Origin of the sequence: Nonomuraea turcica, assembly GCF_030718205.1 — a bacterium.
GTDB lineage: Bacteria > Actinomycetota > Actinomycetes > Streptosporangiales > Streptosporangiaceae > Nonomuraea.
This window is the reverse complement of the sequence record NZ_JAUZQF010000008.1, coordinates 113,507-225,353: the sequence shown is the minus strand read 5'-3', so window position 1 is coordinate 225,353 and position 111,847 is coordinate 113,507. Positions and strand designations below refer to the sequence as shown.

The 111,847-nt window shown below is 69.2% G+C and carries 111 protein-coding genes, 1 tRNA gene and 2 riboswitches (1 of these 114 only partly in view); of the genes, 67 read left to right on the top strand and 45 right to left on the bottom strand.

Annotated features, from left to right (window positions below; translation table 11 throughout):
• Positions 1-211: 211 nt before the first annotated feature.
• Both Q9G87_RS22250 and Q9G87_RS22245 read left to right on the top strand, forming a co-directional pair.
• Positions 212-823, top strand: a complete 612-nt coding sequence (locus Q9G87_RS22250) for a TetR/AcrR family transcriptional regulator (RefSeq protein ID WP_305918342.1) — start codon at positions 212-214, stop codon at positions 821-823.
• 117 nt (positions 824-940) lie between these two features.
• A complete protein-coding gene (locus Q9G87_RS22245; protein ID WP_305918341.1) occupies positions 941-1,519 on the top strand; it encodes a YqgE/AlgH family protein in 579 nt (192 codons plus the stop codon).
• Here Q9G87_RS22245 and Q9G87_RS22240 read toward each other — a convergent pair.
• The gene (locus tag Q9G87_RS22240) at positions 1,516-2,136 is read right to left on the bottom strand and encodes a TetR/AcrR family transcriptional regulator (protein WP_305918340.1); all 621 of its coding nucleotides are present in this window, start codon (positions 2,134-2,136) and stop codon (positions 1,516-1,518) included. The genes Q9G87_RS22245 and Q9G87_RS22240 overlap by 4 nt on opposite strands.
• A gap of 202 nt (positions 2,137-2,338) precedes the next feature.
• Between Q9G87_RS22240 and Q9G87_RS22235 the strand changes: the two genes are divergently transcribed.
• The 6 genes from Q9G87_RS22235 (at position 2,339) to Q9G87_RS22210 (ending at position 9,526) form a co-directional block, all read left to right on the top strand.
• The gene (locus Q9G87_RS22235) at positions 2,339-3,889 is read left to right on the top strand and encodes an MFS transporter (RefSeq protein WP_305918339.1); all 1,551 of its coding nucleotides are present in this window, start codon (positions 2,339-2,341) and stop codon (positions 3,887-3,889) included.
• 82 nt (positions 3,890-3,971) lie between these two features.
• Positions 3,972-4,232 carry a DUF3039 domain-containing protein gene (locus Q9G87_RS22230; RefSeq protein WP_305918338.1) on the top strand — a complete coding sequence of 87 codons (261 nt, stop codon included), beginning with the start codon at positions 3,972-3,974 and terminating at the stop codon, positions 4,230-4,232.
• A 78-nt stretch (positions 4,233-4,310) separates the two neighbouring features.
• Positions 4,311-5,189, top strand: a complete 879-nt coding sequence (locus tag Q9G87_RS22225; protein ID WP_305918337.1) for a zinc metalloprotease — start codon at positions 4,311-4,313, stop codon at positions 5,187-5,189.
• 26 nt (positions 5,190-5,215) lie between these two features.
• Complete coding sequence (locus tag Q9G87_RS22220; protein ID WP_305918336.1) at positions 5,216-6,601, top strand: MFS transporter; 1,386 nt, start codon at positions 5,216-5,218, stop codon at positions 6,599-6,601.
• 83 nt (positions 6,602-6,684) lie between these two features.
• The gene (locus Q9G87_RS22215) at positions 6,685-7,656 is read left to right on the top strand and encodes a hypothetical protein (protein WP_305918335.1); all 972 of its coding nucleotides are present in this window, start codon (positions 6,685-6,687) and stop codon (positions 7,654-7,656) included.
• Between the two features lie 115 nt (positions 7,657-7,771).
• Positions 7,772-9,526, top strand: coding sequence for a DEAD/DEAH box helicase (locus Q9G87_RS22210; protein WP_305918334.1), 1,755 nt, complete (start codon positions 7,772-7,774; stop codon positions 9,524-9,526).
• Between the two features lie 62 nt (positions 9,527-9,588).
• Here the strand turns inward: Q9G87_RS22210 and Q9G87_RS22205 are convergent, their stop codons facing one another.
• From Q9G87_RS22205 to Q9G87_RS22195, 3 genes are read right to left on the bottom strand one after another with little or no spacing between them, the layout of a single operon-like run.
• Complete coding sequence (locus Q9G87_RS22205; protein ID WP_305918333.1) at positions 9,589-10,104, bottom strand: GNAT family N-acetyltransferase; 516 nt, start codon at positions 10,102-10,104, stop codon at positions 9,589-9,591.
• A gap of 43 nt (positions 10,105-10,147) precedes the next feature.
• Positions 10,148-11,251: a glycosyltransferase family 2 protein gene (locus Q9G87_RS22200; RefSeq protein ID WP_305918332.1), complete on the bottom strand. Its 1,104-nt coding sequence runs from the start codon at positions 11,249-11,251 to the stop codon at positions 10,148-10,150.
• A 49-nt stretch (positions 11,252-11,300) separates the two neighbouring features.
• Positions 11,301-12,407, bottom strand: a complete 1,107-nt coding sequence (locus Q9G87_RS22195) for a helix-turn-helix domain-containing protein (protein WP_305918331.1) — start codon at positions 12,405-12,407, stop codon at positions 11,301-11,303.
• Between the two features lie 282 nt (positions 12,408-12,689).
• Between Q9G87_RS22195 and Q9G87_RS22190 the strand changes: the two genes are divergently transcribed.
• Together Q9G87_RS22190 and Q9G87_RS22185 are read left to right on the top strand one after the other, a co-directional pair.
• On the top strand, positions 12,690-12,908 hold the full coding sequence (locus tag Q9G87_RS22190; protein ID WP_305918330.1) for a hypothetical protein: 219 nt from the start codon (positions 12,690-12,692) through the stop codon (positions 12,906-12,908).
• Between the two features lie 171 nt (positions 12,909-13,079).
• Entirely contained in the window at positions 13,080-13,457 is a 378-nt protein-coding gene (locus tag Q9G87_RS22185; RefSeq protein WP_305918329.1) for an STAS domain-containing protein, read from the top strand.
• A 4-nt stretch (positions 13,458-13,461) separates the two neighbouring features.
• Here Q9G87_RS22185 and Q9G87_RS22180 read toward each other — a convergent pair whose 3' ends face one another.
• The 5 genes from Q9G87_RS22180 to Q9G87_RS22160 all read right to left on the bottom strand — a co-directional run bounded on the left by Q9G87_RS22180 (position 13,462) and on the right by Q9G87_RS22160 (position 17,486).
• Positions 13,462-14,118, bottom strand: a complete 657-nt coding sequence (locus Q9G87_RS22180) for a class I SAM-dependent DNA methyltransferase (protein ID WP_305918328.1) — start codon at positions 14,116-14,118, stop codon at positions 13,462-13,464.
• Between the two features lie 38 nt (positions 14,119-14,156).
• Positions 14,157-14,978, bottom strand: a complete 822-nt coding sequence (locus Q9G87_RS22175; protein ID WP_305918327.1) for an alpha/beta fold hydrolase — start codon at positions 14,976-14,978, stop codon at positions 14,157-14,159.
• A 21-nt stretch (positions 14,979-14,999) separates the two neighbouring features.
• The gene (locus Q9G87_RS22170) at positions 15,000-15,497 is read right to left on the bottom strand and encodes a hypothetical protein (RefSeq protein WP_305918326.1); all 498 of its coding nucleotides are present in this window, start codon (positions 15,495-15,497) and stop codon (positions 15,000-15,002) included.
• Positions 15,498-15,618: 121 nt separating this feature from the next.
• A complete protein-coding gene (locus Q9G87_RS22165) occupies positions 15,619-16,188 on the bottom strand; it encodes a nicotinamidase (RefSeq protein WP_305918325.1) in 570 nt (189 codons plus the stop codon).
• Between the two features lie 14 nt (positions 16,189-16,202).
• Positions 16,203-17,486, bottom strand: a complete 1,284-nt coding sequence (locus Q9G87_RS22160; RefSeq protein WP_305918324.1) for a nicotinate phosphoribosyltransferase — start codon at positions 17,484-17,486, stop codon at positions 16,203-16,205.
• A gap of 46 nt (positions 17,487-17,532) precedes the next feature.
• On the opposite strand from Q9G87_RS22160, the gene clpS reads away from it, so the two are divergent.
• The 5 genes from clpS to Q9G87_RS22135 all read left to right on the top strand — a co-directional run bounded on the left by clpS (position 17,533) and on the right by Q9G87_RS22135 (position 20,157).
• Positions 17,533-17,826, top strand: coding sequence for an ATP-dependent Clp protease adapter ClpS (gene clpS / locus Q9G87_RS22155; protein ID WP_305918323.1), 294 nt, complete (start codon positions 17,533-17,535; stop codon positions 17,824-17,826).
• Between the two features lie 19 nt (positions 17,827-17,845).
• Positions 17,846-18,370: a DUF2017 domain-containing protein gene (locus Q9G87_RS22150; protein ID WP_305918322.1), complete on the top strand. Its 525-nt coding sequence runs from the start codon at positions 17,846-17,848 to the stop codon at positions 18,368-18,370.
• Between the two features lie 9 nt (positions 18,371-18,379).
• Positions 18,380-18,781 carry a M67 family metallopeptidase gene (locus tag Q9G87_RS22145; RefSeq protein ID WP_305918321.1) on the top strand — a complete coding sequence of 134 codons (402 nt, stop codon included), beginning with the start codon at positions 18,380-18,382 and terminating at the stop codon, positions 18,779-18,781.
• A 154-nt stretch (positions 18,782-18,935) separates the two neighbouring features.
• Entirely contained in the window at positions 18,936-19,208 is a 273-nt protein-coding gene (locus Q9G87_RS22140; RefSeq protein ID WP_138673133.1) for a MoaD/ThiS family protein, read from the top strand.
• Between the two features lies 1 nt (position 19,209).
• The gene (locus Q9G87_RS22135) at positions 19,210-20,157 is read left to right on the top strand and encodes a PLP-dependent cysteine synthase family protein (protein ID WP_305918320.1); all 948 of its coding nucleotides are present in this window, start codon (positions 19,210-19,212) and stop codon (positions 20,155-20,157) included.
• Positions 20,158-20,215: 58 nt separating this feature from the next.
• Here Q9G87_RS22135 and Q9G87_RS22130 read toward each other — a convergent pair whose 3' ends face one another.
• Positions 20,216-22,060 (bottom strand): DUF3352 domain-containing protein, encoded by a 1,845-nt coding sequence (locus tag Q9G87_RS22130; RefSeq protein ID WP_305918527.1) that lies wholly within the window; start codon positions 22,058-22,060, stop codon positions 20,216-20,218.
• 85 nt (positions 22,061-22,145) lie between these two features.
• Positions 22,146-22,472 carry a hypothetical protein gene (locus Q9G87_RS22125; RefSeq protein ID WP_305918319.1) on the bottom strand — a complete coding sequence of 109 codons (327 nt, stop codon included), beginning with the start codon at positions 22,470-22,472 and terminating at the stop codon, positions 22,146-22,148.
• A gap of 109 nt (positions 22,473-22,581) precedes the next feature.
• On the opposite strand from Q9G87_RS22125, the gene Q9G87_RS22120 reads away from it, so the two are divergent.
• The 3 genes from Q9G87_RS22120 to Q9G87_RS22110 all read left to right on the top strand — a co-directional run bounded on the left by Q9G87_RS22120 (position 22,582) and on the right by Q9G87_RS22110 (position 25,040).
• Complete coding sequence (locus tag Q9G87_RS22120) at positions 22,582-23,373, top strand: thioesterase family protein (protein WP_305918318.1); 792 nt, start codon at positions 22,582-22,584, stop codon at positions 23,371-23,373.
• A 93-nt stretch (positions 23,374-23,466) separates the two neighbouring features.
• Positions 23,467-24,291, top strand: a complete 825-nt coding sequence (gene murI / locus Q9G87_RS22115; RefSeq protein ID WP_305918317.1) for a glutamate racemase — start codon at positions 23,467-23,469, stop codon at positions 24,289-24,291.
• Positions 24,288-25,040, top strand: a complete 753-nt coding sequence (locus tag Q9G87_RS22110) for an MBL fold metallo-hydrolase (protein ID WP_305918316.1) — start codon at positions 24,288-24,290, stop codon at positions 25,038-25,040. Before murI ends, Q9G87_RS22110 begins: the two co-directional genes overlap by 4 nt.
• Here the strand turns inward: Q9G87_RS22110 and Q9G87_RS22105 are convergent.
• Complete coding sequence (locus tag Q9G87_RS22105; RefSeq protein WP_305918315.1) at positions 25,025-26,263, bottom strand: MFS transporter; 1,239 nt, start codon at positions 26,261-26,263, stop codon at positions 25,025-25,027. The two genes, Q9G87_RS22110 and Q9G87_RS22105, sit on opposite strands and share 16 nt — an antisense overlap.
• A 68-nt stretch (positions 26,264-26,331) precedes the next feature.
• Between Q9G87_RS22105 and rph the strand changes: the two genes are divergently transcribed.
• The 3 genes from rph to Q9G87_RS22090 are packed head-to-tail and all read left to right on the top strand — an operon-like array spanning position 26,332 to position 29,263.
• Positions 26,332-27,051 carry a ribonuclease PH gene (rph, locus tag Q9G87_RS22100; RefSeq protein WP_305918526.1) on the top strand — a complete coding sequence of 240 codons (720 nt, stop codon included), beginning with the start codon at positions 26,332-26,334 and terminating at the stop codon, positions 27,049-27,051.
• Positions 27,048-27,641 (top strand): RdgB/HAM1 family non-canonical purine NTP pyrophosphatase, encoded by a 594-nt coding sequence (gene rdgB / locus Q9G87_RS22095; protein ID WP_305918314.1) that lies wholly within the window; start codon positions 27,048-27,050, stop codon positions 27,639-27,641. Before rph ends, rdgB begins: the two co-directional genes overlap by 4 nt.
• A 35-nt stretch (positions 27,642-27,676) precedes the next feature.
• Positions 27,677-29,263, top strand: coding sequence for a molybdopterin-dependent oxidoreductase (locus Q9G87_RS22090; RefSeq protein ID WP_371825806.1), 1,587 nt, complete (start codon positions 27,677-27,679; stop codon positions 29,261-29,263).
• Positions 29,264-29,276: 13 nt separating this feature from the next.
• Here the strand turns inward: Q9G87_RS22090 and Q9G87_RS22085 are convergent, their stop codons facing one another.
• Together Q9G87_RS22085 and Q9G87_RS22080 are read right to left on the bottom strand one after the other, a co-directional pair.
• Positions 29,277-29,771, bottom strand: a complete 495-nt coding sequence (locus tag Q9G87_RS22085; RefSeq protein ID WP_305918313.1) for a hypothetical protein — start codon at positions 29,769-29,771, stop codon at positions 29,277-29,279.
• Positions 29,771-30,370 (bottom strand): DUF6286 domain-containing protein, encoded by a 600-nt coding sequence (locus Q9G87_RS22080; protein ID WP_305918312.1) that lies wholly within the window; start codon positions 30,368-30,370, stop codon positions 29,771-29,773. The genes Q9G87_RS22085 and Q9G87_RS22080 overlap by 1 nt, the downstream gene beginning before the upstream one ends.
• A gap of 136 nt (positions 30,371-30,506) precedes the next feature.
• Here Q9G87_RS22080 and Q9G87_RS22075 point away from each other — a divergent pair, with 136 nt between their 5' ends.
• A complete protein-coding gene (locus Q9G87_RS22075; RefSeq protein WP_305918311.1) occupies positions 30,507-31,700 on the top strand; it encodes an amino acid deaminase/aldolase in 1,194 nt (397 codons plus the stop codon).
• 91 nt (positions 31,701-31,791) lie between these two features.
• Here the strand turns inward: Q9G87_RS22075 and Q9G87_RS22070 are convergent, their stop codons facing one another.
• Entirely contained in the window at positions 31,792-32,124 is a 333-nt protein-coding gene (locus Q9G87_RS22070; protein ID WP_305918310.1) for a DUF3618 domain-containing protein, read from the bottom strand.
• 158 nt (positions 32,125-32,282) lie between these two features.
• Between Q9G87_RS22070 and bcp the strand changes: the two genes are divergently transcribed.
• Together bcp and Q9G87_RS22060 are read left to right on the top strand one after the other, a co-directional pair.
• The gene (bcp, locus tag Q9G87_RS22065) at positions 32,283-32,771 is read left to right on the top strand and encodes a thioredoxin-dependent thiol peroxidase (RefSeq protein WP_305918309.1); all 489 of its coding nucleotides are present in this window, start codon (positions 32,283-32,285) and stop codon (positions 32,769-32,771) included.
• Between the two features lie 117 nt (positions 32,772-32,888).
• Positions 32,889-32,971: transfer RNA gene (locus tag Q9G87_RS22060), tRNA-Leu, on the top strand.
• Between the two features lie 3 nt (positions 32,972-32,974).
• On the opposite strand, the gene Q9G87_RS22055 is transcribed toward Q9G87_RS22060, so the two are convergent.
• Both Q9G87_RS22055 and Q9G87_RS22050 read right to left on the bottom strand, forming a co-directional pair.
• Entirely contained in the window at positions 32,975-33,973 is a 999-nt protein-coding gene (locus Q9G87_RS22055) for an HNH endonuclease signature motif containing protein (RefSeq protein ID WP_305918308.1), read from the bottom strand.
• A gap of 90 nt (positions 33,974-34,063) precedes the next feature.
• On the bottom strand, positions 34,064-34,594 hold the full coding sequence (locus tag Q9G87_RS22050; protein ID WP_305918307.1) for a hypothetical protein: 531 nt from the start codon (positions 34,592-34,594) through the stop codon (positions 34,064-34,066).
• 166 nt (positions 34,595-34,760) lie between these two features.
• On the opposite strand from Q9G87_RS22050, the gene Q9G87_RS22045 reads away from it, so the two are divergent.
• The 4 genes from Q9G87_RS22045 to Q9G87_RS22030 all read left to right on the top strand — a co-directional run bounded on the left by Q9G87_RS22045 (position 34,761) and on the right by Q9G87_RS22030 (position 39,936).
• Positions 34,761-35,930, top strand: coding sequence for a sensor histidine kinase (locus tag Q9G87_RS22045; RefSeq protein WP_305918306.1), 1,170 nt, complete (start codon positions 34,761-34,763; stop codon positions 35,928-35,930).
• Positions 35,931-35,944: 14 nt separating this feature from the next.
• Complete coding sequence (locus Q9G87_RS22040) at positions 35,945-36,595, top strand: response regulator transcription factor (RefSeq protein WP_305918305.1); 651 nt, start codon at positions 35,945-35,947, stop codon at positions 36,593-36,595.
• 109 nt (positions 36,596-36,704) lie between these two features.
• The gene (locus Q9G87_RS22035; protein WP_305918304.1) at positions 36,705-37,445 is read left to right on the top strand and encodes an ABC transporter ATP-binding protein; all 741 of its coding nucleotides are present in this window, start codon (positions 36,705-36,707) and stop codon (positions 37,443-37,445) included.
• 1 nt (position 37,446) lies between these two features.
• The gene (locus Q9G87_RS22030; RefSeq protein WP_305918303.1) at positions 37,447-39,936 is read left to right on the top strand and encodes an ABC transporter permease; all 2,490 of its coding nucleotides are present in this window, start codon (positions 37,447-37,449) and stop codon (positions 39,934-39,936) included.
• Between the two features lie 157 nt (positions 39,937-40,093).
• On the opposite strand, the gene Q9G87_RS22025 is transcribed toward Q9G87_RS22030, so the two are convergent.
• Complete coding sequence (locus Q9G87_RS22025) at positions 40,094-40,363, bottom strand: hypothetical protein (protein ID WP_305918302.1); 270 nt, start codon at positions 40,361-40,363, stop codon at positions 40,094-40,096.
• Entirely contained in the window at positions 40,360-41,577 is a 1,218-nt protein-coding gene (locus tag Q9G87_RS22020) for a toxin glutamine deamidase domain-containing protein (protein WP_305918301.1), read from the bottom strand. The genes Q9G87_RS22025 and Q9G87_RS22020 overlap by 4 nt, the downstream gene beginning before the upstream one ends.
• Before the next feature lie 358 nt (positions 41,578-41,935).
• Here Q9G87_RS22020 and Q9G87_RS22015 point away from each other — a divergent pair, with 358 nt between their 5' ends.
• Together Q9G87_RS22015 and Q9G87_RS22010 are read left to right on the top strand one after the other, a co-directional pair.
• Entirely contained in the window at positions 41,936-42,352 is a 417-nt protein-coding gene (locus Q9G87_RS22015; RefSeq protein ID WP_305918300.1) for a hypothetical protein, read from the top strand.
• Between the two features lie 517 nt (positions 42,353-42,869).
• The gene (locus tag Q9G87_RS22010; RefSeq protein ID WP_305918299.1) at positions 42,870-43,229 is read left to right on the top strand and encodes a hypothetical protein; all 360 of its coding nucleotides are present in this window, start codon (positions 42,870-42,872) and stop codon (positions 43,227-43,229) included.
• A gap of 36 nt (positions 43,230-43,265) precedes the next feature.
• On the opposite strand, the gene Q9G87_RS22005 is transcribed toward Q9G87_RS22010, so the two are convergent.
• Genes Q9G87_RS22005 through gcvT form a run of 3 tightly spaced genes read right to left on the bottom strand, consistent with a single transcriptional unit; the run spans position 43,266 to position 46,171 of the window.
• A complete protein-coding gene (locus Q9G87_RS22005; RefSeq protein WP_305918298.1) occupies positions 43,266-44,642 on the bottom strand; it encodes an L-serine ammonia-lyase in 1,377 nt (458 codons plus the stop codon).
• Between the two features lie 57 nt (positions 44,643-44,699).
• Positions 44,700-45,089 (bottom strand): glycine cleavage system protein GcvH, encoded by a 390-nt coding sequence (gene gcvH, locus Q9G87_RS22000; RefSeq protein ID WP_305918297.1) that lies wholly within the window; start codon positions 45,087-45,089, stop codon positions 44,700-44,702.
• On the bottom strand, positions 45,086-46,171 hold the full coding sequence (gcvT, locus tag Q9G87_RS21995) for a glycine cleavage system aminomethyltransferase GcvT (protein WP_305918296.1): 1,086 nt from the start codon (positions 46,169-46,171) through the stop codon (positions 45,086-45,088). The genes gcvH and gcvT overlap by 4 nt, the downstream gene beginning before the upstream one ends.
• 34 nt (positions 46,172-46,205) lie before the next feature.
• A riboswitch (glycine riboswitch) is annotated at positions 46,206-46,301 on the bottom strand.
• Positions 46,302-46,399: riboswitch (glycine riboswitch) on the bottom strand.
• A 93-nt stretch (positions 46,400-46,492) separates the two neighbouring features.
• Here gcvT and Q9G87_RS21990 point away from each other — a divergent pair.
• Positions 46,493-47,326, top strand: coding sequence for a hypothetical protein (locus Q9G87_RS21990; RefSeq protein WP_305918295.1), 834 nt, complete (start codon positions 46,493-46,495; stop codon positions 47,324-47,326).
• Here Q9G87_RS21990 and Q9G87_RS21985 read toward each other — a convergent pair.
• The 4 genes from Q9G87_RS21985 to Q9G87_RS21970 are packed head-to-tail and all read right to left on the bottom strand — an operon-like array spanning position 47,323 to position 51,499.
• Positions 47,323-48,015 (bottom strand): gamma-glutamyl-gamma-aminobutyrate hydrolase family protein, encoded by a 693-nt coding sequence (locus Q9G87_RS21985; protein WP_371825805.1) that lies wholly within the window; start codon positions 48,013-48,015, stop codon positions 47,323-47,325. The genes Q9G87_RS21990 and Q9G87_RS21985 overlap by 4 nt on opposite strands.
• Positions 48,016-48,024: 9 nt before the next feature.
• On the bottom strand, positions 48,025-48,789 hold the full coding sequence (locus tag Q9G87_RS21980) for a 3-oxoacyl-ACP reductase (protein WP_305918294.1): 765 nt from the start codon (positions 48,787-48,789) through the stop codon (positions 48,025-48,027).
• A 5-nt stretch (positions 48,790-48,794) separates the two neighbouring features.
• Positions 48,795-50,135, bottom strand: coding sequence for an aldehyde dehydrogenase family protein (locus tag Q9G87_RS21975; RefSeq protein ID WP_305918293.1), 1,341 nt, complete (start codon positions 50,133-50,135; stop codon positions 48,795-48,797).
• Between the two features lie 2 nt (positions 50,136-50,137).
• Complete coding sequence (locus Q9G87_RS21970; RefSeq protein WP_305918292.1) at positions 50,138-51,499, bottom strand: glutamine synthetase family protein; 1,362 nt, start codon at positions 51,497-51,499, stop codon at positions 50,138-50,140.
• Between the two features lie 123 nt (positions 51,500-51,622).
• Here Q9G87_RS21970 and Q9G87_RS21965 point away from each other — a divergent pair, with 123 nt between their 5' ends.
• From Q9G87_RS21965 to Q9G87_RS21950, 4 genes are read left to right on the top strand one after another with little or no spacing between them, the layout of a single operon-like run.
• Complete coding sequence (locus Q9G87_RS21965; protein WP_305918291.1) at positions 51,623-52,327, top strand: FadR/GntR family transcriptional regulator; 705 nt, start codon at positions 51,623-51,625, stop codon at positions 52,325-52,327.
• Positions 52,328-52,367: 40 nt separating this feature from the next.
• Positions 52,368-53,123 (top strand): hypothetical protein, encoded by a 756-nt coding sequence (locus tag Q9G87_RS21960; RefSeq protein WP_305918290.1) that lies wholly within the window; start codon positions 52,368-52,370, stop codon positions 53,121-53,123.
• 4 nt (positions 53,124-53,127) lie between these two features.
• Positions 53,128-53,451 carry a hypothetical protein gene (locus Q9G87_RS21955; protein WP_305918289.1) on the top strand — a complete coding sequence of 108 codons (324 nt, stop codon included), beginning with the start codon at positions 53,128-53,130 and terminating at the stop codon, positions 53,449-53,451.
• Positions 53,452-53,486: 35 nt separating this feature from the next.
• The gene (locus Q9G87_RS21950; protein WP_305918288.1) at positions 53,487-54,137 is read left to right on the top strand and encodes a nucleotidyl transferase AbiEii/AbiGii toxin family protein; all 651 of its coding nucleotides are present in this window, start codon (positions 53,487-53,489) and stop codon (positions 54,135-54,137) included.
• Here the strand turns inward: Q9G87_RS21950 and Q9G87_RS21945 are convergent.
• From Q9G87_RS21945 to Q9G87_RS21925, 5 genes are all read right to left on the bottom strand, one after another.
• The gene (locus Q9G87_RS21945) at positions 54,110-54,907 is read right to left on the bottom strand and encodes an SGNH/GDSL hydrolase family protein (protein ID WP_305918287.1); all 798 of its coding nucleotides are present in this window, start codon (positions 54,905-54,907) and stop codon (positions 54,110-54,112) included. The genes Q9G87_RS21950 and Q9G87_RS21945 overlap by 28 nt on opposite strands.
• A complete protein-coding gene (locus tag Q9G87_RS21940; protein WP_305918286.1) occupies positions 54,904-55,479 on the bottom strand; it encodes a PadR family transcriptional regulator in 576 nt (191 codons plus the stop codon). The genes Q9G87_RS21945 and Q9G87_RS21940 overlap by 4 nt, the downstream gene beginning before the upstream one ends.
• Before the next feature lie 61 nt (positions 55,480-55,540).
• Entirely contained in the window at positions 55,541-57,214 is a 1,674-nt protein-coding gene (locus tag Q9G87_RS21935) for a HoxN/HupN/NixA family nickel/cobalt transporter (RefSeq protein ID WP_305918285.1), read from the bottom strand.
• Entirely contained in the window at positions 57,211-58,413 is a 1,203-nt protein-coding gene (locus Q9G87_RS21930; RefSeq protein WP_305918284.1) for a tetratricopeptide repeat protein, read from the bottom strand. The genes Q9G87_RS21935 and Q9G87_RS21930 overlap by 4 nt, the downstream gene beginning before the upstream one ends.
• A gap of 153 nt (positions 58,414-58,566) precedes the next feature.
• The gene (locus tag Q9G87_RS21925; protein ID WP_305918283.1) at positions 58,567-59,943 is read right to left on the bottom strand and encodes a DUF4331 domain-containing protein; all 1,377 of its coding nucleotides are present in this window, start codon (positions 59,941-59,943) and stop codon (positions 58,567-58,569) included.
• A gap of 219 nt (positions 59,944-60,162) precedes the next feature.
• On the opposite strand from Q9G87_RS21925, the gene Q9G87_RS21920 reads away from it, so the two are divergent.
• The 3 genes from Q9G87_RS21920 (at position 60,163) to Q9G87_RS21910 (ending at position 64,572) form a co-directional block, all read left to right on the top strand.
• On the top strand, positions 60,163-61,872 hold the full coding sequence (locus tag Q9G87_RS21920) for an ABC transporter ATP-binding protein (protein WP_305918282.1): 1,710 nt from the start codon (positions 60,163-60,165) through the stop codon (positions 61,870-61,872).
• Positions 61,873-61,925: 53 nt separating this feature from the next.
• On the top strand, positions 61,926-63,575 hold the full coding sequence (hutU, locus tag Q9G87_RS21915) for a urocanate hydratase (RefSeq protein WP_305918281.1): 1,650 nt from the start codon (positions 61,926-61,928) through the stop codon (positions 63,573-63,575).
• 160 nt (positions 63,576-63,735) lie between these two features.
• Positions 63,736-64,572, top strand: coding sequence for a MurR/RpiR family transcriptional regulator (locus tag Q9G87_RS21910; RefSeq protein ID WP_305918280.1), 837 nt, complete (start codon positions 63,736-63,738; stop codon positions 64,570-64,572).
• On the opposite strand, the gene Q9G87_RS21905 is transcribed toward Q9G87_RS21910, so the two are convergent.
• The 3 genes from Q9G87_RS21905 to Q9G87_RS21895 are packed head-to-tail and all read right to left on the bottom strand — an operon-like array spanning position 64,552 to position 66,801.
• Positions 64,552-65,301 carry an ABC transporter permease gene (locus tag Q9G87_RS21905; RefSeq protein ID WP_305918279.1) on the bottom strand — a complete coding sequence of 250 codons (750 nt, stop codon included), beginning with the start codon at positions 65,299-65,301 and terminating at the stop codon, positions 64,552-64,554. The genes Q9G87_RS21910 and Q9G87_RS21905 overlap by 21 nt on opposite strands.
• Positions 65,298-66,251, bottom strand: coding sequence for an ATP-binding cassette domain-containing protein (locus Q9G87_RS21900; protein ID WP_305918278.1), 954 nt, complete (start codon positions 66,249-66,251; stop codon positions 65,298-65,300). Before Q9G87_RS21900 ends, Q9G87_RS21905 begins: the two co-directional genes overlap by 4 nt.
• A gap of 19 nt (positions 66,252-66,270) precedes the next feature.
• Positions 66,271-66,801, bottom strand: coding sequence for a PadR family transcriptional regulator (locus Q9G87_RS21895; RefSeq protein WP_305918277.1), 531 nt, complete (start codon positions 66,799-66,801; stop codon positions 66,271-66,273).
• 56 nt (positions 66,802-66,857) lie between these two features.
• Between Q9G87_RS21895 and Q9G87_RS21890 the strand changes: the two genes are divergently transcribed.
• The 5 genes from Q9G87_RS21890 to Q9G87_RS21870 all read left to right on the top strand — a co-directional run bounded on the left by Q9G87_RS21890 (position 66,858) and on the right by Q9G87_RS21870 (position 72,247).
• Complete coding sequence (locus Q9G87_RS21890; RefSeq protein WP_305918276.1) at positions 66,858-67,544, top strand: SDR family oxidoreductase; 687 nt, start codon at positions 66,858-66,860, stop codon at positions 67,542-67,544.
• Between the two features lie 33 nt (positions 67,545-67,577).
• Complete coding sequence (locus Q9G87_RS21885) at positions 67,578-68,741, top strand: allantoate amidohydrolase (protein ID WP_305918275.1); 1,164 nt, start codon at positions 67,578-67,580, stop codon at positions 68,739-68,741.
• A complete protein-coding gene (locus Q9G87_RS21880; protein ID WP_305918274.1) occupies positions 68,732-70,057 on the top strand; it encodes a formimidoylglutamate deiminase in 1,326 nt (441 codons plus the stop codon). Before Q9G87_RS21885 ends, Q9G87_RS21880 begins: the two co-directional genes overlap by 10 nt.
• Positions 70,054-71,238: an imidazolonepropionase gene (hutI, locus tag Q9G87_RS21875; protein ID WP_305918273.1), complete on the top strand. Its 1,185-nt coding sequence runs from the start codon at positions 70,054-70,056 to the stop codon at positions 71,236-71,238. Before Q9G87_RS21880 ends, hutI begins: the two co-directional genes overlap by 4 nt.
• Positions 71,239-71,305: 67 nt before the next feature.
• The gene (locus Q9G87_RS21870; RefSeq protein WP_305918272.1) at positions 71,306-72,247 is read left to right on the top strand and encodes a sigma-70 family RNA polymerase sigma factor; all 942 of its coding nucleotides are present in this window, start codon (positions 71,306-71,308) and stop codon (positions 72,245-72,247) included.
• A gap of 447 nt (positions 72,248-72,694) precedes the next feature.
• Here the strand turns inward: Q9G87_RS21870 and Q9G87_RS21865 are convergent, their stop codons facing one another.
• Positions 72,695-73,270, bottom strand: coding sequence for a TetR/AcrR family transcriptional regulator (locus tag Q9G87_RS21865; RefSeq protein WP_305918271.1), 576 nt, complete (start codon positions 73,268-73,270; stop codon positions 72,695-72,697).
• A gap of 82 nt (positions 73,271-73,352) precedes the next feature.
• On the opposite strand from Q9G87_RS21865, the gene Q9G87_RS21860 reads away from it, so the two are divergent.
• Positions 73,353-74,162, top strand: coding sequence for an alpha/beta fold hydrolase (locus Q9G87_RS21860; protein WP_305918270.1), 810 nt, complete (start codon positions 73,353-73,355; stop codon positions 74,160-74,162).
• 10 nt (positions 74,163-74,172) lie between these two features.
• Positions 74,173-74,934, top strand: a complete 762-nt coding sequence (locus Q9G87_RS21855; protein WP_305918269.1) for an MOSC domain-containing protein — start codon at positions 74,173-74,175, stop codon at positions 74,932-74,934.
• Positions 74,935-74,976: 42 nt separating this feature from the next.
• Here the strand turns inward: Q9G87_RS21855 and Q9G87_RS21850 are convergent, their stop codons facing one another.
• The gene (locus tag Q9G87_RS21850) at positions 74,977-75,903 is read right to left on the bottom strand and encodes an ABC transporter substrate-binding protein (protein WP_305918268.1); all 927 of its coding nucleotides are present in this window, start codon (positions 75,901-75,903) and stop codon (positions 74,977-74,979) included.
• A gap of 206 nt (positions 75,904-76,109) precedes the next feature.
• On the opposite strand from Q9G87_RS21850, the gene Q9G87_RS21845 reads away from it, so the two are divergent.
• From Q9G87_RS21845 to Q9G87_RS21810, 8 genes are all read left to right on the top strand, one after another.
• Positions 76,110-77,462 carry an ammonium transporter gene (locus Q9G87_RS21845; RefSeq protein ID WP_305918267.1) on the top strand — a complete coding sequence of 451 codons (1,353 nt, stop codon included), beginning with the start codon at positions 76,110-76,112 and terminating at the stop codon, positions 77,460-77,462.
• Positions 77,459-77,797 carry a P-II family nitrogen regulator gene (locus Q9G87_RS21840; protein ID WP_103955876.1) on the top strand — a complete coding sequence of 113 codons (339 nt, stop codon included), beginning with the start codon at positions 77,459-77,461 and terminating at the stop codon, positions 77,795-77,797. Before Q9G87_RS21845 ends, Q9G87_RS21840 begins: the two co-directional genes overlap by 4 nt.
• A gap of 88 nt (positions 77,798-77,885) precedes the next feature.
• On the top strand, positions 77,886-80,111 hold the full coding sequence (locus tag Q9G87_RS21835) for a [protein-PII] uridylyltransferase (RefSeq protein ID WP_305918266.1): 2,226 nt from the start codon (positions 77,886-77,888) through the stop codon (positions 80,109-80,111).
• Positions 80,112-80,243: 132 nt separating this feature from the next.
• Positions 80,244-83,066 (top strand): sensor histidine kinase, encoded by a 2,823-nt coding sequence (locus Q9G87_RS21830; RefSeq protein WP_305918265.1) that lies wholly within the window; start codon positions 80,244-80,246, stop codon positions 83,064-83,066.
• Between the two features lie 21 nt (positions 83,067-83,087).
• Positions 83,088-83,510 (top strand): roadblock/LC7 domain-containing protein, encoded by a 423-nt coding sequence (locus Q9G87_RS21825; RefSeq protein ID WP_305918264.1) that lies wholly within the window; start codon positions 83,088-83,090, stop codon positions 83,508-83,510.
• A 26-nt stretch (positions 83,511-83,536) separates the two neighbouring features.
• On the top strand, positions 83,537-83,899 hold the full coding sequence (locus tag Q9G87_RS21820) for a DUF742 domain-containing protein (RefSeq protein ID WP_138665684.1): 363 nt from the start codon (positions 83,537-83,539) through the stop codon (positions 83,897-83,899).
• 28 nt (positions 83,900-83,927) lie between these two features.
• Positions 83,928-84,458 carry a GTP-binding protein gene (locus Q9G87_RS21815; protein ID WP_305918263.1) on the top strand — a complete coding sequence of 177 codons (531 nt, stop codon included), beginning with the start codon at positions 83,928-83,930 and terminating at the stop codon, positions 84,456-84,458.
• 267 nt (positions 84,459-84,725) lie between these two features.
• Positions 84,726-85,502, top strand: coding sequence for a TetR/AcrR family transcriptional regulator (locus Q9G87_RS21810; protein WP_305918262.1), 777 nt, complete (start codon positions 84,726-84,728; stop codon positions 85,500-85,502).
• A gap of 39 nt (positions 85,503-85,541) precedes the next feature.
• Here the strand turns inward: Q9G87_RS21810 and Q9G87_RS21805 are convergent, their stop codons facing one another.
• From Q9G87_RS21805 to Q9G87_RS21790, 4 genes are all read right to left on the bottom strand, one after another.
• Positions 85,542-86,477, bottom strand: coding sequence for an ABC transporter substrate-binding protein (locus Q9G87_RS21805; protein WP_305918261.1), 936 nt, complete (start codon positions 86,475-86,477; stop codon positions 85,542-85,544).
• Between the two features lie 85 nt (positions 86,478-86,562).
• Positions 86,563-87,531, bottom strand: a complete 969-nt coding sequence (locus Q9G87_RS21800; protein WP_305918260.1) for an ABC transporter substrate-binding protein — start codon at positions 87,529-87,531, stop codon at positions 86,563-86,565.
• Positions 87,528-89,444 carry an ABC transporter permease gene (locus Q9G87_RS21795; RefSeq protein WP_305918259.1) on the bottom strand — a complete coding sequence of 639 codons (1,917 nt, stop codon included), beginning with the start codon at positions 89,442-89,444 and terminating at the stop codon, positions 87,528-87,530. Before Q9G87_RS21795 ends, Q9G87_RS21800 begins: the two co-directional genes overlap by 4 nt.
• On the bottom strand, positions 89,441-90,466 hold the full coding sequence (locus Q9G87_RS21790) for a quaternary amine ABC transporter ATP-binding protein (protein ID WP_305918258.1): 1,026 nt from the start codon (positions 90,464-90,466) through the stop codon (positions 89,441-89,443). Before Q9G87_RS21790 ends, Q9G87_RS21795 begins: the two co-directional genes overlap by 4 nt.
• A 372-nt stretch (positions 90,467-90,838) precedes the next feature.
• Between Q9G87_RS21790 and Q9G87_RS21785 the strand changes: the two genes are divergently transcribed.
• The 4 genes from Q9G87_RS21785 (at position 90,839) to Q9G87_RS21770 (ending at position 95,016) form a co-directional block, all read left to right on the top strand.
• Positions 90,839-93,604: a nitrate- and nitrite sensing domain-containing protein gene (locus Q9G87_RS21785; RefSeq protein WP_305918257.1), complete on the top strand. Its 2,766-nt coding sequence runs from the start codon at positions 90,839-90,841 to the stop codon at positions 93,602-93,604.
• A complete protein-coding gene (locus Q9G87_RS21780; RefSeq protein WP_305918256.1) occupies positions 93,601-94,020 on the top strand; it encodes a roadblock/LC7 domain-containing protein in 420 nt (139 codons plus the stop codon). The genes Q9G87_RS21785 and Q9G87_RS21780 overlap by 4 nt, the downstream gene beginning before the upstream one ends.
• A gap of 134 nt (positions 94,021-94,154) precedes the next feature.
• Complete coding sequence (locus Q9G87_RS21775) at positions 94,155-94,469, top strand: DUF742 domain-containing protein (RefSeq protein ID WP_305918523.1); 315 nt, start codon at positions 94,155-94,157, stop codon at positions 94,467-94,469.
• Positions 94,450-95,016: a GTP-binding protein gene (locus Q9G87_RS21770; RefSeq protein ID WP_305918255.1), complete on the top strand. Its 567-nt coding sequence runs from the start codon at positions 94,450-94,452 to the stop codon at positions 95,014-95,016. Before Q9G87_RS21775 ends, Q9G87_RS21770 begins: the two co-directional genes overlap by 20 nt.
• On the opposite strand, the gene Q9G87_RS21765 is transcribed toward Q9G87_RS21770, so the two are convergent.
• Positions 95,010-95,969: an SIS domain-containing protein gene (locus Q9G87_RS21765; RefSeq protein ID WP_305918254.1), complete on the bottom strand. Its 960-nt coding sequence runs from the start codon at positions 95,967-95,969 to the stop codon at positions 95,010-95,012. The two genes, Q9G87_RS21770 and Q9G87_RS21765, sit on opposite strands and share 7 nt — an antisense overlap.
• On the bottom strand, positions 95,966-97,036 hold the full coding sequence (locus Q9G87_RS21760; RefSeq protein ID WP_305918253.1) for a hypothetical protein: 1,071 nt from the start codon (positions 97,034-97,036) through the stop codon (positions 95,966-95,968). Before Q9G87_RS21760 ends, Q9G87_RS21765 begins: the two co-directional genes overlap by 4 nt.
• 231 nt (positions 97,037-97,267) lie before the next feature.
• Between Q9G87_RS21760 and Q9G87_RS21755 the strand changes: the two genes are divergently transcribed.
• Genes Q9G87_RS21755 through Q9G87_RS21740 form a run of 4 tightly spaced genes read left to right on the top strand, consistent with a single transcriptional unit; the run spans position 97,268 to position 101,069 of the window.
• Complete coding sequence (locus Q9G87_RS21755; protein WP_305918252.1) at positions 97,268-98,386, top strand: polyamine ABC transporter substrate-binding protein; 1,119 nt, start codon at positions 97,268-97,270, stop codon at positions 98,384-98,386.
• A gap of 5 nt (positions 98,387-98,391) precedes the next feature.
• The gene (locus Q9G87_RS21750) at positions 98,392-99,258 is read left to right on the top strand and encodes an ABC transporter permease (protein WP_305918251.1); all 867 of its coding nucleotides are present in this window, start codon (positions 98,392-98,394) and stop codon (positions 99,256-99,258) included.
• On the top strand, positions 99,251-100,033 hold the full coding sequence (locus Q9G87_RS21745; RefSeq protein WP_305918250.1) for an ABC transporter permease: 783 nt from the start codon (positions 99,251-99,253) through the stop codon (positions 100,031-100,033). Before Q9G87_RS21750 ends, Q9G87_RS21745 begins: the two co-directional genes overlap by 8 nt.
• Positions 100,020-101,069, top strand: a complete 1,050-nt coding sequence (locus tag Q9G87_RS21740; RefSeq protein WP_305918249.1) for an ABC transporter ATP-binding protein — start codon at positions 100,020-100,022, stop codon at positions 101,067-101,069. Before Q9G87_RS21745 ends, Q9G87_RS21740 begins: the two co-directional genes overlap by 14 nt.
• A gap of 5 nt (positions 101,070-101,074) precedes the next feature.
• Here Q9G87_RS21740 and Q9G87_RS21735 read toward each other — a convergent pair whose 3' ends face one another.
• Positions 101,075-101,680: a TetR/AcrR family transcriptional regulator gene (locus tag Q9G87_RS21735; RefSeq protein ID WP_305918248.1), complete on the bottom strand. Its 606-nt coding sequence runs from the start codon at positions 101,678-101,680 to the stop codon at positions 101,075-101,077.
• A gap of 126 nt (positions 101,681-101,806) precedes the next feature.
• Here Q9G87_RS21735 and Q9G87_RS21730 point away from each other — a divergent pair, with 126 nt between their 5' ends.
• The 6 genes from Q9G87_RS21730 to Q9G87_RS21705 all read left to right on the top strand — a co-directional run bounded on the left by Q9G87_RS21730 (position 101,807) and on the right by Q9G87_RS21705 (position 109,428).
• Positions 101,807-103,078 carry a glycosyltransferase gene (locus tag Q9G87_RS21730; RefSeq protein WP_305918247.1) on the top strand — a complete coding sequence of 424 codons (1,272 nt, stop codon included), beginning with the start codon at positions 101,807-101,809 and terminating at the stop codon, positions 103,076-103,078.
• A gap of 14 nt (positions 103,079-103,092) precedes the next feature.
• On the top strand, positions 103,093-104,490 hold the full coding sequence (locus tag Q9G87_RS21725) for an aminobutyraldehyde dehydrogenase (RefSeq protein ID WP_305918246.1): 1,398 nt from the start codon (positions 103,093-103,095) through the stop codon (positions 104,488-104,490).
• A gap of 252 nt (positions 104,491-104,742) precedes the next feature.
• On the top strand, positions 104,743-108,021 hold the full coding sequence (locus Q9G87_RS21720; protein WP_305918245.1) for a sensor histidine kinase: 3,279 nt from the start codon (positions 104,743-104,745) through the stop codon (positions 108,019-108,021).
• Positions 108,018-108,440 carry a roadblock/LC7 domain-containing protein gene (locus Q9G87_RS21715; protein WP_090935862.1) on the top strand — a complete coding sequence of 141 codons (423 nt, stop codon included), beginning with the start codon at positions 108,018-108,020 and terminating at the stop codon, positions 108,438-108,440. The genes Q9G87_RS21720 and Q9G87_RS21715 overlap by 4 nt, the downstream gene beginning before the upstream one ends.
• 102 nt (positions 108,441-108,542) lie before the next feature.
• Entirely contained in the window at positions 108,543-108,869 is a 327-nt protein-coding gene (locus Q9G87_RS21710; RefSeq protein ID WP_049565056.1) for a DUF742 domain-containing protein, read from the top strand.
• Positions 108,850-109,428 (top strand): GTP-binding protein, encoded by a 579-nt coding sequence (locus Q9G87_RS21705; protein WP_305918244.1) that lies wholly within the window; start codon positions 108,850-108,852, stop codon positions 109,426-109,428. Before Q9G87_RS21710 ends, Q9G87_RS21705 begins: the two co-directional genes overlap by 20 nt.
• 52 nt (positions 109,429-109,480) lie before the next feature.
• Here Q9G87_RS21705 and Q9G87_RS21700 read toward each other — a convergent pair whose 3' ends face one another.
• Positions 109,481-110,767 carry a M1 family metallopeptidase gene (locus Q9G87_RS21700; RefSeq protein ID WP_305918522.1) on the bottom strand — a complete coding sequence of 429 codons (1,287 nt, stop codon included), beginning with the start codon at positions 110,765-110,767 and terminating at the stop codon, positions 109,481-109,483.
• A protein-coding gene (locus Q9G87_RS21695; protein ID WP_305918243.1) for a Pls/PosA family non-ribosomal peptide synthetase crosses the window boundary here: on the bottom strand, positions 110,764-111,847 show its end. Its footprint extends 2,750 nt past the window's final position; 1,084 of the gene's 3,834 nt are visible here — the last part of the coding sequence; the start codon falls outside the window, past its right edge — the gene reads right to left on this strand; its stop codon occupies positions 110,764-110,766. Before Q9G87_RS21695 ends, Q9G87_RS21700 begins: the two co-directional genes overlap by 4 nt.

The window sequence follows — 111,847 nt, the reverse complement described above, 5'->3', positions numbered from 1 at the left end:
GCCGAACGAGTCATTCGCCCCTATTTTTCCGGCCGCTCGGCCCTAGAATTGCGCCGGCGGCAAACGCTTCCTTCGAGCCACAGCGCGCAGACAGCCCCGCGAACGACGCGGCCGGCGGCGAAAGCTCAGGAACAGCCCACGCCGCCCACGCATTGCAGCTAACGGGATAGCCGTCCCGTTAGTTGGGCATGCCGTCCAACGAGGAGACTTGATGGAACAACTTTCCCGCTCGGCGGGAACCGTGCGGCCAGGCGGCCGCACTGCGCGCGTGCGCGCTGCCGTGCTCGAGGCCACCCAGGACGAGCTGGTGGAGCACGGCTTCCACGGCCTCACCATGGATCAGGTGGCGGCCAGGGCGGGCGTCGGAAAGACGACGGTCTACCGGCGATGGGGGAGTCCGGCGGGCCTGGTCACCGATCTCATGATCGAGCTGGCCGACCAGTCCACGCCGCACGCCGACACCGGCTCGGTCGAGACCGACCTGCGGGCCAACGCCCTCGCCGTGTGCGAGGCGGTCAACGACGGGCGGCTCGGGGCCACGTTCCAGGCGATGATCGCTGCTGCCACCAGCGACCCCCAGGCGGCCGGCGCCTTGCGGACCTTCTATCTGCGCCGGATCGAAGAATGGGCCGGCGCAGTGGAGTTGGCGGTCCGGCGGGGCGAGCTCCCCAGGGGGACCGACGCCATGGAGGTGATCCGGGCGGTCTCGGCCCCGCTCTACTACCGCCTGGTCGTCACGCGGGAGCCGGTGACCCCGGAGGTCGCCGAACGGTCGGTCCAGCGGACGCTGGCCGCCGCCCGGGCCGGGGCGTTCATCGGATAGGGGCCGGACGAGACATCGACGGCCGCCGCCCCAACCTCAAGTGGCCAATTGACCGCGTACGGTAACATGAGCGCACTGGGGCAGCGCGAACCCCCTTCGACCCTTCATGATGGATGTATGGCGGAAGCGATCTACGTCGGCGGTTTGTTGGTGGCGACCCCGCTTCTCGACGACCCCAACTTTCGGCGTAGCGTCGTGCTGGTCCTCGAACACGACCATGACGGCGGCACTCTGGGTGTGGTGCTCAACAGGCCGAGCGACATCTCGGTGACCCAGGTCCTCCCCGTGTGGGACCCGCTGGTCACCGGGCCGCCGGTGCTCTTCGAGGGCGGGCCCGTGCAGACCGACAGCGCGTTGGCGCTGGCGGCGGTCCCGAGCGGGGAAGAGCCGCTCGGCTGGCGCAGGCTGCACGCGGGCACCCCGGCCGTCTCCCGGCTCGGCACGGTGGACCTGGACGCCCCGCCCGAGATCCTGCAGGGCGAGATCGCGCAGATGCGCATCTTCGCCGGCTATGCGGGCTGGTCCACGGGTCAGCTGGAGAGCGAGATCGCCGAGGGTGCTTGGTACGTCGTCGACTCCGAGGCCGGCGACACCTTCCACGCCGATCCCGGCTCGCTCTGGCGGCACGTGCTGCGCAGGCAGCCCGGCGAGCTGGCCTTCGTGGCCACGTGCCCGGACGACCCCACGATGAACTAGCCGGGCCGTTGAAGGTCCCAGCCCGGCTGGAGCGAGCGCTCGGCCAGCTCGATCGTCTCGCCCATGCGGCCGGTGATCTCCGACAACGTCCCTACGCGGCGCGGGCACTCGAACCCCACACGCAAGGTGGACATGGCGAACGCCACGATCAGGTGGGACAGCTGGTCGGTGTCGGGATCGGCGCCCCGGCGCGCCGCCACCAGCTCCGCCAGACGCCGCTCGGTCTGTGCGCCCCTGGCCACCGACTGGCCGATCAGGCGCGGATTGTCGTCCAGGATCCGGCGTAGTTTCAGGAACCTCGCGGACTCGTCCGGCGTTGAGCCCTGCATGTCGCTCAGCACCGCGCGCAGCGCGTGCATGAGGGCGTTGAACGGGGGCTCGTCCTGAGGGCGGGACTCCAGGGTCTCCAGCATGATCTCCTCACCTTGGTCGTGGAACCACAGCACCAGGTGATCTTTGCTGGTGAAGTAACGGAAGAAGGTGCGGGGGGAGACGTCGACGACCCCCGCGATCTGCTCCACCGTGGTCGACTCGTATCCTTGTTCGAGGAATAGGTCGAGCGCGGCGTCCAAGATCGCCAGGCGTGTCTTCTCCTTCTTGCGTTCTCGAAGACCCACAGCAGTCACTCCCTCGAAACCTTTCTGTCACAGTGTGCCATACGTCATCGGCCGCCGATTAAAAGTCATTTGTCATTTGTCATGGACTGACATAGATTACCCGAGGCTTACGAGATCTATGCCCTGATGTGGGCGTACGTGTACTGAGGGGGACTTCATGGCGAACGCGAAGGCGGTCGAGGCACCGCCATCGCCTGGCTCTGTGAAGACGGGGGCAGGGGGCAACCCGTGGCTGGTGCTGCTGGCCGTCAGCCTGGGCGTCATCATGGTGATGCTCGACGGCACGGTCGTGGGCATCGCCAACCCGTCCATCCAGGCCGACCTCAAGGCCTCGCTGTCCGACCTGCAGTGGGTCACCAGCGGTTATCTGCTGGCCCTGGCGGTCTTCCTGATCACTGCGGGCAAGCTGGGCGACCTGTTCGGACACAAGCGGGTCTTCCTCATCGGCGTGGGGGGCTTCGCGCTCTCCTCGGTGGGCATCGGCTTCAGCGCCGAACTGGCCGACGTCATTCCCGGCGTCACGCCCGTCGGCGCGTTGATCGGCCTGCGGGTGCTGCAAGGCTTGTTCGGCGCGCTGCTCCAGCCCGCCGCACTGGCGTTGCTGCGCACCGCGTTCCCCGGTGAGAAGCTGAACCAGGCGATGGGGGCCTGGGGCGCGATCATCGGCCTGTCCAGCGCCGCCGGGCCCATTGTGGGCGGCGTGCTGGTCGAGCAGGCGACCTGGCAGACCGTCTTCTTCATCAACGCGCCCGTCGGCGTCGTCGCCCTGATCATGGGCACCCTCCTGATCAAGGACAACCGGGCTCAGACGCTGGCCAGGATCGACTGGCTGGGCGTGCTGCTGCTGTCCGGCGCGATGTTCTCGCTCGTCTGGACGATCATCAAGGCCCCCGAGTGGGGCTGGGGCGACAGCACGACCCTGACCTTCGTGGCCGTGTTCGCGGCGCTCATCGGGGCGTTCATCTTCTGGCAGAGCAAGGCCCGCCAGCCGCTGGTGCCGCTGTCGCTGTTCAGGAACGCCTCGATCTCCATCGGCACCGTGCTGATGATGATGGTCGCCTTCGCCATGTTCGGCGCGATGTTCTTTCTGGGCTTCTTCTTCCAGGGCGTGCACGGTCTGTCCCCGCTGGAGGCCGGCCTGCGCATGATGCCGATGAGCGCCGGCATGATCTTCGCCTCGCCGCTGGCGGGCATGGCGCTCGGCAGGTTCGGGCCGAGGCTCACGATGGCGGCCGGTCTGCTGATCACCGCCTTCTCGATGTTCCTCATGTCCAGGCTCAGCATCGACGCGTCGTTCATCGAGAGCGGCATCCCGTTCCTGTTGCTGGCCTTCGGCATGTCGCCGGTGTTCGTGGGCGCCACGGAGATCATCGTCGGCAACGCTCCCGTGGAGCTGACCGGCGTGGCCGGCGGGGTGCAGCAGTCGGCCATGCAGGTCGGCGGCGCGCTCGGCACCGCGGTCCTGGGCGCCGTGATGGCCGCCCAGATCTCCGCCACGCTGCCCGGCCACCTCGGCCCTGCGGCTCAGGCGATCCCGGCCGCACAGCTGGCGGGGCTGGAGAAGGCGGCCGCGTTCGGGTCGGCGCCGCCCGGGCTGGGGCAGCCCATCGTGGACGCCGTGCACAACTCGTTCATGGACGGCATGTCCGTGGCCTTCCTCGTCAGCACCGGCATCGCGGTGCTCACCGCCGCCCTGACCCTCTTCGTGAAGGCGGGCCGCAAGGCCGAGGGCCAGCCGGTCCACATGGGTTGATCACCGGGTACGGCCTCCGCCACGCGGCGGGGGCCGTACTGCCATGTGGGGGGCGGTTGCGGCGGGGCATAAACTCGGTGGGGTGAGCACGAAGATCCTCCCAGAGCAGAAAACCACGCCGCAGACGTCGCACGGCGACGGTGATCACGAGCGGTTCGCGCACTACGCGGACAAGCACAAGATCACTGAGAGCATGGTGACGGGCACGCCCATCCGCGCCCTGTGCGGCAAGATCTGGGTCCCCAGCCGCGACCCCAAGAAATATCCGGTATGCCCGGAGTGCAAGGAGATCTACGAAGGTCTGCCTGTGGGCGGCGGCGACCAGGGCGACAACAAACAGTGAGTGTTGCTGAGCGGTAATCCTCCCAGGTAGAGCTACGGTCTGTAGCCAGACCAGCTCATACCGTCATGGGGGTACCGCATGGCCCGGCGCGCGACCGCCGTCTCGTTGGCATGCCTGCTCACGGTGGGCATCGCGCCACCGCTTCAGCTCGGCACCGCCCGGGCCGCCGTCTGCGCCGGATCTCCTCACCCGAGCACGCCGGGGCCGCGCTCGCCCCATCCCGGGGACGTGGCCAAGGTCCTGGCCGAGCTCGGCCGGCGGCTGGCCGGGGTTACACCGCCCACGACGATCACCGTGCCCACCCGCGTGCACGTCCTCACCCGCGGCGTACGCAAGGTCTCCGACCGGGCGATCAGGAGCCAGATCGCGGTGCTCAACTCCGCGTACGGCGGCGCCTTCGGCGGCGTGGACACCGGCGTGCGCTTCCGGCTCGACGGCATCTCCGTCAAGGCGAACCCCACCTGGTTCGCCGATCCCGTGGGCCACGAGCAGGCGATGAAGAACGCGCTGCACCAGGGCTCGGCAGGCACGCTCAACCTCTACATCGCCCAGCTCAGTGAGCAGATGTTGGGCTTCGCCAGCTACCCCTACTGGTACGCCGACGCGCCCCGGCTCGACGGCGTCGTGATCGACTGGCGCGGCCTGCCCGGCGGGACGATGACCAACTACAACCGGGGCTTCACCGGCGTCCACGAGATCGGGCACTGGCTCGGCCTGTTCCACACCTTCGAGAACGGCTGCCGGGAGCCCGGCGACGGCATCGACGACACCCCGGCGGAGGCCAAGCCGACCGAAGAATGCCCGGCGAACAAGGACACCTGCGCGCAGGCCGGGCTGGATCCCATGCGGAACTTCATGGACTACGCCCACGACCGGTGCATGGCGGAGTTCACGCGGGGGCAGGCGAACAGGATGCATCAGATGTGGGCGGCGTACCGTCACACCTCAGATCTTTAGATTGTGCGACAAATTACGATGTTGGGGTGACAGGACCGAAAGCACTCGACGCTCCCCACCAACCTCCCCGGATCCTCGGCCCGGCCTACCGCACCGCCACCCTCGGCATCCTGCTCGTCGTCACGCTCGTCGCCTTCGAGGGCATGTCGGTCGGAGTGGTCATGCCGGACGTGGCCCATGAGCTGGACGCGTTGGACCTTTACGGCCTGAGCTTCTCCGCCTTCCTGATCTCCAGCTTGTTCGCGAACGTGGTGGCCGGGCTCTGGGCGGACCGTCGCGGTTACCCGATGCCGTTCGTGGCGGGGTTGATGCTGTTCGTGGCCGGTATGGGGCTGGCGGGGGCCGCGCAGTCAGCGATGATGTTCCTGGCGGCGCGGGCCGTCCAGGGGCTGGGCGCGGGGGCCTCGATCGTGGCGCTGTTCGTGATGATCGCGCGGGTCTATCCGGCCGAGATGCGGCCCAAGGCGTTCGCCGCGGTCTCGGCCGCCTGGGTCGTGCCCTCCATGGTCGGCCCGGCCGTCGCGGGATCCGTGGCGGGGCAGTGGGGCTGGCGGTACGTCTTCTACGGGATCATCCCGCTGATCGTGCCCGCGCTGCTGATGCTCGTTCCCGCATTGCGCAGACCGGCCTCTTCCGACGACGCGCCCGGGGACGGTCCGCGGTCGCGGCCGCTGGCGATGACGCTGGCCGCGGCCGCGACGGCCGGCGGGGCGGCGGCGTTGCTGCATGGGGTGGACCGGCTCCACCTCGCTCCGGTGTCGGGCACTCTTGAGACACTGGCCGGGCTGGGGCTGCTGATCTACGGTCTGTACCGGCTGCTGCCGCCCGGCGCGCTGCGGTTCGCCCGAGGGCTGCCCATGACCGTGCTGATGCGCGGGTTCTTCTCCGCCGCCTTCTTCGGGGTGAACTCCTTCATCCCGCTGGCGCTGCAGGAAGTGAGAGGGTTCGACGCGAGGGAGGCGGGGATCGCGCTGACGACGGGGGCGCTCGGCTGGTCGGCGGGTTCCTACCTGCAGAGCCGGCGGGACGTGGAACCGTACCGGAGGATCAGGCTCGGGGCGACGGGTGTGACCGGGGGCATCCTGTTGTCCGTGCTGTCCGTCCTGCCGGGGATGACCGGGTGGGTCGCGGTGCCCGCGTGGATCGTGGCCGGGTTCGGGATGGGGCTCGGCATGGCCACGATCAGCGTCACGACGCTCAAGCAGTCGCCGGAGAACGAGCAGGGGGCGAACTCGGCGGCGCTGTCGGTGACGGACATGCTGGGGTCCGCGCTGGCGATCGGGGTCGGCGGGGCGCTGGTCAACCTCATCGGGCACACCTCCGCCGAGATCGCCACGGGGTTCGTCGTCATCTGCCTCTTCATGGCGGTCATCGGGCTGGCCGCCACGCTGCTTGCCGGGCGCATCCGCTGAATTCCGCATCTTCCGTCACATCGATCACGGTTCGCCGGATCCTCGTGGCGAGGAGTGATAGGACAGCGGGACAAGGAGGTGTCATGGAGGGTGATCACCGTGTCTGGCCGCCTCAGCCGGGGGCCAGGCATCGCCGTACTCCTCCAGAGGACACGGAGCCCGAGTGGGGCGGGGCTCCGGCGCGCCGGAGCCCGCGCGACGAGGAGCCGCGTCCCCGGAAGCGGCACCCGCTCGACCTCGACGCGGGGGAGAGCGAGGACCTCGGCGAGCCGTGGAACCCCCGCATCCGCAGGGCCACCGAACGCGACCCCGAGTACGACTCCGATCTGGACTGGCCCCCCGGCGGAAGCCCGGAGCCGCCCACGGGCAGCGGCTGGGAACGTGACGATTGGGGGCGAGGCGCGGAAGGCGGAGGGCCGTTGTCCGCGCCGCCATGGGACACGCTGCCTCCGTCAGCCCGGCTCTACGGCACCCCGGTGGACCCCGGGACGCGCCGGCGCGCCGGCACGCGCGTGTGGCGGCGGTGGGCGGGCGCGCTCGCCGCGCTGTTAGCCGGGGCGGGGCTGGTGACCGGGGCGACCGCGGTGGTGTTGCGGATCACCGAGCCGCAGGCGGAGTCGAGCACGCTGAGCGACACGCTGGCCGGGGTGACGGCGACGTTGCCGCAGGGGTGGAGCGTGGGCGCGGTGCCGCCGGTGACCGGGTTCACGTCGGTGGTCAGGGACGGGAACGGGGGCCTGGTCATGGCGAGGCCGGTGCCCGGACGCCTGGAGAACGCCGAGGAGGCCACGGCCCAGGCGGCGGAGCTGTACTCCAGACTCCTGCTCAAGGGCGACCGCGTGAACATCGTCGAGGACAAGGAGATCCCCGGGGGCCACACCCGGGCGCTACGGGCGGAATATCAGGATGTGGTCAACCGGCCCGCCTTCATGAGAGTGATGCTGGTCACTCGCGGCGACAAGGCCGTCCTGCTCGTCGGGCTGCTCCAACCCGAGGAAACCGCACGCAGACAGGCCCTCGACGCGGTCATGAACAGCCTTGGACAAGCCGCCTAGCACGTGAGGAAGACCTTGGCCAGAATCCACGGCTCACGGCACGTCTTGTCGGTGGGCCCGATTAGTCTTGGGTCACTGTGAGAGAGCGAAGCACACGAACCCCAGAGGTGATGCGGTGAGCACCTTCGCCGCGTCCCACCTTTCGCCTTCCTATCCAGACCGCGCCGCGTGGGGCACCGCCCCCAAGCTGCGCGCCTGGCAGCAAGAGGCCTTCGACCTCTACTTCAGGCGCGAGCCACGTGACTTCCTCACCGTGGCGACGCCGGGCGCGGGCAAGACGACCTACGCCCTGCGCATCGCCAGCGAGCTGCTCAGCCGCGGGGTGATCAGAGCGATCACCATCGTGACCCCGACCGAGCACCTCAAGCGCCAGTGGGCCGACGCCGCCGGGAAGGTCGGCATCGGCATCGATCCGGAGTTCAAGAACAGCCAGGGCACGACGTCACGCGACTACACCGGCGTCGCGGTGACGTACGCGCAGGTCGCCATGCACCCGGCCCTGCACCGGGCGCGCACCGAGGCGCGTAAGACGCTGATCATCTTCGACGAGATCCACCACGCGGGCGACGCCAAGTCGTGGGGCGACGGCGTGAAGGAGGCGTTCGAGCCCGCGACGCGCCGGCTCCAGCTCACGGGGACGCCGTTCAGGTCCGACGACAACCCGATCCCGTTCGTCGCCTACGAGGAGGACGGGGAGGGCCTCAAACGCAGCGTCGCCGACTACTCCTACGGCTACGGGCCCGCCCTCGACGACGGGGTCGTGCGGCCGGTCATCTTCCTGGCCTACTCCGGGGAGATGAAGTGGCGCACGCGCGCCGGTGACGAGCTCGTCGCGACCCTCGGCACGCCGCTCACCAAGGACCAGCTCTCGCAGGCGTGGCGGGCCGCGCTCGACCCCAAGGGCGACTGGATCCGCCAGGTCATGCAGGCCGCCGACCGCCGCCTCACCGAGGTGCGCAGGGGCGTGCCCGACGCGGGCGGCCTGGTCATCGCCACCGATCACGAGACCGCCCGCGCCTACGCCCGCCACCTGCGCAACATCACCGGCGAGGGCGCCACCGTGGTCCTCTCCGACGATCCCGGCGCGTCGAAGAAGATCAAGGAGTTCGGCGCGTCGCAGGACCGCTGGCTGGTCGCCGTGCGCATGGTGTCGGAAGGCGTCGACATCCCCCGCCTGTGCGTCGGCGTCTACGCCACCTCGACCTCGACCCCGCTCTTCTTCGCCCAGGCGGTGGGGCGTTTCGTGCGTGCCCGCAAGCGCGGCGAGATGGCCTCGGTCTTCCTCCCCTCGGTGCCCACGCTCATGGGGCTGGCCAACGAGATGGAGGTGGAGCGCGACCACGTGCTCAACAAGCGGCCTCCGGAGGACGGCCTCGACGACAGTCTCCTGGAGCAAGCCAACCGCAAGAAGGACAACCCGGACGTCCTTGGCGACGAGCTGCCGTTCGAGACGATGGAGACGTCGGCCACGTTCGACCGGGTGTTGTTCGACGGCGGCGAGTTCGGCACCGGCGCGGAGGTCGGCTCCGCCGAGGAGGAGGACTTCATCGGCCTGCCCGGGCTGCTGGAGCCCGACCAGGTGGCGACCCTTCTGCGCAAACGGCAGTCGGATCAGCAGGCCGCCAAACGCAAGCAGCAGCCGGAGGAGCAGCCGCGCGAGACCCTGGCGCCGCACGAGCAGATCGCCGAGCTGCGGCGGGAGCTCAACGGCCTGGTGGGCGCCTGGAACCATCGCACGGGGCAGCCGCATGGGGTCATCCATGCGGAGCTGCGACGCTCCTGCGGCGGCCCGCCGATCGCCCAGGCCACGGCCGAGCAGATCCAGGAGCGGATCGACACGATCCGCCGCTGGGCTACCCAGCGCCGTTAGCCGGTTCGCGTACTTGCGCCGATCGCCCTGCCCGCAGGGCGATCGGCCCCGCTTCCGGCGCGTCAGCGGAAGCGGTTGCGGCCGAGTTGCCTGACCATGATGCGGCACATCTCCGGCCGCCGTTCGTACGTGCCGTCCGGGTGATACACGACCTCCGTCGTGGCCACCTGCCCATGCGGCCATTCGACATACCCTCGGCGGTGATACAGCCGCCGCGCGGCGAGGTTGTCCAGCCGGACGCCGAGGGCGACCTGTTCGTGGCCGGTGGCGAAGAGCCGATCCTCGGCCGCCCACAGCAGTTGCGTCCCGATGCCCTCGTTACGGCGCCCGGCGACGACCTCCAGATGGGTGAGCAACGCGACACCCGGTAAGTGGGCGCGTAGCTCCGGCTCCTCGGCGGGGGCCAGCCACACGTAGACGTCGCCCACCGCGATGTTCCGCTCCCAGGCGACGAGGAGGAACCCGTGCCCGGCCTCTTGCCTCGCCAGCCGGTCGCTGAAATACGTCTTCTGCCCGAGCGACCGGACTATCCTGCGGAGATCGGTATGGTCGGCTTTGCGTATATCTGGTGCCCCCACGGACGGACAGATTCCCTGTTGACACTCTGGTGAATCAACAGCGCTAGGCCATGGATGTCCACCAGCGCAATTGCGGCTCACTGTCTTTCACGAGCCATTTCATCGCGTCAGCGGTCGAGTCCAGCTGCGGGGTCCCGGCGAAGTGCTCGGCCCATCGGCGGCGGTCTTTCCTCCAGGCTTCGATATAGGAGACGCAGAGCACCTCATCGATGCGGTGATGGCGGCCGAGCGCGGCTTCGAGCGAGGCCTCCATGGCCTGGCGGTTCTTCAGCGAGCCCACCGGGAGCCGCCTGACTCGGCGCAGCACGTCGCTGATGAACGCCTTGCGCTGGGCGAGGAAGCCGGTCCAGTACGCCGGGTCGGTCGCGCCTGCCCAACCCGTCTTCTTCTCTCCGTCCAGCAGCCAGTAGACGCCCTCCGCCAGCACGTCGCCGAGCTCTTGGTCCCGTGCGCGAATGGGACGGTCAAAAGGGTCGTACTCGCGCTGCGTCACCTGCCCGGTCACCGCCAGCCGACGTAGCGAGGTCTCACCCAGGAGGTAGAACCAGTCCTCGTTGTAAATGTTGGGGAAGAACGACGGATTGCGCGTCGTCTCGACGGCGAGGGCGCCGCCGCCCACGAACGAGTCCTGATCCCCTCCGGCCAGCCGGTGAGCGTGGCACACCACTGAATTGTCCGGGTAACCACCGATATGCATGCCCACCGCGTCGTATTTGTCGAGCAGACCCGCCGCGCGCGCGACCTCCTCATGACTGCCGACCTCGATGTCGTCATCCAGGAAGACGATGCGTTCCCAGCTCATCAGCCGGGCCAGCAGAAGCCCGATGTTGCGCTTCGCGCTCAGGTCGGTCGCCCGGACGAACGGCGTGTTCTTCAGCAGCGTCGTCGTCCGGAAGTCCGGCAGGTTGAGCGAGGCCGGACTGCCGATGTCGATCGCGATGAACTGCACGTCACTCGGCATCAACAAGGCCGCGAGCTCCGGCTTGCTCCATTTGCGGCGGCTGTGCAGCGTCACCAGGGGACAGCCGAGCGTGCTCGCCAGCCGAATGACGTGTTTCAGCCATGTCGGATGCCGGATCGTGGGGACGACGATGGCATCGACGGCTCCCGGCTTCGCGCCGGCGAGACCCTCGCCGTACACGTCCACCAGATGTCTGTGGGAGCCGTGGTGATGCTGCGTCCTGACTGTTGCTATTTCAGTCTCCATGGGTGGGCTCCGGCCATTCGTGTAACCGGAACGCGTCGATGGTCCAGTCAGGCGTGATCACGGCTCTGCCCTGGACGCCGACCCGCATCAGAATGCTGTACGACTCCGCGTCGCCGAAACGCGACTCCAGATAGCCGGCGTTCCTGTCGTGGAATCGAGCGTCGGTCAGCGCCCGGACCGCCCCGTACACGCCTCTGGCGTATATCCCGTTGCATATGGTCAAAGTGCGTTCGACGTTGAAGGGGTTAACGCCGCGGTAGAAGAAGGCGACGTCCTCCTGTAGTCGCAGGCTATCGCCAGAACCCACCGTGACCGGATAATACCGCTCCGTGTCCCCGTCCCTCTCGACTTCGAAATAGGGTCCCTTCTCGCCCGCCCAGTCGGGGATCTGCCGCACGGGGAGCTCGATGCGCGTGAGCGTGTACTCGGTGACCGCGTTGTAGTCCACGCCGCCCAGGAGCACGACATGGGTGGTCAGATCGTCGGATTGGAGATCGGCCATGGTGCGCACGACCCCCCGGCTGTGCGGGTTCACGCTGCGCACGTGACCCCACAACTCGAATAACGAGTCCAGATCCGAGTATCGGTAGAGCGCGACGTAATCGGCGTTGTCGGGGTCCGACTTCGGGATCCTGGCGCGGTCCTCTTCGGGGATCTGCGAGCAGATGATCGTGATCGGCTCGCCTCTGGGGAAGTGCCACGGGCCGCGGCGGCGGGCGCCCTCGGCAAGGTCCGGCTCGAAGACCTCGCCGGCGCTCTGCTGCCGCAGCGCCCGCTGACGGAGCTTGGTCAGCTCGGCGAGCAACTTCTTGTGCTCCTCGCGTTCGTCCGGAGTCAGCTCGGATTCGTCGAACAGGCGGGCCCTGCCGTTGTCGACGGATCGTTTGGTCGCGAAGAACCTGGCGTACTTCTCCAGCCGATGCAACGGTGGGATCTTGATCACCGAGCTCGACTCCCAGGAGGAGATCAGCGGCACGCTGATCTTGAACGCCTCGCGCAGCTGGGCCTGCGTGACATGCACATCAGGCCAGTGGCTTTCGCGGAGCTCGCGCAGACGGTGCGCAAGCGCCGTCCCCGCGACGTCGTCACCGCTCATGTCGGCCTCATTCGTGTGAACTTCACAAAATTCTAGTAAACGCCCATTCGGCTGCCTGAGTCGATGGAGAATTCGCAGCTAGGCCGTAACGGAACGGTCTACTGGCGAGAATCGGGCGCACAAGAGCCCTTAGTCTAGCCACGTATCTCTGGCGACAGTGTGCGAATGTCCTGGGTTCAGCGAGGGAATCATAAAGAGAGACAAACTTCAGTTAAGGATGCTGAAGTTCTCTGAATACAGGCAAGGTTCCTGTCACAGCGCATCGCAACCAGGGAAACCTTTATGACAGATCTGGCTCTGTACCTCTCAGTGGCAATGCCCCCTCCGACCGACACCGAGACCTGGTCGCTCCTCATCCTGGCGACCATGATCACCCTGGTGGTGGCCGCGATCCGCTGGATGGCCCGGCGGACGCGCATCATCATGGTGGTCAGCGGCACGAGCGTCCTGGTAGTGATCCTCACCGTCCTGGTTCTCGCGTACCTGACCCTCGCGGTCTGAGTACGCCTTCCCGCGCGGCGCTTCGCCCCCCGGCGCTGCGCGCGTCCGGCCTGGCCGCTTCCGCCGCGGCCTATGCATTTGGACACAGAGCAGTGGCCTTCTGTTAGAAGCTTGGTGGAAGCGGCAACAACCTCTCTTGGCTCGTCTTGGGATGTGCAAAGGACTTCGCCAATGTCATCTGAGGCCAACCGGAAGCCGACGCTCAGTGTGACTTCAGGCCTCTCAAGAAACGCCATCATCATGAGGCTCGAGGGCGAACTCGACGTCAACGCGGTGCCGGTGCTGCGCGAGCACCTGCAACGCATCTGGGAGCTGCCCCCGCAGCCCTTCCTGATCCTGGACCTCGGCGGGGTGGCGTTCTGCGACTCCCTGGGGATGAGCGAGCTCGTCAGCGTCCTGCAGCGCTGCGAGGCCCGGGGGACAAGGCTGCTGCTCGGCGGGGTTCATGGGGTCATGGCCAGGGTGCTGTCGATCACCGGGCTGCGGCACGCGTTCGAGGTCTTCGCGAAGTTCGACGACGCCCTGCGGCTGGCCGTGGCCGCGCCCTGAACCCCTAGAGACCGAGAGGCTTGCGGGCCAGGAGCATGGCCTGCGGCGTCAACTCGTAGGCGGTGCCCGGCCGGGGCTCGCGGAGCAGACGGGCATCCACGACGAAGCCCGCCGCGCAGAGCAGCTCGGCGATCTGGTCCGGCTGCCGGCGGTGGAAGTCCAGCGAGATCGGGTGGCCGAACCCGTCCGTACGGTGCACCGGCTCGTCCCCCGCCTGGAACGCCACCAGCACGTGACCCCCTGGAGCCAGCACCCGGTGGAACTCGGCGAACACCTCGGGCACGCGCTCCAGGGGAACGTGAATGATCGAGTAGTAGGCCACCAGACCGCCCAGCTTCCCGTCGGGCAGATCCAGGGCCAGCATCGAGCCCTCCTCGAACCGCAGGCCGGGATATGTGCGCCCGGCCAGTGCCACCATCTCCGGCGACAGGTCCACGCCGAAGACGTCCAGCCCCAACTCGTGCAGGTGCGCCGTGACCCACCCCGGACCGGAGCCGACGTCCGCCACGGGCCCGGAGTCCCGTACGAGCTCGGCGAATGCGGCGAACATCGCCCGGTCCAGCGGCATGCCCGCCAGCGAGTCACGGAAGAAGTCGGCGTAGTCGACGGCCATGGCGTCATAGGACGCCCGGGTGGTGCGCAGGAAGTCCGGTTCGGTCACGGCGGACCACCCTAGCCGAACCGATCAGCCCCAATCGATCAGCTTTGGATGAAGGCCAGCAGGTCGGCGTTGAAGTCGTCGTTGAACGAGCCCGTCAGGCCGTGCGGAGCCCCTTCATACACCTTCAGCGTGGCGTCCTTGACCAGCTCGGCCGACTTGATGGCGGCGTTCGCGATGGGCACGATCTGGTCGTCGTCGCCGTGCGTGATCAGCGTCGGCACGTCGATGCGCCGCAGGTCCTCGGTGAAGTCCGTCTCCGAGAACTGCTTGACGCAGTCGTAGGCGCCCTTCAGCCCGCACTGCATGCTCATCAGCCAGAACGCCTCCCGCGTGCCCGGCGAGACGGTCGAGCCGGGCCGGTTGGCGCCGTAGAAGGGGGCGCTGAGGTCCTTGTAGAACTGCGAGCGGTCGGCCAGCACGCCCGCGCGGATGTCGTCGAAGACCTCGATGGGCACGCCTCCGGGATTGGCGTCCGTCTTGAGCATCAGTGGCGGCACGGCGCCCAGGAGCACGGCCTTGGAGACGCGGGTGCTGCCATGGCGGCCGAGGAAACGCGCCACCTCGCCGCCGCCCGTCGAGTGGCCGACCAGGATCGCGCCGCGCAGGTCCAGCGTCTCCAGGAGACTGAACAGGTCGTCGGCGTAGGTGTCCATGTCGTTGCCGCTCCACGCCTGTGTGGAGCGTCCGTGGCCGCGGCGGTCATGGGCGATGGCGCGGTAGCCGTTCTCGGCCACCAGGCGCAACTGGCTGTCCCAGGCGTCGGCGTTGAGCGGCCAGCCGTGGCTGAAGACGACCGGCTGGCCGGAGCCCCAGTCCTTGTAGAAGACCTCGGTGCGGTCGGCCGCGGTGATGTACGGCATGGTAGTGCTCCATCCAGATGGCTACGTCATCGGTGCCGGGATCCGGTGGCCGCTGCGGCCATCAACCGGGATATGGCCTGATTTTTCAGGCAACGGGACTGTTACGCGGGCCGTGTCGCCTTTGACGCGTACGGGAAGGACGGTCCGGCGATCGCCCGGACCCGGGGCCGTACGCACCCAGACCAGCAGCCGCCTCCCCTTGGTGCGGACAGTGACCTCGGCCGTCTCGCATTCGCGGTGGACGGCGGGCCAGGCCAGCACGAGCGCCCTGCCGACCCTGGCGGATCGCGGGGCAGGGGTGCGTTCGTCGCAGACAGGTGCCGGTGACACGTCGTGGGACACCACGGAGTGCTCAGGGATGGAATCCTGAGCGAGCTGGCTCATCACGATCGTGCCGCCTTCCAGCAGCACCAGCGTGACGATCGCGCCCATGCGCACGGCGGCGCTGCCCTTGACGAGGAGCCACAGGCTGAGCGGCCCGAGGAGCAGCCAGGCCGCTCCTAGGGAGAGGGCCAGCATGAAGAACCTCCCACGACGAGGAAGACGTGTCACGCTCCGTGTCGTCACGACTGCGGAGAGCGTCCGTCCCTCTTGATATCACATCACCTCAGCGTTGCGCAGCGTGATGGACGGCAGGAGATCAGCCCACGGCAGGCGCTCCCCGCAAGGTGGCGCCCGCATTCTTCAGCTCCTCGATCGCCGCCTCAGTCGTGGCGCGCGAGACGCCGGCCGTGAGGTCCAGCAGGACGCGCACCGCCAGGCCGTGCTTGACCGCGTCCAGGGCCGTGGCGCGCACGCAGTGGTCGGTGGCGATGCCCACGACGTCCACCTCGCGCACCCCGCGCTCCCTGAGCCAGTCCACGAGCGACACCCCGTCGCCGGACGCGCCCTCGAACCCGCTGTAAGCCGCCGCGTTCGTCCCCTTGCTGAAGACCTCCTCCACCGCCGACACGTCGAACGACGGATGGAAGTCCGCCCCCGGCGTGCCGGCCACGCAGTGGGCCGGCCAGCTCGAAAGGTAGTCGGGCGACTCCGAGAAGTGGTCGCCGGGGGAGACGTGGTAGTCGCGGGTGGCGACCACATGGTCGTAGCCGTGGTCGGCCACGTGGCGGGTGATCGCCCCCGCCACCGCGGACCCGCCGGCCACGGGAAGGCTGCCACCCTCGCAGAAGTCGTTCTGCACATCGACGATGATCAATGCGGTGCCCATAGTGGCACGATACGTCAGGCGAACTCCGTGGGGACCGCCGCGTACCCCCGGCCCAGGTGGAGGGCCTCCAGCGGGAGTGTGGCGACGGCCTGCGCGTGGCGTTCGCGGGCGGCGGACAGGGGCTCCGCGCCGACGACCTCGCCTTCGTGCACCAGCTCGTGCAGCAGGGGAATGCCACCCTCGGGGACCACGCCCCCAGTGGTGATCAGCTCGGTCTCGGCATGGCCGGAGGAGTCCAGCACCCGGTACGCCTCCTTGCGCCCGCCCCGCGACGGCTTGCCCACCGAGCGCTTGGCCACAGGCTCCAGCTTGCCCGCGGCCGTCTCCCGCGCCACCAGCTTGTACACCAGTGCCGCCGTGGGCACCCCTGACCCGGTCACCAGCGAGGTGCCCACTCCGTACCCGTCCACGGGGGCGGCGGCGAGCGCGGCGATGGCGTATTCGTCCAGGTCCGAGGTGACCAGGATGCGGGTGTTGAAGGCGCCGAGCGCGTCGAGTTGCTCGCGCACCTCCTGCGCCGCGGCGGCCAGGTCTCCGGAGTCGATGCGGACCGCGCCGAGCTTGGGCCCGGCCAGCTCCACCGCCGTGCGGACCGCCTCCGGCACGTCGTAGGTGTCCACCAGCAGGGTCGTCTCCGGCCCGAGCGAGGCAATCTGGGCCTCGAACGCCGCCCGCTCGGAGTCGTGCAGCAGCGTGAAGGCGTGCGCCGCCGTGCCGGCCGTGGGGATGCCGTACCTCTGCCCGGCCATCAGGTTGGAGGTCGAGGCGAACCCGGCGATGTACGCGGCCCGGGCAGCGGCCACCGCCGCGCTCTCGTGCGTCCGCCGCGAGCCCATCTCGATGATCGGGCGCTTGCCCGCGGCGTTGGTCATGCGGGAGGCGGCGGAGGCGATCGCGCAGTCGTGATTGAGGATCGACAGGATCAGCGTCTCCAGCACCACGGCCTCGGCGAAGGTGCCCTCCACGACCATGATGGGAGAGGCGGGGAAATAGAGGTCACCCTCGCGGTAGCCGTAGATGTTGCCCGAAAACCGGTAATCGGCCAGAAACGCCAGAGTGGCGTCGTCCACGACCTGGCGCGCCTGCAGATAGGTGAGTTCATTGTCACCAAAACGGAAGTGTTCGAGCTCGTCCAGGACACGTCCCGTCCCAGCGACAACCCCGTAGCGCCGCCCGCCCGGCAGGTGTCGGGCGAACACCTCGAAGACCGCGCGTCTGTGGGCCGCCCCGCTTCGCAGCGCGGCCTGCAGCATCGTCAGCTCATAGTGATCTGTGAGCAACGCAGTGCTCATGGTCATTGTCACGACTCGAAGACTACGGCCCAGATAGGGCAGACTCGGGGATGTGGGTAGCACCGCTCCAATCACCGTCGAGCGTCCGTCATCGGACGTCCGGCCCGATCTGCCATGGGTAACCATCGTCTGGAACGACCCCGTCAACCTCATGTCCTACGTGACCTACGTCTTCCAAACGGTCTTCGGCTACACCAAGGAGAAGGCCGAGAAACTCATGCTGGACGTACACCACAAGGGTAAGGCGGTCGTGTCCAGCGGCACGCGCGAAGAGATGGAACGCGATGTGCAGATTCTCCACTCCTACGGCCTGTGGGCGACGCTCCAGCCGGATTCGGTCAAGTGATGCACGTGAAGAGGTGCGGGTGAGTTCGGGGTTCTCGCCGGGCAAAGGTGGCGGAGTCGTCGCGCGGTTCGAGGCCGCGGAGGTCTCGCTGCTGCGCTCGCTCGTGTCGATGACGCTCGGCCTCGTGACGCCGGGGGAGACGAGCGACGATCCGCTGGAGCGGGCGCTGGGCATCGGCTCGACCGAGGCTCCGTCGGACCCGGTGCTGGCGCGCCTGTTCCCGTCGGCGTATGAAGACGACAAAGAGGCGGCCGAGTTCCGCCGCTACACCGAGGCCACGCTGCGCGACGGCAAACGGGCCGACGCGCAGACCGTGCTCGACAGCGCCGCGTCCGGGCGCTTCGACCTGACACCCGAGCAGGCCCAGGCGTGGCTGCGGGCGCTCAACGACATCCGGCTCACCCTCGGCACCAAGCTGGAGGTGACCGAGGAGATCCACGATGAGATCGCCATGATGTCCGAGGACGACCCTAGATACCCGGCCTATGTCACCTATGACTGGTTGACCTACCTCCAGGACAGCCTGGTCCGAGCGCTCTGGTAATTTCCGGGCATGCTCTCGATCTCGCAGGAACTGGCGGACAAGATCGTCGCCCATGCCCGGGCCGACCACCCCGACGAGGCGTGCGGTGTGATCGCGGGCAAGAACGGCGTTCCCGAGCGGTTCGTCCCCATGGCGAACGCCGAGCGCTCGCCCACCTTCTACCGCTTCGACTCGATGGAGCAGCTGCGCGTGTGGCGCGAGATGGACGACCGCGACGAGGAACCCGTCGTGATCTACCACTCCCACACCGCCACCGAGGCCTACCCGTCACGCACCGACGTGTCCTACGCCTCCGAGCCCAACGCGCACTACGTCCTGGTCTCCACCAGGGACGACAACAAGGCGGAGTTCCGCTCCTACCGGATCCTCGACGGAGTGATTACCGAGGAAGAGGTAAGGTTTCTCCCATGATGGTCCGGCCGGTGCAGAGCTTCCTCTTCGCGCATACTCCGGCTGTCGTCGTCTACGACTGTCGCAACTGACGTCACTGAGCCTGGAATCCCCTTTCAGCCGTCGGCGTTGTCCGCCGATGGGACGACGACATGACATGAGGAGACTGACCGCGATGGCCATCGAGGTTCGCATCCCGACCATTCTGCGCAACTACACCGACGGTGCGAAGGCCGTGAGCGCTGAGGGCGCCACTCTTGACGAGCTGATCACCAATCTGGAGTCCCGCCACCCGGGCATCAAGGACCGCCTGGTCGACCAGGGCGGCCTGCGCCGCTTCGTCAACGTTTACCTCAACGACGAGGACGTGCGCTTCCTGGGCGGCCTCGGTACGCCGGTGTCCGACGGTGACACGGTGACCGTCCTTCCTGCCGTCGCCGGCGGGTGACATGCGTTTCGAATCGCTGATCGACTCGGTGGGTCGCACGCCGCTCGTCGGCCTGCCGAGGTTGTCGCCGTCCGCCGACGTACGGATCTGGGCGAAGCTGGAGGACCGCAACCCGACCGGCTCGATCAAGGACCGGCCCGCGCTGTGGATGGTCCAGCAGGCCGAGAAGGACGGCCTCCTCACGCCCGGCTGCACGATCCTGGAGCCCACCAGCGGCAACACCGGCATCTCGCTCGCCATGTCGGCCAAGCTCAAGGGCTACAAGCTGATCTGCGTCATGCCGGAGAACACCTCCGAGGAGCGGCGCCAGCTGCTGCGCATGTGGGGCGCCGAGATCATCTCCTCCCCGGCGGCCGGTGGCTCGAACGAGGCCGTGCGCGTGGCCAAGGACCTGGCGGCGAAAAACCCCTCCTGGGTGATGCTCTACCAATACGGAAACCCGGCCAACTGGCGCTCGCACTACGAGACCACGGGCCCCGAGATCCTCGAGGACCTGCCGACCGTCACCCACTTCGTGGCCGGGCTCGGCACGACGGGGACGCTGATGGGAGTGGGCCGGTTCCTGCGCGAGCGGGTGCCGGACGTGCAGATCGTCGCCGCCGAGCCGCGTTACGGCGAGCTGGTCTACGGGCTGCGTAACGTGGACGAGGGGTTCATCCCCGAGCTCTACGACGAGTCCGTGCTGACCACCCGATTCTCGGTCGGCTCCGCGGACGCGCTGCGGCGCACCCGCGAGCTGCTGGCCTCTGAGGGCATCTTCGCCGGCGTCTCGACCGGGGCCGCGCTGCATGCGGCGCTCGGGGTGGCCGCGAAGGCGGTCAAGGCGGGAGAGCGTGCCGACGTCGTGTTCGTGGTGGCCGACGGCGGCTGGAAATACCTGTCCACGGGCGCCTACGAGGGCACCCTGGACGAGGCGGAAGAACGCCTCGAAGGCCAGCTCTGGGCCTGAGCGCCTGGAACACGAAAGGGCGGCCGGTCAGGGGACCGGCCGCCCTTTCGTTATGCCCTTAGTTGAACAGGACCCGCATCGAGAATGTCGCCTCGGTGTCGGTCTGGGTGCCGCTGATGCCGATGGCCCTCAGCACCTGCAGGTTGGCCTTCTCGTCGCCTTGCATGGTCTTGAGGTAGAGGCTCTCCAGCTTGTCGAGGTCGACGAAGAGCGCTGACGTGGCCTCGCCCGCGTTCGGGATCGCGGTCTGGAACGTCTCCGAGTCGCCCAGCGTGCCCTCCTCGGCCAGCTTCTTGGCGTACTCGTCGGTCGTCGCCACCGTGAAGACCCCGTCCCCGGCGACCTTGGCGATCTGGGGAGCCGGCTGCCCGCTGGAGGTCATCGCCTGCTGGATCTTGTCGAGGATGGCCTGCGCCTTGGCCGGGTCGGTCGCGATGCGCACGCCGCCCTTGATCTGGTCGCTGTTCAGGCCCTCGCTGTCCACCGCCAGCGTGAAGTTCTTGCCGAAGACCGTGGCGAGGTCAGCCGGCAGCTCCAGGCCGAACTGGGTCTTGGCCTGCTCGATGAGCTGCTTGATCTCCGCGGCCCCGGTCGCCGAGGCCTGCTTCTCGATCTCGGACCACTGCTTGGTGACGACCTGGTCCAGGCCGGAGATCGACAGCGCGCCGGCCGTGGTGGCGGGCAGAGTGCCCAGGTTGGCCTTGGGCAGGTCGCCCTGGGGCAGCATGCCCGTGCCGCCGCGCACCGTACCGGCGAGCTCGACGTAGGCGCTGTCGAAGCGCAGGGCGCCGGCGAACCTGGCGTCCTTGATCTTGTCGATCGCCGCCCGTTGGTCCGCGGGGAGCTCCTTCTTGGCCAGGTCGATCAGGCCGCCCATGTCGGCCCAGAAGGACAGCACGCCCTGCTCGCCGACCGCACCCATGTCCTCGCTGAACTCCGCGTTGTCGGCCAGGCTGCCCTCGGCCTGGGCGTACTTGTCGGCCAGCCCCTGGTTGGCGGTGAGGAGCGCGTAGTCGTCGCGGAAGGAGATGCCGTACTTGTCGCCGTCCATCAGCTTGGCGATGCCGGCCTTGGCCTGCTCCTGGTCCTTGACCTGGACGGCCACCGCGAAGTCGGGCTCGTCCTTGCCGGAGGGGACGGCGGCGAAGCCGATCCTGCTGCCCAGCCACGGGTCGACGTCCTTGGCAAAGTCGATCTTGCTGTCGGAGTCCTTGTTGATGGTGTCGAACAGCGCCTTGCGCGGGTCCTCGCCGGTGAAGGAGTCCTTGGTGACCGTGAACTTCCTGGCGAGCTGGAACAGCGCCAGCTTCTGGTTCGCGGCCGGGTCCAGGTCAAGGCGGGCGTAGGCGATGGAGTTGGCGGGCAGGACGTCGTTCGGCTGCGTGCCGCCGCCGCCGATGGCGCCCACGGCCCACACCGCGCCGCCGCCGAGCAGGACCACCGCGAGGGTCGCGGCGCCCGCGATCAGCCAGCCCTTGCGGCTCTTCTTGGCCGGCCCGGCCGGGCCGAAGCCTTCAGGCCCCTGCTGCTGCCATCCTGGCTGCGCGTACTGGCCCTGCTGCCAACTCTGCTCCTGCTGCCAGCCGCCCTGCGGCATCTGCTCCTGCTGCCAGCCACCCTGGGCCTGCTGCCCGTACGGCGGCTGTTGCTGCCCGTAAGCCTGCTGACCGTATGCCTGCTGTCCATAGGCTGGCTGCTGCTGGCCGTAGGGCTGCTGGCCAGGGTTGCCCTGCTGACCGTAGGCGCCCTGCTGGTCATAGCCCTGCTGCCCATAAGTCCCCTGTTCGCCGTAGGACTGCTGCTGGGGGTAAGGCTGCTGCGGAGGGTACGGCTGCCCTTGGTTCCAGTTGTACGCCGTAGTCCGGTCAGGATCCTGGCCGTAAGGGGGATTATTCGCAGACATCACTCAACTCACAATGTGGACTTTTAACCACAGAGAAGTTATCTGATGTTGCTTGTCAGCCGCTTGCAATGTGCTGAAGTCGAAATCAGACTCTGGGGAGCTCCTTTCTGAGCACATCGATATGCACCTCGCCGCTCGCGTAGTCGGCGACGCTCGACCACGGCACGAACGTGCACCCCGCGTAGATCACCCGTGTCAGGACCCGGGAGAGCCAGGGGACGCGCCCGTGGAGGTTGCGGGTGAGCCCGAGCAGGAGCGGCGCACGCCGGCTGGACACGACAAGTCCGTTGACGGTGTGGCTCTGCTGGAGCTCGCCCTTGTGCTTGATCATGCGGATGTCGACGACGTGACCGACCCACACCCCGTGGCAGTCCCAGACGGACTGACCTATGAGTTCGGTGACAACTGCCATGATCAAACTCTCTCAGCCCGACCATGTTTTCGCAGGTAGGCGCGCTGACAGACGCATGTCGTAGAGTATGGGGCTACTAGAATATAGTTCCAGGCTGAGGCGGGAGCGGATGACCAAGTTCGACGAGGCCACGCAGGCGATCAGGGTCGACGACGGCACCTACGACGTGTGCATCGACCCCGGATACGCCATCGGCGGCCCGCTCAACGGCGGCTACCTCATGGCGGTGATCCTGCGCGCGGCGGTGGACGCCTCGCCGTTCCACCATCCGGTGAGCACGACAGCGCAGTTCCTCAAGGCGCCGGCGCCCGGTCCCGCCCAGGTCAAGGTGGAGCCGCTGAAGGCGGGCAGGACGGCCGCCTTCGCCCGGGCCACGCTCGTACAGGATGGCGTGGCGCAGATCGAGAGCCTGATCACGACGGCCACGTTGAACGACGTCGCGCCGATTTATGCCGAAAAATCAGCGCACGACATGCCGGCCCCCGCGGACTGCGTCAAGCTCCCCGACCCCAAGCCGGAATCGGGCATGACCCTGAGCGCCCAGATGGAGCTGCTCTTCGACCCGCCCACGATCGGCTGGCTGACCGGCAACCCCACCGGCAGGCCCGAGTCGCGGGCGTACTTCAGGATGGCCGAGCCGCAGGACCCGGACCCGTACGTGCTGGCGCTGGCCGTGGACGCGTTGCCGCCCGTGGTGTTCTCGGCGGGCGCGCGCGGCTGGGCGCCGACCGTGGACCTCACCTGGCACCTGCGCGCGCTGCCCGCGCCCGGCTGGCTGACCCTGCTCGGCAGCGGCCGGCTGATCTCCGACGGCTGGTTCGACGAGGAGGTCGAGGTGCGCGACTCCGCCGGTCGCCTGGTGGCTCAGGCGCGTCAGCTCGCACGGGTCGGCAGGGGCTGATGTGAGCAACGCAACACCCCTTCAAGCCCACGTGTCGCACCTGTGAGGATTCTTACGCAGTCTTCAGGGGGCAGGTCGCCTACTCTCTGAAGCGTGCCGGACACGAGTATTGGGATCTTCGACAGCGGGGTCGGCGGCTTGACGGTCGCCCGGGCGATCCTCGACCAGTTGCCCCACGAATCGATCACTTACGTGGCCGACACGGCCCGTCAGCCGTACGGGCCGAAACGCATCGCGGAGGTCCGCGCCTACGCCCTGGAGGTGATGGACCACCTCGTCGAGCACGACGTCAAGATGCTCGTGATCGCGTGCAACAGCGCCAGCGCCGCCGTGCTGCGTGACGCCCGCGAGCGCTACGACGTGCCGGTCGTCGAGGTGATCCAGCCCGCCACCAGGCGGGCGGTGCGCGCCACCCGCAACGGGAAAGTCGGCGTGATCGCCACCCGGGCCACCATCGAGTCCATGGCCTATCACGACGCCTTCACCGCGGCTCCCGACGTCCAGCTCACCGGCGTGGCCGCCCCGCGCCTGGTGGAATACGTCGAACGAGGCGAGACGATGAGCGACGAGCTCATCGAGGTCGTACGCGACTACCTGGAGCCCGTCAGGGCCGCCGGGTGCGACACTCTCATCCTCGGCTGCACCCACTATCCCCTGCTCACCGGCGCGATCTCCTACGTCGCCGGTGACGAGGTCACGCTGGTCTCCAGCGCGGACGAGACGGCCAAGGACGTCTACCGGATCCTGCACGACCGCGAACTGGCGGCCGGAAGCGAGGCCACCCCCCGGCACCGCTTCCGCGCCACCGGCGACTCCCTGCTCTTCGCCCGGCTCGGGCGACGCTTCCTGGGCCCGGAGATCGATGCGGTCGAAGTCGCACCAGTGGGGGGTACTACCTTTAACGGGAGGCCCACATGAAGGTGACCATCGTCGGATGCTCGGGCAGCTTTCCCGGTCCCGACAGCCCAGCGTCCTGCTACCTCCTCGAGAAGGACGGCTTCAGGATGTTGCTCGACCTCGGCAGCGGGTCGCTGGGCGCGCTGCAACGCCACATCGGCCTGTACGAGGTGGACGCGATCTGCCTGACCCATCTGCACGCCGACCACTGCCTGGACATCTGCGGTTACCACGTGGCGCGGACGTACGGGCCGGCGGCGCCGTATCCGGCCGTACCCGTCTACGCGCCCGCCGCCGCCCCCGCCCGGCTGTCGGCCGCGTACGGCATGCCGGACGAGCCCGGCCTGGAGACCGCGTTCGACTTCGTGCCGCTCGAACCCGGCTCGTTCGAGATCGGACCGTTCACCCTCACCGCGGGCCTGGTCAACCACCCGGTCGAGGCTTACGGCTTTCGCGTCGCGGCCGGCGGCAAGGCCGTGACCTACTCCGGCGACACCGGCGAGTGCGACGAGCTGGTGAGGCTGGCCGCGGGCGCGGACCTGCTGCTGTGCGAGGCGTCGTTTGTCGAGCAGCCGGGCCTGCCCGCCGACCTGCACCTGACCGGCCGCCAGGCCGCCGAGCACGCCGCCAAGGCCGACGTCGGCCGGCTCGTGCTCACCCACCTCGTCCCCTGGAACGACCAGGCCACCGTGCTCGACGACGCCTCCAGAGGCGGCTACGACGGCCCGTTCGAGCTGGCCCGCAGCGGCGCGGTCTACGACCTCGCCTGAACCTCGTCGAAGTCACGCAGGCGGGGCAGCGGGGAGAACAGCAGCGGCACGAACGTCAGCACCCTGCCCGCCAGGAACACCCATAGCGTTTGACGTACGCCGATCTGCTGGGCGACGAGCCCGCCGAGCAGCGCGCCCAGCGGCATGGCGCCCCACACCATGAACCTCACCGAGGCGTTGACCCGGCCCAGCAGGTGCTCGGGGGTCACCGTCTGCCGGTAGGTGATCTGTCCCACGTTCGACAGGGCAGCGCTCCACGACAACATGATCGAGGTGATCGCGAAGCACACCACCCGCCAGTCGGCCTGAGTCATCGGCAGCAGCAGGCTGAAAGGCGCGCCCACCGTGACGGCCAGCCAGGTCATGCGGGCCGTGCCGTACTTCCTGGACAACCAGCCCCCGCTCAAGCCGCCGATCAGGCCGCCGAGCCCGCCCGACATGAGCAGCACGCCGATGACGCCGGGCGCCAGCCCGACCTCCTCGGCCAGGAACAACACCGACAGGCCCAGCACCGCGCTGACGCAGAGGTTGCCGATCGTCGACGACGCCACGAACATGCGCAGCAAGCGATCGTTCCAAACGTAGGCAAGCCCCTCGCCGATCCCGCGCAGCATGGGCGGCTGCTCGGCGTGCGCGGGTCGCTTGTCCGGCGCCTTGATCGAGGACAGCACTAGCACCGACGTGAGCGAGGCCAGCGCGGTGGCGACCATCGTGCGCGACGCGCCGAGCAGTTGCACCAGCGCGCCTCCCAGGGCGGGCCCGGCCAGGACCGCCCCCGAGCGCACGGCCTCCAGCTTCGCGTTGCCGTCGGTGAGCTGCTGGTTGTTGACCAGCTTGGGCAAATATGTCTGGTCCGCCACGTCGTTGAAGACCTGGGCCGTGCCTGCGAGCAGCGCCACCGCGAACATCATCTCGATGGTCAGCACTCCCAGCTCGGCCGCCACCGGAATGCTTCCGAGCAGCACGAACCTGGACAGGTCGGAGACCACCATCACGCGGCGCCGGCGCATCCTGTCGACCCACACCCCCGTGGGCAGGCCGATCAGCAGATAGGCGGCCGTCTGCAGCGAGGCGAGCAGGCCGACCTCCGCGGGACCCGCGTGCAGCACGAACACCGCGACCAGCGGGAGAGCCACGCGGGAGACATTCGCGCCAACTTCGTTGGCGACATGCGAGCTGAGGAAGCGAAGGAAGTCAGGGTTCCGCAACACCCCCGTTGTCATTGCGTAAGGATCCATGTGTCGGACACATTTGGTCAAGAGCGTTGTGGCTCGGAGATAGGGTGATCTGCATGTCCAGACAGGATGGCCGCAACCCTGACCAGCTTCGCCCGATCACCATCACTCGGCATTGGCTCGCCCATGCCGAAGGCTCGGTGCTGGTCGAATTCGGCGGCACCAAGGTGTTGTGCGCGGCTTCGGTCCAGGACAGCGTGCCGCGCTGGCGGAGAGGCAGCGGCCAGGGCTGGGTTACGGCCGAATATGCCATGCTTCCGCGAGCGACCAATACTCGTAACGATCGCGAATCGGTCCGCGGCAAAATCGGCGGACGCACTCACGAGATTTCGCGGTTGATCGGGCGTTCGCTGCGCGCTTGCGTCGATTACAAGGCGTTGGGGGAAAACTCCATTCTGCTTGACTGCGACGTCCTGCAGGCCGACGGCGGCACCAGGACCGCCGCGATCACCGGCGCCTACGTGGCGCTGGCCGACGCGGTCGCCTGGATGCGCGAGCGGCGCATGTGCCCGGGGGACCCGCTGATCGGCTCGGTCTCGGCGGTCTCGGTCGGGGTGGTCGGTGCGGTGCCGATGCTCGACCTCTGCTACACCGAGGACGTCGCCGCCGAGACCGACATGAACGTCGTCATGACGGGGGAGGGCAGCTTCGTGGAGGTGCAGGGCACCGCCGAGGGCTCCCCGTTCGACCGGGGCGCGCTCGACCAGCTGCTCGATCTGGCCGTGGTCGGCTGCGAGGAGCTCACGCTGCTCCAGCGGGAGGCGCTGGGGTCATGAAGATCGTGCTGGCCACCCGTAACGCGGGCAAGATCGCCGAGCTGCGGCGCATCCTGTCCGGGTTCGACATCGTGGGGCTCGAGGAGTTCCCCTCGATCGGTGAGGTCGCCGAGACCGGGGTGACGTTCGAGGAAAACGCCCTGCTCAAGGCGCACGCGGTCGCCCAGGGCTCCGGCTTGCCGGCGGTCGCCGACGACTCCGGGCTGTGCGTCGACGTGCTCAACGGCATGCCCGGCGTCTTCTCCGCCCGCTGGTCGGGGCGGCACGGTGACGATCAGGCCAATCTCGACCTGCTGCTCGCGCAGCTCTCCGACGTGCCGGCGGACCGGCTGACCGCCTTCTTCGCCTGCGCCGCCGCGCTGGCTCTGCCGTCCGGCGAGTCCCGCGTGGTCGAGGGCACGCTCCAGGGCCGTCTCGTCACCACGCCGCGCGGGTCCAACGGGTTCGGCTACGACCCGATCTTTCTACCCGACGGCCACGACCGCACCACGGCCGAGATGTCCGCCGAGGCGAAGGACGCCATCAGCCACCGGGGGCGGGCCTTCCGTGCGCTGGCGCCGATCGTGCGTGACCTCGTAACCGACGTGTAAGAACCCGGCGGTGCCAGGCGGCGTAGCGTCGCATTGTGCAGAGGAATTCGATGGCGCCCGCCTGGGCGGGAGCCTTGGTGGGATGGGTGTCCGGGGGAGTGGCCCTGGGGACGGCCTTGCTCGTGGCGGGGTTCGTCAGACCGGAGGCGTTTCCCGTCCTCGCGGTGGCCGACGCCACGGTCGACCTGTCGCCGGCCCCGGTCGTGGAGTTCGCGAAAGAGACGCTCGGTTTCTACGACAAGCCGGTGCTCGTCGGCGGGGTGCTGGTGGTGCTGGCGGGGGTCGCCGCCGCCATCGGAGTGCTGGCCCTGCGGCGGCTCGCCTACGGCTTCGCGGGGCTGGCCGTGTTCGGGGTGGTCGGGGTGCTCGCGGTCGTGACCCGGCCGGACAGCGCCGGGGGCCTGGACGCGCTGCCGACCGTGGTGGGAGTGGCGGCCGGTGCGTGGGCGCTCTCGTGGCTGGTACGCCGGACGGCCGGCGAACGCGGCCACCAGGCGGCCGAGGTCACTGATCACGGCGCCACGGATGAGGAACCACGGACGGGGGCGGAGCCGGCGTTCGATCGGCGGCGGCTGCTGACCGGGGTCGCCGGTGGCGCGGTGGTCGCCGGCGCGTCCGCCCTGCTCGGGTGGCAGGTCGGCGATCGGCGGACGGTGAGCGCCGCCCGGGTGCGCTTGGCGCTCCCCACCCCGGCGACTCCGGCCAAGCCCATCCCCGCAGGCGCGGACTTCCGCATCAGCGGTTTGTCTCCCTTTATCACGAAAAATCAGGATTTCTATAGGATCGACACCGCCCTGATCGTCCCCCAAGTCGATCCGAACGACTGGACGCTCCGTATCCACGGCATGGTCGACCGCCCCATCGAGATCACCTACGCCGACCTTCTCAAGATGCCGCTCACCGAGGCCGACGTCACGCTCACCTGCGTCTCCAACGAGGTCGGCGGCGACCTCGTCGGCAACGCCCGCTGGCTCGGCGTCCGCATGGCCGAGGTGCTGCGGCAGGCCGGCCTGCAGGCGAACGCCGACATGCTGCTGTCGACCTCTGCCGACGGCTTCACCTGCGGCACCCCGGTCGACGTGGTCATGGACGGCCGCGACGCGCTGTTCGCGGTGGCGATGAACGGCGAGGCCCTCCCCGTTGCTCACGGCTTCCCGGTGCGGCAGGTGGTGCCCGGACTGTACGGATACGTGTCGGCCACCAAGTGGGTGGTGGACCTCAAGGTGACCCGGTTCGACAGGGACCAGGCCTACTGGACTCCCCGCGGGTGGTCGGCCACGGGCCCCGTCAAGACCCAGTCGCGCATCGACGTGCCCACGTCGGGGGCCTCGCTGAAGGCCGGGCGTACCACGATCGCCGGTGTGGCGTGGGCCCAGCACACGGGGATCGCCGCCGTGGAGGTGCGGGTCGACGGCGGCGAATGGCGTCAGGCGCGGCTGGCCGAGGTCCCCGGCCCCGACACCTGGCGGCAGTGGTCACTCGACTGGGACGCCACGCCTGGCCGGCACACGATCCAGGTACGGGCGACCGATGCCGCCGGACATACCCAGACCGAGCAGCAGGCCCCGCCCGCCCCCGACGGCGCGACCGGCTGGCACACGCTCACGGTGCTGGTGGCCTAGCGCCGGCGGACCGCTATCGGCGCACGTGCAGCCGTACGAGGGTGGGGGCGTCGTCGTCATGGAGCTCGCGTCGGATCTTGCCGACGATGTCCTGGTCCAGCTTGCTCGCCACCGCCCCGACATCGGCTGTGGCCGGGCACGACAGGGCGATGCGCATGCCGTCCTGGCCGACCCGCACCCATGCCCGGCCCACCCCCTCGACGGCCTTGAGCCCGACGTACAGCATGGCCGTGCCAGTGCCGTTGCGGGTGCCGCGGCGACCCCAGCCCAGGCAGAGCAGCAGCCAGCGGAGGGCGGCCAGGGACAGCAGGAGCAGGGCCAGGGCCAGCGCCCACAGCAGCCAGGGCTCGGCGGCCAGGGCGCGGTACGCCTGAGGCGGGAGGATCTTGGTGTTCGGCGGGAGGTCGAGGAGGCGGTCCTGGCCGCGGAGCCAGGCGTAGGCGCCCAGGCCCAGCAGCGTGCCCCCGACGATGCCCAGCCCGATGCGGTTGCCGAGATACTGGCGCATTACCCGCCCTTCCTGCGCAGGCGGACGACGACCTGGCCGGCGCCGAGGGTGCCCACGCCGGCCAGCCGATCGCCGACCGCGGTGCCGACCTGCCTGAGCATCGAGCCCGAGCTCTCCGCCCGGGTCACGACGGTGACCTCGATGGTGCCTCTGCACAGCCGTACCCGCGCCTTGTCGACCTCGGCCACCTGCTGGGCGGCCGCGCGCAGGGTGCGGCGCAGGCCGGAGCGGGTGATGCCGATGACGATCAGCGGATCGGAGGTCTGCACCGGCACCAGCTTGTAGCGGCCGGGCACGATCGCGAGCAGCACCATCAGCGCGCCCGCCCCAGCCGTCGCCAGGGCGGCCGTGGCCGCCTCCGGCCACGTGGTGTCGCCGGCGAGCTCGACGAGCTCGTTCACGGGCACCCAGCCGAGCGGGTGCCCGAGCAGCGCCGACACCACCTCCGCCGCGGTGGCTCCCAGCCCGGCCGCCAGCGCGAGCGAGACGACGGCGCCCGGGAGGGTGCGCGCCGGCCTGAGCGCCCGGCTCGCCCGGCGCAGCCCGGCAGGTTGCGTGCTCGCCGGGGCGCTGGGCCGTTGCCGCTGAAGCGTGGTCATCACAACGACAGACGTACATGGGGCATGCACGGCCTGGACCGCCCCTCGCCGCCGATTTGCCCGAACATTACGGGGAAGCGGATGAACATGAATTGGGCTCATATTCATTTGCCCCATATGCCGTTACCCTGCTCATATGGACGAGCGCCAGCGTTACGACCGCGCCACAGCGGCTCTGGAGCCGCCCTTCGCGATCCTCGATCTGGCGGCCATGCGCGCCAACGCGGCGGATCTCGTACGGCGGGCGGGCGGCAAGCCGATCCGGGTGGCCAGCAAGTCGGTACGCAGCCGCGCCGTGCTCGAACGTGTCCTGGCCATGGAGGGCTTCCGCGGCATCATGGCCTTCACGCTGCCCGAGGCGCTATGGCTGGCCGGTCACGGCTTCACCGACATCCTGGTGGCCTATCCGACGGCCGACCGGCACGCGCTGGCGGCGCTGGCCGGGGATGCGCAGGCGGCCAGGCACATCACGGTGACCATCGACTCCGCGGCTCATTTGGACTTCATCGAGACGGCGGTGGCGTCGGCACGGCCGCGGGCCGAGATCCGGGTGTGCATCGACCTTGATGCCGGATATGTCGCCTTCGGCGGGAAATTTCGGGCGGGCGCGCTGCGATCACCCATCCGCGAATCCGAGCAGGCCGCCGACCTGGCCGCCATCGTCGCCAAACGACCGGGCTTCCGGCTGACCGGGCTGCTGGCGTACGAGGCCCAGATCGCCGGCGTCGGCGACGCCCCGCCGGGGAAAGCCTTGTACGCCCGCGCCATCCGCCTCATGCAGGCACAGTCGGCCAGGGAACTCGTCATGAGGCGCGGCCGCATCGTGAACGCCGTCCGCCAGGTCACCGACCTCGAATTCGTCAACGGCGGCGGCACCGGCTCCATTGAGCGGACCGTACGCGAGAAGGCGATCACAGAAGTCGCCGCCGGCTCCGGCCTGTTCCATCCCCGCTTGTTCGACTTCTACCGGCGCTTCACAGGCCACCCCGCCGCGCTGTTCGCGCTGCCGGTGGTGCGCCGGCCTGGGCCGGACACGGTGACGGTGCTCGGTGGCGGCTACGTGGCCTCCGGGTCGGCGGGGCCGAGCCGGCTGCCGCAGCCGTACCTGCCCGCCGGCCTGCGGTACGCACCCGACGAGGGCGCGGGTGAGGTGCAGACGCCGCTGCTCGGCCAGGCGGCGCAGGATCTGCGGATCGGGGACAGGGTGTGGTTCAGGCATGCCAAGGCGGGCGAGCTGTGCGAGCGTTTCGACACCCTCCACCTCGTGGACGGTGACACGCTCGTGGAGTCGGCGCCCACGTACAGGGGCGAAGGCCAGACGTTCCTCTGAAGCCCGGCCCTTCCTCCCAGGAGCGGCGCCGTCAGGTCAGGGGCGCCGTACCGTCTGGTCAGGGCGCGGTCTGGTCAGCGGAGCCGTCTGGTCAGCGGAGCCGGCGCCGGCGGCGCCAGAGCACGATGGCGGCCCCCACGACCAGCGCGGCACCCACCCCGATCAGCACCGGAGCCAGGTTGGGCCGCTCCTCCTCCCACACCCCTTCGACGGTGTCGGCGTATTCGACCGGCTTCTGCGTCACCCCCAGGGCATCGCCCACGGACGCCACGAAATGCCCGGCCCTGCTCTTGACGTCGGCGACCGTACGCTCGGCGACCCGCTTGGGGCTCACCCGGTCGGCAATGGCGTCGACCGTCTGAGCCAACTCCGCGCGCGTGCGCGCGATCCGCCGCTCCAACTCGTCGGGATCGGTGTCAGCCATGGCTCTCCTTTCGACCGTATGAGGGGCCGCGCCCGCTCCGCGTGCCGTGCGAGCTCCGTCCGTTCTGGTCCTGATCAGTCTGTCAGGTCCCCGCACCGCACGGCACGGCGACAGGGCCGGTAGCCGGTAGGTTTGCGGGAGGAACTGAGGAGGGCCCCGTGACCGATACCCAGCAGACCGCAACCAAGCTCGCGCCCGGCGACGCCGCGCCCGAATTCACGCTCCCCACTGCCGACGGCGGCACCGTCTCGCTCGACGCCTACCGCGGCAAGCGGGTGATCCTTTATTTCTACCCTGCCGCGATGACGCCCGGCTGCACCAAGCAGGCCTGCGATTTCCGCGACAACCTGGCCCAGCTGACGGACGAGGGTTTCGTGGTGCTCGGCGTGTCGAAGGACAAGCCGGCGAAACTCGCCAAGTTCGCCGAGCGCGACGCGCTGACCTTTCCCCTGCTGTCGGACCCCGACCTGGCCGTCCATCAGGCGTACGGGGCGTACGGCACGAAGAAGTTGTACGGCAAGGAGGTCGTGGGCGTCATTCGCTCGACGTTCGTCATCGACGGGGAGGGGAAGGTCGAGCAGGCCCTCTACAACGTGAAGGCCACGGGGCACGTGGCTTCGCTGAAGAAGAAGCTGGGCCTGGCCTGACCCCGGCCGCGGGACACCGTTGACGAGCGTCCTAAGGGAACCGTGTCGTCATCACAGAGGCGCCTGTGCCCCGCCTGGAGCGCTAAACTATGTGAGGCCTGCTTTGGGCGGGGCTGTGCGGGCGTGGCGAAATGGCATACGCGGCAGGTTTAGGTCCTGTTGGTGGAAACACTGTGGGGGTTCGAGTCCCCCCGCCCGCACCTCTACGCACTTCGGCGGCCTCTGTTTCGCCCGGCAAATGTCGCCGTTTGCGAGTGGCAGTTCGGGCACAGCAGGCGAAGGTTTTCTTGGCGGTTGTCGAGGGGATTGCCGTTGACGTGGTCGACCTCGAGCGTCAGTGGTGCTCCTTGCCACAGGTCACCGACTCCGCACTTCTCACAGGCAGCGGGCACGCCGATATCGCTTAGTGCACGTCGGAGGACGCGTCCTGGGGTACGGCCTGCGCCGGGAGGTCGTACCACCAAAATTGCACGCGGGTCGCTGCGGCTGCTCACACTCAGAAGGGAACTGGTGAGCGTGCGGTCGAAGCGGGACGTGTCGATGCGGTAACGGGCGATGCAGCGCAGGACACGTCGCCGGTTGGTCTCGGTGACCGGCAGATTGAGAAGGCGCATCATCGACACGACCGAGCGTGACGCCTCGGCGGCCGATCGGACGTCCGCCTCGCTGAGCCGGATACGCTGAAACCCGGAGGGTTCCGGCAGCCCGAACGCCTGAAGTTGACGGCGGATCTCTTCTCGCGACCTCCCGGACTCGGGTATACCAAGACGCCGCATAATGTCTCGCATGCTCCCTGCGCCGTCCGCCGCTTTTTCTAGAGTGCCGCGATCGAACTGTTGATGAGGCGTCGGCCAATGCCCATTAACGTGTGAGAAATGCGAGATATCGAGGCCGAGAGCCTTGATGCGGCGGCTGATATGTGAATGCGCCCCACCGCTGCGCGGGATTCCCAAGTGCTCGAGAACCCCGTTGACGCTTGTAGACGCGGCCACCGCAGCGGACAGGATCTCGGGTGTGTATTTGCTATATGATGCGCGCCGGAAATGACTGGTATCGATGCCTAGTTCGGCAATTTTCCGTTTGAGGGCGGCACGGCGGCCCCCAGAGTTGTTCAAGCCGAGCAGCGACAGGAGCTCCGTCATCGACCTGGCCTGACTCGCGACCCGGGCCAGCTCTTCCGCAGTGAGATCGGCGTTCCGCATGGATACAGCATAGGAAGGCCGACCGACAATTTTCCGAATGACCTGCGCTTCGAGCTGTCCGTATTTCGTGAAATAGGCTATTTAGTCGGACTAGCCGGTGCTGGTCGGCTCGGTATTGGGCCGGATCCGCTGATCGAACGGCGCCTCGCAGGCGACGCCGTTCCCGGTCTCCAGGCAGAGCTCACCGAGCCGATCCGGGATCACGAGGCGTCTCGGTCCCCAGTCGGGATATTGCATGTACACGCCATGACGGTCGTGCCGGTCGCCCAGATTGCTCACCACCGCCACCGCGGTGCCGCCGAACAGGGCGCCCACGATCAGGCCGATCAGACCGGCGCCGACAATCTGGGTCGGCTTCTGCCGGAGATAGTCACGGAAAGAGGCGTCGGGGCGCCGGGAGGAATCCCAGCCGGTCGAGCCGGGCATGGTACGCGCGGCCGCCGTGTCGTCCTGGCTCACCTGGGGGCCCGGGGGGATCTCTCCGTACTTCAGGTTGGGCTGCTGGTCGGGGTACACGTCCGTGTCGCGCTCGTTCGAGGGGGCCGCAGGCTCCTCCCGGGCAGGGTCGCGCGGTGCTTCCTCTTCACCGCGCGACCCAGCGTCGCGATCATGATCCGCCATCACGATCTCCCTTTACTCGCCCCCTGGAGGGGCGCTCCCGGTATAGAGAATGCCCAAACCGCCGTAAGACCCGCGTAAGACCTTCGCTGGTGTGCGACCTGGGTCGTACGCGCACTTCCGCCTGGAGGCGGAGCGATGGCGGGCCCGGGTTACATATCGTGAGGATGTGTTCGGCAGGGTACGGGCGTGGTCCAGACGCCATGAGAAGCTGGCGGGCGCCCTCCGGGTCGCGCCTCTCGCCGCGCTGTGCGCCATTCTCGCGGTGCCGTTCGTGACCAACACGTCGCCGGGCGGTGGGCAATATGTCGGCTTGGCTGGCTACGTGGGGTTGTCGGTGCTGCTGCTGGTGCCGCTGCTGTGGCCGGGCCGGCCGCTCGCCGCGTTCGCGGCCATCTCGCTGGTCTGCTTCGGCCAGTGGTTAGCGGACGTCGACCTGCTGCCGGCCAACCTCTCGGTGCTGGTCGCGCTATGGGCGGTGGCCTACCGGTGCTCGTTCCGCTGGGCGCTGGCCGCCGGCCTGGTGGCGGAACTGGGGATGTTCATGGCGCTGGTGAGCTGGGACGCGCCGACATTCGGGATGTTCTTCAGCGGCTCGATCTTCGTGGTCACGATCTGGCTGACCGGCCTGTACGCCAACACGCGCCGCCGCTACCTGGAGGGCCTGGAGGAACGCGCCGAGCGGGCCGAACGCGAGCGGGATCAGCAGGCCAGGATGGCCGCCGCGGCCGAGCGCGCCAGGATCGCCAGGGAGTTGCACGACGTCGTGGCCCACAATGTCAGCGTCATGGTGGTGCAGGCCGACGGCGCGGGCTTCGCCCTGGACAGCGACCCCGAGCAGGCCCGCCAGGCTGTCAGGACCATCTCCAAGACCGGCCGGGCGGCGCTCGCGGAGATGCGCAGGCTGGTCGGCGTGCTGCGCGAGAACGAGCACGGAGACACCGACTACACCCCCCAGCCGGGGCTGGCCCAGCTGGAGGAGCTGATACGCGGCTCGGCGGTGCCGGCCAGGCTGCGGGTCTCCGGCGTGCCCAGAGAGCTGCCCGAGGGCCAGCAGCTCGCGATCTACCGCATCGTCCAGGAAGCCCTCACGAACGCGCTCAAACACGGCGGCCCGGACGTCCAGGCGGTCGTGGAGATCGAGTACGGCGCCCCCGACCTGGTCGTCCGCGTGACCGACGACGGCAGGGGAGCCGCCGCCCCGCACAGCTCCGACGGCCACGGGCTGATCGGCATGCGCGAACGGGTCGGCATGTACGGTGGCGCGATGTCGGCGGGCCCGCGCTCTGGCGGCGGCTTCGAGGTGCTGGCCAGGTTGCCCATGGTCAAAGCGGCGTAGGAGGAGGCGGCCTGGTGATACGCGTGATGCTGGTCGACGATCAGGAGCTGTTGCGCGCCGGCTTCAGGATGGTGCTCGGAGCACAGCCGGACATCGAGGTGGTGGCCGAGGCCGGCGACGGGGCGGCGGCCCTGGAGCTGCTGAAGACCACCGAGGTGGACGTCGTGCTCATGGACGTGCGCATGCCCACCATGGACGGCGTCGAGGCGACCAGCCGGATCGACGGGCCGAAGGTGCTGATCCTGACCACGTTCGACCTGGACGAGTACGCGTTCGCGGCGGTCAAGGCAGGCGCGGCCGGTTTCCTGCTGAAGGACGTGCCGCCGGACGACCTGGTCAGCGCCATCAGGCACGTGCACGCGGGCGACGCCGTGGTGGCGCCGCCCACCTTGCGGCGCATGCTGGACCGGTTCGCCGGGCAGCTGCCGTCGGGGGAGCCGGCCAGGACGGCCGACCTCACACCCCGTGAGCGGGAGGTCCTGCTCATGGTGGCGCGCGGCCTGTCCAACATGGAGATCGCGGGCCGCCTGGAGGTCGCGGAGGCGACGGTGAAGACGCATCTGGGGCGGGTGCTGGCCAAGCTGGGCCTGCGGGACCGGGCACAAGTGGTCGTGTACGCGTACGAGAGCGGCCTGATCACCCCGTCCCATCGACCGAAAGTCTGACCCGGGTCGTCTGGAGTCCTACAAGAAGTCCCTCCTCAGGACCCATGGATCAAGAAATTTCCACTCCTAGCGTGGTTCGCGTTGTTCTGGTCCGCGACAAGGAGTGAATGTGACGCTCACCCAGGCCCCGCCTGCCGTGGTGGCCACGAATCTGACCAAGGTGTACGGTCACGGCGACGCCGAGGTGCACGCCCTGCGGGGGGTCGACGTGACCTTCGCGACCGGGGCGTTCACCGCGATCATGGGCCCGTCGGGCTCCGGCAAGTCCACGCTGATGCACTGCCTGGCGGGGCTCGACACCGCCACCTCCGGCACCGTGCACATCGGTGACGTGGAGCTGACCGGGCTGACCGACCGGCAGCTCACGCTGCTGCGCCGCGAGCGGATCGGCTTCGTCTTCCAGGCGTTCAACCTGCTGCCCACGCTGACCGCCGAGCAGAACATCCGGCTGCCGCTCGACATCTCCGCCCGCCAGGCCGACCAGGCGCTGTTCGACCGCGTGATCGACACGGTCGGGCTGCGCGACCGGCTGGCGCACCGGCCGACCGAGTTGTCCGGCGGCCAGCAGCAGCGGGTGGCCGTGGCCAGGGCGCTGATCAGCAAGCCTCAGGTAATCTTCGCCGACGAGCCGACGGGCAACCTGGACTCGCGCAGCGGCGCCGAGATCCTGTCCTTCCTGCGCACGTCCGTACGCGAGCTGAGCCAGACCATCGTCATGGTCACGCACGACCCGGTGGCGGCCGCGTACGCCGACCGTGTGGTCTTTCTGCACGACGGCGAGCTCGTCACCGAGCTCGCCGCGCCGACGCCGCAGTCCGTGCTGGACACGCTCGTGAAGCTGGAGGGGTGAGGTGCTGAAGACGGCACTGGCCGGGCTGCGCGCGCACCGGCTCCGGTTGTTGCTCACCTCTCTGGCGATCATGCTGGGGGTCGGGTTCATCGCGGGCACGTTCGTGCTGAACGACACCATCCAGGCCGGATTCTCCCAGCGGGTCACGGCCGACGCCGGCAAGGTCGACGTGGCCGTCCTGCCGAAGGACTCCGGCGGCGTGCTGTCCGAGAAGATCTTGGAGCGGGTACGCGCCGTCGAAGGCGTGACCGAGGCGCAGGGCCTGATCCGGGAGCCCGCGCCGCTGCTCGGCAAGGATGGCAAGGTCGTGGGCAGCGTGCCCACCACGGCCATCTCGATCGTGCGTGGGCCGCTGGATCGCACCGCGATCGTCTCCGGCTCGGGCCCCGGCACCGACGACCAGGCGGCCGTCCTCGACGAGAACACCGCCAAGGCCCAGAAACTCCAGATCGGCGACACGATCACCGTGCTCGACGGCTCGCAGAGTCAGCACCGGTTCAAGCTGGTCGGTCTGCTCGATCCCGGCGTGGACCAGGAGCTCGCGTACACCGGCGTCGTCGGCTTCACCCCGGCCACCGCGCAGCGGATGACCGGCGCGAAGGGGTACCGCGAGATCGATGTCGCGGGCCCGTCCGCCGGGCTGAAGCAGCTCGTGGCGGCGGCCGCCGGCGGCGGCGCCGTGGTCAAGACCGGCGATGAGCTGGCCGCCGACCTGGCCAGTGCGGCCGGGTTCGAGATGCGGACGCTGACGGTGGGGCTGCTGCTGTTCGGCGCGGTGGCGATGATGGTGGCGGCGCTGGTCATCTACAACACGTTCGGCATCCTCGTCGCGCAGCGGACCAGGGAGATGGCGCTGCTGCGGTGCATCGGGGCCACGCGGGGGCAGGTGTTCGGCTCGATCCTGCTGGAGTCGGTGGTGGTCGGCCTGATCGCCTCCGCGTCCGGCCTGGTCATCGGGTACGGCCTGGCCGTTCTCACGCTCGCGGTCCTCGGCGCGCTCGACGCTGCGCTGCCCACCGACGCGGCCGTGACGCTGGCGCCGGCCACGATCGCCATCGGCCTGGCCGTCGGCCTGGTGGTCACGGTGTGCGCGGCGCTCCTGCCTGCCCGTTCGGCCACCCGGGTGCCGCCGGTCGCGGCGCTGCGCACGCAGGTGGAGGAGCAGACGTACCGCACCGGGGTGCTGCGCTGGCTCTTCGCGGCGCTGTTCCTGCTGGCCGGGATGGGGACGACCGGCTTCGGCGTATGGGGGATGCGGCCTGGCGAGCCGCCCACCCTGTTCGTCGTGATGGCCGGCGGCGCTCTGACCTTCCTCGCCGTGCTGATCCTCGGGCCGGTGCTGGTCAAGCCGCTGAGCGCGGCGGTGGGCTGGATCCCGGCCCGGTTGTTCGGCGTGCCGGGGCGGCTGGCGCTGGACAATTCCGCGCGCAACCCCTCGCGGGCCGCCACCACGACCGTCGCGCTGACCATTGGCGTGACGCTCATGACGCTGCTCTCGGTGCTCAGCGCCTCCACCCGGGTGAGCGTGTGGAGCAAGCTCGACGAGCAGTTCCCCGTCGACTACATGCTGGCCACGCAGGGGCGCGAGGCCGGTGTGCCGCGGTCGGTGGCGGAGGAGCTGCGCGGCAAGCCGGAGCTGGCTTCCGTGCTGCAGGTCCGCAGGACTCCGACCAAGGTGGGGGACCGGCGCTACGACATCGGCACCTACCACGGGACCGTCACCCCCGAGGTCGTCGCCGGGTCCACGACCGGGATGTCCACCGGTGAGGTGGCGCTCCTCGACTACGCGGCCGAGGAGCTGGGCGTGGCGGTCGGCGGCACCGTACGGGCCAGGACCGACCTGGCGGGGACCGTGCCGTTGCGCGTGGTCGCCGTGTTGAAGGGCGAGAACTCCACGCTGCCCGCCCTCACCGTTGCCGAGCAGCCGTTCGACACGTACTTCGACCGGCTGCCCGACTCCAGTGTGATGATCAACATCCGCGACGGTGTGCCGGCCGAGCGGGCGCGCGCGGTGGTGGAGGCGGCCGTCGCCGCCCACCCGACCGTCCAGTTGGCGAGTTCGACCGAGATACGCGGCCAGTTCGAAGAGACGCTGGACATGCTGCTCATGATCGTTACCGGCTTGCTGGGGCTGGCGATCCTGATCTCGTTGCTGGGGATCGCGAACACCCTGTCGTTGTCGGTCCATGAACGCACCAGGGAGTCCGCGCTGCTGCGGGCGCTCGGGCTGACCCGGCCGCAGTTGCGCCGGATGTTGTTCATCGAGGCGCTGGTGCTGGGGCTGATCGGGGCGCTGGTCGGGGTCGTGCTGGGTGGCGTGTTCGGATGGGCCGCCGTGATGGCGATGCTGGACGGGGCCGTGTTGTCGGTGCCGGTGCCGCAGATCGCGCTGTTCGTGGTGTTGTCGGGGGTGGCGGGGGTGGTGGCCGCTGTGCTCCCGGCCCGTCGTGCGGCCCGGGCCTCGATCGTCGGCGCGCTCGCCACCGGCTGATCGGACGAAGAGCCCGTAACGCGAATAAATCCGAAAAACGCGGATAGAGGGAACACGCGGTGCGGGCTGCCCCGGTTTCTCGTTCCCGGCAGCCCGCACGCCAAGGGTCGGGCGTCTCATGGGGGCGGCGCCCGGCCCTTTCCTTTATCTGGTTCCTTTATCTGGGGACGGGACCGGGCCACAACTCGGCGACCGTCTCCGGGTCGAGCAGCGGCCGGGCCACCACCTCTCCCGTGGCCCGGTCGATCACGATGCACCCGCCGCCGACCGTCTCCGGCAACGTGCCGGGATCGTCGGGATCGAGCTCCCGCACCCAGGCGACGTAGCCGTCGTGGAACCCGAAAATCCCCACGGGCAGCGCCTCGCCCAGCGGCCGGACCCCGTTGAAGTACTCCTCAGCCAGAGCCCGAGCCTGCTCCAGGTTCATCGCGGCCGCCCCTGGCGGTCGAGTATCACGCAGAACACCCCGGTCACCGTCGTGTAAGGCGGCTCGACGGACATATGCCCCCGCTGCGCGTCGATCCAGATCACCTCACCGTCCGCGTTGACCGCGTTCCAGACGTGGGTGCCACCTCCCGGCCAACGCACCACGATGACGGCACAGGCCCCATGCCCGGCCCCGGCCAGCCGCCGCGCGATCATCGGGTACGCGTGCCGCCCTTGCCCCGCGTACTCCAGCCGCTGCCCCACCCATCGCTCGATCCTGGCCCGGCTGTCGTGCTCACCGGTGAGCAGCGGGCGTCCGATCCTGTCGTACTCGGGCAGCCTGGGGGCTGCCGTGGCGGGCTCACCGTGCCAGGTGGACAGAACGGCCAGCGCGCAGTCGGCCGCGTTGGAGGCCCGGAACGGGTCGTCGGCCGGCCCGCCGCCGTTGATGAGCCGGATCCAGGTGCCGCGGGGGTCGGGGAAGCGGGTGCCCAGCGGCAGCGCCTCGATCAGGTCCCGCTCGACCTGCGGATCCGGGTGTGCGAGCCCACCCCGCACACCGTACGGGCGGCTCTCGGCGAGCCTGGGCGGCCGGTGCGGCCGCTCGAACCAGTCGCCGTCCACGATCCGCTCGGCAGGCCCGTCCAGAATGTCGAACCGCCGACCGGAGGTCGCGACGACGCCGTCACCGCTGGTCAATGGCGTCGCACGGGATTCACCAGGGAGCGCCGCACACGGCCCGGCGGGAGGCGTAGTGAGGGACCCGGCAGAGGGAGGCACGGCCTGGGATCCGGCCAGAGACGTGGCTCGCATGTTGCCCGGATGGGTGCCTCCGGAGGTGGCCGGAGGCGCAGCGGGCGGGTCGGCCGGAGGTGGTGTGGCTCGGGAGTCGACCGCAGGCGCCATGCCGGACTCAGCGTCGGGCAACGCACGGCATTCACCCAGGGGCGCCGGACCCAGGGCGACAAGGGGCGGCGCGTCGCCAGGCCGATCCGCCCGAGGCACGTCCACAGGCTCCGGCAGTTCCACAGGCTCCGGCACGTCGAAAGGCTCTAAGGTGGTCGCGCCCTGGAAGGCCCCGCCCTCGGGCATGGACGCGGCGTCCATCTCGGCGGCCCGCTCGTAGTCGAGCCACCGCACTCCCTCCCCGACTTCTGGGTTGTACTGCCCCTCTGGAAGGACCCGCCGGACACTCGGCTTGCGCTCGCGGAACACGGCTTGCCTCCTGTCATCATCGATGACCGATCGTAGAGGAGTCGTCACTCACAGGAGGCGAAGTCGGGAAGATTCGCCGCTTGAACCACCCGCCGTACCTGCGCAAACAGGTCCAATCGCGACGTCAGTACACGATTGCGTTGACGGTTGGCCCCCGCTGTCTAGTTGACCTCGTCGTCGTAGATCGTGAACTTCACCGTCAGGGCCGAGGTGTGGATCTCGTATGCCTCAGGATGTGGGCTCGCGACGGGGTTGGGAAGGCCGTTTGTACGGTTCACTGGTTCAGGAATCTCACCACCGGCAAGAACGTGGACTACAAGTTCAAGCGCGACTATTACCAGCGGGAGCCCAACGTCCGATGAGAGTGCGTGCCCTCAGCACCAGCGGAAAGGCCCTCCCGCCGGCAATGCTGGACGACATATGGGGCCTCACGCCTGACGCCGATTACCCTCTCACTACCGGGAAGGAATACATCGTTTACGCGATCACGGTGGCGAAGGACGCGTTCTGGTACTACATCCTCGACGACGACGAGCGACCCTATCCGATCTGGTACCCGAGCCCGCTTTTCGAGGTCACTGACGGCACGCCCTCCTCTAGGTGGGTGGTGAGCTACGTTCCGCCCGGTCCGCTCACCCCGGACGCCGGATCATCGTTGATCGCCTTCCGGGAGTGGGCGATGGACCACCTCTACTACGAGCGACTTGTCGATGGAGACGAGCAGGCTGTCGCCGCTTTCAGGCGGGAGAAGGCGCTTATTGACCACGAGGCATAGAGCCCGGTCCAGCGGAGGTCGGAACTTACGTCACGCACTTTCCGGCCGATGCGGCTCTTCCAAGTTGATCGAGGCGCCGGGTAGCTGGTCGGCCCGCCGCCGTTTTTGGTCGCGGGCTACGGCCATCGGGTGCTGGTGGCGGAGTGCACGGGCCAAGCTCAGGCCAGCTCGTCCCACGGCCTCGGCATGTTGATGATTTGAGCACTGGGTCCGATGGCTGCCGTTCATGGGGTGAAGAGTCCGAGGAGTCGGTCGGATGTAGGTGTAGTGCCTGCGGGCGTGCGTGGCCAGGAGCGGGTACGACGTAACTCGACTTTCACCAGACACGTTTGGAGCTCCCTGCTGGCGCGGTTGATCGCAGCGGTTATCGGTATGTGAGGAGCATCAAGTCGGCAATGCCGAGTGACTACCTGGAGATGACCGTTGAGGAGGCGTTGAAGGCGGCGAAGGCATCGAAGGACACCACGGTACGTAAGTTGCTCACAGACAACCGCTTGAAGAAGTAAGAGAGGTCCGCATGGTGGACGGGTCCACGGCAGAGGAGCGATTCCGGACGGACAGCCGCCATCTGGCGGAGATAGGTCGGCGGCTGAGCGAGCAACTGCAGCCCGTGACGGTTCTCCTTCCGGCGGAGTTGATCGGCAGGGCTCGCGCAGCGTGGCTTCGGGATGAGGTCGAAGAGCTGCAGGCCGAGGATTTCGAGAAGTGGCTCATGAGGTCGCTGGCGGGTGAGTTCGCCTTGATAGGGCTGGCTGCCGCTGACCTCGCAGAGTCCGAGGGCGGCGAGGTGGTCGTCCGGCTCGATCCCCGCCAAATCGCCCACGCACTGTTCGCCGCGGACCTATGGGAGGACCGCCCCTGGGCGGTTGGTGGCTGACGCTTTGTACTGTGGGCCGGGGTGCCATCGGTCAGGTCAGCACTCGATGACGTTGACGGCCAGGCCGCCTCGCGAGGTCTCCTTGTACTTGTCCAGCATGTCCCGGCCGGTGTCCCTCATCGTCTTGATGGCCTTGTCCAGGGCCACAAAGTGCTTCCCGTCGCCGCGCAACGCGATCCTCGCCGCCGTAATGGCCTTGTTGGAGGCGACCGCGTTGCGTTCGATGCATGGGATCTGGACCAGGCCGCCGATCGGGTCGCAGGTCAGGCCCAGGTTGTGTTCGATGCCGATCTCGGCGGCGTTCTCCACCTGCTCCGGCGTGCCGCCCATGACCTCCGTGAGGGCGGCGGAGGCCATGGAGCAGGCCGAGCCGACCTCGCCCTGGCAGCCGACCTCGGCCCCGGAGATCGAGGCGTTCTCTTTGAACAGGACGCCGATGGCGGCGGCGGTGAGGAGGAAGCGGACCACGCCGTCGTCGTCGGCGTGGGGGACGAAGCGGGTGTAGTACGTCAGGACGGCCGGGATGATGCCGGCGGCGCCGTTGGTCGGCGCGGTGACGATGCGGCCGCCGGCGGCGTTCTCCTCGTTGACCGCCAGGGCGAAGAGCGTCACCCAGTCCATGGCCTGGAGCGGATCCTTCTCCGGCGGCTCGGTCTGCAGGCGGCGGTAGAGCTGGTTGGCGCGGCGCTTGACCTTGAGACCGCCGGGCAGGACGCCTTCTTTGGAGATGCCGCGGCGGACGCAGTCCGACATGACGTTCCACAGGTTGAGGATTCCGGTGCGGATCTCTTCCTCGGTGCGGCCGAAGGCCTTCTCGTTCTCCAGCATCAGGGCGGAGATCGACAGGCCGGTGTTCGAGCAGTGTTTGAGGAGCTCTTCCCCTGTGGTGAAGGGGTAGGGGAGCACGGTGTCGTCGGGCTTGATGCGGTCGGCGCCGGTGGCGTTCTCGTCCACGACGAAGCCGCCGCCGACCGAGAAGTAGACCTTCTCCCGCAGCGTGTCGCCGTCCGCGGTGTAGGCGGTGAAGCGCATGCCGTTCGGGTGCTCGGGGAGGGAGATCTTGCGTTCGAAGATCAGGTCCTCGCCGACGACGAAGGGGATCTCGTGGGTGCCGTAGAGGTTGACGGTGCCGGAGGCGCGCATCGCGGTCAGGCGGTCGTCGATGGTGTCCACGTCCACGAGTTCGGGCTTCTCGCCCGACAGGCCCAGCAGGACGGCCTTGTCGCTGCCATGACCCTTGCCGGTCAGGCCCAGCGAGCCGTACAGGATGGCCTGGACGCGCGCCACGCGCGGTAGCAGGCCGTCCTCGTGTAGCCCGCGGGCGAACTTGTGCGCGGCCGCCATCGGGCCGCCCGTGTGCGAGCTGGACGGGCCGATACCGATCTTGAAGAGGTCGAAGACGCTGATCGCCATTGATGGGCGCCTTTCATGCAAGGCCGGGGCCCGCGGAACGGGCCCCGGCGAAATGGGTCAGGACTCGCCTGAGGTGAGCGCCTTGTACTCCTCGGCGGACAGCAGGTCCTCCGCGTCGCCTTCCATGCGGACGCGGAACATCCAGCCCTCGCCGTACGGGTCGCTGTTGACGACCGACGGGTCGTCCACGACGGCCTGGTTGATCTCGACGATCTCGCCGGCGACGGGCGTGTAGATCTCGCTCACGGACTTGGTCGACTCCACCTCGCCGACGGAGTCGCCGCCCTCTACGGTCGAACCGACCTCGGGGAGCTGCACGTAGACCACGTCACCGAGGGCGTCGGCGGCGAAGGCCGTGATGCCGACGGTCACGGTCAGCCCGTCATCGAGCCCGGCCACCCACTCGTGCTCCTTGGTGTAGCTCAGCTCGTCAGGGATGTTGCTCACTTCTTCCTCCTGTAAAAGGGCAGCTCTACCAGGTCCATAGGTTCTTGGCTGCCCCGGATGTCCACGGCCAGGCCTTCTTCGATGCCGGTGTCCACGTAAGCCATAGCAATGGGCTTGCCCAGAGTCTGGGAAGGCGCACCGCTGGTGACCTCGCCGACGACGACGCCGTCTTTGGTAACCGGGTAACCGTGGCGCGGCACCCGGCGGCCCCGCGCGACCAGGCCGACGAGGCGGCGCCGCGGCGGGTCGTCCTTGACCGCCTCGAGCGCCGTCCTGCCGACGAAGTCGCCGGGCTTGTCGAATTTCACCACTCTGCCGAGCCCCGCGTCGAACGGGGTGAGCTCGGCGCTGAGCTCGTTGCCGTACAGCGGCATGCCCGCTTCGAGGCGGAGCGTGTCGCGGCTGGACAGGCCCGCGGGCTTGAGCCCGTACGGCTCGCCGGCCGCCATGAGGGCGTGCCACAGCGGCGCGGCATCGTCGTTCGCGACGAAGAGCTCGAAGCCGTCCTCGCCGGTGTAACCGGTGCGGGCGATCAGCGCCTGCCGGCCGTCCACCACGCCCGGCAGGCCCGCGTAGTACTTGAGGCCGCCGAGGTCGGCGTCGGTGAGCGTGGCGAGGATCTCCTGCGCCCGCGGGCCCTGGACGGCGATGAGCGCGTACTGGTCGGAGCGGTCGTCCACGACGGCGTTGTACGCCTTCGCGCGCTCTTTCAGCTCATTTCCGACTTTTTCGTAGTTTGAGGCGTTTGCCACCACCATGAACTCCTCGTCCCCGAGCCGGTAGACGATGAGGTCGTCGAGAACCCCGCCACGCTCGTTCACGATCATGGTGTATCTGGCCCGCCCGGGCTCCAGCGCCGACAGATGCCCGACCAGCGCATAGTCCAGGGCCTGGCCGGCCTGCGGGCCCGTCAGGAAGATCTCGCCCATGTGCGACAGGTCGAACAGCCCCGCCGCCTGCCGGACGGCGTTGTGCTCCGCGGACTCGCTGCCGTACCGGAGGGGCATGAGCCACCCCGCGAAGTCGGTCAGCGTGGCGCCGAGGCTCTCGTGAACGTCTCGTAGCGGTGTCGGTCGGGACATTTATCGCACCTCAGGACAGGATCGGATGCCAGCATCCTCCCCCTCTGTCATCGATGCCTGAGAGCTTCGCCCGGGTTTTGCCGGACTTTCACCTTCGGCGAGGCCCACAGGCCTGCTTTCCAGAGGACACCTCGTCCGTGCGGTCCTTTGCCTTGAGAGGTTCGCGGGGAGGGCTTGCTCCTTCAGGGACCCTGACCGGCTGTCAGGGTGCTCTCCCGCACGGTTTCGTGGGTGATGTCCCGTAAGCCTAGTGCCGTTACGGGGGTCTTGTCGCGTTCTGGCACCCGTGAACCGCTCGGGTGGTGATGACGTTGAAGGGGCATGAACCGGCGAATGGCGGCCCTCGGACTCGCGGCGGCCCTGACCATCACGTCCTGCGGCGCCGAGAGCGCCGCATCCCCGGCGCCGCCCCCTCGGTACGAGGCCAGCCTGACGGTGCTCGAAGGCCACGGGCACGGGCCTCAGCTGTGCCGGGCGGTGGCCGAGTCCCTCCCGCCGCAGTGCGGTGGCCCCGACGTGGTCGGCTGGGACTGGAGCAAGGTCGAGCACGAGTCGCAGGGCGGCGTGAAATGGGGTTCGTACCGGGTCGTCGGCACCTGGGACGGCGCCCGGCTGACCCTTACGGAACCGCCCGGCTCGCCCGTGTATGAGGAGCCTCCGACGACCGACTTCACCACCCCGTGCCCCGCGCCCGAGGGCGGCTGGCGGCCCGTCGATCCCGCCAAGGCCACGGAGGCGACCCTGGAGAAGGCGATGAAGCGGGCGGGGACGGCCAAGGAGTTCGCAGGCGCCTGGATCGAGCCCATCGGGCCGAAGCCTGACCCGTCGGAGGAACTCGACGCCTACGCGCGGGGGCAGGTGCTCAACCTCAGGTTCACCGGCGACCTGGCGGGGCGCGAGGCGTGGATCCGCGAGGTCTGGGGCGGCGCGTTGTGCGTCAGCGGCGCGGAGCGTACCGAGGCCGAGCTGCACGCGATCCAGCGGGAGGTCGAGAAGGAGCTGGGCGACGCCCTCATCTCCTCCGCGCCCAGCGTCACCCGCAACCGGGTCGAGGTGGAGACCTGGCTCGCCTCCGACGACCTGCGCCGCACGTTCGACCAGAAGTACGGCGCGGGCGTCGTCGTCTTCGACAGCGTGCTGAAGCCCGTCGGCTAGCGGCAGGCCGCCACGAAGGTTTCGAAGATCGCGCAGTCCTCGGCCGCCTCCGGGTGCCACTGAACGGCCATCGTGAACGACTCCGTGTCCATCTCGACCGCCTCGATCGTGCCGTCCTCGGCGGTCGCGGACACCGTGAGGCCCGGGGCGAGGCGGTCGATGGCCTGGTGGTGGTAGTGCGGGACCGTCACCGGCTCCGTGCCCAGCGCCTTGGCCAGGCGCGTGCCCGGCACGGGGACGACGGGCAGCGGGCCGAAGCGGCCGGGCGCGGGGGAGTGCCCGTCGTGCCCGACCACGTCGGGGAGGTGCTGGTGCAGGGTGCCGCCGAGGGCGACGTTGAGCACCTGGAGGCCGCGGCAGATCCCCAGGTACGGCAGGCCGGCCTCGAGAGCGGCATTCAGCACCGCAAACTCGGCCTCATCCCGAAATTTGCGGACATAGCCGACCTTTTCCCCCGGCTCCTGGCTGTAGCGAGCCGGGTCGATGTCGCCCCCGCCGGCCAGGATGAGCCCGTCGAGCCGCCCCACGACAGGCGCGGGATCGCCGGCCGGCGGCAGCACGACCGGCTGCCCGCCGGCGCGGACGACCTGCTCCACGTACATGTACGGCAGCAGCGCGACGGTCATGTCCGCCCACACCGTGAACCTCGCCGGCTCGACGTAACAGGTGATCCCGATGACCGGACGCACGATTTCCTCCTAGAGCGGCGTCACGTAGGCGCCGGAGATGCCGCCGTCCACCAGGAACTCGCTGGCCGTGATGAACGACGCGTCGTCACTGGCCAGGAACGCCACCGCCGCCGCGATCTCCGTCGCCTCGGCGAAGCGCCCCACGGGTACGTGCACCAGCCGCCGCTGCGCCCGCTCCGGGTCCTTGGCGAACAGCTCCCGCAGCAACGGCGTGTTGACCGGCCCGGGGCACAGGGCGTTCACCCTGATGCCCTCCCTGGCGAACTGCACGCCCAGCTCCCGCGACATCGCCAGCACGCCGCCCTTGGAGGCGGTGTAGGAGATCTGCGACGTCGCCGACCCCATCACAGCCACGAACGACGCCGTGTTGATGATCGAGCCCTTGCCCTGCCGCCGCATGTACGGGAGGACGTGCTTGCAGCACAGGTAGACGCTGGTCAGGTTGACCTCCTGGACGCGGCGCCAGGCGTCGATGCCGGTCTCCAGGATCGAGTCGTCGTCGGGCGGCGAGATGCCGGCGTTGTTGAAGGCGATGTCGACGCTGCCGTAGGTGTCGTACGCCGTCTGGAACATCCTGACGACGTCGTCCTCGCTCGTCACGTCGGCCTTGATGAAGAGGCCGCCGACCTCGTTGGCGGCCTTGGCGCCCGCCTCCTCGTCGACGTCCACGCAGACGACCTTGGCGCCCTCCTCGGCGAACCTGCGGGCCGTGGCGAGCCCGATGCCGCTGCCCGCGCCCGTGATGACCGCCACCCGATCCTGCAACCGCTGCACTTGTTTCACTCCCAGGAGATGAAGACGTTCTTGGTCTCGGTGAACGCCGCCAGGGCGTCCGGGCCGAGCTCCCTGCCGAGTCCGGACTGCTTGAAGCCGCCGAAGGGGGTCCAGTAGCGGACCGAGGAGTTGGAGTTCACCGAGAGCGCGCCCGACTCGACCGCCCTGGCCACCCGGAGCGCCCGCCCGACGTCCCGGGTCCAGATGGAGCCGCTCAGTCCGTACGGGGTGTCGTTGGCGATCCTGACGGCGTCGGCCTCGTCCTTGAACGGCGCCACCGACACCACGGGCCCGAAGATCTCCTCGGTGAACGCCTGGTCGGTGACGTCCGGGGTGAGCACGGTCGCCGGGAACCAGAAGCCCTTGCCCTGCGGGCACGTTCCCTGGAGGTAGGGCTCCTGGACGAAGCCGCGGACGCGTTCCAGGTGCTCGGCGCTGATCAGCGGGCCCATCTCGGTGCTCTCGTCGAGCGGGTCGCCGACCTTGACGGCCTGAACGGCGGGCGCGAGCAGGGCCATGAAGTCGTCGTACACGTCGGCCTGGACGAGCAGCCGGGAACGCGCGCAGCAGTCCTGCCCCGCATTGTCGAAGACCGCGTAAGGGGCCGCCTTAGCCGCCTTCTCGAGGTCGGCGTCTGCGAAGATGATGTTCGCGGACTTGCCGCCCAGCTCCAGCGTCACCCGCTTCACCTGCGCGGCCGCCTTGGCGGCGATCTCCTTGCCCACCTCGGTGGAGCCGGTGAACACGATCTTGGCCACGTCCGGGTGCTCGACCAGCCGGGCCCCCGCGACCTCCCCTGCCCCAGGCAGAACCTGGAGCACCCCCTCGGGGAGGCCCGCCGCCAAGGCCAGCTCCGCCAGCCTCAGCGCCGACAGCGGAGTCCATTCCGCCGGCTTGACGATCACGGTGTTACCGGCCGCCAGCGCGGGGGCCACGCCCCACGACATGATCAGCATGGGGAAGTTCCACGGCACGATGACGCCCACGACGCCCAGGGGCTCCTGGAACGTGATGTCCACACCGCCGGGCACCGGGATCTGCTTGCCGTGGTTGCGTTCGGGGGCGGCGGCGTAGAAGTGCAGGACGTCGCGTACGGCGCCGGCCTCCCAGCGGGCACTCCCGATCGGGTGCCCGGCGTTGGCCAGCTCCAGCCCTGCCAGCTCCTCGCCGTGCTCGCCCACCAGGTCGGCGAAGCGCCGCAGCAGCCGCGCCCGGTCGCCGGGGGCCACGTCGCGCCAGGCCGGGTACGCCTTCCTGGCACGCTCCACCGCCCGGTCGACCTCGGCCGCGTCGGCCAATTCGACCTCGGCGAGCACGTCCTCGGTCGCCGGATTAACGATCTTCATGCTCACATCCGTTCGAACCCACGGAACATCTCCCAATCCGTCACCGCCGCGTCGAACGCGGCCAGCTCCACCCGCGCGTTGTTCGCGTAGTGCTCGACCACGTCCTCGCCGAACGCCACGCGGGCCAGCTTCGACCCCTCGAACAGGGCGAGCGCGTCGCGCAGCGTGTGCGGCACGGTCTCGGCGCCAGAGGCGTAGGCGTTGCCCTCGAAGGGGTCCTCCAGCGGCAGCTCGTTGTCGATCCCGTACAGCCCGGCCGCGATCAGCGCGGACACCGCCAGGTACGGGTTGACGTCGCCGCCCGGCACCCGGTTCTCCACGCGCAGCGACTGGCCGTGGCCGACGAGGCGCAGCGCGCAGGTGCGGTTGTCGACGCCCCACTTGACGGCCGTGGGGGCGAAGCTGCCGGGGACGTAGCGCTTGTAGGAGTTGATGTTGGGGGCGTACAGGAGGGTGAGCTCGCGCAGGCAGGCCTGCTGGCCGGCGATGAAGCGGGCGCCGAGCGGCGACAGCCCGAACGGCCCTTCGCCCGCCATCACCGGGTCGCCGTCCACGGTGCGCAGCGAGATGTGGATGTGGCAGGAATTGCCCTCGCGCTGGTTCGGCTTGGCCATGAAAGTGATCGACTTGCCCTCCTGGGCGGCGATCTCCTTGGAGCCGTTCTTGTAGATGGCGTGGTTGTCGCAGGTCTTGAGCGCCTCGTCGTAGCGGAAGGCGATCTCGTGCTGGCCCAGGTTGCACTCGCCTTTGGCGGACTCGACGTACAGGCCGGCGCCCTCCATGCTCAGCCGGATGCGGCGCAGGAGCGGCTCGATGCGGGCGGTGCCGAGGAGGGAGTAGTCGACGTTGTAGAGGTTCGCGGGCGACATGTCGCGATAGGCGCGCTTCCAGGCGTCCTCGTAGCTGTCCTCGTAGACGACGAACTCCAGCTCGGTGCCCACATACGCGGCCATGCCGCGCTCGGCCAGGCGGGCCAGCTGCTTGCGCAGGATCTGGCGGGGCGAGGCGGTCACGTCGCCGCCGTCCTCCCACGCCAGATCCGCCATCAGCATCGCGGTCCCCTCCTGCCACGGCACCCGGCGCAGCGTGGCCAGGTCGGGCTTCATCACGAAGTCGCCGTACCCGCGCTCCCAGGACGACATCGCGTAGCCGGAGACGGTGTTCATGTCCACGTCCACCGCGAGCAGGTAGTTGCAGCCCTCGGAGCCGTGGTGCAGCACCTCTTCGAGAAAGTAGCGCGCTGACAGTCTCTTGCCCTGCAACCGGCCCTGCATGTCGGCGATCGCCAGCAGAACGGTGTCGATCCGCCCGGCCGCCACCTCGTCACGCAGCTCGCCGGCGGTCAGGAACCCTTCGCTGCTCACGTGACGTCGCTCCCATCTGGCATGGCGCGCTTTCCGGCGATTGGGCTAGTCTCAGACCATTGATGTGCATGCCGGGATCGCTTGTCAAGACCTGGGGCCACGTTGGACGAGTCGGCGCGTTTGATGACGGTGTTGCGCCCGGTCAGGGCGGGCAACGCCTTCGAGGAGACCGTGGAGCGGCTGCTTCAGGCCATCAAGCTGGGCGTGGTGGCGCCAGGCGACAAGCTTCCCCCCGAGCGCGAGCTGGCCGTCCAGCTCGGCATCAGCAGGGTGACCCTCCGCGAGGCGATCCGCGCCCTGTCGGACGCGGGCTACCTGGACGTGCGGCGGGGTCGGTATGGAGGGGCTTTCGTCACGTACGAGCCGCCCAAACCGGACGCGGGCGACCTGCGGCAGGTTCTGGCGGAGATGGGCATGGACGACCTTTCCGACGCCCTGACGTTCCGGCTGGCCGTTGAGTGCGGGGCCGCCCAGGTCCTGGCCACCTCCGAGCTGACCGGCGAGAAACGGGCTATGCTGCTGCGCAGGTTGTCGGAGCTGAACGAGGCCTCGCTGGCGGACTACCGCCGTCTCGACACGGCCTTCCACCTGTCCATCGCCGAGCTGACCGGCTCGACCCTGCTGGCCACCACCTGCGCCGACGCGCGGTCGCGGGTGAGCGACCTGCTGAACGCCATCCCGATGCTCCAGGTCAACCTGGACCACGCCGCCCTGCAGCACCAGGCCATCGTGGACGCCATCCTCGCCGGCGACCCCGAGGCGGCGCGCCGGGCGATGACCGAACACCTGGAAGGCACGGCCGCGCTGTTGCGAGGGTTCCTCTCCTGACGCGATACCGGCAAGGGGCTCGTACCATCGTTTACAAGTCATGGGGGATTGGTTTCGCTACAACATCGTCGACACAGGACGGCTGCCGCTGTTCTGTTACTTCGTCACGCTCATCGTGGCGTTCATCGCCACCCGCATCAATGTGCGCCTGATCAGGGCGAAGGTGGGCTGGTTCCGTAACGTGAACGTGGGGGAGATGCACATCCACCACGTCGTGTTCGGCGTCATCCTGATGTTGATCGGCGGGGTGACGGGGTTCATCGTCTCGCCCGCGTCGCAGACGGGATACGTGCTCGCGGCCTGCGTGTTCGGCGTCGGCTCTGCGCTGGTGCTGGACGAGTTCGCGTTGATCCTGCACCTGCACGACGTGTACTGGGAGGAGGAAGGGCGGACGTCGGTCGACGCGGTCTTCATCGCCATCGCGGTCACCGGTCTGCTCCTCATCGGTCTGCGCCCGTTGATCTGGGACTACGGCACGTGGGTCAATCCCACCGCGTTGATCGTCGCGAACTCGGCGCTGGCCGTGATCACGTTGCTCAAGGGCAAGATCTGGACCGGGATGGCGGGGTTGTTCGTGCCGCCGATGCTCCTGGTGGGGGCGATACGGCTGGCGCGGCCCGGGTCGCCGTGGGCGCACTGGTTCTTTGCCAAGAAGTCGCCGCGCAAGATGGCCAGGGCCATCCACCGTGAGGAGAGGTGGCGGCGGCCGGTGATCGGGGTCAAGATCGCCTTCCAGGAGTTTCTCTCCGGGCGTCATGATCTGCCTTCCACGCGGCGTGGTCGTCGGCATACTTGACGTCATGCCGCTTCCTTCTTGGTACGAAGGGCTCGAGGACAAGATCCCTGACTCCTTGGACGACCTCCAGGGTCCGGCCGAGGGTGTCGTGGCCTTGCCGCAGCACCTGGCGTGGTCGGGACTGACCGCATTCGACTTGTCCAAGCGGGGGATCCGGATGGAGATGTATCGCACCGTGATCACCACTGGCCGGCGGGTCGACTACGAGGCCTACCTGAACGCCGATCATCTCGTCGCCGACTGGCCGGTGCTGAGAAAGGGGCTTGGCCCGGGATACCGTCAGGCCTGGGAGAACAAGCTCCTCCTCCGGAGGAAGACGTCCGGCTGATGCGCTTTCCGCCCTTCCAGGAGCGGCTGCTCAACGTGGTGTCGCCGGTGTGTGAGCGCTATGCGTTGGCGCTCGCGGGTGGCTATGCGATGCGGGCCCATGGCTTCACGGACCGGCTGAGCCGAGACCTCGATTTCGCCACGGAGATGGGGCTGCCCGATGTGGTCTGCGGCGTCACGGGCGCGTTCCACGCTGCGGCGCTGCAGGCGTCGATCATCGAGGTGACACCGCGGATGGGCCGTCTGATGATCGAGGACACGGCGACCAGTGAGCGTTGCGAATTCGACCTGCTGCGGGAAGCCCTCCAACAGCCTCCTGTCACGTGCGGCACGGTGCGAGTGCTGAGTGTGGAAGACGCGATCGGGCTCAAGATGCGGGCCTTGCACGAGCGCAGCTACGCCCGCGACATCATCGACGTCGAGTCCGTGAGCCATCTCTACTCCTTCCGCGCGCTGGAGAGCCTGGCCAAGCCGCACAACGATCATTTCTCGACCTATGAGCTGGCCATGCGGCTGGAGTTCGTCGATCTCATGGGGAGCGAGGAGTTCGAGGCCTACGGGCTCGACGAGGTGCAGATCAGACAGGTCCGGCGCTTCGCACAGGCGTGGCTCGAGGACATCAAGCTTCGGCGGGCCGACGACGGCGATGCGGACTACGACTATCCCGACGTGCCTGAGATCGACTGATCGCCGACGATCACCGGCGTGAGCAGGGGGCGCTTGGCCGTGCGGCCGTCGCCTGAGGAGCGGCCGCGCAAACGGCGGGCGAGCCACGGCCCAAGGAACGTGGCCAGCCACCGCGCCTCCACCGCCGCCGCGCGCCAGGGCGGTGGCGCGGCCAGCGCCGGGAGCGGAGCCGTCCACGTGTCGTCGCTACCCGGCAGCTCCAAGGCGTGCGCGACTCCGGCGGCGAAGCGGGCATGGCCCTCCGGACTGGCATGCAGCCGGTCGACGCTCCACATCCGCGCGTCGGTGACGTAGGCGAGCCGGAACGTGTCCACGAGCGTGACGCCATGGCGTGCGGCGGCGTCCCTGATGCGGGCATTGAGGTCGAGCACCCTGGGCCGGAGCGGTCTGGCCAGCGGCGCGATCGCGCCGATGTCGGGGAACGTCACCGTGACCACACGAGCTCCCGCGCCGGTCAGAGCCACGAACATGTCCTCCAGCACAGCGGCCACCTGAGCGGCGTCGAAGCCGGGGCGGATCACGTCGTTCATGCCCGCCATGACCGTGGCCAGGTCGGGGCGAAGCTCCAGAGCGACCGGCAACTGCTCGTCCCGGATCTGGGCGGCCTGGCGGCCGCGGACGGCGAGGTTGGCGTAGAGCAGGTCGGGATTGGCGCGGGCCAGCTGCTCGGCGAAGCGGTCGGCCCAGCCGCGGTGGCCGCGGACGTCGTCGCCGTCGCCCAGGCCCTCGGTCTGGCTGTCGCCGAGCGCGACGTATCGGCTGTAGGTCATGGGGTCTTCCTTCCGGCGTGGGCGGCGCGCTCGCTCAGCGTCCGCGCGGTCTGCAGGCACCAGTCGCGCATCTCCCGCTCCAGCCGGCATCCGGCCAGACAGGACAGGTAGGGGCCGATGCGGTCCCCCTCGCGCAGGAACGTCTCCTCATCCAGGTCGCCGCGCAGGCGTACCAGGGTCTGCTCGAAGAACGCCATCTTGACCGCGGCCTGCTCGGCCCGTTCCCGGAGCTGTGCGATCACCGGCGCGGGGTCGAGCACGTCAACGGCGTGGACCTTGACGGCCAGGTCCTCACGGATCAACAGGGGCTTGGCCGGGGCCGCGGCGAAGGACGCCAGCTCGTCGACGCCGGCTTCGGTGACCTTGAACACCCGCTTGTTGGGGCGGCCCTGCTGGACGACCTCCCGGCCGGACACCAGGGCGTCGGCCTCGAGCTTGGTCAGCTCGGCGTAGAGCTGCTGTGGGGCGGCGTACCAGAAGTTGGAGACGCCGATATCGAAGATCTTGGTGAGTTGGTAGCCGCTGTATTCGCCGTCGAGCAGGGCCGCCAGGACCGCGTGTCGGAGGGCCATGGACTAGTCATGCCCATGAGTAGTCATGGACATGACTATAAGTGTGGCGTGGGCGGTCGTGCTAGAGGGCGATTGCCGAGCGGAGGGCGAGGCCCGTGCCCAGGAGGACGACCATCGCGGCCGTGCCGAGCGGGGCCAGGCCGGACACCCTGGCGGCCAGGCGGCGGCCGGCGGAGGCGCGTTGTTCCAGGCGGTCCACCAGTTTGACCAGGAGCAGGCCCGTGATGGTCAGCGTCGCCGCCATACCGACGCCGTAGGCGGTCACCAGCGCCACGCCGAACCAGGTGCGGCCGAGGGCGATCGCGCCGAGGAGGACGATCAGGGCTGAAGGGCTGGGGACGAGGCCGCCTGCTACGCCGAGTCCGACAAGTCCGGCGCGCCTGGCCGTGCCGGCGTGGCCAGAGTCGTTGCTGCCGCTGCCGCTGCCGCTGCCGCTGCCGCTGCCGCTGCCGCTGCCGCTGCCGCTGCCGTCATCGTCGCCTTCGTGGTCGTGCGCGTGTCCGTGGTCGTGCGCGTGCCCGTGCCCGTGCCCGTGCCCGTGGCCGTGCCCGTGGTCGTGGTCGTGGTCGTGCCCGTGCCCATGCCCGTGGCCATGTCCATGCCCGTGTCCGTGCCCGTGGAGGGAGCCGCGGCGGGCGTTCAGGAGGAGGCGGAGGCCGATGACGGCGATCAAGACGCCGCTGGCCACGCCCAGCCAGGACAGCACCGACTCCCCGGCCAGCGCTGTGAACACGGTCAGCAGCAACCCCACCACCAGCACCCCGACCGTGTGTGTGGCCGTCACCGTCGCCCCCACGACGAGCGCGTCGCGTGGCCGGCCGCGCCGCCCGGCCAGGTACGCGGCCATGATGGTCTTGCCGTGCCCGGGGATCAGGGCGTGCCCGGCCCCCAGCACCACGGCCAGCCCGACGGCCAGCAGCCCGAGCGGCACCGTGAGCGAGTCCGAGCCGACCAGCTCGGTGAACGTCCGGTCCAGGGCGCTCAGTGCGTCACCGATGGGCCCGCCGATCCCGATCCCGCCCGGAACGCCGGCGCCACCGCCGCCGGCAGGGCCGCCAGGGGACGACAGGCCGGTGCCCAGGCCGGACATGGTGCCAGACCCTGGCACGTCGGACATGGTGCCGGACCCGGGCACGTCGGACGCGGTCAGCGTGGCGGTGCGCTGATCGAGCGGGTCGGACAGCAGGTCGTCCGGGTACGCCCGCAGCTCCCGGCTCACGCTCACGGCGGGCACCGACGATCGCGACAGTCGCACCCCTTCGCCGACGGCGGTGATCTCCCGCCAGCCGATCCTGTCCTGCTGGAACCCGTCGGTGAACTCCACGTCTCCCGAGGCGCGGACCGCGGCGACGAGCCGGCAGGTCAGGCGGCTGGTCTGGAGACCCCCCTCGCCGGGGGTGTAGGCGAACTCCGAGCTCGCCACCCGCCACGGCACTGCCTTCCCCGCGACCACGAGACGTTGGGCGGCCGCGAGCGCGGCGCAGCGGCGGGCCGCGTACCCGGCGTTGACCTGCGGCTTGGCCTGCAGGGTCGGCAACTCGGCCAGGTCCACGACGGCGAGGTTGCGTACCTCTGACGGGGTGATCCGCAGGCCGTTGTAGTGGTTGGCGGTGAACTTGCCGAGCGGGTGCAGCGACGAAGCAGCCTGGGCCGAGGCGGGCAGCAGGACGCCCGCGCACAGGGACAGCAGCAGGGCCGCCGCCCCGGACAGCAGGCCGAGCCGGACCGGTCTCATGAGAACCTCGCGAGGGCGGAGAGTGACGGATCGAAGCCGGGGTCCACCCGCGCCGGCAGGCCCAGAGCCTGCTCGATCTTGGCGCGGTGGTAGCGGATCAGCGGGTTGCGCCAGCCGGTCGAGGTGGCCTTCTTCGCGTACGGGAGCGCCTCCTCCGGCTTGCCCGCCTTGTACAGGGACCAGGCGAGGACGTCGGCGGCGACGGGGTTCTGGTTGCGGTCGTACTCGGTCCTGGCATACTTCACGGCCAGAGCCGGATCCCCGTGGTCGGCCTCGAACTCCGCCCACGTCAGGAAGTCCTGCACGCCCGCGGACTCGAACAGTTGCCCCTGCGCCTTGAGCAACGTCCAGTCGGGGCGCCCACCGGCTTTGAGCTGGGTCTCGCCCTGCTCGATGAGGTATTGGGGAAGCGGGAGCCGTTCGACGACCCGCTCGTAGATGTCGAGTGCCTCGGTCAGGCGGCCGCCGAGCGCCGCCGCCTTGGCCTGGCCGGCCAGGGCCGGCGTGTAGGCGGGGTAGGCCTGGAGTGCCTTGGTGTACCAGTCGTCGGCGGTGACCAGGTCGCCTTCGTGCAGCGCCAGCTCGCCCAGGTAGTAGCGGGCGTAGGCGAGGTCGGCCGGGCGCCAGGCGTCCTTGTGTGCGTAGTCCAGGTACCTGCGGGCCCCGTCCACGTCGCCGAGCAGCTCCGCGGCGTAGGAGGCGCGGGCGAACGCCGCCACCCCCGGGCGCAGGTCCAGCATCTTGGCCACGGCCCGCTCGGCGCTGCGCAGGTCCCCGAGCTGGGTCTTGGCGTCGGCCAGCACACCGTAGGCCGTGGCGGAGTACGGGTTGGCGTCGAGGGCCCGCTCGGCCAGCCGTGCCGCTTCGGCGAACTCGTGGCGGCCGGCCGCCAGGGCGGCCTGGCCCGCCAGCACCGCGTCGTCGCCGGGCTTCAGCTTGGCGGCGGTGTCGAGCGCGCCCTCGGCCTTGGTGTAGTACGACGGGTCGCCGATGATCCTGGCCTGGTCCACGTACTGGGCGCCGAGCTCTGCCCAGCCGCGGTAGTCGCCGGGCAGGCGCCTGAGCCGTTCCTGGAGGGTCTCGGTGTGGGGCTTGGCCGCCGCCGCGGGCTCGGTCGCGGGCGTGGTGGAGAAGGAGACGATCGTAAAGATCATTGCCCCGATGAGGGCGAATCCGGCGAATATCGCGAGGGTGCGCATGTCGAAGGCTCCAGAGCTGGGTGTCGGGACGGCCGGCCGTGACGGGGAACACGGCCGGCCGGCCCTCTCTGTGGCGGCAGACGATGGGAGACGGGGGTCTGCCGCCGGGGTGGACCGGCCGGTTTGGAGAGAGGGAAGCCGGCCGGTCGGGGTCTAGCGCTGGTTCACAGCGACGTTGCTGGGCAGCGGGATGTACGGGAACGACTGCCCGAACGGCTTGTCGTTCTTGTCCACCTTGTCCGTCAGGCCGGGCACGAGCTTGCCGGACTGCGCGGCGCCGGCCACGGCCTGCAGCTCGATGTCCACGACGTCGTCGCCGAGACGGCGGCCGTTCGGGAAGCCCTGCAGGTCACCGGCCAGGACGCCGAGCCTGTTCGGGTCCTTCGAGGGCGCGATCGACATGTTGAGCCGCAACTGCTCGGAGGGACGCAGCTTGCCCGCGTCCTTGTTGAGCACCTGCGAGTTCAGGTCGGCCTTGATGGGGCCGTTCTGCTTGGCGATGCCGGTCAGGAAGATCTCGACCAGGTCGTTGCGCGGGGTCGCGGGCGCCTTGATGCCGTAGATGGCCTCGAGCAGCCTGGCCACCTCGGGGTCGGTGACCCGCTTGACCAGGGCTGACACGTCGGCGTCCTTCGACGGGTCCAGAGCGTTGTAGGCGTCCTTGAGCCCGGCGGGCGCGACGACCTCGTTCACCAGCGGGTTGCACAGGCGCGAGACCTGGACGTACCTGCTGCCGTTGAACTTGTCGGTCGTCGAGCAGATGCCGATCACCGGGTTGCGCTTGGGGTCGCCCTTGAGCGCGAGGTCCTTCTGCGGCACCTGGAGGCCGATCGTGTTGACGTTGTAGCCCCTGGTGGTGTCCTGACCGACCTCGGACAGGTTGCCGCCGTAGAGCAGGTCGAACACGCGCAGGTCCAGGAAGAACGCCTCGTCCGACTGGCCGGCGAACGTCTTGCCGCCGTTCGGCAGGTCCTTGATGGACTGGGTACGCAGGGTGCCGTAGTCGGGCATGGAGGCCGGGCCGACGTTGCTCGGCGCGGCGATGCCGTCGGAGACCAGCGTCTGGGTGCCGCCCGGCGTGATGCGCTTGAGCGTGTAGCGCTGGCGGAAGAGCAGGTTGGGGTCGTTCAGCGAGGTGACGGGGCCGTTGTTGTACAGGAACGTGCTGTTGCCGCGCTTGTCCTCGTCGCGGAACGTCCACTGGTAGGTGATGTCGGTCTTGGCGTCACCATTGTTGTCGATCTTGATGTTATACCGCGCGCGGGTGTCCCACGGGTAGAAGTTGGGGCCGCCGTTGGGCTCCTGGAATCCGTTCCAGTTGGCCAGCAGGGTCACCGTGTCGGCCTTGTCCGGGCTGACGAACGCGTACACGTCGGTGTTGTCGATCTGCGGCAGACCCGCGGTCATGGGGGCCTCGCGGTGCGAGGAAGCCATGCCGGAGTCGGTACGGAGCACGGCCAACGACGACGCGGCAACCGCTGCGGCGAGGCCAAGTCCGACAAGAGCGCGCCGGTTGATCCGGAGCTCCATTTTCGGTCCTTTCGAAGGGCTGATCGGTTGGTACGAGGTTCCGGCCGGGTTCCTCGACGCCCTATTCGTCCGTGGGCCGCATCCGGATGTCGGTCTCCTCCTCAAGGAGGAGGGTCAACCAAAGTTGACATACTTAGGTCGTCAATTTAGGTTGACCGGTGTGGATTTCGTCATCCCGTTCGTTGGAGCACATCGAGATGTGTCGTGAGAGGAGATTTGGTGATCAAGGAACTGCTCACCTACGTGCGCCCGCACCGGAAGGTCCTGCTCGTGGGCGGCTTGCTGGGCTTGATCGGATCGGCGGCTGGGCTCGCGATGCCGCTGCTGGCCAAGTACGTCGTGGACGCCTTCGGCCAAGGCGGGTCCATGGCCGGGCCGCTGCTGGGCTTAACCGCGGCGGTGTTGATCGGCGCCGTCGTGTCGGCCGCCGGCAGCTATCTGATGGAGCGCACCGGCGAGGGCATCGTGCTCGGCGCCCGGCGCAGGCTCGTCGACCGAATGCTCCGGCTCAAGGTCGCCGACGTGGACCGGCTCAAGCCCGGCGATCTCCTGTCGCGGGTGACCGGTGACACGACGCTGCTGCGCGCGGTGCTGACCAACGGCATCGTCGAGTCGGTCAGTGCGGCGTTCATGCTGGTCGGAGCCATCGCCTTGATGGTGGCGATGGACGGCGTGCTGCTGCTGATCACGCTGCTCGTGATCGTGGTGATCGGCGGGCTCGTCGCGCTCATCATGCCGAAGATCCAGCGGGCGCAGTCGCAGGCCCAGGAGGCCGTGGGCGAGATGGGAGCGGTGCTGGACCGGGCGCTGCAGGCGTACCGGACCGTCAAGGCGAGCGGCGCTGAGGAGCGGGAGATCGCCGTGGTCGGCGACGCGGCGGTGCGGGCCCGCGACCGGGGGCTGCAGGTCGCCGGGTGGACGTCGCTGGCCGGAGTGGCGACGTGGATGGCGGTGCAGATCGCGTTCCTCGCCGTGCTGGCCGTCGGCGGGGCCAGGGTCGCCTCCGGCGCGCTGGAGGTGTCGTCACTGATCGCGTTCCTGCTGTACCTGTTCTACCTGGTGCCGCCGATCGGGCAGCTCGTGCAGGGCGGGGTCCAGCTCCAGCAGGGGCTGGCCGCGCTCAAGCGCATCAAGGAGATCGAGGAGCTGCCGGCCGAGCCCGCCGAGCCTGTGGTGGTCGCGAGTGGTGCTGAGCCGGTGGGGGTGACGTTCCAGAACGTCGTGTTCCGGTACGGCGAGGACCGGCCGGTCGTGCACGACGGGGTCAGCTTCGAGGTGCCGCCCGGCGGGCTCACCGCGCTGGTGGGGCCGTCGGGAGCAGGCAAGTCCACGGTGTTCGGCCTGCTCGAACGCTTCTACGACCACCAGGACGGGAAGATCGAGATCGGCGGGCGGGACATCCGCGACTGGCCGCTGGGCGAGCTGCGTGCCGCGCTCGGGTACGTCGAGCAGGACGCCCCCGTGCTGGCCGGCACCCTGCGGGAGAACCTGCTCTTCGCCGCCCAGGACGCCACCGAGGAGGAGCTGCGCCGCGCCCTCGCCCGCACCCGGCTCGACGACCTCGTGGCCAGGCTGCCCGAAGGACTGGAGACCGCGGTCGGGCACCGCGGCGTGCTGCTGTCCGGCGGCGAGCGGCAGCGGGTCGCCATCGCCCGGGCGCTGCTGCGCAAGCCCAGGCTGCTGCTGCTCGACGAGGCCACCTCGCAGCTCGACGCGGTCAACGAGATGCGGCTGCGCGAGGTCATCGCCGAGGTCGCCACGGAGACGACCGTGCTGGTCATCGCCCACCGGCTGTCCACGGTGACGAACGCCGACCGGATCGTGGTCATGGAGAGCGGCGGCGTACGGGCCGTCGGCACGCACGCCGAGCTGGTGGGCGCGGACGAGCTCTACCGCGAGCTGGCCGCCACCCAGTTCCTCGTCGGGTAGTCGTTGTAGTCTGCGGGTGACATAGATGAATGCCTTCATTCAGGAGGGTCACCATGAGCCGCACCGTGCGCGCGCCGCGAGGCACCACGATCACCGCCAAGGGGTGGCCGCAGGAGGCGGCGCTCCGGATGCTGCAGAACAATCTGGACCCCGAGGTCGCCGAGCACCCCGAGCAGCTGGTCGTCTACGGCGGCTCGGGGAAGGCGGCGCGTGACTGGGCGTCCTACGACGCGCTGGTCAGGACGCTCACGACGCTCGAGGGCGACGAGACGCTCCTCGTGCAGTCGGGGCGGCCGGTCGGCGTGTTCCGCACGCACGAATGGGCGCCGCGCGTGCTGATCGCCAACTCCAACCTGGTGCCCGACTGGGCCAACTGGGAGGAGTTCCGGCGGCTGGAGGCGGCCGGGCTCACCATGTACGGGCAGATGACCGCCGGGTCATGGATCTACATCGGCACGCAGGGCATCCTGCAGGGCACGTACGAGACGTTCGCGGCCGTCGCCGCCAAGCGCTTCGGAGGCACGCTGGCCGGGACGATCACGCTGACGGCGGGGCTGGGCGGGATGGGCGGCGCCCAGCCGCTGGCCGTCACCATGAACGGCGGCGTGGCCATCTGCGTCGACTGCGACCCGCGCTCGGTCACCCGCCGCATCGAGCACCGCTACCTCGACGTGGAGGCCGCCTCGCTGGAGGAGGCGCTGCGGCTGGCGTACGAGGCGCGCGACGCGCGGCGGCCGCTGTCGATCGGGGTCGTGGGGAACGCCGCGGAGCTCGTGCCCGCCTTGCTGGCTCGCGGAGCCGAGATCGACATCGTGACCGACCAGACCTCCGCCCATGATCCCCTGATGTACCTGCCGCTCGGCATCGCCTTCGAGGACATGGCCGCGGCGCGGGAGAAAGATCCCGCGGGGTTCACCGAGCGGGCTCGGACCTCGATGGCGCGGCACGTGGAGGCCATGGTCGGGTTCAAGGACGCGGGGGCCGAGGTCTTCGACTACGGCAACTCGATCAGGGGCGAGGCGCGGCTGGCCGGCTACGGGCGGGCCTTCGACTTTCCCGGCTTCGTGCCCGCGTACATCAGGCCGCTGTTCTGCGAGGGCAAGGGGCCGTTCCGGTGGGCGGCGCTCAGCGGCGATCCCGCCGACATCGCCGCCACCGACCGGGCCATCCTGGAGCTCTTCCCCGAGAACGAGCCGCTCGCCCGGTGGATCAGGAAAGCCGGGGAGAAGGTGCACTTCCAGGGGTTGCCCGCGCGCATCTGCTGGCTGGGATACGGCGAGCGCAACGTGGCCGGGGAGCGCTTCAACGACATGGTGGCCTCGGGAGAGCTTCAGGCGCCCGTCGTGATCGGGCGCGACCATCTGGACAGCGGGTCCGTCGCGTCGCCGTACCGGGAGACCGAGGCCATGGCGGACGGGTCGGACGCGATCGCGGACTGGCCGCTCCTGAACGCCCTGCTCAACACGGCCTCGGGGGCGGCCTGGGTGTCGATTCACCATGGGGGCGGGGTCGGGATCGGTCGGTCCATCCACGCCGGCCAGGTGACGGTGGCCGACGGCACGGCGCTGGCCGGGGAGAAGCTGAACCGGGTCCTCACCAATGACCCTGGGACGGGGGTCATGCGGCATGTGGACGCCGGCTACGAGGAGGCCGCAGAGGTCGCCGACGCGCGTGGTGTCCGCATCCCGATGCGGGAGTCCTGACGCCCCCGCCGTCGCGGTTGCGCCGAACCGCCCTGCACGTCGTCTCGCCGCCGCGGCCCTGGGAGGGCGTGGCGCGCAGGCGGGGGCCTCGGCCGAAGTAAGGCACAGTCGGTGCATGGGTGTGGGATGAGAATGCCGGGCAGACGACGTTGGAGGTGGCGTGGGCGACGGATATCACGGTGGGCTGGGCGTGCTGCTGGATGGCCGGAGGTTGTCGCCCGTGCAGCGCAGAATCGCGCACTACCTCGGCGAGCACCTGGACGAGGCGATCTTCCTGTCCAGTGTCGAGCTCGCCGAGCGGGCCGGGGTCAGCCAGCCGTCGGTGACCAGATTCGCCATGGTGCTCGGTTTCGCCGGATATCCGGAGCTACGCCAGGCGCTGCGGCCTCTCGTGCTGGGCGGCGGCGGGGTGCCCGAGCCGCAGGAGAGCCTGCTGCGCGGCGCCATCGACTCTGAGATCCGCAACCTGGCCGTGGTGCGGGAGCGTCTGACGGCGTTCCCGCTCAAGGAGCTGGGCGAGCAACTGGCCGCCACCGAGCCCCTGCCCGTGCTGGGCCTGCGGGTCTCCTGCGGGCTGGCCACGACGTTCGCCTACTACGCCCGCCGGATCCACCCCGACGTGCGGCTGCTCACGCACGGCGGTTCGGAGCTGACCGACGGGTTGCACGCGGCACGGCGAGCCGGGGCGGAGTGGCTGGTGGCCGTGGTGTTGCCGCGTTATCCCACGGAAGCGGTGCAGGCCCTGGACTACGCGGAAAAGCTCGGGCTGAGGGTGGCGGTGATCACCGACAAGCCGGATTTCCCGGCCGAGGTGGTGCTGGACGCACCGGTCGGCGACCGGCTCGTGTTCGACTCGCATGCGGCGCCGCTGGCTCTCGCCATGGCCCTGGTGGAGGCCATGGCGGACGCGGCGCCGCTGCGTACGCAGGCCCGGCTCGACGAGTACGAGCGGATGACCGACGAGACCGGCGCGTTCCTACCCGGCGATCTTGCCTAGCGACCGCATCGACCAGATCGTGGTCACCACCGCCAGCACGATGAACAGCGCGAACGCGATCGGGATCGAGGAGTCGGACAGCTGCCCGGCGAACAGCGCCCGCCCCGCCTCCACCGCGTGATAGAGCGGATTGACCGGCGCGATCGCCTTCATCCATTCGGGCGCGAACGAGATGGGCACGAACAGCCCGGCCAGCAGCATGATCGGCAGCATGAACAGGTTGAGCGTCTGCGACATGCCGTTCTCGTCCCGGATGGTCAGCGCCAGCCCTTGCGACAGGCTGGAGGCGAACAGGCCGGTCGCGGCCATGAGCAACAGCACGAGCACCAGCTCGACGACCCCGATGCGCACGCCCATCGCGATCGCCACGATCAGCACCAGGATCGCCTGGAGGACCAGCTGGACCATGTCCTTGGCCACCCGCCCGAGCACGATGGCCGGTCGCCACGCGGGGCTGACGGCGTAGCGTTCGATCGAGCCGCCGCGCAGCTCGGCGATCAGCCCGAACCCGGAGAACATCGACCCGAAGACGGCGATCATCATCATCGCCGCCGGGGTGAACATGCGCAGGGCGTCGACCGTCGTGCCGCCGGGCGTCATGGTCTTCAGCAGGGGAGCGAACATCACCAGGTAGAGCACCGGCTGCAGGATGCCGAACAGCGGCCAGATCGGATTGCTGAACGACTTCTTCAGCTCGTAGCCGGTGAAGAGGGCGGTGTGGCGGATCATGCGGCGGCTCCGGTGTCGCGCAGGGATCGGCCGGTCTTGGCCAGGAACACGTCGTCGAGCGTGGAGCGGTCGAGCGCGATCGAGCTCAGCTTCACGCCCTGCTCCTCCAGAGCGCGCAGCAGCGCGGGCAGCGTGTGCTCGCCGTCGTCCACGTAGACCCGCAGCAGGTCCTCATCGAGCCGAGTCTCCCGGGCGAGCGGCGCAAGCGTCTCGGCCGCCCGCGCGGGATCGTCGACCCTGAGCGTGATCACGTCGCCGGAGACCTCGCGCTTGAGCGCGGCCGGGGTGCCCTCGGCCACGACCAGGCCGTGGTCGACGATCACCAGCCGGTCGCACAGCGCGTCGGCCTCGTCCAGGTAGTGGGTGCTGAGCAGCACGCTGGTGCCCGACTCGCGGAGCTGCTCTATGCGGTCCCACAGGTTGGCCCGGTTCTGCGGGTCCAGGCCGGTGGTGGGCTCGTCGAGGAAGAGCAGCGGCGGGTTGTGCACCAGGCCGATCGCGATGGCGACCCGCCGCTTCTGGCCGCCGGACAGCGTACGGCCGGGGCGGTCGGCGATCTCGGTGAGGTCGAAGCGCTCCAGCACCTCGGCCGTCGCCTGCTTCGGATCGGCCACGGCGTGGATCTTGGCGGCCATCATGACCTGGGCCCTGGCACTGGTCGTGTCCTCGACCCCGCCGGCCTGGCTCACGTAGCCCAGCCGGCTCCTGACGGCGGCGGGCTCCTTGAGCAGGTCGTGCCCGGCGATCACGGCCGTGCCCGCGTCGGGGGTGATCAGCGTGGCCAGCATCCTGATCGTGGTGGTCTTGCCGGCGCCGTTGGGCCCGAGCACGCCGAAGATCTCGCCCTTCTCGATACGCAGGTCGACGCCGCGCACCGCCTCGACGGTCTGCGGGCCCTTGCGGCTCCTGGTGGTGAACGTCTTCTTTAAGTCGTGCGCCTCAACGATCATGAGACTCCTAGGATGAAATTCACGGCAGTTCGTCTGCCTCGACGCGCGGAATCGCCTTCTCGATCCAGTCGAGCTGGGCCTGGAGCATGGCCCGCGTCAGCAGCAGGTTTTCGCGGATGTGGCCAGGGGCGCCGTGGTGGTGCTTGAGGTCCATGATGTGGCCCATCGTGTCGACGCCCATCTGGAGCTGCGCCATCCTGCCATGCAGAGCGCTCAAAAGCTCCTGCTTTTCCAGCTTGTCCATGAACGTCAGCGCCACCTGGAACGGGTCGATGATGGGTCTGACCTCGTGCCAGGCCTTCAGCAGCAGTCGCTGGAACTCCTCGTGGCCCGCCTGCGTGATCGCGTAGACGCCCTTGCCGCCTTTGCCCGCCTCGACGAGCTCCAGCAGGCCCTCGTCGGCCATCTTGCCGAGCCCGTGGTAGATCGAGCCGTAGGCGACGCTGGCCCAGACGTCGGCGCTCATCCCCTCCAGCCGCCTGCGGACCCCGTAGCCGTTCATGGGGCCGTCGAGGAGGACGCCCAGGATCAGGACGCGCATCGATGACATGGGTTCAAGTTTGTACTCAAATTTGAGTAACCGTCAACATCAATATGCTGACCCTCATGACTGAACGACCTACGGCGCTGGTCACCGGCGCTTCCCGGGGCATTGGCGCGGCCGTCGCGAGGGCGCTGGGGCCCACGCATCACGTCATTCTGGGCGGGCGGGACGAGAGCGCGCTCGCCGAGGTGGCGGCGGAGCTGCCCGACGCGCGGCCATGGCCGGTGGAGCTGACCGAGATCACGGAGGCGGACGTCGCGGGCATCGAGCGGCTCGACGTGCTGGTGCACTCCGCGGGCATCGCCGAGCTCGGCAGGATCGCGGACCTGCCCGCCGAGGTCTGGCGCCGCACCATGGAGGTGAACGTCGTCGCGGTGGCCGAGCTCACCAGGCTGCTGCTGCCCGCGCTCTGCGCGGCCCGCGGCCACGTCGTGTGCGTCAACTCGGGCTCCGGCCAGCGGGCGAACCCCAACTGGGCCGCCTACGCGGCCAGCAAGTTCGCCCTGAAGGCCTTCGCCGACGCACTGCGGCTGGAGGAGCCCGACCTCAGGGTGACCACCGTCTACCCGGGCCGGGTCGCCACCGATATGCAGCACGAGGTGCGCAGATACGAGGGCGGCCCGTTCGAGCCCGGCAAATACCTGCGGGCGGAGAGCGTGGCGCGGGCCGTGCTGGCCGCCGTCACGGCGGGCCCCGACGCCCACCTCACCGAGCTGACCCTGCGACCGGCGGCGGGGCCGGTCAGCTGAACGCTGAATGGATCCATTCACTACAGTGGGTCCATGCTTGAACCACTCGCGCGCATAGGACGGGACCCGGCGACCGGCGGCTACGTCAGGGACGCCTGGTCGGAGGCCGACATGGAGCTACGGGAGTGGTTCGCGGGGGAGGCCGCGCGACGGGGCCTCGACCTGCGGGAGGACCGCAACGGCAACCTGTGGGCCTGGTGGGGCGACCCGGCCGGCCGGCCTGGCGTGGTGACCGGCAGCCACCTCGACTCCGTGCGGCAGGGCGGCGCGTACGACGGTCCGCTCGGCGTCGTCTCCGCCTTCGCCGCCCTCGACCTGCTGAAGAGCCGCGGTGTGACGCCGGGGCGGCCCGTGGGCGTGGTCTGCTTCACCGACGAGGAAGGCGCCAGATTCGGCGTACCGTGCATGGGGTCGCGGCTGCTGACGGGCGCGATCCAGCCGGACAGGGCGCTCGCGCTGACCGACGACGACGGCGACACCCTGGCCGACGTCATGGCCAGAGCCGGGCGGAAGCCGCACGGGATCGGGCGGGACGATGAGACGCTGGCCAACGTCGGCACGTTCGTGGAGCTCCACGTCGAGCAGGGCCGCGGGCTCGTCGACCAGGGACGGCCGGTGGGCGTGGCGAGCGTGATCTGGCCGCACGGGCGCTGGCGGTTCGACTTCCGCGGCCGGGCCGACCACGCGGGCACCACCAGGCTGGCCGACCGCGACGACCCGATGCTGCCGTTCGCCCGCATGGTGCTGGCCGCCCGCGCGGGCGCCGAGCGGCACGGCGTGGTGGCCACGGTCGGCAAGGTGCGCGTCTCGCCCGGCAACGCCAACGCCGTCCCCGGCCTGGTCTCCGCCTGGCTGGACGCCCGCGGGGCGGACGAGCGGGACGTGCGTGAGCTGGTGGCCGAGCTGGCGGAAGGGCTGGACGTGCGGGAAGAATCATGGACGCCGGTGGTCGGCTTCGAGGCGGAGCTCAGGGACCGGCTGGCCCGGGTGGCGGGCGGCGACACGCCCGCGCCGATCCTGCCGACCGGCGCCGGGCACGACGCCGGGATCATGGCCGCGGCGGGCGTGCCGGCCGGGATGTTGTTCGTCAGAAACCCCACCGGCGTGTCCCATTCCCCCGATGAGCACGCCGAGCAGGCAGACTGCGAGGCGGGAGTCGTGGCACTGGCGGACGTGCTGGAGGATCTGTGTCGCTGACGTACTGGTGCGAGCAGGCCTGGCTGCCCGACGGCGTCGCGGACGACGTGATCGTGGTGGTCGAGGGAGGCAGGATCGCGCGGATCGGCCAGGGCCCGCCGCCCGCCGACGCCGGACGGCTGGCCGGGATCACCGTTCCCGGCCTGGCCAACGCCCACTCGCACGCGTTCCACCGCGCGCTCAGAGGCGCCGCGCAGGAGGGAAAGGGCGACTTCTGGACCTGGCGCGATCGGATGTACGAGGTGGCCACCCGGCTCGACCCCGACAGCTACCTGCGCCTGGCCACGGCCGTGTACGCCGAGATGGCGCTGGCCGGGGTGACCTGTGTGGGCGAGTTCCACTACCTGCACCACGCGCCGGGCGGCAAGCCGTACGACGACCCCAACGCCATGGGCCACGTCCTCGTCCAGGCCGCTCGCGACGCCGGGCTGCGCATCACGCTGCTCGACACCTGCTACCTGTCCGGCGGCATGGGCGCGCCGCTGGCCGGCGCGCAGGTCCGCTTCGGTGACGGCGACGCCGAGCGCTGGGCCGTCAGGGCCGATGACCTGGCCGCCTCCTACGAAGGTCAGGGTGACGTGGAGATCGGCGCGGCCATCCACTCGGTGCGGGCGGTGCGGCCCGAGCAGATGCCGGTCGTCGCCGAGTTCTCCCACCGGCACGCGGCGCCCCTGCACGTGCACGTCTCCGAGCAGCGCGCGGAGAACGCGGCCTGCGTCGAGATGTACGCCGCCACGCCCGTCCAGCTCCTGCACGAGCACGAGGCGCTGGGACCGCGCTCGACCGCCGTGCACGCCACCCACCTGACTGACGTGGACGTCGAGCTGCTCGCCCACTCGGGCACGCACGTCTGCATGTGCCCCACCACCGAGCGCGACCTCGCCGACGGCATCGGCCCCGCCAGGACCCTCGCCGACCGGGGCGCGCCGATCACGCTCGGCTCCGACAGCCATGCTGTGATCGACCTGTTCGAAGAGGCCAGGGCGGTCGAGCTGGACGAGCGGCTGGCCAGCGGGAAACGCGGCCACTGGTCCGCCGCCGACCTGCTCGCCGCGGCCACGACCGCCGGCCACACCTCGCTCGGCTTCCCCGACGCGGGCATGCTCGTGCCCGGCGCCCGGGCCGACCTGGTGTCGGTGCGCCTCGACTCCGTGCGCACGGCGGGCGCGAGCGGAGCGGAGGCCGTGGTGTTCGCGGCCACGGCGGCCGACGTGCACTCGGTGGTGTCCGGCGGGCGGCGCGTCGTCGAGGACGGCAGGCATGTGCTGGGCGACGTCGGATCCATGCTGGCCGAGGCGATCGGAGCGCTGCGATGACCACGACCCTCATCGACGGCATCGGGCTGTTGTACACCGGCGATCCGGAGCGGGAGGAGATCCCCGACGCGGCGCTGGTCCTGGCCGACGGCCTGGTGGCCTGGGTGGGTCCCGCCGCGCAGGCCCCTGACGCCGACGAGCGACTGGACGTGCGAGGGCGCGCCGTCATCCCCGGCTTCGTCGACAGCCACGCGCACCTGATCTTCGCCGGCGACCGTACGGCGGAGTTCCGGGCCCGGATGTCCGGCGAGCCCTACACCGGGGGCGGCATCAGGACGACGGTCGCCGCCACCCGGCAGGCCGGCGACGCCGAACTGGCCGCCCGCGCCCATGCCCTGGTGACCGAGATGCGCGCCCAGGGCACCACCACCGTGGAGATCAAGAGCGGGTACGGGCTGACGGTCGAGGACGAGCGACGCTCCCTGGAGATCGCCACGGGGCTGACCGGCGAGACCACCTTCCTGGGGGCGCACGTGGTGCCCGCGGACATGGACGCGGACTCCTACGTGCGGCTGGTGGCCGGGGAGATGCTGGAGGCGTGCGCGCCGTACGCCAAGTGGGTGGACGTGTTCTGCGAGCGCGGGGCGTTCGACGGTGACCAGACGCGGGAGATCCTCAGCGCCGGAATGAAGGCGGGGCTCGGGGTGCGGGTGCACGCCAACCAGCTCGGCGAAGGGCCGGGTGTGCGGATCGCCTGCGAGCTGGGGGCCGCCTCGGCCGACCACTGCACGCACCTGACGCCCGCGGACGTGGACGCGCTGGCGTCCTCAGAAACGGTGGCGACGTTGTTGCCAGGGGCCGAGTTCTCGACCAGGTCGCCGTATCCGGACGCCAGACGGCTGATCGACGCCGGGGTCACCGTGGCGCTGGCCACCGACTGCAATCCGGGGTCCTCCTACACGTCGTCGATGGCGTTCTGCGTGGCGCTGGCCGTGCGCGAGATGCGCATGACGCCGCTGGAGGCGATCAGGGCGGCCACGTACGGCGGGGCGCGCGCGTTGCGGCGCACGGACGTAGGCTGGCTGCGGCCCGGAGCCCGCGCGGACCTCGTCGTGCTCGACGCCCCCTCATACGTGCATCTGGCCTACCGGCCCGGCGTTCCCCTCGTTCACCAGGTGCTTCAGGGCGGTCTCCTCCTTGAGGAGGACATCCAGAACCCTCCCTCGGACGTAGTGCTTTAGGGAATCTTTGCATCTGGCCGGACGTTGGCCGGATATAGAACGCAGCTGCGGAACGAGGTGCCTGGGGATGGCAAGGCCTACGGGGAGTCGCACGCAGGAGCAGCACGTCGCGGATCGAGATCTGCTGGGGACATACCTGGCGGAGATCGGCCGGGTCCCGTTGCTTACAGCGGAGGAAGAGGTGGAGCTCGCCAAGCGGATCGAAGCGGGACTCTTCGCCGAGCAGTTGCTCGACAGCGGGGGCTCGGAGCCGCGCATCGGGGATGCGGCCGACGAGGAGCTGGAGCGCCTGGCCATCTCGGGTCAGCGGGCGAAGGACGAGTTCATCCAGGCCAACCTCCGGCTGGTGGTGGCGGTGGCCAGGAAATACTCGGGCCGGGGGATGCCGCTCATCGACCTCGTCCAGGAGGGGAACCTTGGCCTGGTGCGGGCGGTGGAGAAGTTCGACTACCAGCGGGGATACAAGTTCTCCACCTACGCGACGTGGTGGATCAGGCAGTCGGTGGGGCGGGCCATCCACGAGCAGGCGCGGCCGGTGCGGCTGCCGACGCACGCCGGGGAGCAGATGACCCGGCTGATGCGCGTACGCAGGGACATGCTGGCCGAGTTCGACGCCGAGCCGACCGATGACGATCTTGCCGAGATCCTCGAGCTGCCCATCGAACGGGTGCGTGAGCTGCGGCGCTGGGCCTCCGATCCCGTCTCACTCCAACTGGGGGTGGGCGACGAGGACGAGACCGAACTCGGCGACATGATCGCGGACGACACGTGGGCCGATCCCGAGCAGCAGGCGATCGACATCCTGGAGCGGGAGCGGCTGGAGCTGTGGCTGACCGGGCTCGAGGGGCCGACCAGCGAGATGTTGCGGTGGCGCTATGGGCTGGTGGACGGGCGTGAGCACACGTTGACCGAGGTCGGGGAGCGCTACGGCATCGGCCGCGACCGGGCCCGGCGCATCGAACGCGACGCCTTGGCCCGTCTCCGCAAGATGGCCACGGCCGCCGCCTGACCCACCCATCCTTCCCAAGCCGCCGGCTCCGCTCCCGGAACCGGCGGCTGCGTATTTTCCGGCACCGGGCCCTGCGCCCCGATACCCGACGCCGCTCCGTGCCTGACGCCTCCGGCCCGCCCACGGACCCGCTCGCCCACGGACCCGCACGCCGACCGGCTCGGCTGCCCATGCGCTTGGGGCGCTCATGGGCTCGGCCGTCCATGCGCTCGGCCGTCCATGCGCTCGGCCGTCCATGCGCTCGGCCGTCCATGCGCTCGGCCGTCCACGGGCTCGGGCGCCCATGGGCTCGGTTGCTCACGGGCTCGGCTGCCCGCCGGCTGTGGCCTACAGAGCCGCGCTTCGGAGCAGCCGCGTCATGTGCTGCCACCGCATGCGACGGCGGAGGCCGCCGTGCGCCGCGCCCACGGGGCGTGGCGCGGTGGGGGCCGGCGCCTGTCGCGGTGCTCAGCCACCAGTGGGGTGGAGGAGCCGGCGGAGGAATTCTTCGACGGCCGCCTCGGCGGCGGCGTGGTCGCCGCCCCGCGCCACCAGCAGGACGCTCTCGTTGATGGCGGCCAGCAGCATGTGCGCGTGCAGGTCCAGAAACTCCGCCGGCACCGCCTCCGTGCCCTTCAAGGCCGCTTTCAGCATGCCGAACGAGTAGCGCTCCTCCATGGCCCGCCACCGCTCCCACCCCAGCACCGCAGGCGCGTCGATGAGGACGATCTGCTTGATGACCGGGTCCCCGGCGAGCCTGATCCAGGCCAGGACCCCGGCCCTCAGTGCGGCGGCAGGGTCGGTGATGCCGTTCACCGCCTCAATGATCTTGACCTGCACGGCCGACTCCGTGGCCTCGAGCACCGCCTCGAACAAGGCGTCCTTGCCCGCGTAGTGGTGGTAGAGCGCCCCTCTGCTCAGCCCTGTCTCCTGCAGGACCGTCTCGATCGAGGTGTCGTCGTAGCCCCGCTCGGCGAACAGCCGCGTGGCGATGGCCAGGACCTTGTCGCGGGTTGCCGCGCCGCGCTCCGCCTTGAGGTTCATGGACTCACTGTAGACAAACCGACTGTCAGTCGGTAATTTCATAGACCGACAGTCGGTTTGTAATCCGATGTGGAGGTCATCTGTGGACGGCATCAACTACGTGGACGTCGGGCAGGGGCCGGTGGCGCTGTTCGTGCACGGCGTCGGGACCAGCTCGTACCTGTGGCGCAACGTCATCGCCGAGCTCCGCGACGAGCGCCGCTGCGTCGCCATCGACCTGCCGCTGCACGGCGGCAGCGCGCCGCGCGAGGACCTGTCGATCCCCGCGCTCGCCGAGGCGGTGGAAGAGCTGTGCGAAGAGCTCGGCCTCACCGACGTGGATCTCGTCGCCAACGACACCGGCGGCGCCGTCGCCCAGATCTTCGCGGTACGGCACCGCGAGCGACTCCGCACGCTCACCCTCACCAACTGCGACGTGCACACCAACACCCCGCCGAAGGCGTTCGAACCCACCGTCGAGCTGGCGCGAAGGGGCGAGTTGGCCGAGCTCACCGCCGCCGTGCTCGACCAGCCGGAGCTGGTGGCCAAGACCGCCTTCGGTGAAGGTTACGAGCGGATCGACGACCCAGCCGCGCTGGTGGAGGCGTATCTCCGGCCGATCTTCGCCAAGCCGGGCGGCGGCCGGGCCTTCGAGCGCATGCTGGCCTCCCTCGACGCCAAGGACATGATCGCCATCGAACCGCAGCTCACCGTGCTGACCGTGCCGACGCTCGTGGTGTGGGGCACGGGCGACGTCTTCTTCGACGTGAGCTGGGCCCGCTGGTTGCGCGACACGATCCCCGGCGTCAGAGAGATCGTCGAGATCGAAGGCGGCCGGTTGTTCTTCCCCGACGAGCGGGCCGCCGAGCTGGTGCCGCATGTGCGGCGCTTCTGGGCGGCTCAGGAGTCATAGGCTGCCTTGCGTGCATGTAGAGACGCTGCGTCGTTATCCGGTCAAATCGATGCTGGGTGAGGAGATCGCGGAGAGCGAGGTGACCGAGCGCGGGCTGGCCGGTGATCGCGCGCGGGCGGTGCTCGACGTCGCTACCGGGAAGATCGCCAGCGCGAAGAACCCGCGGCTCTGGCGGGATCTGCTGACCATCGAAGGGGCACGCGTCCCAGACGACGCGGAGTTGTCCCGGCTGCTGGGGCGCGCGGTGCGGCTGATCGACGTGCCGCCGGAGGGTGCCGAGTTCGAGCGCTCCGTTCCCGAGCGGGTTCTGGCCGAGGGCATTGAGGCGGAGGTGCCGCACACCGTCGGCACGCTCGGGGCCGCCTCGCCCGGTGGCACGTTCTTCGACTTCGCGCCGGTGCACCTGATCTCGACCTCGGCCGTGGAGCGGATCGGCGCGCTCAGTCCGCGCGGGCACGTCGAGGTCCTCCGCTACCGTCCCAACCTGATCATCGCGACCGGCCCGGCGGGCTTTCCCGAGAACGACTGGGTGGGCCGGGAGCTGCACGTCGGTGGCGACGTGGTGCTGGAGGTCATCGTGGCCAGCCCGCGCTGCGCCGTGCCGACGCTGGCGCACGGGGCGCTGGGGCGGGATGTCGAGGCACTGCGGACGGTGGCCAGGCACAACAGGGTGCCGGTGTTCGACATGGGACCGCAGCCGTGCGCGGGGGTCTACGCGCGCGTGCTGCGGCCCGGCCGGATCAGGAAGGGCGATCCGGTGCGTCTCGGCTGAGCCGGGCCGCGGTGCGTCGCGCCCGGCCCAGGCTCGTCTGGCTCAGGCCAGGGGCGCGAGGTACTTGTCCAGGTCGTCGAGGATCTTGCCGGCGGCCGTGACGCCGATGCCGAGCATCCAGATCTCGTCGTCCACGTTGTGGGCGTTGCCCGACTTGACCGCCTCCAGGTTCTTCCACAGCGGCCCGCCGGTCACCGTGGCCTGCGACTTGGCGGCGGCCTCGCCGTACGCGCTGTAGAAGATCGCGTCGGCTTCGGCCTTGGCGATGTTCTCCTGGCTCAGCTTGCCGAAGCGCTTGTCCTGCTGGTCGGCGAGCTGCTGCGCCGCGGGCCTGGGGATCCCGGCGTCACCCACGACGATGCCGCTGAACGACTCGGGGCCGTAGAGCCGAATTTCGGTCGGCATGAACCGCACGATGCCGACCTCCAGCTTCGAGAACTTCGCGCCGACCTCCTTGGCCCGCGTCTCATAGGCGGACAGCAGCTGCGTGGCCTGGTCCTTCTTGCCCAGCGCCTCGGCGTCGAGCAGGAAGTTCTCCTTCCAGGTGACGCCGACCTTCTCGGTGAACACGGTGGGCGCGATCTTGCTGAGCTTGTCGTAGAAGGCCGCCTGCCGGAACTTGGAGCCGAGGATGAGGTCCGGCTTGAGCGCGATGATGGCCTCGATGTTCGGGGCCTGGAGAGTGCCCACCGCCTTGGTGGCGGACAGGGCCGAGCCCAGGTAGGCAGGCCACTTCTGGTTCTCCTGGGCCTGCGCCGCGCCCACGGGCGCCAGGCCGAGCGTGACCATGGTGTCGAGCTTGTCCGTGTCGAGGACCACGACCCGCTGCGGGGTCATCGGCACCTTCGTCTCGCCCATGGCGTGCTTGACGGTCCTGGTGGGGCCCGTCTCCTGGGAGGAGGTGGAGGTTCCGCACGCGGCGAGGGCGAGCAGGGGGAGCATGGCGGCGACGGCCAGGCGGAGACGCATGAGGATTCCTTGATCATTTAGGTTAGGCAACCCTAAGTATCTCATGCCGGAAATTGCCGTGCAGGAATGGGATCTGTGAGACGTCCGAAACGTACCTGAAACACCCGTCCGGCGAGATTCACGAATGTGAAACAAGCCTGGTCGCGCCACGAAACTCCGGGAGAACACGCTGTGGCAACACGTCACACGTAAGGAGGGTCGCTTCGATGATCGACAGCGGCACTACCGCCTGGATGCTGGTATGCACCGCCCTGGTGCTGCTGATGACTCCGGGCCTCGCGTTCTTCTACGGGGGCATGACCAGGGCCAAGAGCGTCCTGAACATGATGATGATGTCGTTCGTCAGCATCATCGTCGTCACGGTCGCTTGGGTCCTCTACGGTTACTCCCTCGCGTTCGACGCCGCCGGCGATGGCTCCGGCGTCGTCAACAAGATCGTCGGAGGGTTGGACTACCTCGGCTTGAGCGGGGTCTTCAACGCCGTCTACGAGGGTCTCATCCTCGAGGGCGGCAACGTCACCGCCGAAGCAGCGGCGGCCGACAACTTCCCCCTCATGGTCTTCTCCGCCTTCCAGCTGACCTTCGCCATCATCACCGTGGCGCTGATCAGCGGCGCGATCGCCGACCGGGCCAAGTTCGGCGCGTGGGTGGTGTTCTCCCTGCTGTGGGCCACCCTGGTCTACTTCCCCGTCGCTCACTGGGTCTGGGGCGGCGGCTGGCTGGGGCAGCTCGGCATCGAGGACTTCGCCGGCGGTACGGTCGTCCACATCAACGCCGGTGCCGCGGCGCTCGCGCTCGCGCTCGTCCTGGGCAAGCGCAAGGGCTGGCAGAAGGAGCCCATGCGGCCCCACAACCTGACGCTGGTGCTGCTCGGCACGGGTCTGCTGTGGTTCGGCTGGTTCGGCTTCAACGCCGGCTCCGAGCTGGCCCCCGACCAGACCGCCGGTCTGGCGTTCATGAACACCCAGATCGCCACCGCCGTCGCGGCAGGCGCCTGGATGCTGGTGGAGAAGCTGCGCGACGGTCACGCGACCACGCTCGGCGTCGCCTCCGGTGCGGTGGCCGGTCTGGTCGCCATCACCCCGGCCTGTGGTTTCGTCGACCCGTGGGCGGCCGTGGTCATCGGCCTGCTCGCCGGTGTGATCTGCGCCTACGCCGTGGGCCTGAAGTACAAGCTCGGCTACGACGACTCCCTCGACGTGGTCGGCGTGCACCTGGTCGGCGGTCTGATCGGCGCCATCTCGCTGGGCTTCTTCGCGGCCTACCCGTTCCTGCCCGGCCAGAACAAGGGCATCCTGATCGAGGGCGGGCAGATCAGCCAGCTCGGCCTTCAGGTGCTCGGCCCGGTCGTGGTCGGCCTCTACTCCTTCGTGATCTCCTGGATCCTCGGTAAGATCATCGACAAGACGATGGGCTTCCGCATCGCGGAAGACGCCGAGGTCACCGGTGTCGACATCACCACCCACGCCGAGACCGGCTACGACATCGGCACCTTCCACGCCTCGGGCGTGACGTCCTCCAACGGCCCCGCCCCCGCTCCTAAGAAGGTGGACGCATGAGGCTCATCACGGCGATCATCAAGCCCTTCAAGCTGGATGACGTGAAAGCCGCACTGGAACAGTTCGGCATCAAGGGAATGACGGTCAGCGAGGCGAGCGGCTACGGCCGGCAGCGCGGCCACACCGAGGTCTACCGCGGCGCCGAATACCAGGTCGACCTGGTGCCGAAGGTCCGGCTGGAAGTCCTCGCCGAAGAGGATGACTCCGAGGACGTGATCGACGTCATCGTCAAGGCCGCGCACACCGGCAAGATCGGTGACGGCAAGGTCTGGTCCGTGCCCGTGGACACCGTCATCCGCGTACGCACGGGAGAGAGGGGCCCGGAGGCCCTGTGACCTGGGAGCACGGCAGGGTTTCCATCATTGATGTGCGGCGAAGCCCGGACAACGGCGTCCGGGCGGAGCTCGGCAAGGGGGCGCAGGAGTGAGGGGAGAGACCCGTTCGTACGCCGCGGCCCGCAAGGAGCGGACCGCGGACACCGACCGATGGCTCAAGGATCTCTTCCGCACGGCGAGCGACGGTGACCACGTCTCGTTGGTCGCCGTCGGGAGCTTGGGAAGGGGCGAGCTGGCCCCCGGCAGCGACCTCGACCTGGTCCTGCTGCACAACGGGCGGCCCGACGTGGCCAGGATCGCCGACCGGATCTGGTATCCGGTCTGGGACTCCGCGGCCAATCTGGATCACTCCGTGCGCACGGTCGAAGAGGCCGTGGCCGTCGCCAGGCAGGACCTGAAGGCCGTGCTCGGCCTCATCCAGGCCAGGCACGTGGCCGGCGACCCCGAGCTGACGAGGAAGGCCAGGGAGGCGGTGCTCGCCGAGTGGCGGGCCGACTCCCGGCGCAGGCTGGGCGAGCTGCGTGACGCGGCCGACCAGCGGGCCCAGGCCAGCGGCGAGCTCGCTTTCCTCCTCGAGCCCGACCTCAAGGACGGCCGCGGCGGTCTCCGCGACGTCCAGGCCATGCAGGCCGTGGCGGCGGCCTGGGTCGCCTCCGCGCCGGGTCCCCGGGCGCGGGAGGCGTACGAGTTCATCCTCGACGTGCGGCACGCGCTGCACATCGTCACCGCCCGCGGCACCGACCGGCTGGTCCTGCAGGAGCAGGACGCCGTGGCCGGCCTGCTCGGCCTGCTGGACGCCGAGGCGCTCATGCGCAGGCTCGCCGAGGCGGGCCGCACGATCTCTCATGCTTTCGACGGCACCTGGCGCACCGTTGACAGACTCCTGTCAGGCCCCGCTCCCCGAGGCCGCCGCCCGCTGGCGGACGGCGTGGTCGAGCACGGCGGCGAAGTGGTGCTCGCCCGGGGGATCGACCCCCGCAAGGACCCCGTCCTGGTGCTGCGCGCGGCGGCCGCCGCGGCGGACTCCGGGCTGCCGCTCGCGCCCGCGACCGTGTCCGTTCTCGCAGCTCAGTCGCCTCCCATGCCGGTGCCGTGGCCCGAGGAGGCCCGTGACGCGCTGGTGTCGATCCTCGGCGCCGGCCGCGCTGCCGTGCCCGTGTGGGAGGAGCTCGATCAGGCGGGCATCCTTGTCAAGTTGCTTCCTGACTGGGAGCGGGTTCGCCATCGCCCGCAGCGCCATCCGATCCACCGCTTCACCGTCGACCGGCACCTCATCGAAGCCGCCGCGAACGCCGCCAGCCACACCCGCGAGGTCTCGCGTCCCGACCTTCTGCTGATCGCGGCGCTGCTGCACGACATCGGCAAGGGCTGGCCGGGCGACCACTCGGCGACCGGCGAGGTCGTCGTCCGCGACATCGCCACCCGCATCGGCCTGCCCGCGTCCGACGTGGACACCCTGGCCACGGTCGTACGCCACCACCTGCTGCTGCCCGAGACCGCCACCCGCAGGGACCTCGACGACCCCGTCACGATCGAGAAGGTCGCCGGCACCGTCGGCTCACGGGAAGTGCTCGACCTGCTGGCCGCGCTGGCCGTCGCCGACGGCCACGCGACCGGGCCCGCCGCCTGGAACAGCTGGAAGGCCGGGCTGGTCGCCGACCTCGTGCGCCGGGTGAGGTCCGTGCTGGCCGGCTCGCCGCCGCCCAAGCCGCCCACCCTGTCGCCGGACCAGACCGCGCTGGCCAGGCACGGCGGCGGCGCCGTACGCGTCAACGGGGGATCCGTCACGGTCGTGGCCCCTGACCGGGTGGGGCTGCTCTGGAGCGCCGCCGGCGTGTTGTCCGCGCACCGGCTCATCGTGCGCTCCGCCTCGTCCGCCTCCGCGGGCTCCACAGCGGTGATCGAGTTCTCCGTCATCCCGGAGTACGGCACCCCGCCCGACCCCGCCACGCTGGAGTCCGATCTCCGTCTCGTCCTTGCCGGCCGTCTTGACATCGAGCAGCGGCTGGCCCGCCGTTCGCGTGCGGTGCGGCCGCCCCGCGTACCTGTGGCCCCACCTCGGGTGACACTGGTCGACGACGCCTCCGCGACGGCCACCGTCGTGGAAGTCAGGGCCCATGACAGGCCGGGGCTGCTGTGGCGTATTGGACGGGCGTTCGGGGAGTGCGGTCTTGACGTGAGAGCCGCTCGCGTAGAGACTCTCGGCGCGGAGGCGGTTGACGTCTTCTACGTTGTCGATCGCGCCGGTCGCCCCCTCAGCGACGATGCGCAGAGGGCGCAAGTCCGCGATCAAGTGCTTGCCGCGCTGCGATAACCAAGAGCACACGACTGCCGGTCACAAATGTAACGATTGTGTCGGAATTGACGGTTAAGTCGGTTGCTCGGATACCTTGTGGACGGCTTGAGGCCCGTTGCCAACGGGACGATGTGAGGGGTAGCGGAAGCAGTGACTACGGGGAACTCCGACAGCGGCGTCGCCGCGAAGCGGGACCGCGGGAAGCGGTCGCTGCCACGGCTTCGTCTGCGCAACTGGCGCGTGCGGTGGCGTCTGACCGCGCTCATCCTGGTTCCCACCATCGCCGCCGTCGTGCTGGGCGGCGCGGACGTGGCGGCCTCAGTCCAGAGCATCGCCGACTACGACCGCACTGCCACCGCCGCCGAGCAGTCGGGGCGCATCCGCGACCTGGTCCAGGCGATCGGCCTGGAGCGTGACACCGGCGGCTGGATCGGCGCCAGCCGCGCGATGCGCAAGACGCTCGCCCAGCCGCTCGCCGAGCGCAAGGCGGCCGTCGACAAGCTCGTCGCGACCGTCCGCACCGACATCGACTCGATCGACGACTCCTACGGCCCGCGCGTGGTCAAGGCCGCCGAGCAGGCGCGGGGCGACCTGACCCGGCTGACGCGGATCAGGGCCGAGGGCCAGACCCGCACCATCCAGTACGACTTCCTCACCGACAGCCTGCTCAACCTGCACGACGAGCTGAGCCTCATGTCCGAGGACTCCCAGATCGTGGGCCAGTTCCGCGCCTTGAGCGCGCTCGCGCGGGCGAAAGAGGAGGTCTCCCGGCAGCGGGTCCTGCTGCTCCAGGCCTCCTACGCCCCCAACTCGGTGGACTCCAAGACCGTCGAGCAGTTCATCGCCTCCAACGCCCGCCAGCTGGACGACATCTCGACCGTCGGCACCGAGGCCGGCGTCGAGACCGGCCTGCAGCTGTCCAAGACGCTGACCTCCAGGCCCGAGTACGTCGGCGTCCAGCTCACCAAGTCCCGCGCGATCACGCTGGCCAGCGGCCGGGCGCCCGGCGTCCGGATCACGGACAACCTGATCTCCGCCAGGGCCAGCCGCCAGGAGTGGTTCGAGAACAACGGCGTCGTCATCGACGTCCTGCACAACATCGAGCGGGATCTGGCCGGCCAGGTGAACCTGCGGAGCCAGGAGCTGCGCGAGTCCGAGATCCGCAACGCGATCATCGCGGGTGTGCTGATCGTCGCGCTGCTGGTGCTGGTCCTGCTGCTCACCGTGGCCATCGCCCGGTCCATGGTCACCCCGCTGCGCCGGCTGCGTACCGAGGCCCTGGAGATCGCCGGCTTCCGCCTGCCCGACGTGGTGCGCCAGCTGCGGGTCAGCGGCGACGCGGGCGTCACCGACGTACGGCCGATCGAGGTCGAGGGCAACGACGAGATCGGTGAAGTGGCGCGCGCCTTCGACCAGGTGCACCGGCAGGCCGTGCGCCTGGCGGGCGAGGAGGCCGAGCTCCGCGGCAACATCAGCTCGATGTTCGTCAACCTCTCGCGCCGCACCCAGACGCTGGTCGAGCGGCAGATCTCACTGATCGACGGCCTGGAGAAGGGCGAGCAGGAGGGCGCCAGGCTGGCCGACCTGTTCAAGCTCGACCACCTGGCCACCCGCATGCGCCGCAACTCCGAGAACCTCCTGGTCCTCGCCGGCCACGAGGCCACCCGCCGGCGCAGCCAGCCGGCCAAGCTGGTCGACGTCGTCCGCGCCGCGCTGTCGGAGGTCGAGGGCTACGAGCGTGTCCAGGTCCGGGTCCACCGCACCACGTCGGTGCTCGGCAGCTGCGCGAACGACCTGGTCCACCTGGTCGCCGAGCTGGTCGAGAACGCCATCCAGTTCTCCCCGAACACCTCTCAGGTCATGGTCACCAGCAGCCTCATCGAGGGCGGCGGCGCGCTGCTGTCGGTGAGCGACACCGGCATCAGCATGACCGAGGAGGAGCTCGCCGAGGCCAACCGCCGCCTGGCCGAGCCGCCAGTGGTGGACGTGTCGGTGTCGCGGCGCATGGGCCTGTTCGTGGTCGGCCGCCTGGCGCTGCGCCACGGCATCAGGGTGCAGCTCAGGAAGGGCGAGGGCGCCGGCCTGATCGCCATGGTGCTGCTGCCGCCCACGCTGATCGCCGACGGCATGCAGCAGCCGCTGCCGCAGCGCCCCGCGTTCGGTGGCGGGACCGCGCCCACCCCGGCGTTCGGCACGCCAGGTCCGCAGGCGCCGCAGAACGGCATGTTCCGGTCGTTCGGCAGCTTCGACTCCGTCGACCGCGGACCAGCCAGACCCGGTCCGTACGACAGCGTGCCCGGTACGCAGAAGCCCGCGTTCGACTCCTTCGGCGCGGACCCCGGCCGTAGCGGGATAGCCGGGTTCACCGCCGACACCGACGGGGGCTCCTACCGCAGGCAGCCGCCCTCGTTCGACTCCGGGTCCTTCTCGTCGTACCCCAGCCCGGGATCGTACCCATCTGGTAATGGCGCGTTCCAGACGCCGCAGTCGTACGCGACGAATGACGTGCGCAAGCCGGACCCGACGCCGTCGGTCGAGGTGTCGCCGATGGAGCCGGAGCAGGAGGAATACCTGCCGATCTTCGCGTCGGTGGAGTCCGCCTGGTTCCGCAGGCCGCCCGGCGAGCAGCCGAAGCCCGCGGGCGAGGTCGGGGCCACTCCCGCGCAACCCGTACCCTCTGGGGAGGAAGCGTGGCGAACGGCCGCAGACGCCGGATGGCGGGCGGCGGCCGCAGCCAGCGAGCCCAGCCTCGGCGGCACGACCGCCGCCGGGCTGCCGAAGCGCACCCCCAAGGCCAACCTGGTGCCGGGTACGGCGAGCCAGCCACCCGCGCCGGCCCAACAGCCGCAGCAGCGGCAGGCGCCTGCGCAGCCGGTCTCAGCGGACCGGATACGCAGTCGGCTGGCCAGCTACCAGCAGGGTGTGCGCCGCGGTCGCCAGGAACTTCGTGGACAGGAGGAACAGAGTGAGTAAGCGTCCCGTCGGGGAGGATGCGTGACAACCCTTAGCCATGAGGCGCACAGGTTCGACTGGCTGATCACCGACTTCGTCCGCAACACGCCCGGAGTCGCGCATGCCGTCGTGGTCTCCGCGGACGGCCTGTCCCTGGCCGCCTCGGAGGGCTTCCCACCGGATCGAGCCGACCAACTGGCCGCCGTTTCGGCCGGCCTGCTGAGCCTGACCGTGGGCGCGTCCAGGGTGTTCGAGGGCGGTGCGGTGACGCAGACCGTCGTCGAGATGCAGCGCGGGCTGCTGCTGGTCATGGCGATCAGCGACGGCTCGGTGCTGACGGTGCTGGCGGGTCCTGATTGTGACATGGGGTTGGTGGCGTACCAGATGACGCTGCTGGTAGACAGAGCGGGACAAGCGCTCACGCCGTCCCTGCGCGCCGAACTACAGGCCGCCAGGTCGCGGTGATGTGATGGAACTGATGGGAGAGGGCCGTGTACGGCACTGACGGAATCGGGGAAGAAGAGCCCCTGTTCCGTCCCTACGCGGTGACAGGCGGCCGTTCTGAGCCGCGCTATCACCTCGCCATGGAGACGTTGATCTCGTCCATGTCGATCCCGGACGAAGAGATGGTCCTGCTCACCCCCGAGCAGGAGGCCATCATGCAGCTATGCAGAACGTTCCGGTCGGTCGCCGAGATCTCGGCCCTGCTCCGCGTTCCGCTGGGCGTGGCCCGGGTGCTTGTGGCGGACATGTCCGACGAAGGGCTTGTCCGCCTGCACCAGCCACGCCTCAGCCAGGGACAGCCAGACCTCAACATGCTCGAAAGGGTGCTCAGTGGACTACGCAGGCTCTAGCCCCGGGCTTACGTCGACGAAGATCGTCGTGGCCGGGGGGTTCGGCGTGGGCAAGACGACGTTCGTGGGGGCGGTGTCGGAGATCCTCCCGCTCACCACGGAAGCGGTCATGACCGACGCGTCCGCGGGCATCGACGACCTCGGGATGACCCCGAACAAGCAGACCACGACCGTGGCCATGGACTTCGGCCGGGTCTCGCTCGACCGCGACCTGATCCTCTACCTGTTCGGCACGCCCGGGCAGCACCGGTTCTGGTTCATGTGGGACGACCTGGTGAAGGGCGCGATCGGGGCGGTCGTGCTGACCGACACCCGGCGTCTGGCCGACAGTTTCCCCGCGATCGACTACTTCGAAGAGGCCAAGCTGCCCTTCGTGATCGGCATCAACGGCTGGGACGGCCAGTTCCTGCACTCCGACAACGAGGTCAGGGAGGCGCTCGCGCTCCCGTCGCACGTGCCGGTGGTGCGTACCGACGCCCGTGACCGCGAGTCGGTGAAGGCGACGCTGATCGCGCTGGTCGAGCACGTCGTCCGCCTTCGCGCGGCGCCGGTGCACTAAGCCCGCGTTCGTCGGGGGCGGCAGCTTGAGCCGCGGCATCTGGTTTTCAAGGTCTTTTGGGAACCCCCTCGGGCTGGCCGCCGCACTGCGTGCCTGCGGCCCGCTGGACTCGCCGTAGCCGGCATCTGGTTTTTCAAGGTCTTTTGGGAACCCCCTCAGGCTGGTCGCCGCACTGCGTGCCTGCGGCCCGCTGGACTCGCCGTAGCCCGCGCATTCTCTCGTTAGGTACGTCGTTCAGCCGGTAACCGTACGTTGTACCGTACGAGGGTGACCGTGGAGTATTCGGGGAAAGGCGATCCCGCCCGCAGCCTGGCGCTGCTCTGGCGGACCAGTGAGCGGACCAGCCGCAAGGGCAGGCCTGAGCTGAGCGTGGAGCGGATCGTGCGCGCGGCCATCGACGTGGCCGACGCTGAGGGGTTGCAGGCGCTGTCCATGCGGCGGGTGGCCGAGCGGCTGGGCGTGGGCACGATGTCCCTCTACACGTACGTGCCCGGCAAGCCGGAGCTGTTCGACGTCATGCTCGACACGGTCTACGGCGAGACCGCCAGGCCGGAGGACGCGCCGGGCGGCTGGCGGGGCAGGCTGGAGCAGATCGCCAGGGAGAACTGGGCGCTCTATCTGCGGCATCCGTGGCTGCTGCAGATCGCGGCAACCCGGCCGGTGCTCGGGCCGAACGCCACCGCGAAATACGACTACGAGTTGCGCGCCGTGGACGGCATCGGCCTGACGGACCTGGAGATGGACTCGGTGATCACGCTGATCACCGGCTTCGTGCACGGGGCGGCCAGAGGGGCGGTGGAGGCCGCGCAGGCCGAGAGCCAGACGGGGATGACCGACGAGCAATGGTGGGCCGCGCACGCGCCCTTCCTCAGCCTGATCGCCGACCCCGGGCGCTTCCCCACGGCCGCCAGGGTGGGCCAGGCGGCCGGCGAGGCGCTCAACGCGGCCTACAGCCCGGAGCAAGCCTTCGAGTTCGGCCTGCAGCGCGTGCTCGACGGCATCGAGGCCCTGGTCAGCCAGCGGGCAAGGCTTACTTCGCCCTGAGAGGTCGTCGCCGACCGCGTGCGGCACGCAAGCCGGACCTCAGCGGGGGATCCAGTCCTTCCATACGATCTTGTTCTCCGCCACCCACCGGGCCGCGGCCTCTTCGGCGGTCAGCTTCTCGTTGATCATGGCGCCGGCGACCGCGTTCTGGTCGTCGTTGGTCCAGGTGAAGTTGCGGACCAGCTCGTACGCCTTGCCGCCGTTCTCCGCGAACCGCTTACTGACGATCTTGTCGAGCAGGTATGGCGGGTAGTCGCAGGCCACCTTCCGCGCATCCGCGTCGCAACCCACGGCGTACGGGGGAAGCGCGATCTTCACGAGTTTGACCTTGGTGAACAGCCATTGCGGCTCGTAGAAATACATCAAAAGGGGCGTCCGGTTCCGGGTGGCATTCTGCGCCGCCTTGATCAACGCATCCTCGCTGCCGGAGTAGACGACCTTGTAATTCAGTCCGAGGTTCTTCACGAGAGCCTCGTCATTGGTGACGAACGTCGGATCGCCATCCAGGATTTGCCCGGCGTTTCCGGTCTTCTCGGTCCGGAAGAGGCGTGCGTACTTATTGAGGTTTCGGTAGTCCGTAATATCGGGATATTTCTTGACCATCCACTCGGGGACGTACCAGCCGATCACCCCCTTGTTCCCGGTGAGACCGGCCGACAGGGCCACCTTCTTCTCCTCGATGTACTCCTTCTTCAGGGCCGGATGCCCCCAGTTTTCGACGATCACATCGACCTTGCCGGCTTCGAAATCCCGCCAGGACTGGTCTTCCTTCTCCTCCCGCTTGTTCACCTTGTAGCCCAGCTCGCGCTCGAGCAAGTAGGCGAGCACGGCAGCCTGGGCCTCGTACCCGACCCAGGCGTGAATGTCGAGGTTGACGGTCCCCTTGGACCCGGCGGAAGTTTCAGGCTCCTCGCCGGTGCAGGCGGTCAGGAGCAGGGCCGCGACCAGCGGCCCGACGAACGTCTTCAAGCGCATGGGAAGTCTCCACGGCCGCGGCCCCCGTGGGGGCCGCGGCGTGACAGGGCGATCTCATGCCGACCTCTGAGATCGCACGAGGGGGTCACTTGGGGATCCAGGCCTGCCACTTGGCGGTGTTGGCCTCCACCCACTTCTTGGCGGCCTGCTCGCCGGTCATGCCGTTGTTGGTCATGTCGTCGGCGACGGCGTTCTGGTCCTCGTTGGTCCAGCTGAAGTTCTTGACGAGGTCGTAGGCCTTGCCGCCGGTGTCGGCGAACTTCTTGCTCACGATCTTGTCGAGGTCCATCTCCGGGTAGTCGCAGGCGACCTTCTTGGGGTCGGCGTCGCAACCCTCGGTGTAGGCGGGCAGGTTGACCCGGACCAGGTCGGTCTTGCTGAACAGCCAGTGCGGGTCCCAGAAGTAGAACAGCAGCGGCTTCTGCTGCGTCTGCGCCTGCTGGGCGCCCTTGATCAGGGCCGCCTCGCTGCCGCCGACCACGACCTTGTAGTTCAGCTTGAGGTTCTTGATCAGGGCTTCCTCGTTGCTGACGTAGGACGGGTCGCCGAACAGCAGCTGGCCCTTGTCGCCGGACTCGGAGGTCTTGAACAGCTCGGCGTACTTGTTGAGGTTCTTGTAGTCGGTGATGTCGGGGTACTTTTCGGCCATCCATTTCGGGATATACCAGCCGATGACGCCCTTGTTGCCGGTGGAGCCCGCCTCGACCGCGACCTTCTTCTCCTCGATGAACTGCTTCTTCAGGTCCGGGTGGCCCCAGTTCTCGATGATGACGTCGACGTCGCCGGTCCCGAAGCCCTCCCAGGCCAGCTGCTCCTTGATCTCGGGCAGCTCGACGTTGTAGCCGAGCTCGTTCTTCAGCAGGTACGCGACCACGTTCGCGCTGGCCTCGTACCCGACCCACGGGTTGATCGCGATCTTTACGGTCCCCGCGGCACTGCTGGCGCCGCCCTGCGGCGCGGCGGTGGAGCTGGGAGAGCTCTCGACCGTGGCCCCACCACAGGCGGTGGCGGCGAGTCCAAGGACGAGGAGGCCTGCGAGCAGGCGTATCTTCATGTGAGCTTCCTCTTTCGGGGGGAAAGGCGCCTGTCGGCGCCCTGCGTGATGCGGTCGAGCATGACTCCGAGCAGCACCGTCGCGATGCCGGCCACGAATCCGAGTCCGAAGTCGGTTCGCTGGGAGAAGCCGAGGACCACGTCGTAGCCGAGCGCCCCGGCGCCCACCAGGCCGCCGACGACGACCATGGCCAGCGTCATCACGATGCCCTGGTTGGCGGCGAGCAGGATGGCCTGCCTGGCCATCGGCAGCTGCACCTTCCACAGCAGCTGGCCGGGCGTCGAGCCGGCCGAGGTCGCCGCCTCGACGACCGTGGCCGGCACGGCCTTGATGCCGTCCTCGACCAGGCGCACCACCGGCGGCACCGCGTAGATGATCGAGGCGAAGATGGCGGTGAACCTGGTGGTCTCGAACAACGCCAAGGCCGGCAGCAGGTAGACGAAGGCCGGCATGGTCTGGGCGGCGTCGAGCAGGGGGCGCTGCACGGCTGAGTAGCGTGGCGAGCGGGCCGCGGCCACCCCGAGCAGCAGGCCGATGAGGAGGGTGAGCAGCACCGCCACGGCGACCGTGGTCATCGTCTGCATGGCGTGCTCCCACGTGCCGAGCAACGCGATCGCCAGCAGGCAGCCGAGCGCGGTCAGCGCCCGCCGCACGCCGCTGACCCGCCAGGCGACGGCCAGCACGGCGAGCGCTACCAGCCACCACGGGGCCGAGGTGAGCAGCCTCTCCAGCGGATTGAGCAGGCCCTCGGTGGTGAGGTCCTTGATGAACGTCGTGACGGGATACCACGTGGTCTCGGCCCAGAGGACGGCGTCGTTGACCTCGGCGACCACGTTGAGCGTCCAGCTCTCCGGCCACATGCGCGGGAGCACGGGGATGAGCGCCAGCCCCCCGACGCCCAGCACGCCGGCCGCGATGAAATCGGCCCTGCCGAGCTTGGCATGCGGACCGCGCCGGGAGACGGCCGTCATCATCCGGTCGAGCACCACCGCCATGATCACGATGGCCACGCCGGCCGGGAGCATGATGCCGACCTGCGCCCGTGACAGGCCGCGGATGATGTCGCCGCCCAGGCCGGGCGCGGAGATCAGGTTCGCGATGACGACCATGGACAGGGCCATCATGATCGTCTGGTTGATCGCCAGCGCCATCGTGGACCTGGCCAGCGGCAGGTAGACCTTGAAGAGCGTCTGCCGGCGGGTGGCGCCCAGCGACGCGGACGCCTCGACGGCGGTGGGGGAGACCTCCGAGACGGCCAGCGCGGTGATGCGGATCGCCGGCGGGATCGCGTAGATCATCGTCGCGATGGCCCCGGCCGGCGCGCCGATGTGGAAGAACAACGCCAGCGGCGCCAGGTACGCGAACGTCGGCATGATCTGCATGACGTCCAGCACCGGCGTGATCGCCCGCCGCCCCTGGTCCGACAGCCCGGCCCAGACACCGATCGGGATCCCGATCGCCAGCGACATCAGGACCGCGGCCGCGACCAGGGCCAGCGTGTCCACGCTCGACTCCCAGAGGCCGAGGAAGCCGAACGCGCTCACCCCCGCGACCGCGAGCAAGGCGATGCGCCAGCCGCCGGCCAGCCAGGCCAGCGCGCCCATGACGCCGGTGATGCCAGGCCAGCCGAGGGCGTACAGGGTGGTCTGGAACAGGTCGTAGAGCCCGCCGACGAAGAGCCTGATGTAGTTGAGGAAGTACAGGAAGAGCGGATTGTCGTTGCGGTGGTCGTCGATCCACTCGCGCAGCTCGGTGATGGCCAGGAACTGCGGCGCCTCCTGGTCGTGCGGCAGCGTCCCCGTGCCGCGGAAGACCAGGTACGCCGCCGCGAACAGGACGGCGGCCCCGGCCGGCGCGGCCCATCGGGGCAGCTTCACCCTGGAAGGCGCGCTGACAGCGGTGGTCGTGCTCATGCGCCCGCCGTGACCGGGACATCCTGCCCCGAGAGAAAGGTCAGCAGGTCCACGCGGTCCACGACCCCCACCAGGTCGTCGCCGTCCACCACCTTGATCGGGCGGCCCGAGGCGGAAGCCAGGCCGATCGCGTCCTTGATGACCGTGGTGACCGGCAGCTCCGGCCCGTCCAACGGCTCGCCGGGCTCGGGGGCGCGGCAGATCCAGCGCAACGTCAGCACGTGGCTCCTGGGCACGTCGCGGACAAAGTCGGACACGTAGTCGTCGGCGGGCGCGCCCACCAGCTCCTCCGCGGTGCCGAGCTGCACGATCGAGCCGGCCCGCATGATCGCGATCCGCTCGCCCAGCTTGAGCGCCTCGGACAGGTCGTGGGTGATGAACACCATCGTCTTGCCGACCTCGCGGTGCAGGCGGATCACCTCGGCCTGCATGTCCCTCCTGATCAGCGGGTCGAGCGCGCTGAACGGCTCGTCGAACAACATCACCTGCGGGTCGACCGCCAGGGCCCTGGCCAGGCCGACGCGCTGCTGCATGCCGCCGGAGAGCTGGTCCGGGTAGGCGTCGGCGTACCCGTCGAGGCCGACGAGCGTCAGGATCTCCCCGGCCCGCGCGTGCCTGGCCGCCTTGGGCGTGCCCTGGATCTCCAGGCCGTACGCCACGTTGTCGATCACCTTGCGGTGCGGCAGCAGGCCGAAGTGCTGGAAGACCATGCTGACCTGGTGGCGGCGGATCTCGCGGAGCCGGGCGGGGGAGGCGCGGCCGATGTCCTCGCCGCCGATCCTGATCTCGCCCGCGCTGGGCTCGATGAGCCGGGTGAGGCAGCGTACGAGGGTGGACTTGCCACTGCCCGACAGGCCCATGACCACGAAGACCTCGCCGGGACGCACCTCGAAGCTCACGTCCCTGACGGCGGCGGTGCAGCCGGTCTTCTCGCGTAGCGCGGCAGGCTCGAGACGCCGGTCCTCGCTGTCCAGCACCTTTTGCGCCCTGGATCCGAAGATCTTCCAAAGGCCCTCAACCATGATTGCCGCGCTGTCGGGAGAATCCCCCACACTCGCCTCCTCGTTTGCCGGGGCTCAACATATGTGGTGAATAACGTCAATCTCAATGTTGTGACCGTCCGGAGACCGGGGTGCCTCCGGCGTGTTATGCGGGTTGAAACGTTCAAATCACCCATATGTTGACATGAGGTGAGTTATTGGTTTATTTCTCACTTCTCGGGTCTGTAGATGGAGTTCCAGGTTTGTCCCTTCAGTCACAGAACTTCAATTTTGCCAAGTTATGTTCGGGTAGCCTCCCCTGCGTGTGATGTGTTCCAATTACCGGCACTTGCTGATTTCCTCAGGGGACACAGCACCCCAACAAATATGCCGATCCCGGGCGAGGTGCGTTCGGTGAGTACAGAGCTGGGCCAGAGGCAAGCCAGCGAGGGTAACTGGCGCCTGCGAAATTGGCGTGTCCGCGCACGGCTCGTCGCCCTGATCCTGATTCCGACGGCCGCAGCCGTGCTACTGGGCGGCATCCAGGTGCTCGCCTCGACGGCCGCGGCCGGTGACTTCGCACGGACGAACCAGTTCGCCCAGCTGTCGCAGGAACTGGGCGCCCTCACCCACGCCGTTTCAGGCGAACGCGCCAGGACCGCCTGGTACATCGCGCGGAATCGGCCCGCGGACGGGCTGGCCGACGTGCGGGCCCAGATGACCGAGGTGGACTCGGCGGCCACGGACGTGCGGGGCATCGCCAGGCGGCTGACGAGCGAGGTCACGGGCCGTACCGAGGACCAGCTCGAGCAGCTGCTCAATCGCCTCGACGACCTGACGGCCCTGCGCAAGCAGGCGCTGGACGCCAACCTGCTGCCCGCGCCCGCCGTCGAGCTCTACACGACGGTGATCAACGACCTGCTGTCCGTGCACAACGAGCTGATCAAGGGCAGCGCCGACGACGAGCTGTTCCGCCAGACCCGCATGCTCGACGCGCTGGCCCGGGCCAAGGAGAGCGTCTCCTACCAGCAGGCGCTGGTCACGGTCGTGCTGGTGGAGGGCGCGTTCGATCAGGACCAGCTCAAGCGTTTCCTCGGCGAGCAGTCCAAGGAGACCAACGAGCGCAAGGGCTTCGCCGCTGAGGCCACCGCCGAGGAGCGCCGCTTCTTCGACGAGACCGTCAACGGCAACACCGCCGAGCGCATGTTGTTCCTGCGCGAGCTGGTGCTGATCAGGGCCACGAACGGGCTCCCGCTCCGCGGGCTCGATCTGGGCAAGCGCGACGACGCCAAGGAGTGGTACGAGGCGTCAAACGTCGTCGTCGACTCCATGCGCAAGGTCGAGGACCGCCAGGCCCAGGGCATCGTGGCCCGCAGCGAGGCGCTCAGCGCGGACGAGCGGCAGCGCGCGTTCGTGACCGCGGGCGCCGTGCTCGCGCTGATGGTGGCCGTGTTGCTGATCACCACCGGGGTGGCCAGGTCGCTCGTGCGGCCACTGCGACGGCTGCGCGGCGAGGCCCTGGAGATCGCCGGCAAGCGGCTGCCCGCCTTCGTCCAGCACGTGCGCGAGTCCCGCGACGGCGCGGTCGACGCCGAGGTGCCGCCCATCGGGATCTTCTCCAAGGACGAGGTCGGCGAGCTCGCCCGCGCCTTCGACGAGGTGCACCGCGAGGCCGTGCGGCTGGCCGGCGACGAGGCGCGACTGCGGGCCAACGTCAACGCCATGTTCGTCAACCTGTCGCGGCGCAGCCAGACGCTGGTCGAGCGGCAGCTGACGCTGATCGAGAAGCTGGAGCGGGGCGAGCGTGACGACGCCCGGCTCGGCGACCTGTTCAAGCTCGACCACCTGGCCACCCGCATGCGCCGCAACAGCGAGAACCTGCTCGTCCTGGCCGGACAGGAGGCCGCGCGCAAGTGGAGCGAGCCTGTTGAGCTGATGGACATCGTGCGTGCCGCGCTCGGCGAGGTCGAGAGCTACGACCGGGTCAGCATCCAGATACAGTCGGACGTCGCCATCGCCGGGCAGGCCGTTACCGACGCGGTGCACCTCCTGGCGGAGCTCATCGAGAACGCGGTCTCGTTCTCCTCGCGGGACACCAAGGTCATCATCTCCAGCAGCCGCATCGACGGCGGCTCGCTGATGTTGTCGGTCACCGACAACGGCATCGGCATGACCCAGGAGGAGCTGGGCGAGGCGAACTGGCGGCTGGCCAACCCGCCGGTGGTGGATGTGTCGGTGTCGCGCCGCATGGGGTTGTTCGTGGTCGGCCGGTTGGCGCTGCGGCACAACATCCGGGTCCAGCTGCGCCGCCAGGACATCGGCGGGTTGACGGCCATGGTGCTCATCCCGCCGATGCTGCTCACCGACGTGCCCGGCACGATGCCCGCCATGCAGCCGTCCGCTGCCCACTCGCCCGCCGCCCAGCCGCACACCATGCAGCCGCCGGCCCGGCAGCCGTTCGGGTCCCAGCCGTCGTTCGGCTCCCCGTCGTTCGGGTCGGAGCCGTTCACGTCGGAGCAGCAGCCGTTCGCCTCAGAGGCGTTCACGTCAGAGCCGTTCGGTTCCCAGTCCTTCGCGTCCGAGCCGTTCGGCTCCCAGTCGTTCGGGTCGGAGCCATTCGGCTCAGGGTTCCAGCGGGACATGGAGGTGCCGCGGCAGGGGCAGCCGGCCATGCCGCCCTACGGGCCCGGACACCCGTCGTTCGACGTCGCGCCGCCCGCGCCGGAGCCGTCGTCGTGGTTCAGCTCGCCGCACACGAGCTCCGGCTCGGCCACCGTGGAGCCGCCGCCGGACGTGACCACGCCGCCCGCGACGTATCCCTCGTTCGCCACACCGGCGTCATCCAAGGACGAGTTCCTGCCGATCTTCGCGTCCGTGGAGGACAGCAGCTGGTTCACCAAGTCGGCGCCCACCGCCGACCGCCGGGACCCCGCCTGGTCGTCGCCCGCCGACCAGGGCTGGCAGGCGGCCGGTGCGGCCGAGGAGCCCGCTCAGAGCGGGACTACGAACTCTGGCTTGCCGAAGCGGACGCCGAGAGCGAATCTGGTACCGGGCACCGCAAACCCGAAGCCGCCCCCCGCTTCCGCTCCTCCGCTGTCTCCTGATCGCCTGCGCAACAGGCTGGCCAGCTACCAGCAGGGTGTGCGCAAGGGTCGCTCAGAGCTCGAGGAGGACTCATGAAGGAGCTGAGCCAAGCCGCCAGGGACATGAACTGGCTGGTCAGCAGCTTCGTCGACGAGGTCCCCGGGGTCGCGCACGCCGTGGTCGTCTCCGCTGACGGGCTGCCCATGGCGTTCTCCCGAGACTTCCCCAAGGACCGCGCCGACCAACTGGCCGCCATCGCCGCCGGGCTCGTCAGCCTCACCCAGGGCTCCGCGAGGGTCTTCGAAGCCGGAAGCGTCACCCAGACCCTCGTCGAGATGGACCGCGGGTTGCTGCTGGTGATGTCGATCAGCGACGGATCTTCCTTGGCGGTGCTGGCCGCGCCCGACTGCGACATGGGGCTGGTGGCGTACCAGATGACGATCCTGGTCGAGCGGGCGGGACAGGTGCTGACGCCGGCCGTACGGGCGGAGCTGTCCAGCGGTCGCCGGTGAGGGATCCGCAGCGAAGCGAGGACATCCATCACCGGAGCGTCTCGCGGGCCGAGGCCAGATGAACGCAGTGAGGAGCAGACGTGGCATCGTGGCATAACGGGGAGCCGGAGGCCGAGCGCAGCTCGCTGGTCCGGATGTACGCCGTCACGGGCGGCAGGACCGCTCCGCGCAGCGACCTCGCCATGGAGGCACTGGTATCGTCGGCCACCTCGGCGCAGCTCGGCCCGACCTACGCCCGCGAATACCGTGCGATCAGCGAGCTGTGCCGTCAGGTCAGGTCCGTGGCGGAGATCTCCGCGCTGCTGAGCGTCCCGCTCGGCGTCGCGCGGGTGCTGATCGCCGACATGGAGGCGGACGGGCTGGTCAAGGTGTACCAGCCGCAGTTGGAGGCAGGACTTCCGGACAGGGGCCTGCTCGAAAGGGTTTTAAGTGGACTTCGCAGGCTCTAGCCGGCTCACCTCCACGAAGATCGTCGTGGCGGGCGGGTTCGGTGTGGGGAAGACCACATTCGTGGGCGCGGTCTCCGAGATCATGCCGTTGACCACCGAAGCGGTGATGACCGAGGCCTCCGAGGGCATCGACGACCTCGAGCACACGCCCGGCAAGACCACCACCACCGTGGCCATGGACTTCGGCCGGCTCACGCTCGACAGCGACCTGATCCTCTACCTGTTCGGCACGCCTGGACAGCACCGGTTCTGGTTCATGTGGGACGATCTCGTCCGCGGGGCCATCGGAGCCGTGGTGCTCGTGGACTCGATGCGGCTGGCCGACAGCTTCCCCGCCGTCGACTACTTCGAGGAGTCGGGGATGCCGTTCGTGGTCGGGCTCAACGGCTGGAACGGCGAGTTCCCGCACATCGAGAGCGAGGTGCGGGAGGCGCTGACGCTCTCAGCCCATGTGCCGATCGTCCGGACGGACGCCAGGGACCGGCAGGCGGTCAAGCGCACGCTCATCACGCTCGTGGAGCACGCGGTCGCCGTACGGGCTCACTGAGCGTTCCACCAGTAAGCGGCCACCAGCTCGGCCACCAGCGTCTCGGTCAGCAGCGCCACGTCCGGGTCGTCATCGTGCGCGTAGCGGACGGCCGCCGCGGCGTCCGGCACGTCGGCGCCCACGGTGATCACGGTGGACCCGCGCTCCCGTACCCAGTCCATGGCCTGGGCGTCGTAGCGGGAGCCCGGGAAGAGCAGGGCGCGGTAGTCGAGGGTCTTGGTCAGGTACACGTCCACGTGCGCCCAGTCGCCCGTCTCACCGGCGTCGGCCGGACGGCGCGGGCCCTCCCTGAACATCAGCGCCGACTGCTCGGCCGACGACAGGCGCTCGGCGGGGGCGATCGTGTAGACGCCGTGGGGGCCGTCCAGCAGCTCCATGGCCAGGGGCAGCCACTCGTCGCGGCGATCCAGGAGGTCCGCCGTGGCCTCCGCGCTCTTCTTGATCAGTGTGGGCACGTCGCGGCCCGCTCCTGTCAGCCTCGCCTCCAGGGCCAGCAGGAGCGCCAGGGTGTGCTGGAACGTGCGGCAGGCCACGCCGCCGCGCTCCTCGCCCGCGTGCATCGGGATCACCAGGTCGGCCCGCCCGGCCAGGGGCGAACCGGGCGCGTTCGTGAGGGCCGCCACGAACGCCGGGCCCTGCGCGTAGCGTTCGGTCGCGTCCAGGGTCTCCTTGCTGCCGCCGGTCGCCGAGATCGGGATCACCAGCGTGTCCTTCGACGGCGGGTACGTGGCCGCCGCCGAGGCGTAGTCGGCGTATGCGTCGACGCCGGCGGCGCGCAGGCGCAGGGCCGCCACACCGGCCGCGTAGCGCGAGCTGCCCATGCCGAGGAACAGCACTCTTGTGGTGCTCCGCGGGAGCTTCTCGAAGGGGTTTTCCCTGGTCAGGGCGTCGGCCAGGGCCGTCAGGGACTCCGGCTTGGACTCCAGGTCGGAAAGGTAGAGCTCAGAATTCACGAGATGTTCTCCTCGGGGTACCAGGTGTGGAGGACGCCGATGGGGGCGTAGCGCCAACGGGGGAGGTGACGGGCGGCGTAGATCAGCTCGCGGCACTCCTGCTCCACCTCGAACGGGCGGATCAGGGTCTCGTCCAGGAGGTCCGGGCGGTTCCACGCGGCCAGGCGGGCCTTGTAGGCCGTCAGCATGATCGCGCGGGCCTTGGCCGCCCACGACGCCGCTTCTTCGGGTGGCAGGCCGCGTCTCTTGATCGCCACCTGGGCCACGTGCTCCAGGCTCGTCGTCAGCTGGGCCACGTCTCTGGCGGCGGGTTGATGCGGGTCCGCGTCCGTGACGGTGGGGTTGCCGTCGAAGTCGATGACCGCGTAGCCGTCTCGCCATTTGAGTATCTGGCCCACGTGGAGGTCGCCGTGGATCCTGATGCGTGGGGTGGTGATGGGCTGGTGCAGGCGGGCCAGCTCGCGTCTGAGGTGCCCGGCGCGCGTGGCCAGCCAGCGCCCGTCCTCGCCGTCCGTGATGTCCAGAGCCTCGTCCAACGCCGCCTCCGCCCTGGCAGCCGTCCCGCCGCTCGCCGCACCGGCGGCGGGCCGGTGGGGCGAGGTGAGGGCGTGCGGCAGGGTGGCGAGGGCGAGGTGGAGATCGGCGGCGAGACGGCCGAGGTCGGCGGCGAAGACGGTCGTGCCTGCCTCGGCTTCGTCCACGCACCATTCCCAGCCGTCCCTCGCCTCGGGGAGATAGCCGGTGACCAGGGCCAGGAGGCACTCGCGCCCGTCCACCGGCCCGGTCAGAGCCGCGTAGGGCGGGGCGGTGTCGTTGAAGCCAGCCTCAACGAGGTGGGCGAAGATCTCAGGGGCGGGATGGGGCAGCGGCACCGGCGGGGTCAGCCACTTGACGACGACCTTCTCCTCCACCACGACCGAGTAGTTCGTCTGGTCCACGTGAGCGCCGAAGTCACGCTCTGCTGGGACCCCAGTGTGGAGATCTCCGTGCGCGTACGAGAGGGTGGGCAACGGAAGGAAGCGGCGCACGGCGAACGGCGGCGGCGCCTCACCCTCCAACACCGCCAAAACAGCCGCGGTGAACCCGCGGTCTCGGGCGGTAAGGGGTTTCTCACCGAGAGAGATCAATCTCTGGCGAATTGAATACCAATTCAACACGAAGAGCAAACTTCCTGGTAGCAATGTGGGGAAAAGTCTTGCTCATGTTGATTTCTACTGCAACACTCCTGCTCTGGTCTGCTGTGTCCGGTAAGGTCGCGCGACCCCTCGTACATCGCACATTCAGAAGGAGTAGCGGCCGTGTCCCGAATCCGGTTCACCCGTCGTCTTCCGGCCGCCGTCGCGGCGGCCGGCCTCGCGCTCGCCGTCGCGGCGTGCGGCGGTGAGTCGTCGACCAGCCCACAAGGCACGACCGCGGCGACGGCCGACCAGCTCAAGCCCAACGCGGATCTGTCGCAGCAGACGCTCCAGGTGACGGTCTGGGACGGCTACACGCCCAAGGAGCTTCCCGAGAAGGTCAAGGAGAAGCTCAAGGTCAAGGACATGAAGATCGGCCTGCATGCCACGAACGAGGAGGCGATGACCAAGCTCACCGCCCCCGGCGACAGCGGCGTTGACGTGGCGTTCGTGTCCGGCCAGTACGCCCAGGCGCTCAACGAGCAGGGCCTGCTGGAGCCGATCCACGCCGAGCTGATCCCCAACCTGGCCAACCTCTACCCGGAGGCCACCCAGCTCTCCTACGACAAGGGCAACAAGTACTCCGTGCCCTACACCTGGGGCACGACGGGCATCTGCTACCGCACCGACCTGGCGAAGACCCCGGTGACGAGCTGGAACGATCTTCTCAAGCCGCCCGCCTGGGCCGACAAGAAGGTCACGATGATGACCACCGAGCGCTGGCTGGCCCTGCCCGCGCTCAAGTCGCTCGGCTACTCGGTCAACACCGACAAGGACGACGAGATCGCCAAGGCCAAGGAGCTGTTGCTCTCGGCCAAGCCGCACCTGCTCGGCTACGACGACACCACGTTCGGCGACAAGCTGAAGTCCGGCGAGGCCGCCATGGTCGAGGCGTGGGACGGCTGGTGCCCGACCTCCGAGAAGAACATCAAGTTCGTGGTGCCGAAGGAGGGCAGCGACCTCTGGGTGGACACGATGGTGATCATGAAGACCTCCAAGAACAAGGAGGCGGCGCACGCCCTGATCAACTACATCCTCGACCCCGAGATCCACAGCTGGGCCGCCGCGAACATCAACTACAAGGTCCCCAACAAGGCCGCCATGGACAAGGTGCAGGTCCCCGAGGGCTCGCTGCTCGGCATCAAGCCCGCCGAGCTGCTCAACGGTGAGGCGATCATCGACCTGGGGCAGGCGTCGACCAAGTACACCCGCCTGTCGACCGAAGTCACGGCGCAGTCGTAATTGCGGTGAAGTCAGAGGCAAAGGCCCGGCCGGCGCCCCGCTCCAGGGGCCGCCGGCTGGGCGCGTTCGTTTTCCTTTCGCCCGGGCTGACCTACCTGGTCGTGTTGCTGCTGGCGCCGCTGGCGCTGGTGCTGAGCTACACGGTGTTCCAGCGCGGGCGCTTCGGCGGCGTCGTGTACGAGTTCACGATCGAGAACTTCACCCGCCTGATCGACCCGCTCTACCTGGGCGTGGTCGGCAACTCGCTGAAGATCGCCGGCCTGACGACGCTGATCGCGTTGCTCATCGGCTATCCGACGGCGTACGTGATCGCCCAGCTGCCGCCCAAGTGGAAGACGATCGCGCTGGTCGCGATCGTGCTGCCGTTCTGGACGAACTTCATCATCCGGGTCTATGCCTGGATCATGCTGCTCAGCGGTCCCGGGTTGGTCAACAGCGGGCTGAAGGCACTCGGGCTGGGGCCGTACGAGCTGCTCTACAACCAGGGCGCGATCGTCACCGGGCTGCTCTACTCCTACCTGCCGCTGATGGTGCTCCCGCTGTACTCGGCGATCGAGCGGCTCGACCCGCAACTGCGGGAGGCGTCGGCGAACCTCGGGGCTTCCGGGTTCACCACCTTCAGGAAGGTCACTCTGCCGCTCACGGTGCCGGGCGTGCTGACCGGGTGCCTGTTCGTGTTCGTGCCCAGCTTCGGCAACTTCGTCATCCCCGAGATCCTCGGCGGCAACAAGTCGATCATGGTGGGCAACCTCATCCGCGACCAGTTCCTGAAGGCGCGCGACTGGCCGTTCGGCTCGACGCTGGCGCTGGCGCTCATCGCGGTGCTGATCGCGCTGCTGATCGCGCAGGCATGGGCGGCCCGCCGTGCGTAGGTCAAAGCTCCTGTACGTCCCGTTCTGGGCCACGTACGTCTTCCTCTACCTGCCGATCGCCGTGCTGGTGGTCATGTCGTTCAACGCGGGCAGGTCGGCGTACACCTACGAGGGGTTCAGCCTCAAGTGGTACGGCGAGCTGGCCGCCGACGAGCGGATCGCGACCGGCCTGGTCAACACGTTGATCGTGGCCACCGGCTCGACCGCGATCGCCACGGTGCTGGGCACGCTGCTGGCCGTCGGGCTGGCCAGATACACCAGGTCCAAGACCCTCGACGCGATCGTGCTCATGCCCGCCGTGCTGCCCGACCTCGTGCTGGCGATCGGGCTGCTGGTCTTCTACGGGATGATCCAGCTCACGCTGGGCCTGTATTCCGTGACGCTCGCGCACGCGCTCTTCTCCATGGCGTTCGTGGCGGCGGTGGTGCGGACCAGGCTCGCGGGCGCCGACGCCTCGCTGGAGGAGGCCTCGCGCGACCTGGGGGCCGGGCCGGTGGTCACGTTCATGCGGATCACGCTGCCGCAGCTGGCGCCCGGCATCGTCGCGGGCGCGCTGCTGGCGTTCACGTTGTCGCTGGATGAGTTCGTGATCGCCTTCTTCACGATCGGGAACGCCGAGCCGACGCTGCCGATCGTCATCTACTCCATGCTTCGTTTCGGGGTGACCCCGAAGATCAACGCGCTGGCCGCGATCCTGCTCCTGGTGAGCTTCACGGCGGTGATCGCCGGGCAGCGGATGACCAAGATCGGGGAGAAGTCACGTGCTCAAGATTGACGGCGTCAGCCGCACGTTCGGGAACGTTACCGCGCTCGACGATGTCTCGCTCCAGATCGAGCAGGGCGAGTTCTTCGCCCTCCTGGGGCCCTCCGGGTGCGGCAAGACGACCCTGCTGCGCATCGTCGCCGGGTTCGAGACGCCGGACGCGGGCAAGGTGACGCTCGACGGGGACGACCTGCTGTCCAAGGCGCCCAACCGGCGGCCGATCAGCCTCATGTTCCAGTCGTACGCGCTGTTTCCGCACATGACCGTCGCCAAGAACGTGGCGTACGGGCTGGAGCGCGAGCGGCTGCCCCGCCAGGAGATCAAGCAGCGTGTCGGCGAGGTGCTGGAGACGGTCGGCCTTTCCCAGCACGCGAACCGCAAGCCCGCTCAGCTGTCCGGCGGGCAGCGGCAGCGGGTCGCGCTGGCCCGCTCCATCGTCAAGCGGCCCCGCCTGCTGCTGCTCGACGAGCCCCTGTCGGCCCTGGACAAGAAGGTCCGAGCCGACATGCAGCTGGAGCTCAAGCGGCTGCAGCACGAGGTCGGCATCACGTTCGTGGTCGTCACCCACGACCAGGAGGAGGCCATGTCGCTGGCCGACCGCATCGCGGTCTTCGACAGCGGCAAGGTGCGCCAGGTGGACGAGCCGGTCGCGCTCTACGAGCGGCCGCGCTCGCCGTTCGTGGCCGACTTCGTCGGCGCCAACAACCTCTTCCGCGGCGCCGCGAGCGGCATGGATGCGCTCAAGAGCGATGCGTTCGGCATGTTGCCCGGTGCGCCGCTCACGGAGCTCACAGCCGGCTCACCGGCTCTGCTGGCGGTACGCCCGGAAAAGGTCGAGCTCGCCGACGAGAGCGCGGTCAGGGGCCTGGCGGGCAGCGTCCTGGACGTCAGCTTCTACGGCGGCGTGTCGCACATCTCCGTGGACGTGCCGGGGCATCCCAAGCCGGTACTGGTGGCCGTGCAGGGGGCGAGCTCGGTGCAGACGGGCGCCAAGGTCAAGGTGCGCTGGAACGCCCAGGACGCCGTGATCGTGGCGGTGGATCAATGAACCCATCAGAGTGCCAGGTCGTTGCCCGTGGCCGCACGGGCGTACGACAGGATCAGCTCCGCCGCCTCATCCGGTCCGATCACCGGGTGCCTCGCCGTGATGCGGTAACCGTACGCGTCCTCCAGGGCCACCAGGTTGCGCGCGATCGTCAGGGAGTCCGAGCTCAGCCGGAACACGCCGAGCGCGGCCCCCGTGTCCAGGATCGCCTGGTACATCGACACCTGGCGGTCGTAGAGCGAGGAGAGCAGGACGCCGTAGACCCAGTTGCGGCCCGCGGCCCCGCCCAGCTCGTTGAGCAGGCGCACGTCCGGGTCGAGCGGCCCGGTCGGCAACCCCGACCTGATCGTGACGACCAGCTTCTCGGCCGGGTCGGTGAAGTCGGCCAGCCGGCGCATCCGCTGCTCGTAGAAGCGCTCCATCCCCGCGTGCTGCGCCTCGACCAGCAGGTCACTGAGGTTGGGGTAGTGGTAGAGGACGGCTCCGGAGGTCAGCCCGGCCTCCTCGGCGACGTGCGAGAGCTGTACACCATCGATGCCGTGGCGGACGATGGCCTTGCGCGCGGCCTCGATCAAGTCGAGACGACGGTCGCTCCGGCTCTTGCGCTTGGCCACCCCCACCACCTTCACGTCTTCGGTTACCGTTCAGTTAGCCGTGACCATAGTGCCCTTAACTTGACCTTCACGCTAGATACGTTTTTGAATTCTCCTTCAACTCGCTGAAGATCCCCCGGAGTGTCGATGTCTCTCACGATCCTGTTCATGCCGGAAAGCGCGTACGGCCCGACCAACAACTCCATCGGCATCGGCGACATCCTGCGCCGCCGCGGCCACCGCGTCGTCTTCGCCGCGGAGGCGTCGTGGAAGGGCAAGCTGGAGGCGCTCGGCTTCGAGGAAGACCTAGTCGACCTCGCGCCGCCGCCCGAGAACGCCGAGGAGCAGGACCCGGGGCAGTTCTGGAAGGACTTCATCCGCGAGACCGCGCCCGAATACCGCAAGAGCACGAAGGAGCAGCTCGAGACCGTCACCGCGCCCATCTGGGCCGAGCTGATCGACGGCGTGAAATACTGCGAGCCGCAGCTCAAGGCCATCATCGAGCGGGTGAACCCGGACATCATCGTCGAGGACAACGTGATCACGTTCCCGGCGCTGCTCACGGCGGGCAAGAAGTTCGTCCGCATCGTCTCCTGCAACCCGCTGGAGGTGCGCGGGGAGGACATCGCGCCGGTCTTCTCCGGCCTGCCCGCGGACGACCGCGCCGAGTGGGACGCCTTCCGCGCCGAGTACGACCGCACGCACCGCGAGCTGTGGAGCGCCTTCAACGAGTGGTGCGTCGAGCAGGGCACCGAGCCGCTGCCCGACCTCGACTTCATCCACCAGGGCGACCTGAACCTCTACGTCTACCCGGAGATCCTCGACTACACCGACGCCCGCCCGCTCGGCCCGGCCTGGCACCGGCTCGACTCCTCGGTCCGCGAGACGGACGAGGAGTTCACCCTGCCCTTCGAGCGTAACGAGGGCTCGCTGATCTACTTCTCGCTCGGCTCGCTCGGCTCCTCCGACGTGGAGCTCATGCAGCGGGTGATCGACGTGCTGGCCACCACCTCGCACCAGTACATCGTCTCCAAGGGCCCGCTGCACGAGGAGATCAAGCTCGCCGACAACATGTGGGGCGCGGAGTTCCTCCCGCAGACCAAGATCATCCCGCAGTGCGACCTGGTCATCACCCACGGCGGCAACAACACGACCACCGAGGCGCTGCACTTCGGCAAGCCGATGATCCTGCTGCCGCTCTTCTGGGACCAGTACGACAACGCCCAGCGGGTCGATGAATTGGGCTATGGTGTCAGGCTTTCGACCTACGCCTTCACCGACGAGGAACTGACCGGGGCGATCGCGCGGCTGCTCGGCGACGCGGAGCTGCGGGAGCGGCTCGCCGCCGCGGGCGAGGAGATCCGGCGTCGCGACGGCCTGCGCAAGGCCGCCGACCTGATCGAGCAGCTCGGCCAGTAAGGATTTGACCTTCCATGCGTGAATTGATCAACCCCGCCACTGGGCTCCCGTGTGCCGAAATTCTGGACACGCCGGTGGAGGGCGTGGCGTCGGCCGTACGGGCCGCGCGTGCCGCGTACGAGGAGTGGTCGCAGACCACGCCCGCCGAGCGCGCGCGGCTGCTGCTACGGCTGGCCGACCTCGTGGAGGCCGACGCCGAGGAGCTGACCAGGCTCGAGGTCGAGGAGACCGGCAAGCCGGCGGCGGTGTTCAGGGACGGCGAGCTGCCCTTCGCCGTGGACAACCTGCGCTTTTTCGCCGGCGCCGCCCGCTCGCTCGACGGCTCGGGCGCCGGGGTGTTCAGCCCCGGCTACACCTCGGTCATGCTGCGCCGTCCCGTCGGGGTGGTGGGGTCGATCGCGCCGTGGAACTTCCCGTTCGTCATGGCGGTCTGGAAGGTCGGTCCGGCGGTGGCCGCGGGCAACGCGGTGGTGATCAAGCCGGCCCCGCAGACGCCGCGGACGACGTTGCGCCTCGCCGAGCTGTTCGCCAAGGCGGGCGCGCCCGAAGGGCTGGTCCAGGCGGTCACCGGCGCCGCCGAGGCCGGCCAGGCGCTGGTCACCGATCCGGGTGTGGACATGGTCAGCGTCACGGGCTCCACGGAGACCGGCCGGGCCGTGATGTCCGGCGCCGCGGCCACGCTCAAGCGGGTGCACCTGGAGCTCGGCGGCAAGGCGCCGGCGCTGGTCTTCGAGGACGCCGACGTGGCGGAGATGGCCCGCGGCGTGGCGATGGGGGCGACGTACAACACCGGGCAGGACTGCACGGCCGCGACCCGCGTCTACGTCGCCAAGGAGATCTACGGTGACGCGGTCGAGGCGCTTCGGGCAACACTTGCTGAAATTTCCGTCGGTGACCCCTGGGACCCGGCCACCGACATCGGCCCGTTGATCTCGGCCGCCCACCGGGAGCGGGTGCACGGGTTCGTCGCCCGCTCGGGCGGGCGGGTGCTGCACGGCGGCGTCCCGCTCGACGGGCCCGGTTTTTTCTATCCGCCCACACTTGTGACCGATGTCGCACAGGAAAGTGAGATCGTCCAAGGAGAGCTGTTCGGGCCGGTCCTGGTCGTGTTGCCGTTCGACGGCGAGGATGAGGCGGTCCGGCTGGCCAACGACACCAGGTACGGTTTGGCGTCATCGGTGTGGTCGCGCGACGTGTCCCGCGCGATGCGCGTCGCGCACCGGCTGGATGTGGGCGTGACCTGGGTGAACGACCATCTTCCCATCGCCAGCGAGGCGCCCCACGGCGGGGTGAAGGGCAGCGGGTTCGGCAAGGACATGAGCCAGGAGGCGGTGCTGGAGTATTCGGTGACGCGGCACCTGATGGTCAAGCACGCGGCACCGGCCGGACGAGACTCGTTCCGGCCCGCCTGAAATCACGTGCAGCACTATGTGCCTTGAAGTGCTGCTACGGGCACGTTTGATGGGATATGTTCGGTTGGCCGATCTGGTACGGGTTGTGTTCCAATTACCCAGCCGGACGTAATCCCATGCGCCCCACGCGTGACTGATTTCTTTCGAGCACGTACCGGTGAGAGGTTGCGAGAGTCAGTGAGGACGAAAGACCCCAGGCACACGCGGTCAGGGGAGTACACAGGCGGAAGGTTCCGGCTGGCTAACTGGCGTGTGCGCTCCAGGCTGGTCGCCCTCATCCTCATCCCGACGGTCGTGGGTGTGCTGCTCGCGGGTGTCCAACTGGCCAACGCGATCGGGACCAGCGCCGAATACCGGCGCCTGACCCAGGTCGCCGAGCTGGTCCAGCGCATCGGCGCGCTCAACCACGAGCTCGGCAAGGAACGCACGCTCACCGCGTGGTACGTCGCCGACCGTGACAGGGCGGGGCGCTTCGTCCAGCTCAAGACCCAGCGCGAGGCCACGGACAAGATCAAGGCACAGGTGCTGACCGCCGCGTCGAACATCGACGAGACGCACTCCACCCGCGTCCAAGACGGGGTCGTGAGCCTGAAGCGCTGGCTCGACGGCCTCGACAGCTTGCGTGACTCCATGGTGGGCAACGTGCCTGCGCGCGCCGCCATCGGCACGTACAGCACCATGATCGGCATCTTCTCGTCGGTCCAGGACGGCCTGGGAGACGGCGTCAACGACGACCTCCTCCAGCGGGACGTGGCCGCACTCGGCTCGCTCCAGCGCATGAAGGAGGAGGTCTCGCGCCAGCAGATCATCCTGATCGTCGCGCTGGTCGACGGCGAGCTGGACAACGAGGCCCTCACCGACTTCCTGGGCTCCTGGAACCGGCAGCAGTCCGAGCAGGCGGCCTTCGAGCAGGTGGCCGATGCCGCGGACCTGCGGGCCTACCAGCAGGGTGTCAGAGGCCTGCAGATCGACCGCGCCGACGCCATGCGGCAGCGCGCACTGGCCCAGGTGCGCGAGTACAACCGGATCAGGGATCTCGACGTCACCACCCGCAGGGACCTGAACTACTGGTACGACAGCACCACCCTGACCGCCAACGCCATGCGCAAGGTCGAGGACGCCCTGGCCACGAAGATCGTGACCACCACCAGCGACCTGAGCAACACCGAGCAGCGCAACGCGATCATCTCCGGTGCGATGATCCTCGTCCTGCTGCTGCTCGTCCTGATCATCACCACCCGCGTGGCCGGCTCGCTGGTCCGCCCGCTGCGGCGACTGCGGGCCGAGGCGCTCCAGGTGGCCACCACCCGGCTGCCCGAGACCGTCCGCGTCCTGCGCGAGCAGGGTGAGGGCGCGCACGTGCCCGAGGTGCCGTCGGTCGGCGTCAACACCCGCGACGAGATCGGTGAAGTCGCGCGGGCGTTCGACGAGGTCCACCGCGAGGCGATCCGGCTGGCCGGCGACGAGGCCAAGCTGCGCGCCAACGTCAACGCCATGTTCGTCAACCTCTCCCGCCGCAGCCAGACGCTCGTCGAGCGGCAGCTGCAGCTCATCGAGGGCCTGGAGCAGGGTGAAGAGGACGAGCAGCGGCTCGCGAACCTCTTCCGCCTCGACCACCTGGCCACCCGCATGCGCCGCAACAGCGAGAACCTCCTGGTCCTCGCCGGCCAGGAGGCCGCACGCAAGTGGAGCGAGCCGGTGCCGCTGGTCGACATCGCCCGCGCCTCGCTGTCGGAGGTCGAGAACTACGAACGCGTCCAGATCCAGATCCCGTCCGGCACGCTGATCGTCGGCCCGGCCGTCACCGACGCCGTCCACCTGCTGGCCGAGCTGATCGAGAACGCGATCTCGTTCTCCCCGCGCGAGAGCAAGGTCGCGGTCACCAGCACGCCTGCCGAGGGCGGCGTGCTGGTCACCATCAACGACCTGGGCATCGGCATGAGCCAGGAGGAGCTGGCCGAGGCCAACTGGCGCCTGGCCAACCCGCCGGTGGTGGACGTGTCGGTGTCACGGCGCATGGGCCTGTTCGTGGTCGGCCGGCTGGCGCTGCGGCACGGCATCAGGGTCCAGCTCAGCATGCGGGAGACCGGTGGCCTGAGCGCGCTGGTCATGCTGCCCGACATGCTGATCACCAGCGCGGCCGGGGTGCCGCAGCAGGGCGGGCAGTACGAGGCGTTCACGTCGTTCGACCCGAGCATGTTCGGGCAGCCGTCGACGAACGGATCGGGACCGCGGCACTCGACGCCTTCCGCCGATCCGTCCTACCAAGTGGTGGACACGGAGTGGCCGGGCTCGGTGCCCGCGCCGGGGACCGGCGGCTGGCCGTCCTTCGGCGAGCAGCCCGCGGCGTTCGGTGAGCAGCCCGCGTTCGGGGAACAGCAGCCTGCGGCCTTCGGTGAGCAGCCCGGGTTCGGCGAGCAGCGGCCTGCGGCCTTCGGTGAGCAGCCCGCGTTCGGCGAGCAGCAGCCTGCGGCGTTCGGAGACCAGCCGGCAGGTGGGATGCCTGGCGGGGCGCCGGGAGGCGTGGCCGACGAGCCGCGCTGGCCGTCGTTCGCCGAGGAACCGCCGGTTGCCCGGCCGCAGGAGGAACAGCGCTGGTCCGAGGAGCCTCGCTGGTCGTCGTTCGCGGAGGAGGCGCCGCCCGCGCCCGCGCAGCCTCATTCGTTCGCGGAGAACCGGTGGCCGTCGTTCGCCGAGCAGCCACCGCCCCTGCCGGAGGAGGAGCCTCGCTGGCCCTCGTTCGCCACTGAGCCGCCGAAGGACCAGCAGGAGCCGGCCCCGTGGTCGTCCTTCGCCGACCCGATGCCGCGCAGGTCGATGTTCGAGTCGGAGGACTCGCCGCGGCCGCAGTACGGCGATGACTACCGCGCCCCGTTCGGTGAGCAGCCCAAGCCTGCCGACCCGTTCCCGCAGAATGGGCACGGCGACTACGATCCGTTCGGGCCCGGCCGCTACTCCTCCCAGGACATGACCGGCCCGCTGCCGGTGGTGCGCAACTCGCCCATGGAGGAGCACGGCGAGGAGTTCCTGCCGATCTTCTCCTCGGTCGGCTCCGACTGGTTCCGCCGGCCGGATCCCGAGCAACTGAGGCCGCGCTCCGAGTCGCCGTTCCCGGCCGATCAGCACGCGCATGCCGGGCACTCGTTCGAGGAAGAGTCCGAGACCACCGCCGTGCACCCGGCCATCCCCTCCGACGCGCCCGCGTCGCCGGGGACGACGCCGCTGCCCCAGCGCAAGCCGGGCCAGTCCGGTGCAGGCGCGTCCTGGTCCTCGCCCGCGGACTCCGGCTTCCAGGCCGCGCAGGCGGCCGCCCAGCCCGCGCAGGGCGGCACCACGGCCTCGGGCCTGCCGCGCCGCGTCCCCAAGGCCAACCTGGTGCCCGGTACGGCCAGCCTCGCCGAGCCCCAGCCCACGTCGCCGGCGCCGCAGATCTCGCCAGAGCGACTGCGTAACCGGCTCTCCAGCTTCCAGCAGGGTGTCCGGCAAGGCCGAGCGTTCACCCGCGGTGAAGAAAATGAGGAGGACAAATGAGAGAGATGAGCCAGGGAGCGCGTGGCATTAGCTGGCTGATCACGGATTTCGTGAACAATGTGCCAGGCGTCGCGCACACGGTCGTGGTCTCGTCTGACGGCCTGCCGCTGGCCTTCTCCGAGGGGTTTCCCAAGGACCGGGCCGATCAGCTCGCGGCGGTCGCCTCGGGCGTGATCAGCCTGACCCAGGGCGCCGCGCGGGTCTTCGAAGGCGGCATGGTGACGCAGACCGTCATCGAGATGCAGCGCGGGCTATTGATGATCATGTCCATCAGCGATGGATCCTGCTTGGCGGTCCTGGCCGCGCCCGACTGTGACATGGGCCTGGTGGCGTACCAGATGACCCTGCTGGTCGAGCGTGCGGGGCAGGTGCTGACTCCGGCCGTACGCGCTGAGTTGCAAGCGGCCCGCCCCCGCTAGCGCGGGGGTGTGTGAACGGAGATCATAGTGACAGGTCAGGGTTGGGCTGGTGATAGCACTCCGCCGCATCCGGCGGCTCCCCGTCCGCAGAAGCCGAGCTCCCTGGTACGGCCGTATGCCGTGACCGGGGGGCGCACGGCCCCGCGGATGAAGTTCGCCATGGAGGCACTGGTGTCCTCCGTGACGTCGGAATACCAAGACATTTCCCTACTGAGTCCGGAGTATCAGGCGATCATCCAACTGACCCGCAACGTCCGGTCGGTTGCTGAGATCTCCGCCCTTTTACGCCAGCCCCTTGGTGTGGTCCGGGTGCTGATCGCCGACATGGCGTCGGAGGGCCTGATCCGCGTGCACCAGCCTGCGCTGGACGCGGGAAAGCCGGACCTCAACTTGCTCGAAAGGGTGCTCAGTGGACTTCGCAGGCTCTAGCCCCGGCCTGACCTCGACGAAGATCGTCGTGGCCGGGGGTTTCGGCGTGGGCAAGACGACGTTCGTGGGTGCGGTGTCGGAGATCCTCCCGCTCACCACGGAGGCGGTCATGACGGACGCCTCCGCTCACGTCGATGACGTCTCGCTCACGCCGAACAAGACGACTACGACCGTCGCCATGGACTTCGGCCGCGTCTCGCTGGACCGTGAACTGATCCTTTACCTGTTCGGCACGCCTGGACAGCACCGGTTCTGGTTCATGTGGGACGACCTGGTCAAGGGCGCGATCGGCGCGGTCGTGCTGGTGGATACCCGCCGCCTGGCCGACAGCTTCCCGGCCATCGACTACTTCGAAGAGGCGAAACTGCCGTTCGTGATCGGTGTCAACGGCTGGGACGGCCAGTTCGCGCACGGCGAGGAGGATATCCGTGAGGCCATGTCGGTCGGCGGCCACATCCCCATCGTGCGCCTGGACGCCCGGCAACGAGAGTCCGTCAAGGCGACCTTGATCACGTTGGTGGAGCACGCCCTGACCCGCCACATGCACACGCCCGTATAGACGTTTCCCGGGTGCCGCCCGGTCGTAGGTTCCCCGGGCGGCACCCACGGGTTCACCAGCGCGGCAGCGGGTTCATGGGCGGGAGCGGCTTGTCGTACAGCCAGGCGGACAGCAGCGGTCCCACCGGCCGCGAGGCGTGCCGGTGGACGTGGGCGGCGAACCCCATGGTGGTGACGCTCCCGTGCCGCCGCTCGGCCGTCCAGGCGCGCAGGACCGCGAAGAAGACCTGGTCGCCCAGGGCCCGGCGCAACGCGTGCAGGGTCAGCGCGCCCCGCTTGTAGACACGGTCGTCGAACAGCATGGCCGGGCCGGGGTCGGCCAGGGCGAAGTCCTGGGGGAGCAGCGTGAGCCTGTGGTGCCAGCGCTGGGCGTGGTCGTCGGCGGAGGGGCCGCCGGACGCCTCCGACCAGAGCCACTCGGCGTAGGCGGCGAATCCCTCCTGCAGCCAGATGTCGCGCCAGCAGGCCACGGTGAGGCTGTTGCCGAACCACTGGTGCGCCAGCTCGTGCGCGATCAGGCGCTCGGACCCGCGCATGCCGTCGACATGGTTCCTGCCGAAGATCGACATGCCCTGGGCCTCGACCGGGATGTCCAGGTCGTCGTCGGCCACCACGACGGTGTAGCCGCTGAACGGATAGGGCCCGAACAGGTCGGTGAACAGCGCCATCATCTCGCCTTGCCGGCCGAAGTCCCGCCGCACGCGCGTGGCGAGGCGCGCCGGGTGGGCCAGCCGGGTCCCGGCGACCTCGGAGAGCTGGTAACGCCCGATCTGCACGCTCGCCAGGTAGCTCGCCATGGGCTCGCTCTGGTCGTAGATCCACGTCGTGTTCCCGGCCGTGCGGCGCCGCTCGACCAGCACGCCGTTCGCGATGGCCTGGTACGGCGACGCGGTGGTCACAGAGATCCGGTAGGACGCCTTGTCGCCGGGCCGGTCGTTGCACGGGAACCAGGAAGGCGCGCCGATCGGCTGCCCGGCCACGAGCGCGCCGTCGGTCAGCTCCTCCCAGCCGAGGCCGCCCCAGGGGCTCGGCACCGGCACGGGGCTGCCCGAGTAGCGCACCTCGACCTCGGCCCGCGCTCCCGCCGGCAGCGGGCGCGGCAAGGTCACGCGCAGTTTGCCCTTGCCGGGCGAATATCGGGCCGAGCCGCCGTCCACCGTGACGCTCGACACCCGGAACTTGCCGAGGTCCAGGTCGAGGGCGGTAAGGGGCTCGGCGGCGGACACCGTCAGCCTTGCCGTGCCGTCGAGCCGGTTGGCCGGGACCCGGTACTTCAGCGTCAGGTCGTAGTGCGTGACGCCGTACCGGTGGTCGCCGTGCCCTGGGAAATACGACGTCATCGCCACGCCGAGATGGGGTTGCCGAACCACCTGGCCCGGCTCGGCACGGTCTCACCGCGCATGACCAGCGAGGCGGGACCGATCGTGGTGTCGGCGCCCACCCGCGCGGCCGGCAGCACCACGCCGTGCGGTCCCAGCGTCGCGCCGGCCTCGAGCGTCACCGTGTCCATGCTCATGACCCGGTCATGGAAGAGATGCGTCTGCAGGACACAACCGCGGTTGACGCAGGCCCCGTCGCCAAGGGTCACCAGATCCGCTTCGGGAAGCCAGTACGTGTCACAGGTGACTCCATGTCCGATCCGTGCCCCAAGTGAGCGCAGCCACACGTTCAGCGGCGCAGTGCCCAGCCACGGCTGCGCGAACCAGGGCGCCGCCAGCACCTCGACGAAGTTGTCCGCCAGCTCGTTACGCCACACGAACGAGCTCCACAGCGGCTTGTTCCCACTCCGGATCCGGCCGACCAGCGCCCACTTGGCGGCCGTCGCGACCGCCGCCGCGACCACTCCGGCGGCCAGCATGACGACACCGGCCAGGGCGGCTGTCCCGGCGAAGCCGTACCGTGCCGCGAGCGCTTCGAAGGCGGCGGCGACCAGGACGGCGAGTGCGACCGCGCACATCGCGGGCACCACCCGGAATCCCTCGACGATTGCCCTGGCGGCCTTGAACCGCGCGGGCGGGTCGTAGGTCCGGCTCCGGTCGGCCTCTTCGGCGGTGCGGCGCAGCTCGATGGGCGGCATGCCCACGTACGACGAGCCGGATTTGGCCTTCTTCGGCGCCGCCGACAGCACCCCGACCAGGCCGTCCTTGGGCACCTTGCGCCCCGGTGCGGTCATCCCGGAATTGCCGAGGAAGGCGCGCTTGCCGATGCGCGCGGAGGCGATGCGCATCCAGCCGCCGTCCAGCTCGTACGGGGCGAGCATCGTGTCGTCCGCCAGGAAGGCGCCGTCGCCGACCGACGTCATCGTCGGCAGGGCGAGGACCGTGGACAGTTCGACGCCGCGGCCCACCTTCATACCGAGGGCCCGCAGCCACGCGGGAGTCAGGACGCTCGCGTACAACGGGAAGAGCCAGACGCGTGCC

What these genes read in the sequence shown, in the direction of transcription:
- Q9G87_RS22250 (WP_305918342.1), top strand. Translation starts at nt 212, where the DNA reads ATGGAACAACTTTCCCGCTCGGCGGGAACCGTGCGGCCAGGCGGCCGC.
- Q9G87_RS22245 (WP_305918341.1), top strand. Translation starts at nt 941, where the DNA reads ATGGCGGAAGCGATCTACGTCGGCGGTTTGTTGGTGGCGACCCCGCTT.
- Q9G87_RS22225 (WP_305918337.1), top strand. Translation starts at nt 4,311, where the DNA reads ATGGCCCGGCGCGCGACCGCCGTCTCGTTGGCATGCCTGCTCACGGTG.
- Q9G87_RS22215 (WP_305918335.1), top strand. Translation starts at nt 6,685, where the DNA reads ATGGAGGGTGATCACCGTGTCTGGCCGCCTCAGCCGGGGGCCAGGCAT.
- Q9G87_RS22195 (WP_305918331.1), bottom strand. Translation starts at nt 12,407, where the DNA reads ATGAGCGGTGACGACGTCGCGGGGACGGCGCTTGCGCACCGTCTGCGC.
- Q9G87_RS22190 (WP_305918330.1), top strand. Translation starts at nt 12,690, where the DNA reads ATGACAGATCTGGCTCTGTACCTCTCAGTGGCAATGCCCCCTCCGACC.
- Q9G87_RS22185 (WP_305918329.1), top strand. Translation starts at nt 13,080, where the DNA reads ATGTCATCTGAGGCCAACCGGAAGCCGACGCTCAGTGTGACTTCAGGC.
- Q9G87_RS22175 (WP_305918327.1), bottom strand. Translation starts at nt 14,978, where the DNA reads ATGCCGTACATCACCGCGGCCGACCGCACCGAGGTCTTCTACAAGGAC.
- Q9G87_RS22170 (WP_305918326.1), bottom strand. Translation starts at nt 15,497, where the DNA reads ATGCTGGCCCTCTCCCTAGGAGCGGCCTGGCTGCTCCTCGGGCCGCTC.
- Q9G87_RS22165 (WP_305918325.1), bottom strand. Translation starts at nt 16,188, where the DNA reads ATGGGCACCGCATTGATCATCGTCGATGTGCAGAACGACTTCTGCGAG.
- Q9G87_RS22160 (WP_305918324.1), bottom strand. Translation starts at nt 17,486, where the DNA reads ATGACCATGAGCACTGCGTTGCTCACAGATCACTATGAGCTGACGATG.
- Q9G87_RS22145 (WP_305918321.1), top strand. Translation starts at nt 18,380, where the DNA reads ATGCTCTCGATCTCGCAGGAACTGGCGGACAAGATCGTCGCCCATGCC.
- Q9G87_RS22140 (WP_138673133.1), top strand. Translation starts at nt 18,936, where the DNA reads ATGGCCATCGAGGTTCGCATCCCGACCATTCTGCGCAACTACACCGAC.
- Q9G87_RS22135 (WP_305918320.1), top strand. Translation starts at nt 19,210, where the DNA reads ATGCGTTTCGAATCGCTGATCGACTCGGTGGGTCGCACGCCGCTCGTC.
- Q9G87_RS22130 (WP_305918527.1), bottom strand. Translation starts at nt 22,060, where the DNA reads ATGTCTGCGAATAATCCCCCTTACGGCCAGGATCCTGACCGGACTACG.
- Q9G87_RS22125 (WP_305918319.1), bottom strand. Translation starts at nt 22,472, where the DNA reads ATGGCAGTTGTCACCGAACTCATAGGTCAGTCCGTCTGGGACTGCCAC.
- Q9G87_RS22120 (WP_305918318.1), top strand. Translation starts at nt 22,582, where the DNA reads ATGACCAAGTTCGACGAGGCCACGCAGGCGATCAGGGTCGACGACGGC.
- Q9G87_RS22110 (WP_305918316.1), top strand. Translation starts at nt 24,288, where the DNA reads ATGAAGGTGACCATCGTCGGATGCTCGGGCAGCTTTCCCGGTCCCGAC.
- Q9G87_RS22105 (WP_305918315.1), bottom strand. Translation starts at nt 26,263, where the DNA reads ATGACAACGGGGGTGTTGCGGAACCCTGACTTCCTTCGCTTCCTCAGC.
- rph (WP_305918526.1), top strand. Translation starts at nt 26,332, where the DNA reads ATGTCCAGACAGGATGGCCGCAACCCTGACCAGCTTCGCCCGATCACC.
- rdgB (WP_305918314.1), top strand. Translation starts at nt 27,048, where the DNA reads ATGAAGATCGTGCTGGCCACCCGTAACGCGGGCAAGATCGCCGAGCTG.
- Q9G87_RS22085 (WP_305918313.1), bottom strand. Translation starts at nt 29,771, where the DNA reads ATGCGCCAGTATCTCGGCAACCGCATCGGGCTGGGCATCGTCGGGGGC.
- Q9G87_RS22080 (WP_305918312.1), bottom strand. Translation starts at nt 30,370, where the DNA reads ATGACCACGCTTCAGCGGCAACGGCCCAGCGCCCCGGCGAGCACGCAA.
- Q9G87_RS22075 (WP_305918311.1), top strand. Translation starts at nt 30,507, where the DNA reads ATGGACGAGCGCCAGCGTTACGACCGCGCCACAGCGGCTCTGGAGCCG.
- Q9G87_RS22070 (WP_305918310.1), bottom strand. Translation starts at nt 32,124, where the DNA reads ATGGCTGACACCGATCCCGACGAGTTGGAGCGGCGGATCGCGCGCACG.
- Q9G87_RS22055 (WP_305918308.1), bottom strand. Translation starts at nt 33,973, where the DNA reads ATGCGGAACGCCGATCTCACTGCGGAAGAGCTGGCCCGGGTCGCGAGT.
- Q9G87_RS22050 (WP_305918307.1), bottom strand. Translation starts at nt 34,594, where the DNA reads ATGGCGGATCATGATCGCGACGCTGGGTCGCGCGGTGAAGAGGAAGCA.
- Q9G87_RS22025 (WP_305918302.1), bottom strand. Translation starts at nt 40,363, where the DNA reads ATGAACCTGGAGCAGGCTCGGGCTCTGGCTGAGGAGTACTTCAACGGG.
- Q9G87_RS22015 (WP_305918300.1), top strand. Translation starts at nt 41,936, where the DNA reads ATGAGAGTGCGTGCCCTCAGCACCAGCGGAAAGGCCCTCCCGCCGGCA.
- Q9G87_RS22010 (WP_305918299.1), top strand. Translation starts at nt 42,870, where the DNA reads ATGGTGGACGGGTCCACGGCAGAGGAGCGATTCCGGACGGACAGCCGC.
- Q9G87_RS22005 (WP_305918298.1), bottom strand. Translation starts at nt 44,642, where the DNA reads ATGGCGATCAGCGTCTTCGACCTCTTCAAGATCGGTATCGGCCCGTCC.
- gcvT (WP_305918296.1), bottom strand. Translation starts at nt 46,171, where the DNA reads ATGTCCCGACCGACACCGCTACGAGACGTTCACGAGAGCCTCGGCGCC.
- Q9G87_RS21990 (WP_305918295.1), top strand. Translation starts at nt 46,493, where the DNA reads ATGAACCGGCGAATGGCGGCCCTCGGACTCGCGGCGGCCCTGACCATC.
- Q9G87_RS21975 (WP_305918293.1), bottom strand. Translation starts at nt 50,135, where the DNA reads ATGAAGATCGTTAATCCGGCGACCGAGGACGTGCTCGCCGAGGTCGAA.
- Q9G87_RS21965 (WP_305918291.1), top strand. Translation starts at nt 51,623, where the DNA reads ATGACGGTGTTGCGCCCGGTCAGGGCGGGCAACGCCTTCGAGGAGACC.
- Q9G87_RS21960 (WP_305918290.1), top strand. Translation starts at nt 52,368, where the DNA reads ATGGGGGATTGGTTTCGCTACAACATCGTCGACACAGGACGGCTGCCG.
- Q9G87_RS21955 (WP_305918289.1), top strand. Translation starts at nt 53,128, where the DNA reads ATGCCGCTTCCTTCTTGGTACGAAGGGCTCGAGGACAAGATCCCTGAC.
- Q9G87_RS21945 (WP_305918287.1), bottom strand. Translation starts at nt 54,907, where the DNA reads ATGACCTACAGCCGATACGTCGCGCTCGGCGACAGCCAGACCGAGGGC.
- Q9G87_RS21940 (WP_305918286.1), bottom strand. Translation starts at nt 55,479, where the DNA reads ATGGCCCTCCGACACGCGGTCCTGGCGGCCCTGCTCGACGGCGAATAC.
- Q9G87_RS21935 (WP_305918285.1), bottom strand. Translation starts at nt 57,214, where the DNA reads ATGAGACCGGTCCGGCTCGGCCTGCTGTCCGGGGCGGCGGCCCTGCTG.
- Q9G87_RS21930 (WP_305918284.1), bottom strand. Translation starts at nt 58,413, where the DNA reads ATGCGCACCCTCGCGATATTCGCCGGATTCGCCCTCATCGGGGCAATG.
- Q9G87_RS21925 (WP_305918283.1), bottom strand. Translation starts at nt 59,943, where the DNA reads ATGGAGCTCCGGATCAACCGGCGCGCTCTTGTCGGACTTGGCCTCGCC.
- hutU (WP_305918281.1), top strand. Translation starts at nt 61,926, where the DNA reads ATGAGCCGCACCGTGCGCGCGCCGCGAGGCACCACGATCACCGCCAAG.
- Q9G87_RS21905 (WP_305918279.1), bottom strand. Translation starts at nt 65,301, where the DNA reads ATGATCCGCCACACCGCCCTCTTCACCGGCTACGAGCTGAAGAAGTCG.
- Q9G87_RS21900 (WP_305918278.1), bottom strand. Translation starts at nt 66,251, where the DNA reads ATGATCGTTGAGGCGCACGACTTAAAGAAGACGTTCACCACCAGGAGC.
- Q9G87_RS21895 (WP_305918277.1), bottom strand. Translation starts at nt 66,801, where the DNA reads ATGTCATCGATGCGCGTCCTGATCCTGGGCGTCCTCCTCGACGGCCCC.
- Q9G87_RS21890 (WP_305918276.1), top strand. Translation starts at nt 66,858, where the DNA reads ATGACTGAACGACCTACGGCGCTGGTCACCGGCGCTTCCCGGGGCATT.
- Q9G87_RS21885 (WP_305918275.1), top strand. Translation starts at nt 67,578, where the DNA reads ATGCTTGAACCACTCGCGCGCATAGGACGGGACCCGGCGACCGGCGGC.
- hutI (WP_305918273.1), top strand. Translation starts at nt 70,054, where the DNA reads ATGACCACGACCCTCATCGACGGCATCGGGCTGTTGTACACCGGCGAT.
- Q9G87_RS21870 (WP_305918272.1), top strand. Translation starts at nt 71,306, where the DNA reads ATGGCAAGGCCTACGGGGAGTCGCACGCAGGAGCAGCACGTCGCGGAT.
- Q9G87_RS21865 (WP_305918271.1), bottom strand. Translation starts at nt 73,270, where the DNA reads ATGAACCTCAAGGCGGAGCGCGGCGCGGCAACCCGCGACAAGGTCCTG.
- Q9G87_RS21850 (WP_305918268.1), bottom strand. Translation starts at nt 75,903, where the DNA reads ATGCGTCTCCGCCTGGCCGTCGCCGCCATGCTCCCCCTGCTCGCCCTC.
- Q9G87_RS21845 (WP_305918267.1), top strand. Translation starts at nt 76,110, where the DNA reads ATGATCGACAGCGGCACTACCGCCTGGATGCTGGTATGCACCGCCCTG.
- Q9G87_RS21840 (WP_103955876.1), top strand. Translation starts at nt 77,459, where the DNA reads ATGAGGCTCATCACGGCGATCATCAAGCCCTTCAAGCTGGATGACGTG.
- Q9G87_RS21805 (WP_305918261.1), bottom strand. Translation starts at nt 86,477, where the DNA reads ATGCGCTTGAAGACGTTCGTCGGGCCGCTGGTCGCGGCCCTGCTCCTG.
- Q9G87_RS21800 (WP_305918260.1), bottom strand. Translation starts at nt 87,531, where the DNA reads ATGAAGATACGCCTGCTCGCAGGCCTCCTCGTCCTTGGACTCGCCGCC.
- Q9G87_RS21795 (WP_305918259.1), bottom strand. Translation starts at nt 89,444, where the DNA reads ATGAGCACGACCACCGCTGTCAGCGCGCCTTCCAGGGTGAAGCTGCCC.
- Q9G87_RS21790 (WP_305918258.1), bottom strand. Translation starts at nt 90,466, where the DNA reads ATGGTTGAGGGCCTTTGGAAGATCTTCGGATCCAGGGCGCAAAAGGTG.
- Q9G87_RS21780 (WP_305918256.1), top strand. Translation starts at nt 93,601, where the DNA reads ATGAAGGAGCTGAGCCAAGCCGCCAGGGACATGAACTGGCTGGTCAGC.
- Q9G87_RS21775 (WP_305918523.1), top strand. Translation starts at nt 94,155, where the DNA reads ATGTACGCCGTCACGGGCGGCAGGACCGCTCCGCGCAGCGACCTCGCC.
- Q9G87_RS21730 (WP_305918247.1), top strand. Translation starts at nt 101,807, where the DNA reads ATGTCTCTCACGATCCTGTTCATGCCGGAAAGCGCGTACGGCCCGACC.
- Q9G87_RS21725 (WP_305918246.1), top strand. Translation starts at nt 103,093, where the DNA reads ATGCGTGAATTGATCAACCCCGCCACTGGGCTCCCGTGTGCCGAAATT.
- Q9G87_RS21715 (WP_090935862.1), top strand. Translation starts at nt 108,018, where the DNA reads ATGAGAGAGATGAGCCAGGGAGCGCGTGGCATTAGCTGGCTGATCACG.
- Q9G87_RS21700 (WP_305918522.1), bottom strand. Translation starts at nt 110,767, where the DNA reads ATGACGTCGTATTTCCCAGGGCACGGCGACCACCGGTACGGCGTCACG.